This is a genomic window from Pseudarthrobacter sp. P1, from assembly GCF_050156935.1.
Lineage (GTDB): Bacteria > Actinomycetota > Actinomycetes > Actinomycetales > Micrococcaceae > Specibacter.
Map to the genome: position 1 here is coordinate 745,955 of NZ_CP189584.1, position 114,847 is coordinate 860,801.

The window sequence follows — 114,847 nt, forward strand, 5'->3', positions numbered from 1 at the left end:
CCACCAGAAGGCACCGACATTAACCCCTCCGAAAGGGGCCACTTGGGTGTGGTGGGGAAAGATTGTCGAAAATATTCTCCGCAGCACGGCCGGGGACGGCCTCGGCAAGCACCGAAGCCGGTGGTCTCGACCAGCGGGGCGGTGATTGAGCGGATCCAACAGAAGCAGCAGGGTTCCCTGGCCGACCGAAGCGAAGTTGGGGTGGCTGGCGAACGGGAGCCGAAATCCGGTGGGACGGGGGCGTCCCCGGGTTGCGCCGTCGGGTGCGGGAGGTCTCGGCTTCGCTCGACCACCGGGCCAGGGCTCCACGCGGCCGGGGACGGCCACCGAAACCGGTGGCGGGGCGAGGAACGATCGCTCGGAAACCCAGCCGGGACGCGGGACTGGGTCTCCACGCGGCCGCAAGCGGCCTCGGTCGACCAGCGGGCCTGGGCGCACGGCTGCGCGGGACCCGCGGCGAGCTTGCGGGCCGCGGGAGCGGCTGGGGAGCGGGGAACGAGCGCGGGGAGACGCAGGCGGACCGGGTCACCCGGGTCTCCACACGGCCGGGTCTCCACACGGCCGGGTCTCCACACGGCCGGGTCTCCACACGGCCGGGTCTCCACACGGCCGGGTCTCCACACGGCCGCAAGCGGCCTAGGTCGACCACCGGACGCCCCGCCCGCCCCGTGTTCACCCAACCTTCACCGGGCCACCGTTCGGGCGTCCCTGGAAGGACACTGGCAGGACACCCGGTAGCGGCACTGTGGAGGGGTGAAGGTTGCGATAGTTGCTGAATCATTCCTGCCCGTGGTCAACGGAGTCACACACTCGCTGCTGAAGGTGCTCCAGCACCTGGCGGCACGCGGTGACGAGGTCCTGGTGATCGCCCCTACCTCCGCCGACGCCGGCGCCCCCAGCGTGGTGGAGGGCGCCGCGGTTAAGCGGCTGCCCTCGCTCCCGCTGGCCGGCTACACCAACATCCGCGTTGCCGTGGGCCCGGTGGCAACCGTCAAATCGGTGCTGGCCGGCTTTGCCCCCGACGTGGTCCATGTGGCCTCGCCCTTCGTCCTGGGCTGGCGGGCGGTGCAGGCCGCGCAGCAGCTGGGCATCCCCACCGTTGCCATCTACCAGACCGACATCCCCGGCTACGCCGCACGGTACGGCGTGCGTTTCCTGGAAAACTGGGCCTGGCAGCGGGTGGAGAACATCCATGTGGCGGCGACCCGGACGCTGGCTCCGTCCAGCCATGCCCTATCGCAGCTGCGCGGCCACGGGATTCCCCGCGTGCAGTTGTGGCCCCGTGGCGTTGACACCGTGCGGTTCCACCCCGCCAAGCGCGACGGCGGCTTCCGGGCCAAGGTGGCCCCGCCGGGCACCAAGCTGATCGGCTATGTCGGCCGGCTGGCGTTGGAAAAGCAGGTGGCCGATCTGGCCGCCCTGGCCGGCATCCCCGGAACCAAGTTAGTGATCGTGGGCGATGGCCCGCAGCGTGAGGCTCTGGAGGCGGCCCTGCCGGACGCCCACTTCACCGGGTTCCTCGGCGGCGAGGCCTTGGCCGCCGCCGTCGCCAGTTTTGACCTCTTTGTCCACCCGGGCGAGCTGGAGACCTTCTGCCAGACCATCCAGGAGGCCATGGCCTCCGGTGTGCCTGTGGTGGCCACCGGCCAGGGCGGGCCGCTGGACCTGGTGGATTCCTCGCGCACCGGCTGGCTGTATGCGCCCGGCAACCTGGCCCAGCTGCGCGGCTATGTACAGGACCTCGTGGGCGACGACGCCAAGCGGGCCGCCTTTGCCGCCGCCGCCCACGCCAGTGTCCAAGGCCGGACCTGGACCGCCGTCTGCGAGGCCTTGATCGACCACTACCGCGGCGCCATTGCCGAACATTCCCTGCTGACCACCAGCCTCTGAAGGACGCTATGAAAATCACTGTCATTGGCTGCGGCTACCTGGGTGCAGTGCACGCGGCCACCCTCGCGTCGCTGGGCCACCACGTCACCGGCATCGATGTGGATGCCCGCAAGATCGACCACCTCTCCCGCGGCTTCTCGCCCTTCTTTGAACCCGGGCTGGAGGAGCTGCTGCACGCCGGGCGTCGCGAGGGGACGCTGAAGTTCACCGCGCTGTATGAGGGAATCGATGACGCCGATGTCCACTTCCTGTGTGTGGGGACGCCGCAGTCCAAGACGGACGACCGGGCGGACCTGGCGCATCTGATGGCGGCGGCCGGTGCGCTGGCCCCGCACCTGCGCCCGGGCGCCGTCGTCGCCGGCAAGTCCACTGTGCCGGTGGGCACCACCGCGAAACTGGCTGACCTTTTCGCCGGCACCGGGGTGGAACTGGCCTTGAACCCGGAGTTCCTGCGCCAGGGCACGGCCGTGAAGGATTCGCTGGCGCCGGACCGGCTGGTGTACGGCGTGGCCGAGGGCGCCGGTGGGCAGCGGGCGGTGGACGTGCTCGACGGCGTGTATGCGCCATTGCTGGCGGCCGGCACGCCGCGGCTGGTCACCAGCCCGGCGACGGCCGAGCTGATCAAATCCTCGGCCAACGCCTTCCTGGCCCTGAAACTCTCCTACATCAATGCCCTGGCCGAGCTCTGCGACGCCACCGGTGCGGATGTGGAAGAGCTGGCGCAGGCCATGGGGCTCGACGAGCGGATCGGCGCCACGTACCTCGGTGCCGGCGTGGGTTTTGGCGGCGGCTGCCTGCCCAAGGACCTTCGCTCCTTCCGCGCCCAGGCGCAGGAGCTCGGGGTGGACTCTGTGGCGGGGCTGATGGCGCTGGCGGACGGCATCAACACCGATGCCCGGCACCGGACCGTGGAGGCCGCACGCCGGCTCTGCGGCGGGGTGCTGGGCGGACGCCGGATCACCGTGCTGGGTGCGGCGTTCAAGCCGGGCACCGATGATATCCGCGATTCCCCGGCCTTGGACATTGCCTCCCGGCTTGCCGCGCGCGGCGCAGATGTCGTCGTGACGGACCCGCGGGCGATCAACAACGCCTGGCTGCAGTATCCACAGTTGTGCTTCGAGCCAAACACCATGGCGGCGCTGAACGGTGCCGAGCTGGTGCTGCTGCTCACGGAGTGGAACGAGTACCTGCGACTGGATCCGGCCTCAGTTGCGGCCGTGGTGTCGCGGACGGTGCTGCTGGACGGGCGGAACGCGCTCGACGGCGGGACATGGCGCGCCGCCGGCTGGGACTACCGGGGCATCGGACGGGGTGCCTGGGCGCCGGATGCCGGTGCCGCCCCGGCATCCGCGCGCGCCATGGCACCGGCAGCAGCGAACGGGCCGTTGGCCGCCACCCCTGCGCACGCCGCCGCGCCGCAGGCAGCCCCGAAACCGGCGGGGCCCCGCACCGCCGGGGCGGGCAGTCCCCTCTAGCGGTGGCGATGCGCTACGTGGCGCTGGGGGATTCCTTCACCGAGGGCGTGGGGGACCCCAACCGGCATCTGCCCAACGGCGTGCGCGGCTGGGCTGACCGCGTGGCCGAGGGGCTGGCCAGGGCACAGCCCGGCTGGGAATACGCCAATCTGGCCATCCGCAGCAAGCGGCTGCGCCACATCGTGGCCGAGCAACTCGGGCCGGCCCTTGCCCTGGAACCGACGCTGGTCACCGTATACGCCGGCGGCAACGACCTCATGGACCTGGGCACCAGGGTGGGCGCCCTGTTGGCCGAGTACGAAGAGCTGGTCTCCCGGCTGGCCGGCACCGGGGCGCGGCTGCTGCTGTTCACGGGCTACGAGGTCCAGGTCTCCGCCGTGCTCAAGCCGCTGCGGCGGCGCAACCGCCTGTACAACGACGGCGTCCGGGCCATCGCGCGCCGCTACGGTGCCGAGGTGGTGGACTATGCCGGCTTCGGCGCCTATGCGGAGCGGCGGATGTGGGCCGCGGACCGGCTGCACATGTCCAAGGCCGGGCACAAATACCTGGCCGCCCAGGTGCTGGCCCTGCTGGGGGTTGACCATGCCATTGCGCCCAGACGGTGGGATCCGCTGGCCCGGCGCTCCGCGGTGGGCCGGGCCTCGGGGTGGACGGTGGGGCAATACCGCTGGATCCGGGATTGGGTGGTTCCGATGTTCGGGCGCAAGATCCGCGGGGTGACGATGGGGGATGCCCTCACACCGCGCTGGCCCGAACCGGTCCGGGTGCCGCCGAAGGGCGGTCTGCGGAAGCTGGCCAAGAAGCGGGCCAGGGTGGCCAACGCCGGTGGCACCCCGGAGTGATCTGCGGTGTTCACCCCGCCACCTGGGGCGGCGTCACAGTCGACCGAATTCGACATTAATCGACCACCAATTGGTACCCGGAGGCATCCCACCCTAGCCTTGAGCCATTGAACGGGCCCGTGGCATGCCGGGCCGTCAAGAGTGATCGGGGGACACACTGGGAAGCGTCAATCTGCGTGGAGCGCTGCGCTCCATGGCATTCCGGCCGCAGGATTCGATCCCCGTCTGGCGCGACCCGCGCACGCCCGTGCGCCGGCTGATCGCCGCCGCCGGCTGATCGCCGCTGCCGTCGCGATCGCCGGCGCCGGCCTGTTTGGTGGCGCCGTTGCGGCATCATGGACGGCCATCCTGGCCTGGTGGGCCACCGTGCTGATCGTCGGGGCATCGCTGCTGGTGGTTTACCCCTTTCTGCTCAGGATCACGGCCGGCCGTGATCCGATCTGCCTGGGTGTCGCGGCGTCGGTGCTGGCCTTCACCGAGGTCAGGGACGAACCCGCGCTGAGCTTGGCCATCTGGGTCCTCGGATCGGCGGTGTACCAGGCGGTGCTGCGCCGCCCGCTCAAAGCCGCTCTGTTTTGGACGGGCGTGAGCACCATTGCCGCCGCGCTCTTCCTGTCGACCGTGGCGCTCTTGCGGGACCTGGGATCGCCAGATGCCCTGAACTATGCCCTGGGCGTCGGCCTGCTCTTGGCGGTGCACATTGGGTTGAGCGTCCTGCACCAGGGCCTGCACCACATTCGGGCCACGGATTCTCCACAGAACCAGATCCGCTGGAACCGGATGGGGGTGCTGTGGGCGATCAACATCGCGATCACGTGGGTGGGTGCCGCCGCCGATGCCTTCAGCGACCATGGGTACCACTTGGTGGGCACCTCCATGTCGGCCGTGAGCGTGGCATCCTTGGAGGTCGTCTGCCTGATGGTCCACAGCCTGACGCTGCGGATGAAGCTGCAAGAAATCGGCGTCAAGCTGCAGGTGGTCCTCGATGCGGCGCATGAATTGCCCTGGTCGGACGTGCCCCATCCGCTTTCACGGGTGGGCACCTTTGCCTCCGTCGCAGTGCCGGGCGATGCCATGGCCATCCAGCGCGAGCCCGCAGGTGCCAACCAGATCGGCGCCCAATTCGATTTCCCCGACGGCCGCACCGAACACATTGTGGTGACCCGGGCGGCATCCCTGGGCAGCTTTTCCCGGCTGGAGGAACGCGTCCTCTCCGGCCTGGCCCATATGGCCAGCACCACCATGCATGTGGACCACGGAATGCAGCGGCTTCAGGCGAAGGCCGCCACGGATGAATTGACGGGCTTGGCCAATTACCGGGCCTTTCTTGACGCCCTTTCCCTGGCCGAGGCGGTGCAGGATCCGGTGAGTGGTGTGGCCATTCTGTACATCGACGTCGATGGCCTCAAGTCCGTCAATGATGCCTACGGCCATGATGTGGGCAATGAATTGTTGGTGGAGATTGCCGCACGCATGCGCGGCGCACTGCGGGACGGCGACACCGTTGCCCGTGTGGGTGGCGATGAATTTGCCGCCATCCTGGCCAACGGCATAACCGCCAAGGACGCCGATGGCATCCGCCGCCGGGTTGAAAGCGAAATTGGAAGGCCGCTGCGGCTTGCCGGGCAATGGTTTACCCCCAGTGTGAGCATTGGAATTGCCTATTCGTCCTTCGTTGATGCAAAGATTGATGATTTGGTCATTGCATCGGATCGGGACATGTACAAACGAAAAATGGCAAAGGAAGACATCACCTCAGTGGACGGCGAACGCTTCACCGACCCCCTGCCCGACCCCCTGCCCGACCCCTTGGCCACGGCCCAGTCCGACAACGCGGCCGCTTACGGGGCAGCCGAGGCCAGCCGTGCCGGCTGATCCCGCCAACGTCCCGGTGGCCGACCTTGCCGCGGCGCTGGGCCGCATCTCCCTTCTGGAAACCGAGCTGGCCCAGGCACAGTCCCTGCTCCAGCACCAGGCCTGCACGGACGCGGTGACTGGGGCCACCAACCGGGCGGGCATGGTGGCCCTGCTGGAGAAAACAATCACCAACGGTGGCGATGGCCGGGCCCTGCCGACCATGCTGGCCGTGGGGCTGGGTGCCTTTTCCAACGCCAAACTGGGACGCGCCGGCGGCAAGGCGGTGCTGCAGGAAGCCGCCCGCCGGCTCCAGGCACTGGCCGGCTCCTGCGGCACAGTGGCCCGGATGGGCAACGAAGAATTCGCCGTGTTGCTGCCCGGCGGTGACTACGAGGGGTCCCTGCGCCTGGCGGTGCAGCTCGTCACAGCACTCAGCGGCCGGATGGTGCTGGGGGAGCACACGCTGTGGCTCGAACCCTGTGTCGGCATCAGGTTTGGGGCCACCGGGCTGAGTGCAGAGGAGCAGATCCGCGATGCCGTGCTGGCCGCCAACCATGCCGAGGCGCACGAGCAGGACCACATCCAGGTTTTTGTCCCGGCCATGCTCGAACGTGCCACGCAGCGCGTGCAGATGATCGCGGATCTGCACGAGGCGATCTCCGCCGACGAGCTGGAGCTCCACTACCAGCCGGTGGTGGACCTCTCCAGCGGGCGGATGGTGGGTGCCGAGGCGCTGGTGCGCTGGCAGCATCCCCAGTGGGGCCAGATGCAGTCTGCCGTATTCCTGCCTGCCGCGGAGGAAGGTGGGCTGATGGTGGCGCTGGGACATTGGGTGCTGGCCACAGCGGTGCGGCAGCTGGGCGAGTGGTCGCCGCTGCTGGCTGCGCTGCCGGCCTTCAGGGTCCATGTGAACCTTTCCCCCGGTGAACTCGAGCGTCCGCAGATTGTGGGTGAAATCCGCAAGCTGCTGGCCAAACACCAGGTTCCGGCCGGCCGGCTGGCCCTGGAGCTCACCGAGAGCGCCATCGTGTCCGACTTTGAGCGGACCGCCAAGGTCCTGCTTGGCCTGCGCAAGCTCGGCGTCGGCCTGGAGATCGATGACTTTGGCACCGGATACTCCTCCATCAGCTATCTGCGCAGCCTTCCCGTGGACACCGCCAAGATTGACAGGTCGCTGGTGACCGGCGTGGACACCGACCCACGCCAGCAGGAGTTTGTGGCCGCGATCCTGATGCTGATCAAGGCCGCCCGCCTGGACGTGGTGGCCGAGGGCATCGAAACGGCAGGGCAGGCCCTCGCCCTGGCAAACATGGGGGCCGGTCTGGGCCAGGGCTACCACTTCAGCAAGCCGGTTCCCGTGGACAGGCTGACGGCCATGCTCGAGGCTGGCACCACCTTCGCCATCGGCGAACCGGTGGCGTCGGCCTATGAGGTCTAGACCCAGCCCAATGCCTGACGACGCCGGCAACAGGCCAGGCCCGAGCATTCCCCTGCCATGTTGGGAATGTGGACTTTTCCTAACTCGCTGTACCGTCGGGATTCTGGCGGTGTCTATGGTGTGCCTCATAGCTTTGAAACACCGCTAAAGACGTCAGACCTGCGTGGCCGAATTTCCCCCGAAGGACTTCGGCCAGGTCATCCAGTGCGGCATGCAGCATCCGGCCGGCAAATCGGAGATCGGCATTTGTGCTGTTTTGGGCATCGGAGGCCAGTTGCTGTGCATAGGCGATAGTGGCCGGCAGTGATCCCCTCTGCTCTGCTTCATGAAAGTAATACGTTTCATTGAATGCCAGCAGATCTATGCTTACCGTCGCTACATTCCTTGCGAGCGATTCAAGCAGGTCAGCGGCATGGCGGGGTTCCAGCGCCGCAGCGCCCCGAGGGCCAGCGGCCTCCCTAAACAGGTTCAGGTCGTGTGCAAGAGCGCGACGACGGCTGAGGGCGGGGTACGTCTGCAGAATCCAGGAAACTGTGGCCGTGAGCAACCCGAAGCCCGTCACGGCCTGGGAGGCAGCGACGAACCGAAGCAAAGGCGTCGCCGGAACAATTTCACCGTAGCCGACCGTGGACAGGCTGACCATCGAAATGTAAATGGCTTCGGCGAGGTCCCCGTATTGTGGCACGCCGTCTTCGTAGGCGAATCCGGCCGGCAAATGTGGCAGGTACACCAGGGCCCACCCCATGATTGACAGGGATGCCCATGCGCCGATTACGGCAGCCATTGCGGCAGGCGCAGCGACGGTGGAGGCGTGGCCTCTGAATCTTCGGGAAAGCAGCCAGAGTCCGCGCATGATCGTCCTGCAGACGGGACCTGTGCCGTGCGGATAGAAGAGTGTATGAAAGACATCGGCGACCATCAGCAGAATCAGTCCTGCACCGGTGACCGTCTCCACTATGCCTGCGAAGTCCATGCCTCAGCTTACGGTCGGGACAGTGCCGGTACCCGTCCACCGCGCACGTGCCGCCGGCAACCGAGGGACGCTAGAGTGTTCCGCCTGCCACCTCCGGTGTGCCGGATTCATGGACGGGTGCACCATGGACGGGTGCACCATGGCCGCCTCCATGGCCGCCTCCGTGGCCGTGATGCCCCCCCCCCCCGTGGCCATGGCCGTGCTGTCCGGCGTCGCCCACCCTTTCGCGGGCCAGGAACATTTCGACGTCGAACAGGTTGTCCGCCCGGCGCGCGACGTTCAGGAGCGTGGACATGGACGCGACCTCTTCCACCTGCTCCTTGAGGAACCACAGCATGAACTGTTCACCCAGGGGGTCGTTTTCCTCCCGGGCCGCGGTGAACAGTTCCTTGATGCGGTCCGTGACTTCGATCTCCTGGGCCAGGGCCAGGGGCTCCTCGGCCTCGGAGACGTCATTGCGGACCGGCTCGATCCCGGGGATGGAGATCCTGATGCCGCGGTCCAGGATGTACCGGACCATCATCATCGCGTGGTTCCTCTCCTCCAGCGACTGCCGGTAGAAGTGCTTGGCAAGCCTGGGAAGGTCCTGCCCGTCGAACCAAGCCGCAATGGCAATGTACTGCTGGGACGCTGCGAACTCATTGCCCCCCCCTGTTTGCCAAGCAGATCATTGAATTTTGCGGTGCTCATGGGGCACTCCTCGATGTGGGTTCAAGGCTGAGGACCCGCGACACAAGGGCTCGGCTGGGCCCGGCATTGCCGGGGGGCCTCCTACGAGCTTGCTCCGCCACGGATACGGTGGTCAAGACCCGTTTCCCCGTCTGGGCAGGGGGATCCCCGCGTTGTCCGGCCCGGCGAGGGCAGCGGGCGCTGCCACCGCCGTCTGCTATTTCACGGCCACGAAGTAGGCGTTGATCGGGTCCTCATCCAGCACCGTGCGCGCCACCGGGCCGAACCCGGCGTCGTGGAGCATGGACTCGGCCAGCTGCACGCCCCACACTGTGCCCAGACCGTCCCCGCCCTGGCCCAGGGAGACGGACATGCAGTGGACGGCGGAGACGGTGTAGAGGAACGAGCCCCAGGGCAGGTCGATGTTGTCCTCCAGGTTCGAGGAGGCATTGATGTCCACCATCAGGAAGGTTCCGCCGGGGCGCAGCGAGGTGTGGATGTTGCGCAGCACGGCGGCGGGATGGGCCTGGTCGTGGACCATGTCGAAGGCGGTGACCAGGTCCAGTGTGCCCGCCAGGTCCAGGGTGGAGGCGTCCCGCTCCTGGAAGTGTGCGTTGTCCAGACCCCAGGCGGCCGCCTCGGCGCGGCCCGCGGCGATGCTCTCGGCCGAGAAGTCGTAGCCGGTGAACCGGCTGGCCGGGAAGGCCCGTGCCATCAGGTTGACGGCGTGGCCGGCCCCGCAGCCCATGTCCGCCACGTCGATGCCTGCCTTGAGCCGGTCCACGCAGCCGGAAAGCGGCAGGATCACGTCGATCAGCGAGGCGTCGTGGACGGCGCCGCTGTCCCCGGCCTGGATCTGGACGAAGTCCGGGTAGTCGGCGTAGGCCAGGCCTCCGCCGGTGCGGAACTTCTCCACCACCTTGCGGGTGACCTCGCCCATCAGCGTGATGTACAGCAGCTGCCGGGCCAGGTTGTCCACCCCGGGGCCGCTGAGCAGCGGCACATGGTCCGCGCGCAGCTGGTAGGTGCCCGCAGGGGCGTCGTAGTCGACAAAATGCGCCGCGGCCACCCCGCCGAGCCACTCGCGCACGTAGCGCTCGTTCAGCCCCGCGGCGTCGGCCACCTGTTCGCTGGTGGCCGGTGGCAGCGTGGCCATGGCCTCAAACAGGCCGGTCTGGTAGCCGATGCTGGCCAGCACGGCGATGGCGCCGTCGTTCAGAATGGCCAGCAGCCGTTCCGCCGGTTCGACCCCGGTGGGTTCCCCGGTCTGCGCGGGGGTGGTGTCGGTGGTGCCCATGGTCTTCTCGCCTTTCCTGCACCCGGGCGGTGTTGCCCTCTTGTTCGAACGCTACGCCGGCACCGGGATGGGCACATCGGGCAAACCATGCATCCGCACCCATTCCCCGGTGGGGCGGACCATGCAGTGCGTGGCCGCGGATCAGGCGGGCAGGTTGCCCCGGGCCCAGGCAGCGGCCGCCGTGCGGGAGGAAACGCCGATCTTGGCGAAGATGTTGGCCAAATGCCTGCCCACCGTCTTGTCGCTGATCACCAGGGACTGCGCCACCGCCCGGTTGCTCAGTCCCCGGGCCACCAGGGCGAGCACCTCGGCCTCGCGGGCGGACAGGTTGCCGGCGCCGGTGCCGCCGGCCAGCCGCACCAGATCCGGCCCGGCGCCCAGTTGGCGGTAGATGGCCAGGGCGGTGGCGCGGTCCGCCTCCGCTGTGCCACCGTGCCCGAGTGCGTCCTGGCAGCGGGCCAGCAGTTCGCGCACCCGTGCCGTGTTGTGCCGGGCCCGCTGGCCCCGGTAGATCCGGGCGGCCCGTTCGGCATGTGCCAGGGCTGCCACCGGGTCACCGGCGGCGAGCGCGACGGCGGTGCGGGCGTGCTCGGCCCAGGCGGTGAGCCCGTCGGCCGCATCAAAATGCCGCGCCGTGCCCTCCAGCTCCGCACAGTAGGTTTCGGCCAGGGCACCATCACCGCGGGCCAGGGCCAGCTCGGTGGCGGGCAGCAGCAGCCGGGCCCGGCCCAGCCTGTCGCGCTCGCCGAGGGAGGCGCACAGCTGTGTCCGGGCCAGTTCGGCGTCGCCATGCCCCTGGTGCAGCAGGGCCTCCCCGGGCTACGGGTCAACGCCGAGCTCGCGAGCGCGGCCAAAAGCGGCCAGTGCCTGCCGGTGGCGTCCGCGCAGCCGGTGCACCTCGCCGAGTTCGTAGAACCCGGCACCGGCCATCCAGCTGTGGGCATCGGCCAGGGATTCGCTCGAGGCCCCGATGTCCGCCTCCACGGCATCCCAGCCGCCCTCGGCGCCGGTGAGCTGCAATTGATGGACCCGGGTGACGGAGGCGTACATGAACTGAGGCGGGTGGATGGCGCTCCAGCCGGCCAGGGCCTGCGTCCATGCGCGCATCCGTGCCAGGTCGTTGATCAGGTGGCAGGTGTGGATGACTGTGCAGTAGATGTCCCCGGCAAAGAGGGGCGGCACCGATCCGGCCAGCACGGGCAGCATGGCCTCGTCCAGCTCGTTGAAGCCCGCGCCCGCCTGTCCGGCGCGCAGCTCGGCCAGTCCGGTGACCACGTGGGCAATGCAGCCCAGGGCCGGGTCGCCAAATCGCGAGGCCCAGTCGTGGAGCCGGGCGGCGGCGGTGCGGGCCGCGGCCGGGTCTGCCTCCATGTCGCCGTCGGCCACGGCCTCCAGATAGAGAAGATAGCCGTGCTCGGGCCCCTCGGGCAGAGCCGCGAGCAGCCTCCGTGCCCGGTTCAGCCAGCCGGACGCCACCAACAGGTCCCCACGGGTGGACCACTGCAGGGCCAGTTCCGTCGCGCGCAGGGCGGCCGTGCGCTCCTGCCCGCCGGCGAGCAGGCGGCCAAAGAGCTCCTCCGTGACCGCCAGGGACTCAGGGACACCACCGCGCCACCAATCCGATGCGGCGAGCGCGGCCAGATCCGCTTCCGGCAACGGCCCCGTCCGGATCCGCTGTCCACCGGCAGCACGGCCCGCCTCCACCTGCCGGGGAACCGCCGGAAATCTTCATATTCGAATATATGTTCGAAAACGAAAATCGGGCACTTTGCCGCATATCCCGCCCGCATATCCCGCCCGCATATCCCGCCCGCGCAGCCCGGACCGCCGGCCCCATTTCCCGCGTTAAGCGCCAGTTAAACGCCCAGGGGCCGCCTGCCGAAGCAGGCGGCCCCTGGGGACAGGTTCCTAGCGGCCCTTGATGGGCAGGCCGCAGCGGGTCATGGACTCCGCGTAGGCCTTGGCAATCTCCAGCAGCCACTGCTGCTGGCGCTCGGGGGAGCCGGCAAAGCTGCGGCCGCCGGGGGACTTGACCTTGTAGATGCCAAAGCCGCGCTTGTACAGCGTGTGGCTCTGGGCCTTGGCCAGCTGGTCCGCCAGGCGGTGGGCCTCGGTGCCATGGGCAATCAGGGCCGATGCGCGGGGGACCAGGGCCAGCAGCTTCACCAGCGGACGCAGGCCGGCTTCGATCTGCGGGGCGCTCAGGCGGCCGTTGGGCTCGCCCGGGGTGAACCAGGGATGGACATTCCACGGCATCACGTAGCTGGGGCGCAGGCCCAGCTGCCAGTGCACACCCAACAGGCGCGTGGAGGCCTGGTCATCGCCGGCTGTGATGAAGCCGGACTCGTCGGCGGAACCCACATTGGAGTACAGGCTGATGATGCGGCACTCGTCCACGTCGTGGATCGGATCGACGTAGGGTACGGTCTTCTCGGGGCGCATCTCGCCCAGGGTGTCGAGGAGGCGGTTGACCTCACCGACGTTCTCGTCGTACCGGCGGTTCCAGAGCTGTTCGCTGTGCGATTCGGTTGCCACGGACTGCATTGAGTGTTAAGTCTCCTCGGGGGTGGTGGGGCATTCCGTCCCTCCCCAAGGGCACGGTGCTTAGCGTTCCAGTCTACCAACCAGACCACGACGGCGGCGCGGCACCGCATGTGCTAGGGCGGGCCCAAAACGGGCCGTTTGTGACGAACGACTCAGCCGGTGTTTGCTAACGATTTGCCCATGATTTCCCCCAGCGCCCGCCGAACCTATGCGCATAGGTACAGGGTGTCTAGCATCAACTCATGCATCCGAGCGGCATAGGCCACGGCAAGGAACACAGCACAGGCGCCCCCGTGCGCACCCCCGCCATCGCCGTCCACGGCCTCCGCAAGTCCTATGGCGGCCACGAGGTGCTCCATGGCCTCGACTTTACCGTCGAACACGGCACCATCTTCGGCATGATCGGTCCCAACGGAGCGGGTAAAACCACCACCATGCGCGCACTCCTGGACATCATCCGCCCCACCGCCGGGGAACTGGCACTGCTGGGGGAGAACCCCCAACAAAGCGGACCGGCCCTGCGCCGGCGGATCGGCTACGTCCCCGGCGACCTCACCCTTCAGGGCCGGACCACCGGGACAAAGCTCCTGGAGCACTACGCCCAGATCAGCGGACCCGTAAAGCCAGGCCGCGTGGCCGAACTGGCCGAACGGCTCGACCTGGACCTCAACGCCCAGATACGCCGGCTCTCCAAGGGCAACAAACAAAAGCTGGGCCTGGTCCAAGCCTTCATGCACGACCCCGAACTCCTGGTCCTCGACGAACCCACCAGCGGACTGGACCCGCTCATGCAACAGGAATTCATCGCCCTCGCCCGCGAGGCCCGCGATAACGGCCAAACCGTCTTCCTCAGCTCCCACGTGCTCAGCGAAATCCAGGCCGCCGCCGACAAGGTCGCCATCCTCCGCGGCGGCCGGATCGCCACCATCGCCACCGTGGAGGAACTGCGCGCCACGGCCAAGCGCCGCCTGCGCCTGAGCGCCACCGGCACGACGGCCCCCACAGTGGAAGCCCTACTGGGCTCCGTGCCCGGAGTGCTCCAAGCCCACGCCACACCCGGCACCCGCCCCGGCACCGTCGACGCCACCGCCATCTTGGAAGACGGCGTCAACCACCTGGTGGGCGCGCTCGCCGGCCTCCACCTCCTCGACCTCGTCCTGGAGGAACCCGACCTCGAAGAGGCAGTCCTGGGGCTGTACGCCACAGACCACACCCATACAGACCGAACCCCTCCATACCCACGGCGCCGCCAGCTGCGAAAGGACCGCCGATGACCCCCACCGGCCACCGCCTGCCACTGATGCGCAAAGCGCTCGCAGAGTCTTGGCGCTCCACCCTCGCCTGGGCCGCCGGCCTGCTCGCCGCCATGTCCCTGTACCTGCCGCTCTACCCGGCCATCGGCGGGAACGCCCAAATGAAGAACCTGCTGGACTCCCTCCCACCCGAACTGATCCGCGCCCTGAACTACGACCAAATAGCCACCGGCGCCGGATACACCCAAGCAACCTTCTTCGGCCTCATGGGCTTCGCCCTCATGTCCATCGCCACCATCGGCTGGGGAGCCGCAGCCATCGGCAGCGACGAGGAAGCAGGCCTGCTCGAACTCACCCTCGCCCACGGGGTCACCCGCGTCCAAGTGGTGCTCGAACGGGCCACAGCGCTCGCGGTCCGCGTGCTGGCGCTCTCCGCCGTCGTGCTGGTGGCACTGTGGGTGCTCGCCGGGCCCTCGGACCTGGGCATCGACCCGCGCCATGCGGCCGGCGGCGTGCTGCTCTTCGCAGGGCTGGCGCTGCTCAGCGGCACCGCTGCCCTGCTGGGCGGAACCATCGGCGGACGCCGCGTGCACGGAATTGCCGCCGGGGCCGTGGTGGCCGTGCTGGGCTATGCGCTCAATGCGCTGGGCAACCAGAGCCAGGAACTGTCCTGGATGCACGGCTTCTCGCCCTACTACTGGGCCTACGCCAACGCACCCCTGGTGCACGGGCCGGACTGGTGGTCGGTGGCGGCCATCTATGCGCTCTGCCTCGTGTTCACGGCCGCCGGGGCCGCGGTGCTGGCGCGGCGCGACGTCGGCGTCTGAGCGCTCCGCCCGCGGACCGGCCTGCCTTGGCGTCCGGCCCGGGGCGTTCTCGCATTGCGGACCGATCCGGGCCAATGAGTGGGGCTGGCACACGGATATGGAAAGATTTGGCGTATGCGTCCCATGCAGCACTCATCCAAGCTCGCCAACGTCCGCTACGAGCTCCGCGGGCCCATCCTGCACGCCGCCAAGGCGATGGAGGCCGAGGGCCACCGGATCCTGCGGATGAACCTCGGCGACACCGCACCGTTCGGGCTGGAGGCGCCGGAGTCCATCGTGGTGGACATGATCCACCACCTGCGCGGGGCGCAGGGCTACAGCGATTCCAAGGGCATCTTCTCCGCCCGGACCGCCATTTCGCAGTACTACCAAACGCGCGGCCTGATGCAGATCGGCGTCGAGGACATCTTTGTCGGCAATGGCGTCAGCGAGCTCATCTCGATGACCCTGCAGGCCTTCCTGGAAAACGGCGACGAGGTCCTGATCCCGGCCCCGGACTACCCGCTCTGGACGGCGTCGGTCACCCTGACCGGCGGTGTGCCCGTGCACTACCTGTGCGACGAGGACAACCAGTGGTGGCCGGACATGGCCGACGTCGAGGCCAAGATCACCGCCAGGACCCGGGCCATCGTGATCATCAACCCCAACAACCCCACCGGCGCCGTGTACCCGCGCCACATCCTGGAGCAGTTTGCCGACCTGGCCCGCAAGCACGATCTGGTGCTGTTCTCCGATGAGATCTACGAGAAGATCCTCTACGAGGGCGCCACGCACATCCACACGGCCGCCATCACCGACGACGTCGCCACGCTCACCTTCAGCGGGCTGTCCAAGGCCTACCGGATGCCCGGCTACCGGGCCGGCTGGGTGGCGCTGTCGGGTCCGCGTGCCGCCATGGCCGATTTCAAGGAGTCCCTGGAACTGCTGGCCTCGCTGCGGCTGTGCTCCAATGTGCCGGCCCAGCACGCCATCCAGACCTCCCTGGGCGGCTACCAGAGCATCAACGACCTCACCAAGCCGGGCGGGCGGCTGCGCGAGCAGCGCGACCGGGCCCGCGAACTCCTCACCGCCATCCCGGGCGTCAGCTGCGTGCCCGCCGCCGGCGCCATGTATCTGTTCGTCAAGCTGGACCCGGCCCTGTATCCGATCGACGACGACGAGAAGTTTGTCATCGATCTGCTGCAGGACCAGAAGATCCTGGTTTCCCACGGCACGGCGTTCCACTGGCCCACGCCGGACCACTTCCGCTTCGTCATCCTGCCCTCGGTGGACGACATCGAGGAGGCCGTGCGCCGGATCTCCACCTTCCTGGCCGTCTACCGGCGCAAGGCCACCCCAACCGCCACCGCGTAGCATCCGGCCCTGCCCGGGAATAGTTCCACCGAGGGCCATGTTCCACTAGATGCAAACGCATGGAATTGACACGAGGGAGCGGGATGGACGCGCAGAAGTTTGAACTGGGGCTGGATACATTTGGGGACATGACCCTGGATGCATCGGGGGAGCCGAAGGCGGCGGCGGAGTCCATCCGCGACGTCGTCGCGCAGGCCGTCCTGGCGGATTCGCTGGGCCTGGACTTCTTTGGCGTGGGGGAGCACCACCGCGACGACTACGCCATCTCCGCACCCGACATGGTGCTGGCCGCCATCGCCGGCCAGACCAAGACGATCCGGCTGGGCTCGGCCGTGACGGTGCTCAGCTCCGATGATCCGATCCGGGTTTTCCAGCGCTTCTCCACCCTCGACGCCGTCTCCAACGGCCGGGCCGAGGTCATCCTGGGCCGCGGTTCCTTCACCGAATCGTTCCCGCTGTTCGGCTACGACCTCTCCTCCTACGAGCAATTGTTCGAGGAAAAGCTCGAACTGTTCACCGAGCTGCGCAAGCAGGGCCCCGTCACCTGGTCCGGGGAGACGCGTGCCCCGCTGGCCAACCAAATGGTCTACCCGCCCATCCAAAACGGCACGCTGAAGAGCTGGGCGGCCGTGGGCGGCAGCCCGCAGTCGGTGGTCCGCGCCGCCCACCACGGGCTTCCCCTGATGCTGGCCATCATCGGTGGCGAGCCCATGGCGTTTGCCCCGTTCGCGGAGCTATACCACCGGGCCCTGAAGGAATTCGGCCAGCCGGAGCAGCCCATCGGCGTGCACTCGCCCGGACACATCGCCGCCACCGACCAGCAGGCGCTGGACGAGCTGTGGCCGCACTACCAGAAGCACACCGCCCGGATCGGCCGTGAACGCGGCTGGGGCCCCATGGACCGCGCCCAGTTTGAGGCGACGGCCGGACCCGACGGTGCCCTGTTTGTCGGCTCGCCCGAAACGGTGGCCACGAAGATCGTCAAGGTGGCCAAGGGTCTGGGCCTGTCCCGCTTCGACCTCAAGTACAGCCACGGCACGCTGGGCCACGAGACGCTGCTGGAAAGCATCCGGCTCTACGGCACCGAGGTGGCGCCCCTGGTCCGCGAGCAGCTGGGCAGCGGGCGCTAGTCCCGGGGCTTCAACCGGACGGTGGGCAGGGCGGGCGCCGGCAGCGGTGCCACGTCCTGCCCCGGCGGCAGGCCAAACCGGACCGCCGGCCCCGCCGTGTCCGGAGCGGACCCAACGGCGCCGGGCTGGACCGCGTCCGGCTCGACGCCGGAGTCGCGCTGCCACTCGGCACGGAACCGGGCGATCTCCTCGTGGCTGCGGCCCACAAAGTTCCACCACATCACAATCGATTCGCCCAGCGGCGTGCCGCCGAGCAGCAGCAGCCGGGCACCCTGGCTGCCGGCACTGATCGAAAGCATGGGCATTCCGGCGGGGAAAGCCCCCAGTTCGTGTGCCGCCAGCGGATGGCCGTTGGCCGTGGCGGATCCGCTGTCTACCAGGATGCCATACTCAAAGCCCGCGTCCACCGGATAGCTGACCGTTGCCCCGGCCTCGAGTACCAGTTCGGCGCCCAGCAACGGGGTGAAAGTGGCCACCGGAGAGCTCTGGCCGCCCACTGTGCCCAAAAACACGCGCAGGGTGGCTCCACCGTCGAGCACGGCCGGCGGCCGGTAGCTCTGGAAGCCCGGATCGGTGAACCTGTCGCCGTCGGGCAGGGCAACCCACAGCTGGGCACCATGCAAAACGGTGGTCCCCGGCGTCGACATTTCAGAGTGGCTGATGCCGCGGCCGGCCGTCATCAGGTTCAGCTCACCGGGGCGGACCAGCGCATGGTTGCCGGCGCTGTCACGGTGTTCGATTTCGCCGGTGAACAGCCACGAAATGGTCTGCAATCCGGTGTGCGGATGCGGCGGAACCTCCATGCCACCCGTTTCGGCCACCGCGTCGGGGCCATAGTGGTCCAGGAAGCACCACGCGCCGATGAAGGACCTGCTGCGCTGAGGGAGTGTCCGGCGCACCGTCATGGCGCGCACCCCGCCGAGGGGCACCATCCGCGGCTCCAGAAGCTCCATCCGTGGCGCGTCTGCGCCGAGCGGGTGCGCGTGGCCATCGCAGCGCAGCTCCTGCGGGGTGCTCTCTTGGTTGCTCATGGGACCTCCGGGCTTGGGGGCAGACTCTGCTGCCGATCCTATGCCTCCAGCCGCACCGGTGGGGTGCCTGCCGGCCGGCGCCGTGTCGAACCGGAGGCGATTAACCACTAAACTTTTGTGAAGTCCGCATTTGCCCTCTTTAGATTGGATCGCGGGTGGATCTCACCTTCATGGTCGTGCTAGTCATAGCGCTGGCTCTCTTTTTCGACTTCACGAATGGCTTTCACGACACGGCGAATGCGATGGCGACCCCCATCGCGACCGGCGCCATCAAGCCCAAAACCGCAGTGGCCCTGGCCGCCGTGCTCAACCTCGTGGGCGCCTTCCTGTCCACCGAGGTGGCCAAGACCATCTCCGGCGGCATCATCCGCGAGGGCGACGGCGGGGTGTCCATCACCCCCGAAATGATCTTCGCCGGCCTCATGGGCGCCGTGCTCTGGAACCTGTTCACCTGGCTGTTGGGCCTGCCCTCCAGCTCCTCCCACGCCCTGTTCGGCGGCCTGATCGGTGCCGCCATCGTGGGCACCTGGAGCCTCGACGCCGTCAACTTCACAGTGGTGATGTCCAAGGTGATCCTGCCGGCACTGCTGGCGCCCGCGATTGCCGGTGGCGTGGCGTACCTGTGCACCAAACTGGCCTACGGCCTCACCCGCCGCACGGACCCGGATTCCGGCGACAAGCTGGTCCAAAAGCGCGGCGGCTTCCGCTACGGCCAGATCTTCTCCTCCTCGCTCGTGGCCCTGGCCCACGGCACCAACGATGCGCAGAAGACGATGGGTGTGATCACTCTCGTGCTCATCTCCAGTGGCCTGCAGACCACCGGAACGGGCCCGGAAATCTGGGTCATCGCCGCCTGCGCCATCGCCATCGCCGGTGGCACCTACGCCGGCGGTTGGCGCATCATCCGCACCCTCGGCAGCGGCCTGACGGACGTCAAGCCCGCCCAGGGTTTTGCCGCCGAGACCAGCACCGCCGCGGCCATCCTGGCCTCCTCGCACCTGGGTTTCGCCCTCTCCACCACCCACGTCGCCTCCGGCTCCGTGGTGGGCTCGGGCCTGGGCCGCACCGGCTCCACCGTCCGCTGGGGCGCCATCGGCAAGATCGGTCTGGGCTGGCTGTTCACCCTGCCGGCCGCCGCCGTCGTCGGTGGCCTCGCCGCCTGGATGGCCAGCAAGGAACACGGCCTCGGCGACACCGGCCTGTGGATCTCCGTGGTGCTGGGCCTGGCCGGCATTCTGTTCATTTTCTTCCTCTCCCAGCGCGAGACGGTTGACCACCACAACGCCGTCAGTGAGGTCGACGCCGTGGGCGAGGCCGTGCACATCCCCTCCAAGAAGGAGCGTGAGCGGCTGGCCGCCAAGGCCCGACTGGCCGAGAAGGCGGCGGCTAAGGCTGCCGCCAAGGCCGAGGCACTGGCCCTCATCCGCGCCCAGGCCCTGGCCGCGGTGGAGCGTGCCGACACCGAGGCCCTGATCGCCATCAACGCGGCCGCCGATGCCGCCCGGGCCGGGGGCAAGGCCAGCGCCGGGAAGTCCGGTCCCAGCAAGGCCCAGCGTGCCAAGGTGGCTGCCAAGGCCCCCACCAGGGTCCACGCGGCCAAGGAGCCTGCCACCAGGGTCCACGCGGCCAAGGTGGCGGAACCCGCATCCACGGCCCCCGCCACCGGCACGGCAGCCGCCGCCGGCACCACCACGGCAGCCGAGAAGCCGGCCGGTGCTGCCACGGGCACCACCACGGGCACCAAGGTCCAGACAGAGAACGAGGACATCGCATGATCAACTGGGCCGCCTTTGCCACCGTCGCCATCGCCACCCTGGTGGGCGCCGTCGTCGTGGTTGGCATGTACTCCCTCGGTGTGCGGCTGTGGGCCGTCAGCGCCGACGCCGGAACCTCCGCCCACCGCACCGCCAGGAGCGGTGCCGTGGCCTGCTTCGCCGTGTGCGCAGCGGCAGTGCTCTACGGCATCTACCTGATCGTCCCGTTCTTCCACTAAGGCCACAGGGCGCACGAAGGGTCCGGCACCTGATGGTGTCGGACCCTTCGTTTAAGCTGTGGCCATGGCGAGGACCCAGTACTTTGTAGCTTCATCGATCGACGGCTTCATTGCCGATGCCGACGGCGGCCTTGACTGGCTGATGGCGTTCAACGGCTTCGACGGCCAGGAGGAGGCCTACACCACCTTTCTGGCCCGTGTGGGGGCCATCATCATGGGGGCGCAGACCTACCGCTTCCTGCTCAACGAACATGCCCGCGGTGTTCTGGATGGCTGGCCGTACACCGGCACGCCCACCTGGGTGTTCACGCACGCACAGCTGCCGGTGTTCGACGGCGCGGACATCACCTTTGTGGCAGGCGACGTCGCCCCCGTCCACTCGGCGGCCCTGGCGGCCGCAGGCGGCGCCAATGTCTGGATGGTGGGCGGCGGCTCCCTCGCCGCGCAGTTCCTGGACGCCGGTTTGCTGGACGAGCTCCTGCTGAGCATCATGCCCATAGTGCTCGGTGCCGGGCGCCCGCTGCTGCCCATCACGGCGGCGGTGGGGCCGCTGGTGCTTAAGGAATCGCGCGTCCCCGGCGGCGGCGTCGTCGAGCTCAGGTACGTTCTGGCGCGCAGGACCTAGCCAGGCCGGAAAGCCAGGCCCGCGTGTGGCGCGGGCTGCGCAGCAGGACCACGTGGGCGGCGCCCGGTGCCGCAGCAAGGGCGCGCATGGCCGCGCGTTTGCGCGCAAAGGAGTGGGAATGCCAGGCGATGATGGATTCGCCGCTGAACAGGATCCTGATGGACTCGGTGTTGCCATTGCAGACGGGCTCCCGGGTCGCGGCCCGGCGGATGCTGCGCACCAGCAGCCGCCGCAACGAGGTCAGGCGCGGGTAGTCAAGGCAGACCACCACCTGGGCGCGCGGCACCACCAGATCCCACCAGGGGCTGTAGGCGCCGTCCAGGGCCCAGCCCGGCTGTGCCACCAGTGCCGCGGCCAGCTCCCGCTGCTGCGCCACCGGGCGGTTGGTCCAACCGGGCAGCCAGCCCACTTCCTCGTCGGCCAGGTGGCAGGGCAGGCCCAGGGTGCCGGCAAGCATCGCGGCCAGCGTGGATTTCCCCGACCCGGTCACGCCCTGGATCAGGATCCGCTGCACCCCACCCGGCAGGGGTGCAGGCGTGCCGGCAGCCATTTACGCTTCGCGGATGAGGTTGGTGATCCGCGCGGTGGAGAGGCGCCGTCCGGCGTCGTCGGTCATGACGATCTCATGGGTTGTGAGTGTCCGGCCCAAGTGGATGGCGGTGCAGGTGCCAGTGACGAGGCCGCTGGCGACGGCGCGGTGGTGGGTGGCCCCCACCTCGATGCCCAGCGCCTGGCGCTTGGGTCCGGCGTGGATGCCCGCGGCAAATGAGCCCAAGGTCTCAGCCAGCACCACGTGGGCGCCGCCGTGCAGGATACCTGCCACCTGGGTGTTGCCCTCCACCGGCATGGTCGCCACCATCCGTTCGGCGCTCATTTCCAGGAATTTGATGCCCATTTTCACCACCAGGGCACCGATGCCCCACTCGGCAAGCCAGGCATGCATCTCCTCGGGCACGCCGGCCTCGGTGAGTTCGGCCAGATGGTCTGTGGGTGTGTAAATCTCGCTCATGCCAACTAGGCTGGCACCTGTGAGTGAATCTACCAAAACGGCCCCCAAAACCACCCCCGCCTCCGCCGCCGGGGACGGCAAGCGGCTGCTGGTCATTGATGGCCATTCGATGGCGTTCCGTGCCTTCTACGCCCTGCCGCCGGAGAACTTTGCCACCGACTCCGGCCAGCACACCAACGCCGTGCACGGATTCACCTCCATGCTGCTGACCATGATCCGCCAGCAGAAGCCTACGCACGTCGCCGTCGCCTTCGACCTGGACACCCCCACCTTCCGATCGCTGGAATACACCGAGTACAAGGGCGGGCGGAACAAGACGCCCGAGGAGTTCTACGGGCAGATCGACCTGATCACCAAGGTCATGGATGCCATGCGCATCCCCACCATCTCGATGGACGGCTACGAGGCCGATGACATCATCGCCACCCTCTCCGTGCAGGGCGAGGCCGCCGGCTGGGATGTTTTGGTGGTCTCCGGCGACCGCGATGCCTTCCAGCTGATCACCGACAAGGTGCTGGTGCTCTACCCCAAGAAGGGCATCTCCGACATTCCGCCGATGGATGCGGCGGCCGTGGAGGCCAAGTACCTGGTCCCGCCGAACCGCTACTCGGACCTGGCCGCCCTGGTGGGGGAGAGCGCCGACAACCTGCCGGGCGTCCCCGGCGTCGGGCCCAAGACGGCCGCCAAGTGGATCACCCTCTACGGCGGACTGGATGGCATCCTGGAAAACATCGACGCCATCGGCGGCAAGGTGGGCGATTCCCTGCGCGAGCACGTGGATTCGGTCAAGCGCAACCGCCACCTGAACCACCTGCTGCGCGACCTTGAGCTGCCGGTGCCGCTGGCGGAGATGGAGCTCCAGCACCCGGACCGGGAAAAGATCGAGGAGCTCTTCGACGCCCTGCAGTTCAACACGCTGCGCAAGCGCCTCTACGACCTCTTTGGCGAGGAGGAGGTGGCCGACGACGGCGAGGGCCACCAGGTGCCCGAGCACCGCAGTGTGGACACCGCCGCCGGGCTGCAAAAATGGCTCGCCGCGGGCAAGGCCGGCGCCAAGACCGCCGTGCAGGTCATGAGCGTGCCGGCCGGCCTGCTGACCGCCGCCGTCGGCGTGGCCCTCGTCCGCCCCGACAGCGCCGTCGTCGTTGATCTTGAAACCGCCGATGCCGCCCTGGATGCGGCCCTTGGTGCGTGGCTGGCCGACGCCTCGGCCCCGAAGGTGGTGCACGAGTACAAGGAGGCCATCAAGGCCCTGCACGCCCGTGGGCTGGTGCTCGACGGCGTGGTGGATGACACCTCGATCTCCGGCTACCTGATCCAGCCGGACCGCCGCAGCTACGAACTCGAGGACCTCAGCCAGGTGCACCTGAAGGTCACCTTCTCCGCCGCTGACTCGGCCACGGCCGGACAGCTGGAGCTGGGCCTGGAGAACGAGGCGGGTGCCCGCGACGCCGTGCAGAAGGGCTACGTTGCCCTGCTGCTAAGCGAGAATTTTGCCCCGCAACTGCTGGAACGCGGCGCCGCCGCCCTGCTCACCGGCATGGAGCTGCCGCTGGCGCGGGTCCTGGCCCAGATGGAACTGACGGGCATCGCCGTCTCGGCCGAGCGTCTGGCGACCCTGCTGGCGGACTTCACCGCCGCCATGGAAGCGGCGCAGGCCGCGGCCTTTGCCGCCATTGGCCATGAGGTCAACCTCGGTTCGCCCAAGCAATTGCAGACGGTGCTCTTCGAGGAACTGGCCCTGCCGAAGACCAAGAAGATCAAGACCGGCTTCTCCACCGATGCCGAGTCGCTCAAGACGCTGCTGGAGAAGACCGGGCACGAGTTCCTGGCCCAGCTGATGGCCCACCGCGAGGCCTCCAAGCTGAAGCAGATGGTGGAGACGCTGAAGAAGGCCGTGGCCGACGACGGCCGCATCCACACCACCTACGCGCAGAACGTGGCAGCAACGGGCCGCATCTCCTCCAACAACCCCAACTTGCAGAACATCCCGATCCGCTCCGAGGAGGGCCGCCGGGTCCGCAACGTCTTTGTGGTCAGCGAGGGCTACGAATGCCTGCTCTCCGCCGACTACTCGCAGATCGAAATGCGCATCATGGCGCACCTGTCCAACGACGCCGGGCTGATCAAGGCCTACGCCGAGGGCGAGGACCTGCACCGCTACGTGGGCTCGCACATCTTCAACGTGGCCCCCGCAGAGGTCACCAGTGCCATGCGCTCCAAGGTGAAGGCCATGTCCTACGGCCTGGCCTATGGCCTGACCAGCTTCGGCCTGTCCAAGCAGCTGGAAATCTCCGTGGACGAGGCCCGGACACTGATGAAGGACTACTTCGACAGGTTCGGCGGCGTCCGGGACTACCTGCGCAGCGTGGTGGACCAGGCCCGGGTGGATGGGTTCACGTCCACTATCGACGGCCGACGCCGCTACCTGCCGGACCTCTCCAGCACGGACCGCCAGCTGCGTGAGCTGGCCGAACGGGTGGCGCTGAACTCGCCCATCCAGGGCTCCGCCGCCGACATCATCAAGCACGCGATGCTGGGCGTGGCGCGCGAACTGGCTGCCCAGGGGCTGAAGTCGCGCATGCTGCTGCAGGTCCACGATGAATTGGTGATCGAGGTGGCACCGGGGGAGCGCGACGCCGTCGAGGCCCTGGTGGTGGCCCAGATGGGCGGCGCCGCGGACCTGTCCGTCCCGTTGGACGTCCAGGTGGGTGCCGGTTCCAGCTGGCACGACGCCGGCCACTGACGCCGGCGCAACGGGTCTCCACACGCCCGTTCCTCGTCCCCAGCCGCTCCCACGGCTCGCAGGCTCGCCGCGAGTCCCTCGCGGCTGTGGGCCCCGGTCGGCCACCGGGGACTTTCGGTGATCGAGTCTGTCGAGATCCGGCCGCGCGGAGATCCGTCCGCGCACCACCCGGGTCCCGGCACGCTCGATCCCCGACGGCCTAGGCTCGCTTGTCCCACCCGGCGTGGGCGGCCAGCTGGAAGGCCACCCACGCCGCCGTCGTGTTCACGGCCAGCAAGGAGATCAGCACCAGCAGCTGGATGATGCCGGCGTCGATCGGGGCCGCCCCACCGAGGATCATGCCGACGAAGGCTCCCGGCAGTGTCACCAGCCCGGCCGTGCGGGTCTGGTCCAGCCCCGGCAGCACCGCCTCGCCGGCCACGTGGCGGGCCACCAGCCGGCGCGCAGCCGGCCACTGGAAGCCTAGGGCGACGGCGGCCTCCACCTCGCCGCGGCGGCCGGAGAGCTCGTCGGCAATGCGCCGCCCGGCCAGCGTGGTGGTGGCCATCGCCCCGCCGATCTGCTGGCCAACCACGGCGATCAGCGCCAGTGATTGCAGCGGCAGGACGCCGGACAGGAACATGGTGCCCGCCACGGGCAGCGTGCCGGCGGCGATCGGCACCGCTGCCATCCACCACCGCCCCTTCGGCGCCACCCGGTGTCCGGCCGTCCACACGGCCACGGCAAACATGACGCCCACAAACCCCAGGGCCAGGCCCGGATAGGGGCTCACAGCGGCAATGACCACCGCCACCACGGCCAGCTGCACCAGGGCGCGGGCGCCGGCCAGCAGCATTTCGCCCATCCGGCGGTGCAGCGCCAGCCGCCACATGGCCGACGCAGCAGCCAACAGCCCGGCCAGCACCAGCCAGCTGGCGGGGCCCGTATTGAGCAGCGTTGAACCTTCCACCTGGCCATGCTCCCACGCCCGCGGGGCCGGGGCCGCGCTCCGGACTGTGTCGGTTAGGCTGGCACCGTGAGCGAGCACACCTTCTCTTCCGGTCCCCACTCCTACAACCTCCGATCCTTCCCTGTGACCAGCCCGGCCGGTCCCGCCCTGGCCAAATGGATGCAGGCCGTGGGTGCGGGCTTCCTTGACCGTGAAATGTCCCCGGAGGCCATCGACACGATCCTTGCCTGCGATGCCCGCGACGGCCGCGTGGCCACCGGCGTGTACGTGGACACCGTCCCGGCGGGCGCCCTGGACGCCGAGTACCCGGTGGCCACCTATGCCGCACACCGCAAGACGCTGAATACCGGCGCCGCGGCGCCGCTGCCCGTGCACATGATCACCGCCGTCACGGTGCGCACCAGCCACCGCCGCCGCGGCCTGCTGCGCGCCATGATCACCGCCGACCTGCAGCAGGCCAAGGACGATGGCCTGCCGATGGCCGCCCTGACGGCCTCGGAGGCCACCATCTACGGCCGGTTTGGCTTCGCCCCCGCCACCCACCATGCCAGCGTGGAGGTCGACGCCGGCCCCACCTTCGGCTTCCAGGTCCCGGCGGCCGCCGCGCACGGCACCGTGGAACTGGCCGATCCCGTGGTGGTGCAGGAGCTGGAGCCGGTGCTGTTCGAGCGGATCCACGCCGCGACCTTTGGCTCCATCGGACGCCAGGATGCCTACCGCCTGTCCTCCAGCGGCTATTGGAGCTACGCCAAGCCGGAACGGGACAAGTCGGTGCGGGCCGCGCTGCACTACGGGCCCGACGGCTCGGCGGACGGCTACGCCACCTACCGGTTCAAGGGCTGGGACACCACCCCGCACACGGTGGAAGTGGTGGATCTGCTGGCCACCACGGAGGAGGCCTACCTGGCTCTGTGGAACTATCTGGGCTCGCTGGACCTGGTCCAGCGCGTCGTCTGGCACGATGCCCCGCTGGAGGATGCGCTGGAATGGGCCCTGACCCACAACCGCGGCTACAGGCGCACCCGCATCTCGGACCACCTGTGGCTGCGCATCCTCGACACACCGGCGGCGCTGGCAGGACGGCGCTACTTCAGCGACGCCGCCGTCGTCCTGGCCGTGGTGGACCCGCTGGGGCACGCCGGGGGCACCTTCCGGATCGAGGCGTCCGGCGGCAGCGCGACAGTGGCCGAGCTGGGCCCCGAAGCCCCTGCCGACGCCGAAGTGGGCATCGCCGAGCTGTCGGCCATGTATCTGGGCGGGGTCAGCGCCCGGACGCTGGCTGCCGCCGGCCGCATCAGCGAATTGGTGCCCGGTGCCGCGGCCCGCTGCGACGCCTTGTTCGCCAGCCCCGTCCGCGCGCACAGCCTGGCCACTTTCTAGCCTGGCCCACGTCCAGGGGAGCCGCCGGGCCGCGGGACCTCAGGACTCCGCGGCGTGGGCGGCCCGGTACCGCGGGTCCACGGCTGCGGGGGTCGCGTTGGGCGGCACCGGTTCGTGCCGCAGATAGCTGCGGCGGAAGCGGCCTGCGCCGGCGGTCAGCGCATGCAGTTCGATGGCGTAGCGCAGCAGCTCCTCCTCCGGAACCTCGGCACTGATTTCGGTGCTGTCCCCGCCGGCCGCCAGCGTTCCGGTCAGGCGCCCGCGGCGGGCGGAGAGATCGCTCATCACCGCGCCCACGCAGTCGGCCGGGACGCTGATGGCTACCGCCGCGACGGGTTCAAGCAGCTGGATGCGGCCGGCTGCCGCCGCTTCGCGCAAGGCCAGCGCCCCGGCGGCCTGGAAGGCGGCATCCGACGAGTCGACGCTGTGGGTCTTGCCGCCGACGAGCGTCACCCGGATGTCCACGACCGGGAATCCCGCCGACACGCCCTTGTGCATTTGCGCCCGGACGCCCTTCTCCACCGAGGTAATGAATGCTCCGGGGATCACCCCGCCGACAATCCTGTCCACGAACTGGAACCCCGCACCGCGGCCGAGGGGTTCGACTTCGATGTCGCACACGGCAAATTGGCCATGGCCCCCGGACTGTTTGACGTAGCGTCCATGGCCGGTGGCCGGGGCGGCGAACGTCTCGCGCAACGGTGTCACGACCTCGACAGTGGACAGCTTCACGCCCTGGTTGCGCAGCCTGTCCAGGACCACCTCGGCGTGCGCTTCCCCCATGCACCACAGGATCAGTTGGTGGGTTTCGGCGTTGCGTTCCACCCGCAGCGCCGGGTCGCCGGCCGTCAGCTTCCCCAGGCTCTTGGCCAGGGCGTCTTCATCGTTGCGCGAGGCCGCTTCGATGGCAACGGGCAGCAGCGGCTCGGGCATTTCCCACGGGTCGATCAGCAGGGGAGCCTCCTTGGCGGAGACGGTGTCGCCGGTCTCCGCGCTTGCCACCTTGGTGAGCGCGCAGATGTCTCCGGCCACGCTGTAGGGCACCGGCCGCAGGGTTGAACCCAGCGGGGAGTGCAGGTGGGTGAGCCGTTCGTCGCTGTCGTGGTCCTGGTGGCCCCGGGCGGACAAACCGCGCCCGCTCACATGCACCGCCGAATCCTCGCGCAGCGTGCCCGAGAAGACGCGCACCAGGGCAATGCGGCCAAGGAACGCGTCGATGGTGGTGCGCACCACCTCCCCGACGAGCGGTCCGGCGGGATCACAGGCCAGCGGCCCGGCCGGCGTGCCGGCAAGATCCGTCACGGCCGGCAGGCCGCGCCCCACCGGGGACGGGAGGGAATGCTCCAGCACCGCGAGCACTTCGGCAAGCCCGGCACCGGTCTCGGACGAGGCGCCCAGCAAGGGAAAGAAGGATCCCCGCGCGACGGCGGTCGCGAGGGCGCCGGCCAGGATGTCCGGGGCGATCTCCTCGCCGCCGAGGTAGCGGTCCATCAACGCCTCGTCCTCGGTCTCGGCAATGATCCCCTCGATGAGCACACCGCGCCCGTTCTCGGATGCGGCACGTTCGGCGGCGTTGGCGTCCCGGATGGTGGGACGGGGATCGCCCGCGGCGTACTCCGACACTGTCCCCGACAGCAGCCCGAGCCATCCGGTGATGGCCCCGCCGGTCCGCACGGGTTGGTAGATCGGCACCACCTGGCCGCCAAAGGCCTGTTGGCAGGCGGCGACGACGCCGTCGTAGTCCGCCCGCGGATGGTCGAGCCGGCTCAGCACCACCGCCCGCGGCATGCCGAGCCGTTCGCATTCGCCCCACAGGGCGGCCGTCCCCACAGCAGGGCCCTCAACGGCCGACACCACGAACAACACCGCATCGGCCGCGCGCAGCCCGGCGCGCAACTCTCCGGTGAAATCGGGGTAGCCCGGTGTATCGAGCAGGTTCACCTTGACGCCGTCCAGAAGCAACGGCACCACGGAGAGCGAGACGGAGCGTTGCTGGTGGATGGCTGACGGATCCGAATCGCTGACCGTCGTCCCGTCCTCGATCGAGCCGCGGCGCGAGATGGCGCCGGTGGCGGCGAGCAATGCCTCCACCAGCGTTGTCTTTCCGGCGCCGGAATGGCCAACCAGGGCGACATTGCGGATCATCCCGGGCCTGTCGGCAGGCGTGTCGGTCCGCCTGGCGGCTGGCGTGTCGAACAGTTGGGGATCGGCGGCGCCCCGTCCCGGACCCTTCGCTGGACCACTCGTGCCTTTCACCGACATGTGTACCTCCTGGCGTCGTGTCCAGCTACCCGCGCTCGAGACTCGTTTACATCAGATTCGACACCCTGAGGCGGCCGGACGGCAAGGGCCTGCCGCCGGGACCCGCCCGGCGGCAGGCTTTTGCCTTCATTGCGGGAACCTACTAGACTAAACGGGCGTGTAGTGCGCAGATTCTTCGGCCACAAACCGGGCATCTGGCCGCATGCATCCATGTTCTACCCATAATTCAGGCCCGGCGGACCGGCAACTGCATGGTCCACGCGTGCCTGCGAATCCAACTATCCACATCGGAGCCCCTACTACATGACCATCACGACCCCCGAGAAGACCGGTACCCCCGTAGTCGCCATCAACGACATTGGTACTGCTGAAGACTTCCTCGCAGCCGTAGACGCAACCATCAAGTACTTCAACGACGGCGACCTCGTCGAAGGTGTTGTTGTCAAGGTTGACCGCGACGAAGTTCTGCTCGACATCGGTTACAAGACCGAAGGTGTCATCCCCTCCCGCGAGCTCTCCATCAAGCACGATGTTGATCCCGGAGACGTTGTCTCCGTTGGCGATCAGGTCGAAGCCCTGGTGCTCACCAAGGAAGACAAAGAAGGCCGCCTGATTCTCTCCAAGAAGCGCGCTCAGTACGAGCGTGCCTGGGGCGACATCGAGAAGGTCAAGGAAGAGGATGGTGTCGTTACCGGTACCGTCATCGAGGTTGTCAAGGGTGGTCTTATCCTCGACATCGGTCTGCGCGGCTTCCTGCCCGCCTCCCTCGTGGAGATGCGCCGCGTCCGCGATCTGGCTCCGTACATCGGCCAGAAGATCGAAGCCAAGATCATCGAGCTGGACAAGAACCGCAACAACGTGGTTCTGTCCCGCCGTGCCTGGCTGGAGCAGACCCAGTCCGAGGTTCGCTCCACGTTCCTCAACAAGCTGGAAAAGGGCCAGGTTCGTCCCGGCGTTGTGTCCTCCATCGTCAACTTCGGTGCCTTCGTGGACCTGGGCGGCGTGGACGGTCTGGTTCACGTTTCCGAGCTGTCCTGGAAGCACATCGACCACCCGTCCGAGGTTGTCGAAGTTGGCCAGGAAGTCACCGTCGAGGTTCTCGAAGTGGATCTGGACCGCGAGCGTGTATCGCTCTCGCTCAAGGCTACGCAGGAAGACCCGTGGCAGACCTTCGCCCGCACTCACGCGCTGGGCCAGGTTGTCCCCGGTAAGGTCACCAAGCTGGTTCCGTTCGGTGCGTTCGTTCGCGTCGAAGACGGCATCGAGGGCCTGGTTCACATCTCCGAGCTGGCCGTGCGCCACGTGGAGCTGGCCGAGCAGGTTGTCTCCGTTGGCGACGAGCTCTTCGTCAAGGTCATCGACATCGACCTCGAACGCCGCCGCATCTCGCTGTCCCTCAAGCAGGCCAACGAGGGCGTCGACGCCGAAGGCACCGAGTTCGACCCGGCTCTGTACGGCATGGCCGCAGAGTACGACGAAGAGGGCAACTACAAGTACCCGGAGGGCTTCGACCCGGAGTCCAACGAGTGGCTTGAGGGCTACGAGACCCAGCGCGCAACCTGGGAGCAGCAGTACGCTGACGCCCAGGCTCGCTGGGAGTCCCACAAGAAGCAGGTTGCCCAGCACGCTGCCGAGGACATCGCAGCTGCCACCGGTGGCGACAGCGAGTCTGCTTCGACGTCCTACTCCTCCGAGCCGGCCGTGTCCGACGCAGGTGCAGGCACGCTGGCTTCCGACGAGGCCCTCGCCGCTCTGCGCGAGAAGCTGACCGGAAACTAGTTTCCACAGCAACACCACGAGGCGGGTCCCTGCGCAAGCAGGGGCCCGCCTTTGCGTTAACCCCTCCCGGTGATTGAGCGCAGCCAAGACCCGTTGGTCGAGCGAAGCCGAGACCTCCCGCGCCCGGCCCTGTCAGCCCGGCAGGTCCACCCAATCGGTGCCGGCCGGTTCCAGTCCGGCCGCGCCGGCCGTGAGCGAGGCAAGCCGCTGGCGTGCGGCCTCGATGGTGGCGGGCTCGTCGGGCAGGGCGATCCCAATGTGAGTCTGTGCGGCGTCGTAGCCGTTGCCGGTCATGGCGTAGCCGGCGCTGCGGAGATCGTTTTCCAGCCGGGCGGCCGCCGCGTGGGGGAGCGAGACGGTGAACAGCCCCAGCCGCCGGCGCGCCACCAACGGAGCCGCATCCAGTGCGGCCGAGACGGACTCCGAGTAGGCCCGGACCAGTCCGCCGGCCCCGAGCAGGATGCCGCCAAAGTATCTGACGACGACGGCGGAGATGTCGCTCAGCGCGGTGCCGTCGGCGGTTCGGTGCTTGGTGAGAGCCTCCAGCATGGGGATTCCGGCTGTGCCGGAGGGCTCGCCGTCGTCGTTGGAGCGCTGGACGGACTGGTCCGGCCCCAGCACAAAGGCGGTGCAGTGGTGCCGGGCGTCATAGAACTCCCTGCGCAGCTCCGCAACCAGCGCACGGGCGGCCGCCTCGTCCTCCACCCGCCGGAGCACAGTGATGAACCGCGACCGCTTGATGCTCAGCTCGTGCCGGAAATCGCCCCCGGCGGCCAGTGTGGTGTAGCCGGTGGCCGTGCTGGGGGTTTCATTCTCGGTCGCATCCACCGGTCCAGTTTAGTCTGGAGGCATGCTTTCCCTTGGCCTCACCGGCGGCATCGCGTCCGGCAAATCCTTGGTCTCCGCCCGGTTCCGCAAACTCGGTGCCGTGGTGATCGACGCCGACGCCCTGGCCCGCGCCGTCGTCGAACCGGGGACGCCCGGGCTGGCGGCCGTGGTGCGGGAGTTTGGCCCAGGCATTCTGGCGTCCGACGGCGCCCTGGACCGTCCGGCGCTGGGCGCCCTGGTCTTCGGCGACCCGGACCGGCTGAAGGCCCTGAACGCCATCACCCACCCGCTGGTTCGCGCCGAGGCGGCCCGGCTGGCCGCCGCTGCGGCACCGGGGCAGGTGGTGGTGCAGGACATTCCGCTGCTGGTGGAGACCGGGCAGGGCGCCGCGTTCCATCTGGTGGTGGTGGTCGACGCGCCCGAGGAGCTGCAGCTGGCGCGGATGCAGGCCCACCGCGGCATGCCCGAGGCCGACGCGCGGTCCCGGATGGCGGCCCAGGCCACGCGCGCGCAGCGGCTGGCTGCGGCCGACGTCGTGATCGACAACAGCACCAGCCCCGCCGAGGCGCTGGCCCAGGTGGAGGCCCTGTGGCGGGACCGGTTGGTGCCCTTTGCGGCAAATCTGCGCGATGGCTCGTGCGCGGCCTGGTCCTGCACGCCTAGCTCCTGTCAGGCCGGGCCGGGCACCGATGGCCGGCCTGAGCCTGAACCCGTCCTGGACCGCCTGGCCGGGCGGCTGGCCGCCCGGATCCGGCATGCGGGCAAGGACCTGGTGCTGGGCATTGAACGCTCCGCCACGGTGCCCGGCGGGCTTGCCCTGGATGTCCTGGTGGGCGGCGCGGCCCAGGCCGCGGCACTGGGGGAGCTGCTGCCCGCCTCCGGATTCCCGCGGTGCCGGGATCCTGAAACCGGCGCAGGGGCAACCGGCGTCCGCAGGTTCTGCTCCGCGGACCCCGGCGCCCCGGCCGCCGTCGTACTTCGGACCGGGGCCCCACAGGCACACTGAAGGGCAACCAGAGTGGCAGCGGGGCACTGGCTGAGGCCGGCCCGCCGGCTTAACGCCGGTGGGCCGGCCCCCGGGGAGGACCGGCCCACCACTGCATGGATGTGCGCTGGCGCGAACGCCTACAGCGCGGGGCAGGTGATGGTTGTGCCCTTGTACTCCTGGACGCCCGGGCCAAGCTCCCGGCAGATCTCAAGCACCTGGTTGACGCCAATGCCGATGAAGATGCCAATGATGATCGTGGCAATGATGGCGAGGATGCTGACGATGACGCCGATCAATGCCGGGGTGTTCTTGAACCCGGCCTTCTTGGACTTGGACATCGCGACGAGTCCAAGGATCAGGCCGACGAGGCCGAAGCCAACAAACGGGAGCACCAGGGCAATGATGCCCATCGTCTTGCCCGGATCCTGGGCGGGGGCCATCGGGTAGCCGCCGGGGTAGGCCTGGCGCACCGGATAACCGGCAGCGAACGGCTGCTCGGAGGGGTAGCTGCCCGGGGCGGGTGGCTGGAAGGCGGGGGGCTGCTGGTAGGCCGGCGGCTGGTAAGGGCCCGGTGCGGACTGCTGTTCCGGATTGTTCTCGCTCATGGGGTCCTCATTCATGGTGGGCGTGATGGGTGCGCGGTGATCGCGACATCATTCTTGCACGGCGCCATTCCGTCGCGCGGAATTTGGCGCGGCGGCCTCCCACGGCCCGCAGCGAACACTCTTATCTGTGTCACCGGCACGCGGTAGCGTTGGACTATGAGTCTTGCCCAGGAAATCAACCGCGTCGTCGCCCCGTTCGAGGTCATCAGCGAATTCCAACCGGCCGGCGACCAGCCGGCAGCCATCGAGGAGCTCACCGAACGCATCGGCAACGGTGAGAAGGACATCGTCCTGCTGGGCGCCACCGGAACGGGCAAATCGGCGACGACGGCGTGGCTGATCGAGCGCGTCCAGCGCCCCACGCTGGTGCTGGTCCAGAACAAGACCCTTGCCGCCCAGCTGGCCAACGAGTTCCGCGAGCTGATGCCCAACAATGCGGTGGAGTACTTCGTGTCCTACTACGACTACTACCAGCCCGAGGCCTATGTGCCCCAGACGGACACCTTCATCGAGAAGGATTCCTCGGTCAATGAGGAGGTGGAGCGGCTGCGGCACTCGGCCACCAACGCCCTGCTGACCCGCCGCGATGTCATTGTGGTCGCCACCGTTTCCTGCATCTACGGCCTGGGCACGCCGGAGGAGTATGTGGCAGGCATGGTGACGCTGTCCCGGGGTGCCCAGATGAACCGGGACGACCTGCTGCGCAAGTTCGTCAGCATGCAGTACGCACGCAACGACATCGACTTCCACCGCGGCACCTTCCGCGTGCGCGGTGACACCGTGGAGATCATCCCGATGTACGAGGAGCAGGCGCTGCGGATTGAATTCTTCGGGGACGAGATCGAAAAGATCTACACCCTGCACCCGCTCACCGGGGAGGTCATCCGGGAGGAGACGGAAATGTACGTCTTCCCCGCCTCGCACTACGTGGCGGGGCCAGAACGGATGGGCCGTGCCATCACTCGGATCGAGGACGAGCTCGCCGCGCGGCTGAAGGACCTGGAGGGCCAGAACAAGCTGCTGGAGGCCCAGCGGCTGCGCATGCGCACCACCTATGATCTGGAAATGATGCAGCAGATGGGCTTCTGCAACGGCATCGAGAACTACTCCCGGCACATTGACGGACGCGGCCCGGGCACCGCCCCGCACTGCCTGATCGACTACTTCCCCGACGATTTCCTGCTGGTGATCGACGAGTCCCACGTGACGGTGCCGCAGATCGGCGCCATGTACGAGGGGGACATGTCCCGCAAGCGGACCCTGGTGGACCACGGCTTCCGGCTGCCGTCGGCGATGGACAACCGGCCGCTGAAATGGGATGAGTTTCTGGAGCGCGTGGGCCAAACAGTGTACCTGTCCGCCACCCCCGGCAAATACGAGCTCGGCAAGGCCGATGGCTACGTCCAGCAGATCATCCGCCCCACCGGCCTGATCGACCCGGAGATCATCGTCAAGCCCACCAAGGGCCAGATCGACGACCTGCTGGGGGAGATCCGCACCCGGGTGGAGAAGGATGAGCGCATCCTGGTCACCACGCTGACCAAACGGATGGCCGAGGACCTCACCGACTACCTGCTGGGCCACGGCATCAAGGTCCAGTACCTGCACTCCGATGTGGACACCCTGCGCCGCGTGGAGCTGCTGCGCGAGCTGCGAATGGGCGTCTTCGACGTCCTGGTGGGCATCAACCTGCTCCGCGAGGGCCTGGACCTGCCCGAGGTGTCGCTGGTGAGCATCCTCGACGCCGACAAGGAGGGCTTCCTGCGCTCGTCCACCTCGCTGATCCAGACCATCGGCCGCGCCGCCCGCAACGTCTCCGGCCAAGTCCACATGTATGCGGACCGGATCACCGATTCCATGGAGCGGGCCATCGACGAAACCAACCGCCGCCGCGAGATCCAGGTCCAGTACAACCTGGACAACGGTGTCGATCCGCAGCCGCTGCGCAAGAAGATCGCCGACATCACCGACACCCTGGCCCGCGAGGACGCGGACACCAAGGAGCTGCTCGAGTCCACCGGACGCATCCGCGGCAAGGTCAAGGGCCCCGCCGTCGTCCGCCATGACGGGCTCGCTGCCGCACCCGCGGAGGACCTGGTGGGGCTGATCGCCAGCCTGACGGAGCAGATGCACGGAGCCGCGGCCGAGCTGCACTTCGAGCTGGCGGCCCGGCTGCGCGACGAGGTGGGGGACCTGAAAAAGGAACTGCGGCAGATGCAGGCGGCCGGGCACGCCTGAGATGGGATAGACTTAAGGAACGTAGGGGAGTATCCCAAACGCTATTTCCGTCAACACGTAGGGCAAAGACGCCCTGCCGGGTATAGCGGCTGTCTGTTCCAGGCAGCGGAGAGACTTATGCCGATCCGCTGTACCCTGTGAAAGGTTCCTACGTGCCCACCCTACCCTTGTTGTTTGAAATCGGCTCCTTTGCCGTCCTCGGCCTGATTCTGCTGGCCGACCTCCTGATGGTGCTCAAGCGCCCGCACATCCCCTCCATGAAGGAATCCGGCCTCTGGGTCGGCTTCTACGTAGCCCTCGCCCTGGTGTTCGCCGGGATGATGTTCGTCTTCGCCGGTCCGGAACACGGCGGCCAGTTCGTCGCCGGCTGGGTGACCGAATACAGCCTGAGCATCGACAACCTCTTTGTCTTCATCATCATCATGGCCCGCTTTATGGTCCCCAGGAAGCTCCAGCAGGGCGTGCTGATGGTGGGCATCGTGATTGCGCTCATCCTGCGCGGCATCTTCATCCTGCTGGGCGCCATCGTGATCGAGCAGTTCAGCTGGGTCTTCTACATCTTCGGTGTGTTCCTGCTCTGGACCGCCTACAAGCAGGCCAAGGACGACGGCGGCGACGAGGAAGAGGGCGCCGAAAACCCGCTGATCGCCAAGCTCCGCAAGGTGCTGCCGATGAGCGAGAACTACGACGGCACCAAGCTGCGCACTGTGGTGGATGGCAAGCGACTGTTCACCCCGATGCTCATCGTGTTCGTCACCATCGGTGTCACCGACCTGCTCTTCGCCGTCGACTCCATCCCGGCCATCTTCGGTCTGACGCAGAGCGCGTTCATCGTCTTCACCGCCAATATCTTCGCCCTGATGGGCCTGCGCCAGCTGTACTTCCTGCTGGGCGGTCTGATGAACCAGCTGGTGTACCTCAAGCACGCGCTCTCGATCATCCTGGCCTTCATCGGTGTGAAGCTGATCTTCCACGCCATGCACGTCAACGAGATCCCGTTCATCAACGGTGGACACCACATCGAGTGGGCTCCGGAGATTCCGACGTTTGTCTCGCTGGCTGTCATCGTCGGCACCATCGTGGTGGCCGTGGGGGCCTCCCTCCTCAGCCCGGCAGGCAAGCAGGCCAAGATCGATGCACGCCTGGCCGCCGACGCCGAGGAGAACGCGGACAGCACCAGCCACTAGCTGCTGCACCTAGACTGACGACGGCGGGGCCCACCAATTCCGGTGGGGCCCGCCGTTCTGTGTCCGGCCACGGTCTAGGTGGTTTCGGCTACGCTCGACCAGCGGAACCGGCGGGGTCTCGCTCCCCACCCGCCCCCTAACCTCGCTGCGCTCGGCCAGGGACCTGCGGGCGTGGCCCCTCGCTCGACCAGCGACAGGCCGCGGTCGGTCCTAGGTGCCGCGCACCATGGAGAGCAGGCGCGCGAAGATGGCCTCGCCGTCGTCGGTGATCCCGTCGTGGTGGAACTCGTCGGTCTCCCAGACCTGCAGCCCGGCCACCGCCGCCGCCGTCTCCAGGGACAGGTCGCGGTCCACGTAGATGTCGTCGCTGTACACGGCGGCCGCCACCGGCACGGTGTTCCGGGCCAGCCTGCCGACGTCGTACAGGGCCGGCCACCCGGTCCGGGCGGCCAGCAGCTCCGCCACCTCCTTGAGCGGGCGCAGCGCCGGATCCTGGTCGAAGTACCAGGGGTAGACCATCTCGCCCGTGAGCAACGGCTCGGGGGCGTCCGGGGCAAAGTCCGGGTTCTCGGCCAGCATCCGCCAGGCGGACCACGCGGTGGCCCCGTCCTGGGCGTAGATGGACTCGTGCAGGACCGCGTAGAGCGGGTTGGCGGCCCGGCTGACCTGGCCGGCCACCTGCTCCAGGAAGGCGTCCGAGAGCCGCTCACCGGCCGGGGTGGGCTCGAAGGCGTCCTCCAGCAAATAGTGCAGCCCATCCACCCGGGTGTTGCCGCCCAGGAAGTTGCCCACCATCTGGAAGCGCTCGGGGGTCAGTCGTTCCCCGGTGGGCAGCCGCTCGTCTACGCCGCGCAGGTGCTCGATGATGCGCGTGACGATCGCACGGTCCTGCGGATACCAGCCAAAGTACTCGGCGTTGCGCGCCCGGACCCGGCCAAAGGTGCCGCGGTAGACGCGGTCCGCGCTGCCCGACAGCGGAGCGAGACCGCCGGTGACCAGCACCTCGCGCAGGCCCTCCGGTGCCTGCGACAGATAGGTCAGGGCACAGAAACCGCCAAAGCTCTGCCCGTAGATGCTCCACGGGCCGCCGGCCAGTTCGCGGCGCAGTGCCTCGGCGTCGGCCACGATGGCATCGGCGCGGAAGCGGGAGAGGTATTCGGCCTGCGCGGCGGCGTCCCCGCGGAGCGCCAGCGACTGCCGGGACGCCGGGGTGGACAATCCGGTGCCGCGCTGGTCCAGCATCAGCACCCGGAAGCTGGCCGTGGCTTCCTTGAGCCAGCCGCCGAGGGCCAACGGCCGGATGCCGCGCCCGCCCGGTCCGCCCTGCAGGTACAGCAGCCAGGGCAGTTCCGCGGAGGCGGGGATGGCGGCGTCGGCAATCTCGCGGGCAAAGACGGTGATCTGTTCGCCGCCGGGGGCGGCAGGGTCCAGAGGCACCTGGATCCGGTGGTCGCGCAGGCGCATGCCGCGCAGTTCATAGGACGCGGAGGACGAGAGCGCCATCAGAGGGCCGGGGTCTCGTCGCCGGTGGCACCGAAGCGGCCCAGCGCCTCGCCGTCCAGACGGAACGTGGACCAGCCGTCCATCGGGCCCGCGCCCAGGCTCCGGTAGAAGTTGATGGAAGGCTCGTTCCAGTCAAGCACGCTCCACTCCACCCGGGCATAGCCGCGCTCCACCGCAATCTCGGCCAGGGACCGCAGCAGGGCCTTGCCGTAGCCGCCGCCGCGTGCCTCCGGGCGGACGTAGAGGTCCTCCAGGTAGATCCCGTGGGTGCCCTCCCAGGTGGAGTAGTTCAGGAACCAGAGCGCGTAGCCCACGATGTCCGGCCCATCGCCGTCGCCCTCCACCACATGGGCAAAGACCTGCGGGCTGTCCCCGAAAAGGCTGCGGGTGAGCATGTCCTCGGTGTTTTTGACCGCGTCCGGTTCTTTTTCGTAGATGGCAAGATCATGGATCATCGCCAGGATGTGGGGGACGTCGGAGGGCACGGCGGTGCGGACAAGACTCATGGGTCGAGCCTATCGAAAACCGGCGCCCGGGCTGAATCCCGGGCACCGGTGCCGTGCCGGTGCCGCTCCGTGGCCCGCTGCGGCTAGAGCCTGCTGAAACCGGCCAGCCGGACGACGGCGGCGCCGGCCTCGTCGGAGGCCTCCAGGTCCACCGTGGCGGTGATGGCCCAGTCGTGGTTCCCGGCGGGATCGTCGATAATCTGGCGGACGGTCCACTCGGTGGGGCCGGTGGTGATCTGCAGCAGCGCAGGCCCGCGGGCGGACGGGCCGTCGTTGATGAACTCGTGCTCGTCCCAGTAGTCGTCCAGGGCGTCGCCCCAACGCTTGGCATCCCAGCCGGCGTCGGCGTCGAGCTCGCCCAGGCCATCGATGTCGTCGTCGGCGGCCAGCTCCACGCGGCGGAAGAGCTCGTTGCGGACCATCACGCGGAAGGCGCGCTCGTTGCCCGTCAGGCGCGGCGGGGCGGGCGGGGTGATCTCGGCCTCCGGGGCATGGAGGGTGCCGCCGTTGGCGAGCTCCTCCCACTCGTCCAGCAGGGAGGAATCCACCTGGCGGACCAGCTCGCCCAGCCAGGCGATGATGTCCGCCAGGTCCTCGACCAGGGCATCCTGGGGGACCGTCTGGCTCAGCGCCTTGTAGGCGTCGGCCAGGTAGCGCAGCACGATGCCCTCGGAGCGGGCCAGCGAGTAGAACTGGACAAACTCGCCGAAGTTCATCGCGCGCTCGTACATGTCCCGCACGATCGACTTGGGGCTGAGCTCGAAGTCGCCCACCCACGGGGCTGCCTTGCGGTAGACCTCAAAGGCCTCAAAGAGCATCCCGGCCAGCGGCTGGGCGTAGGTGACCTCGTCCAGGGCGGCCATCCGCGCGTCGTACTCCATCCCCTCGGCCTTCATCGCGGCCACTGCCTCGGTGCGGGCGCGCTTGAGCTGGGCGGAGAGGATCTGCCGCGGCTTCTCCAGCGTGGATTCGATGACCGAGACGGTGTCCAGGGCATAGCTGGGGGACTCGGGATCGAGCAGATCCTGGGCCGCCAGCGCAAAGGGGGAGAGCGGCTGGTTGAGCGCAAAGTTCATCTGCAGGTGCACCGTGAGCCGGACCGTGCGGCCGTCCTCGGTGCGCTCCTCCTCGGGAATGCGCTCCACGATGCCGGCACCCAACAGTTCGCGGTAGATGCCCAGCGATTTGCGCATCAGCCGAAGCTGGGCCGGGCGGGACTCGTGGTTGGCGGTGAGCAGCCGGCGGGCGGCATGGAAGGGATCGCCCGGACGCTCCAGCAGGTTCAGCAGCATGGCGTGCGTGATGGTGAAGCTGGACGTCAGCGGCTCGGGCACGGACTCGCCCAGCCGCTTGAAGGTGGGCTCGCCCCAGCTGACAAAGCCCTCCGGCGGCTTCTTCTTCACCACCTGGCGCAGCTTCTTGGCGTCGTCGCCGAACTTTGCCTGGGCCTTGGCCATCGCCTTGGCATTCTCCACCACGTGCTCGGGGGCCTGGACCACCACCGTGCCGGCGGTGTCGTACCCGGCCCGGCCCGCGCGGCCGGCAATCTGCTGGAACTCGCGCACCTGCAGCACGCGCGTGCGCACGCCGTCGTACTTGCTCAGGGCGGTCAGCAGCACGGTGCGGATGGGCACGTTGATGCCCACGCCCAGCGTGTCCGTGCCGCAGATGACCTTCAGCAGCCCGGCTTGGGCCAGCTGCTCCACCAGGCGGCGGTACTTGGGCAGCATGCCGGCGTGGTGCACGCCGATGCCGTGCCGCACGAGGCGGTTGAGCGTCTTGCCGAAGCCGGCGGAGAAGCGGAAGCCGGCAATGAGCTCGCCGATCTTGTCCTTCTCCTCGCGGGTGCAGACATTGATGCTCATCAGGTTCTGGGCCCGGTCGATGGCCTCGGCCTGGCTGAAGTGCACCACGTAGACGGGCACCTGCTTGGTGGCCAGGAGCTCCTCGAGCTGCTCGTGGACGCCGGTCTGGACGTAGTAGTAGTGCAGCGGGATGGGGCGCTCGGCGTTGGCGACGGTGGTGGTGACGCGGTTGGTCAGCGTCGTGAGGTCCTTCTCAAAGCTGCTCACGTCCCCCAGGGTGGCGCTCATCAGCAGGAACTGCGACTGCGGCAGCTCCAGCAGCGGCACCTGCCAGGCCCAGCCGCGCTGCGGGTCCGAGTAGTAGTGGAACTCGTCCATGATGACGACGCCGACGTCGGCCGCCTCACCCTCGCGCAGCGCGATGTTCGCCAGGATCTCCGCGGTGCAGCAGATGATCGGGGCGTCCTGGTTGACGGCGGAATCGCCGGTGATCATGCCCACGTTCGAGGCGCCGAAGATGTCGCACAGGGCGAAGAACTTCTCCGAGACCAGGGCCTTGATCGGCGCGGTGTAGTAGCTGGTGGCGCCGTGGGCCATGGCGTTGAAGTGCGCAACGATGGCCACCAGCGACTTTCCCGAGCCGGTGGGCGTGGAGAGGATCACGTTGTTGCCCTCCACCAGCTCCATCGCGGCCTCTTCCTGGGCCGGGTAGAGCTCGATGCCGCGGGAGTCCGTCCATTCCATGAACGCGTCAAAGACGGTGTCGGGATCCGGTGTTCCGGCGGTACGAGGGGGGAGCTGATCGGCAAGATTCATGATGAATCAAGCCTACTGGCCTTTTGGCTGTGGCAGGATAACGCCATGGACAGCCAACGTGTGATCTGGGATCCGGCCAAGTACGTTGAATTCGGCAGCTACCGCGACCGGCCCTTCTTTGATCTGACCGGCCGGATCAAAGCGCCGGCGCCACGCCGCGTGGTGGACCTGGGCTGCGGGCCCGGGACGCTGACGGCGGCCCTCGCGCGGCGCTGGCCCGATGCCCAGGTGGTGGGTGTGGACAGCTCGGCGGAGATGGTCGACGCGGCCAATTCCATCGCCGGCAAGCCCGCCAACCTGTCCTTTGAACATGCCGACATCGCCGCCTGGATGCCGGAGCCCGGCACGGATGTGGTGGTCTCCAATGCGGCCCTGCAATGGGTGCCGGGCCACCAGGACCTAATGAGGCACTGGCTGGCGGCACTGGAGCCGGGGGCCTGGCTGGCTGTCCAGGTGCCGGGGAACTTCGATTCGCCCTCGCACGTGCTGATGCGCCAGCTCGCCGAGTCGGCCCGCTGGTCCACGGCGCTGGCGGGCGTGCTGCGGCACGAGGACGCCGTGTGGGACGCCGGCCAGTACCAGCAGCTGCTGCTGCACGCGGGTTGCGAGACAGACGTCTGGGAGAGCACCTTCTACCAGCTGCTGGCGGGGGCGCGGCCCGTGCTGGAGTGGGTGCGCGGCACGGCGCTGCGGCCGGTGATGGCCGCCCTGGACACCGCGGAGGGCGAGGCCTTCGAGGAGGAGTACGCCCGGGCACTGGATGCGGCCTATCCGCCCGGCCCGGACGGCACCATCTTCCCGTTCCGGCGCATCTTTATGGTGGGGCGCAAGCACTAGCCCGGTGCCCGGCCGGTGGGGCGTGCCGGCCAGGCCGCTAACACTTGTTTAGTGATTGCAATAATATTTACATTAGTAAAGAAACTTCACTGGTCTACACTTTGGTTATGCCCAAGAAACTCACCCAAGACCAAGAAGCCTTGGCATCCTACGTCTGGATGCTGGCCCGCCACCGGAATGCGCTGGCGCGCCAGCTTGCCGACGTCGAGCAATTCGAACGGGACGCCGTTGCCGCCGCCGCCCAGTTCGGTGTCAAACAGGCGTTGCTGGCGACGTTGACCGGCAGAAGCGCCGGCCGCATCTCCCAGATCACCAGCGCCACGCCGGCGGATTTCGAGGCCGCACCCCAGAAGACCCGGGAGCAGTGGCGCCAGGCCCTGGACAACCCGGCGGCCCACCTCGAACGCTATTCAGGCATCGGCAAGACGGTCGAAGAGCTCGATGACTGGAATGCCAAGCACCGGTTGATCCACGGCGGAGACTGACGCGCAGTCCCGCGGCAACGGGCTACCAGCCGCGGGCGCGCCATTCGGCCAGGTGCGGCCGCTCGGCGCCCAGTGTGGTGCCGGCGCCGTGGCCGGGGTGGACGATGGTATTGTCCGGCAGCTCGCCAAACACCCGCTCGACGACGTCGTTGTACAGCTGGGTGAACCGTTTGGGATCCTTCTCGGTGTTGCCCACGCCGCCGGGGAACAGCGAGTCTCCGGTGAAGAGGTGGGCCGGGCCGCCCGGAGCCCGGTAGAGCAGCGCCACCGAGCCGGGCGTGTGGCCGCGCAGTTCGATCGCCTCCAGCTCAAAGTCGTCGAAAGTGCCAATGTCGCCGTCGTCCAGGGGCACATCCGTGGGCACGTCGATGGCGGCCGCATCCGCGGTTCCGGCCGCCGTCCGCGCGCCGGTGGCGGCGACGACGTCGGCCAGCGCCCGCACGTGGTCCCAATGCGAGTGGGTGGTCACCACCAGGGTCAGCCCGGGCACAACCCCTGCTGCCGTGGCTGCCGGGTACAGGTCCTTCGCGCCGTCGGCCAGCAGGGCCGCAATGGCCGGCGCATCGTCGGCGGCATCGATGAGCACCTGGATGCCTGTCCGCCGGGAGGTGAGGAGGTAGACGTTGTTGTCCATGGCGCTGACGCTGATGCGCCGGATGGCCACTGGGCCCGAGGTGAGAAGTTCGCTGTCCATGCGGGCAAGTCTATGACCCCCGTTCGCCCACAGGAAAAGGTCCTGACATTTTCAGGCTGCGGGGAGTAGGTTGGCACTGATTGTGCAAGTGGGCCCAGCCGGCCCAGTTCAAATAAGCATGCGGGCCGCGGCCGGGTCCGTTGGAGGACCTGTGCTGCTGAAACTCATCTCCCGGAACCTGGCGCCACACAAGGTGCCCCTGGTGCTTATCGTCGTCCTGCAGCTGCTGTCCACGGTGGCCACGCTGTACCTGCCCACGCTGAACGCCGACATCATCGACGACGGCGTGGTCAAGGGCGACACCGGCACCATCTTCTCCCTGGGCGGCTGGATGCTGGCCATCACCGCCGGCCAGGTGCTGTGCGCCGTCGCCGCGACCTTCCTCAGCGCCCGCTTGGCGATGCAGGTGGGCCGGCAGATCCGTGCCGAGCTCTTCGCCACGGTGGAGACCTTCTCCGCGCAGGAGGTGGGCACCTTCGGGGCGCCGTCGCTGATCACCCGCACCACCAACGACGTCCAGCAGGTGCAGATGCTGACGCTGACGAGCTTCACCATGATGGTGATGGCCCCCATCATGTGCGTCGGCGGCATTGCGCTGGCGCTGGCCCAGGACGTGCCGCTCTCGGCGCTGCTGCTGGTGGTGCTGCCGCTGCTGGTGGTGGCCATCGCGCTGATCGTGCGCAAGCTGGTCCCCACCTTCCGCAAGGGCCAGAAGCAGCTGGACAAGATCAACTCCGTGCTGCGCGAGCAGATCATGGGCATCAGCGTGATCCGGGCCTTCGTCCGCCGCGACTTTGAGGCGGAACGCTTCGATGCGGCCAACGCGGACCTGACCGCCACCCAGCTGCGGGCCGGCCGGCTGCTCTCGCTGATGTTCCCCACCATCTTCCTGCTGGTCAACGCCACCAGCGTGGGCGTGCTCTGGTTCGGCGGCCAGCGGATCGACGCCGGCGACATGCAGATCGGTTCACTCACCGCCTTCCTGAGCTACATCATGCAGATCCTGATGTCGGTGATGATGGCGATGTTCATGTTCATGATGATTCCGCGCGCGGCCGTCAGCGCCGAGCGCATCCAGGCCGTGCTGGACACCGTGCCCAGCGTGCAGGACGCCCCGGATGCCACCCACGTGGACGCGCTCGGCGGCACGCTCGAATTCTCCGGTGTCTCCTTCAGCTACCCGGGCGCCGAGGCGCCGGTGGTTTCCGGACTCAGTTTTGCCGCCCGGCCGGGGACGACAACGGCGATCATCGGCTCCACCGGCAGCGGCAAGACCACGCTGCTCAACCTCATTCCCCGGCTGCTGGACCGCTCCGAGGGCAGGATCGAGGTGGACGGCCACGACGCCGCCTCGCTCTCGCTGGCGTCGCTGCGTTCCGCCGTCGGGCTGGTGCCGCAGAAGGCCTACCTGTTCTCTGGCACCGTGGCCACCAACCTGCGGATGGGCAATCCCGACGCCACCGACGCCGAGTTGTGGCGGGCCCTGGAGATAGCCCAGGCCGCGGATTTCGTCCGGGACATGCCGGCGGGGCTGGATGCGCACATCGACCAGGGCGGCAGCAACGTTTCCGGCGGCCAGCGCCAGCGCCTGTGCATTGCCCGGGCGGTGGTGAGCGCCCCGTCCATCTACCTCTTTGACGACAGCTTCTCCGCACTGGACTTCGCCACCGATGCCCGGCTGCGCGCCGCGCTCAAACCCGTGACCCGGGATGCGACGGTGCTGGTGGTGGCCCAGCGGGTGAGCACCATCATGCACGCGGACAACATCCTGGTGCTGGACGAGGGCAAGCTGGTGGGCCAGGGCACGCACGGCACCCTGATGGAGGGCTGCGAAACCTACCGCGAGATCGTCACCTCGCAGATGACCGATGAAGACCAGGAGTACGCGGCATGAGCATGATGGGACGGGGCGGACCCCCGCAGCAAAAGGCCATGGCGTTCGGACCCAGCGTGAAGCGCATCCTGCGCATGATGGCGCCGGACCGGCTCCGGATGATCTGGGTGGTGGTGCTCGCGGCGGTGTCGGTGGGCCTGTCCGTGCTGGCCCCGAAGATCCTGGGGCACGCCACCGACATCATCTTCAACGGCGTCGTCGGCCAGATGCTGGCCGGCAAGTTCCCGCCCGGCACCACCAAGGAGGCGGCCGTGGCCGCGCTGCGCGCCGCCGGGCAGGGCCAGATCGCCGACATGCTCAGCGGCATGGACGCGGTGCCCGGCCAGGGGCTGGACCTCACGGCGCTGGGCCAGGTGCTGGCGGTGGTGCTGGGGCTGTACGTCGTGGCCTTCTTCTTCAACTGGGCCCAGGGCTACATCACCGCCGGCATCGTCCAGCGGGCCATGTACAAGCTGCGCCGGGCGATCGAGGAGAAACTGGACCGGCTGCCCATGGGGCACTTCCAGGAACAGTCCCGCGGCGATGTGCTCTCCAAGGTCACCAATGACATCGACAACTTTGCCCAGACCCTGAACCAGACGCTGACCCAGCTGCTGGTCTCCTCGCTGACGGTCATCGGCGTGCTGGCCATGATGTTCTCCATCTCCCCGATGCTGGGCGCCATCGCCCTGGCCACGGTGCCGCTGCTGGCGGTCATCACTGTGGTGATCGCGAAGCGGTCCCGGGTGCAGTTCATGCTGCAGTGGAAGACCACCGGCGAGCTCAACGGGCATGTCGAGGAGATGTTCACCGGGCACGAGATTGTCAAGGCCTTTGGCCAGCAGCGGGCGGCCATCGAGAAGTTCAACGTCTCCAATGACGCGCTCTACACCTCCAGCGCCAAGGCCCAGTTCATCTCCGGCATCATCATGCCCAGCATGAACTTCATCGCCAACCTCAACTACGTCATCGTGGCGGTGGTGGGCGGCCTGCAGGTGGCCTCGGGCCTGCTCACCATCGGGTCGGTGCAGGCGTTCATCCAGTACTCGCGCCAGTTCAGCCAGCCGCTGGCCCAGATCGGCGGCATGGTCAACCTGCTGCAGTCCGGCGTCGCCTCCGCCGAGCGCGTCTTTGAACTGCTCGACGGCGAGGAGCAGCCGCCGGACCGCCAGCCGGCCGCGGTGCTGGGCCGCACCGTGGGGCGGGTGGTCTTCGAGGACGTCTCGTTCAGCTACAAGGCCGACGAGCCGCTGATCCAGAACCTGTCGCTGGCGGCCGAACCGGGGGAGACGGTGGCCATCGTGGGCCCCACCGGCGCCGGCAAGACCACACTGGTGAACCTGCTGATGCGCTTCTACGACATCGATTCCGGCAAGATCACCATCGACGGCGTGGACACCGCCGTGATGACGCGCGACGACGTGCGCCGGCGCTTTGGCATGGTGCTCCAGGATGCCTGGCTGTTTGGCGGAACCATCCGCGAGAACCTGGCCTACGGCCGCCTGGACGCCACGGAGGCGGAGATCGTGGCCGCCGCCGAGGCGACGCACGTGGACCACTTTGTCCGCGCCCTGCCCGAGGGCTATGACACGGTGCTGGGGGACGACGGCGGCGGGCTGAGCCAGGGGCAGCGCCAGCTGATGACCATCGCCCGGGCCTGGGTGGCCGAACCCGGCATCCTGATCCTGGACGAGGCCACCAGTTCGGTGGACACCCGCACCGAGGTGCTGATCCGCCAGGCGATGAACAGGCTGCGCGAGTCGCGCACCAGTTTTGTGATTGCCCACCGACTCTCCACCATCCGCGACGCGGACCTGATCCTGGTCATGGACCACGGCCGCATCGTGGAACAGGGCACGCACGATGCACTGCTGGCGGCCGGCGGCTTCTACCATGATCTGTACATGTCCCAATTTGGCGACCCCATGGTGGAAGAGCAGGCAACTGTATGAATCCGACGACGGCGGAACAAGTGATCCTGAAGTCCTGGCGGCCCGATGCGGCCTCCATGGTGCCCGTGTTTGAACAGCTCAAGCTGCGGATCACCGATCTGGCGTCCTCGGGCAAGCTGGTGGTGGGCGCCAAGCTGCCCTCCGTGCGCGCGCTGGCGGCGCAGCTGGGCCTGGCCGTGAACACCGTGGCCAAGGCGTACAAGGAACTTGAGGCGGCCGGGATTGTCAGCACCCAGGGCCGCGCCGGCACGGTGGTGGCGGCCTCCGGGGATGCCATGGCCGCGGCCGTCGCCGCCGCGGCCAGCGAGTTCGCCGCCGTCGTGCTCCGGCACGGCGTTCCCCTCTCCAAGGCCCTGGACATGGTCCGCGCCGCCGTCGAACGGGCCGCCCAGCGCTAGCGTGCCGCGCACCACAAACCACTGACATTCGAACGAACTTTCGATTACCATAGAAGGCGTGTCCATCGTTGCCGACCCGTCTCCTGCAAGGGAAATAATGCCCCAGTCTTCCGTGTCCAAACCGGATCTTTCCCGCTTGATAGTCAAGGGTGCCCGCGAGCACAACCTGCGCAATGTGGACCTGGACCTGCCGCGGGACGCCATGATCGTCTTCACCGGCCTGTCCGGCTCCGGCAAGTCCTCGCTGGCCTTTGACACCATCTTTGCCGAGGGCCAGCGCCGCTATGTGGAATCGCTCTCCGCCTATGCCCGCCAGTTCCTGGGCCAGGTCGACAAGCCGGACGTGGACTTCATCGAGGGTCTGTCCCCGGCGGTGTCGATCGACCAGAAATCCACCTCCAAGAACCCGCGCTCCACGGTGGGCACCATCACGGAGATCTACGACTACATGCGCCTGCTCTGGGCACGCGTGGGCCGTCCGCACTGCCCCGTCTGCGGGGAGCCCGTCACCCGGCAGACGCCGCAGCAGATCGTGGACCAGCTGCTGGAAATGGCCGAGGGCACCCGCTTCCAGGTGCTGGCCCCGGTGGTGCGTGCGCGCAAGGGCGAGTTCGTGGACCTGTTCAAGGAGCTCAGCGCCAAGGGCTACTCCCGCGCCAAGGTCGACGGCGAGCAGATCCAGCTCTCCGATCCGCCCCTGCTGAAAAAGCAGGTCAAGCACACCATCGAGGTGGTGGTGGACCGCCTGGTGGTCAAGGAGGGCATCCAGCAGCGCCTCACCGATTCCGTGGAAACCGCGCTGGTGCTGGCCGAGGGCCGGGTCCTGGCCGAGCTGGTGGATCTGGACGCCGACGACGCCGGGCGCATCCGCTCCTTCTCGGAGAACCTCGCCTGCCCCAACGAGCACCCGCTGGCCATCGATGAGATCGAGCCGCGCTCCTTCTCCTTCAACAACCCCTTCGGCGCCTGCCAGGCCTGCTCGGGCATCGGCACCAAGCTGGAGGTGGACGAGGAACTGGTGGTCCCCAACCCCGGGCTCTCGCTGGCCGAGGGGGCCATCGCCCCGTGGTCGCTGGGCACCGCCACCACCGAATACTGGAACCGGCTGCTGGATGGCCTGGCCGATGAGCTCGGCTTCTCGCTGGCGGATCCCTGGGCCAAGCTCTCGGCCGAGTCGCGCCAGGCGATCCTGTACGGCAAGGACCACAAGGTGGTGGTCCAGTACAAGAACCGCTTTGGCCGCGAACGCAAGTACAGCACCGGCTTTGAGGGTGCCGTGCAGTACATCCAGCGCAAGCACGTGGAGACGGAGTCCGACACCGCCCGCGACAGGTACGAAGAGTACATGCGCCAGATCCCGTGCCCGGCCTGCGGCGGCGCCCGGCTGAACCCGGCCTCGCTGTCGGTGCTGATCAACGACAAATCCATTGCCCAGGTCTCCGCACTGCCCATGCGCGACTGCTTCGACTTCCTCTCCACCCTGGTGCTCACCGGGCGCGAGGCGCAGATCGCCAGCCAGGTGCTCAAGGAGATCCAGGCCCGGCTGAAGTTCCTGCTGGACGTGGGGCTGGAATACCTGAACCTGGAGCGGGCCTCCGCCACGCTCTCCGGCGGCGAGGCCCAGCGCATCCGCCTGGCCACCCAGATCGGCTCCGGCCTGGTGGGTGTACTGTACGTGCTGGACGAGCCCTCGATCGGGCTGCACCAGCGCGACAACCGCCGGCTGATCGGGACCCTGACCCGGCTGCGCGACCTCGGCAACACGCTCATTGTGGTGGAGCACGACGAGGACACCATCCAGGAGGCGGACTGGATCGTGGACATCGGACCGGGCGCGGGGGAGCACGGCGGCATGGTGGTGCACTCCGGCTCGTACAAGGACCTGCTCGCCAACCGGGCCTCGCTCACCGGCGACTACCTCTCCGGCCGCAAGCAGATTGCCATCCCGGCCAAGCGGCGCAAGTACGACAAGAAGCGCCAGCTCACGGTGGTGGGCGCGAAGGAAAACAACCTGCGCAACGTGGACGCCACGTTCCCGCTGGGCCTGTTCACCGCCGTCACGGGCGTGAGCGGCTCCGGCAAGTCCACGCTGGTCAACGAAATCCTGTACAAGGTGCTGGCCAACAAGCTCAACGGCGCCCGCCAGGTGGCCGGGCGGCATCTGCGGGTGGACGGCCTGGAGCACCTGGACAAGGTGGTCCACGTCGACCAGAGCCCCATCGGGCGCACGCCGCGCTCCAACCCGGCCACCTACACCGGCGTCTTTGACAACATCCGCAAGCTCTTTGCCGAGACCAACGAGGCCAAGGTCCGCGGCTACCAGCCCGGCCGGTTCTCCTTCAATGTCAAGGGCGGGCGCTGCGAGGCCTGCTCGGGCGACGGCACGCTGAAGATCGAGATGAACTTCCTGCCGGACGTCTATGTCCCCTGCGAGGTCTGCCATGGCGCCCGCTACAACCGGGAGACGCTGGAGGTGCACTACAAGGGCAAGTCCATCGCCGACGTGCTCAACATGCCCATCGAGGAGGGCGCGGAGTTCTTCGCCGCCTTCACCCCCATCGCCCGGCACCTGCGCACCCTGGTCGACGTCGGCCTGGGCTACGTCCGCCTGGGCCAGGCCTCTACGACGCTCTCCGGCGGCGAGGCCCAGCGCGTGAAGCTCGCCGCGGAGTTGCAGAAGCGCTCCAACGGCCGGAGCGTTTATGTGCTGGACGAGCCCACCACGGGCCTGCACTTCGAGGACATCCGCAAGCTGCTGCTGGTCCTGCAGGGGCTGGTGGACAAGGGCAACACGGTGATCGTCATCGAGCACAACCTGGATGTGATCAAGAGCGCCGACTGGCTGGTGGACCTGGGTCCCGACGGCGGCTCGGGCGGCGGCCAGATCATTGCCTTCGGCACGCCGGAGATGGTGGCCAAGTCCCCGGACAGCTACACCGCCGTGTTCCTCCGCGAGGTGCTCGAAGCAGCGGCCGCCGGCTGATCCCCACCCGCCCCCTAACCTCGCTTCGCTCGGTTAGGGAACCCTGCGGGCGTGGGCCCACCAGTCGCTCCCGCGGTTCCCAGTATGCCGCAAGGGGCATGCTTGTCCGGGGTGCGGTGCAGATTGTGGGAAACTGAGCGGGTGAATAATGCTGCCCCCGCCGTCCTCTTCGACCTGGACGGCACCCTTGTCGATCCGGCCGGGGGCATCACCGGCGGCGTCTCCCATGCCCTCTCCGTCCTCGGCCTGCCCGTCCCGCCCGCGGACGTGCTCGCCTCCATGGTCGGCCCCAAGCTCTCCGATTCCCTCGCCGCGCTCACCGAGGCGCAGGAGCACCAGATCCCGGAACTGATCGCCATCTACCGGCAGTGGTATGCAGAGCACGGCATTGCCATGTCCCGGGTCTACCCCGGGATGGCGGAACTGCTGGCCGGACTGCAGAGCGCGTCGGTGCCGCTGGCCGTGGCCACCCAGAAGCCGCAGACGCTGGCCCGCACGGTGCTGGCCCACCACGGTCTGGACGGGTTCTTTGGCACCATTGCCGGTTCGCCCGACGACGAGACGCTGCGGCCCGGCGATGCCGGCTACCGCAGCGGCAAGGCGGAAATCATCGCCGCGGCCCTGGCCGGCCTGGGGCTGGAGCGCCCCGGTGCCGCGCCGGCCGTCATGGTGGGCGACAGGTCCCATGACGTCCACGGAGCCGCGGCCAACCAGCTGGGCTGCATCGGTGTCGCCTGGGGCTTCGCCGCCCCCGGCGAGCTCGAGGCGGCCGGCGCCACCGCCGTCGTCCATTCCGCGCCCGAACTGCTGGCGCAGCTTTCCCTTCCTGTCCCGTTGAAGGAGACCGCGCATGGCACTCTATGACCTCACCCGCAGCCTGACCCGCGGCACCATCTTCGGACTCTGCAGGCCCACCCTCGAAGGCCTGGAGAATGTCCCCGCCGACGGGCCGTTCATCGTGGCGCCGAACCACCGCTCCTTCCTGGACAGCGTCATTGTCCAGGCCCTGATGCCGCGCCCGGTGTCCTTCTTTGCCAAGGCGGAGTACTTCACCACCAAGGGCCTCAAGGGCAAGCTCATGAAGACCTTCTTCGAGTCGGTGAAGTCCATTCCGGTCGAGCGCGGGGAGCAGGCCGCCAGCGTCCAGGCCCTCAAGACCCTGCTGGACATCCTGGCCAAGAACGAGGGCATCGGCATCTACCCGGAGGGCACCCGATCCCGCGACGGGCTGCTCTACCGCGGCCGCACCGGAGTGGGCTGGCTGGCCCTGACCACCGGGGCCCCGGTGCTGCCGGTGGGCCTGATCGGCACCGAGAAGCTGCAGCCGGCCGACAAGAACGGCATCCGCCCGCAGCACTTCACCATGAAGATCGGTGCCCCCCTGTACTTCGACAAAACCGGCCCGGACCATTCGCTGCCGGCCCGCCGCGCTGTCACCGACACCATCATGGACGCCATTGCCCAGCTCTCCGGCCAGGAGCGCGCCGGCAGCTACAACCAGAGCCCCTCGCTGGACTGACGGGCGGCCGGGCAGCACGGCCCCGCTGTGGCCGGCCTCCTTGCCCGCCGGCACCCCGTGCCAGTGGCAGAATGGGATCGTGGCAGACCCAGCAAGCTACCGGCCGCAGCCGGGCGAAATTCCAACCGATCCCGGCGTCTACAGGTTCCGGGACCCGCACGGCCGTGTCATCTACGTGGGCAAGGCCAAGAACCTCCGGCAGCGCCTGAACTCCTACTTTGCCAATCCGGCCACGCTGCTGCCCAAGACCTATGCCATGGTGCACGCCGCCGCCAGCGTCCAGTGGACCATCGTGGGCAGCGAGCTGGAGGCGCTGCAGCTGGAATACACCTGGATCAAGGAATTCACGCCGCGCTACAACCTGGCCTTCCGCGACGACAAGACGTACCCGTACCTGGCGGTGTCCATGTCGGAAAAGTTCCCCCGCGTCCAGGTGATGCGCGGCGAACGGCGCAAGGGCACCCGCTACTTCGGCCCCTACACCGCCGGCGCCATCCGCGAGACGGTGGACACCCTGCTACGCGTCTTCCCGGTGCGCACCTGCAGCCCCGGCGTGCTCAAGCGCGCCCAGGCGAGCGGGCGCCCCTGCCTGCTCGGCTACATCGACAAATGCGCCGCGCCCTGTGTGGGCCGGGTGACTGAGGAGGAGCACCGGGCCCTGGCGGAGGAGTTCTGCGATTTCATGGGCGGGGAGGCCAAGCGCTTCATCACCAAGCTGGAGAAGCAGATGGCCGGGGCCGTGGCGGAGCTGGACTACGAGAACGCCGCCAGGTACCGGGACGACATCAGCGCCTTGAAAAAGGTCTTTGAGCGCAATGCCGTGGTGCTGGCCGAGGACACCAATGCCGACATCTTTGCCGTGCACCAGGACGATCTCGAGGCCGCCGTGCAGGTGTTCCATGTCCGGGCCGGCCGGATCCGCGGCCAGCGCGGCTGGGTGGTGGAAAAGGTGGAGGACTCCACCCAGGAGGAGCTGGTGGAGCATCTGCTGCAGCAGGTGTACGGGGACAAGGAGCGCGAGCAGGACGACATTCCCCCGCAGATCCTGGTGCCCGACCGCCCGGCCAACGCCGAGCAGCTGGCCGAATGGCTGGGCGGGCTCCGCGGGGCCAAGGTGGCCATCAAGGTGCCCCAGCGCGGGGACAAGGCAGCCCTGATGGAGACGGTGCGCGCCAATGCCGAGCAGTCCATGAAGCTGCACAAGTCCCGCCGGGCCGGGGACATCACCGCCCGGTCGCTGGCCCTTCGCGAGCTCCAGGAGGCCCTGGACCTGCCGCTGCCGCTGCTGCGGATCGAATGCTATGACATCTCCCACGTCCAGGGGACCAATGTCGTCGCCTCGATGGTGGTGGTGGAGGATGGCATCGCGAAAAAGAGCGAATACCGCAAGTTCGCCATCACCGGCGACGCCGCCGTCGACGACACGGCCTCCATGTACGACGTCATCAGCCGGCGCTTTCGGCACTACCTCGCCGAGCAGGCGGCCAAGCCCGCGGCCGCCTCCGGCGCCATCGAAGCCGCCGTGGAAGGGGCCGAGGCGCCCCGGGCCAAGTTCGCCTACCCGCCCAACCTCGTCGTCGTCGACGGCGGCCCGCCGCAGGTGGCCGCCGCCTCGCGGGCGCTGGCGGACTTGGGCATCGTGGACATGCCGGTAGTGGGCCTGGCCAAGCGGCTCGAGGAGGTCTGGCTGCCCGAGGACGATTTCCCGGTGATCCTGCCGCGCACCTCCCAGGGCCTGTACCTGCTCCAGCGCATCCGCGACGAGGCCCACCGCTTCGCCATCACCTTCCACCGGCAAAAGCGCGGAAAATCCATGACGGAGTCAGCCTTGGATGCCGTCCCCGGACTCGGCACGGCCAAGAGCCGCGCCCTGCTGGAGAATTTCGGCTCGGTCAAGAAGCTCAGGGGCGCTACACCGGAAGAGCTCGCCTCGGTGAAGGGCATCGGCCCCGTGCTGGCGGCCGCCGTCCATGCCGCGCTGCACCCGCCGGACGGGGCCGGACCGGGGCCGGCCATCAACACCGCCACCGGCGAGATCCTCGATTCTTAGCTCTGTGCCCAATAACAGCTAGGCTGGAGGAGGTATTGGAAGGCAGCACGCAAGCTATGGATGGGATGCGTTGATGACGGAGCAGGACAAGGCGCCGGCCGGCGGCACCGGGGAGAACAGCGGGACGGAATTGACTGCGGTCAAGCCCGTGGAATCGGAGCTATTGGTGGTGACCGGCATGTCCGGCGCGGGCCGCAGCACGGCCGCCAACGCCCTGGAGGACCACGGCTGGTACGTGGTGGAGAACCTTCCCCCGCAAATGCTCGGCACGCTGGCCGATCTGGTCTCCCGCATGCCGGAGGCCCTGCCCAAGCTGGCAGTCGTCGTCGACGTCCGCGGCAAGGCGCTCTTTGCCGACATCCGCGACTCGCTCAACGCCCTCTCCGCCAGCGGCGTCACCTTCCGGGTGCTGTTCCTGGACGCCAACGACGAGACACTGGTGCGCCGTTTTGAGCAGGGCCGGCGCCCGCACCCGCTGCAGGGCAACGGCCGAATCCTGGACGGCATTGCCGCCGAGCGCGCGCTGCTGGCGGAAATGAAGGAACAGTCCGAGATGGTGCTGGACACGTCCATCCTGAACGTGCACGAGCTCGGCTCCGCCGTCACGGAGCTCTTCACCGAGTCCGGCCCGGTGGTGCTGCGCCTGAACGTGATGAGCTTCGGCTTCAAGTACGGGCTGCCCGTGGACGCCAACTACGTGGCCGACGTCAGGTTCATCCCCAACCCGCACTGGGTGCCGCAGCTGCGCCCGCACACCGGGCTCGACGCCGATGTCAGCGACTTCGTGCTCAAGCACAACAACGCCGCGGACTTTGTGGACCGCTACGTGCACGCCCTGGAGCCCGTGCTGGACGGCTACCGCCGCGAAAACAAGCACTACGCCACCATTGCCGTCGGCTGCACCGGCGGCAAGCACCGCTCCGTGGCCGTGGCCGTGGAACTGGCCAAGCGGCTCAGCGAGCTGCCGCGGGTCACCGTGAGCACCCGCCACCGCGATCTGGGCCGGGAGTAGCCGCGTTGTACACCGGCATTCTGCCCCAGGTCCCGCTGCACAGCCGGACCTCTGCGGGCTCCGACCTGCGTGTGACAGCACTGGGCGGCGGGCACGGGCTGGCGGCCTCGCTGTCGGCGCTGCGGCTGATCACCTCCGAGCTCACCGCCGTGGTGACGGTGGCCGACGACGGCGGCTCCTCCGGGCGCCTGCGCGAGGAACTGGGCGTCCTGCCGCCGGGGGACCTGCGGATGGCCCTGGCCGCTTTGTGCGACGACACCGACTGGGGCCGCACCTGGCGCGATGTCATGCAGCACCGCTTCACCTCCAAGGGTGGGGCGGGCGGCTCGCTGGACAACCACGCGATGGGCAACCTGCTCATTGTCACGCTCTGGGAGCTGCTCGGCGATACGGTGGCCGGGCTGCAGTGGGCTGGCGCCCTGCTGGGCGCCCGAGGCACGGTGCTGCCGATGGCCAGCGTCCCGCTCACGATCGAGGGCCAGGTGCGCCAGCACAACGCAGCGGGGGAGGACACCCGCCGCACCATCCGCGGCCAGGCCACACTGGCGCTGCAGGGAACGGTGGAGAACGTGCACCTGCTGCCGCCCGACGCCCCGGCCTGTCCCGAGGCCCTGGCCGCGGTGGCCGAGGCCGATTGGGTGGTCCTGGGTCCGGGCTCCTGGTACACCTCCGTGCTGCCGCACCTTTTGCTGCCGCAGCTGCGCACGGCACTGAGCACCACCAAGGCCAAACGCTGCCTCACGATGAACCTTGACCTCAACGACAAGGAAACCACCGGCATGAGCGCCGCGGACCACCTGCGGGTGATTTCGCGCTATGCGCCGGAGTTCGGCGTCGATGTGGTGCTGGCGGATCCGAGCAGCATCACCGACGTCGCGCAGTTCCGCGAGGCAGCTGCGATGATCGGCGCCGAGGTGGTTTTGGGTACAGTTGGTGGGTCCGGTGGGACCGCAGTGCATGATCCGCTGCGGCTGGCCGCGGCATATCGGGACATCTTTGGGGACAACTAGCGCACGGAGAGCGAGGATCGCATCATGGCACTGACTGCCGCGGTCAAAGAGGAACTATCCAGGCTGGACATCAAGAAGTCCTCCGTGCGCAAGGCCGAGGTTTCCTCCATGCTGCGTTTTGCCGGGGGACTGCACATCATTTCCGGCCGCATCGTCATTGAGGCCGAGGTGGACCTGGCCTCAACCGCCCGCCGGCTGCGTGCCGCCATCGCCGAGATCTACGGGCACCAGAGCGAGATCATTGTGGTCTCCGGCGGCGGCCTGCGGCGCGGCAACCGCTATGTGGTCCGCGTGGTCCGCGAGGGCGAGGCGCTGGCCCGCCAGACCGGGCTGCTCGACGCGCGCGGCCGCCCCGTGCGCGGGCTGCCCTCCGTGGTGGTCAACGGCTCGGCATCCGACGCCGAGGCCGTCTGGCGCGGTGCCTTCCTGGCCCACGGATCGCTCACCGAACCCGGCCGCTCCTCCGCGCTGGAGGTCACCTGCCCCGGACCGGAGGCCGCGCTGGCGCTGGTGGGGGCCGCGCGCCGGCTGGACATTTCCGCCAAGGCGCGCGAGGTGCGCGGCGTGGACCGCGTGGTCATCCGCGATGGGGACACCATTGCCGCACTGCTGACCCGGATGGGCGCCCACGAGGCCCTGCTGGTCTGGGAGGAGCGCCGGATGCGCAAGGAGGTCCGCGCCACCGCCAACCGGTTGGCAAACTTCGACGACGCCAACCTGCGCCGCTCGGCCCAGGCCGCCGTCGCCGCCGGCGCCCGGGTGGACCGGGCCCTGGAGATCCTCGGCGACGACGTCCCCGACCACCTCAAGTACGCCGGCCAGCTGCGCGTGGCGCACAAGCAGGCCAGCCTGGACGAGCTGGGCCGGCTGGCCGATCCGCCCATGACCAAGGACGCCATTGCCGGGCGCATCCGCCGGCTGCTGGCGATGGCGGACAAGCGGGCCATGGATTTGGGAATTCCGTCCACCGAATCCAGCGTGACGCTGGAGATGCTCGAAGAATAAAGCCGCACCACAAAGGCCTAGTATGAAAGAGTTGAAATAACCCCGGGCCATCCCGGGTTGGGTGAATTGTTGAACAAATGATTTGCCATGGAAAAAGAACAGCTACGGAGGAACCGTGACCGAGTACACACTTCCCGAATTGCCCTACGACTATGCGGCGCTGGAGCCCAACATCTCCGCCCGCATCATGGAGCTGCACCACAGCAAGCACCATGCGGCGTACGTGGCCGGTGCCAACAACGCCCTGGCCCAGCTGGCCGAGGCGCGCGACAAGGGCGATTTCGCCAACATCAACCGCCTCTCGAAGGACCTTGCCTTCCACACCGGCGGCCACATCAACCACTCGGTCTTCTGGAACAACCTCTCCCCGGACGGCGGCGACAAGCCCGTGGGCGAGCTGGCCGCGGCCATCGATGACGCCTTTGGCTCCTTCGACGCCTTCCGCGCGCAGTTCACCGCGGCGGCCCTGGGCCTGCAGGGCTCCGGCTGGGCCTTCCTGGCCTACGAGCCCATCGGCGGAAACCTGCTCATCGAGCAGCTCTACGACCAGCAGGGCAACGTGGCCGTGGGCACCACCCCGCTGCTGATGCTGGACATGTGGGAGCACGCCTTCTACCTGGACTACGTCAACGTCAAGGCCGACTACGTCAAGGCCTTCTGGAACATCGTCAACTGGGCCGATGTTGCCCAGCGCTTCGACGGCGCACGCACCAACGCTACGGGCCTCATCATCCTCTAGCAGTTCCGGGCAAGTGCCCAATATGTGGACGTCCGCCCCGACATTTGCCGGGGCGGACTACGCTAAACGTAAGATAGATCACGGGATCCGGCCCTAGCAGCCTCGACTGCGGAGCACCGCATCCCCTTTTGTAAGAAATCTCTGCCCAATGTCGTGCGGGAAACCCTGAGCCGGAGTATCGCGCTCCGACTGGACTATGTGTGTTTGCAATAACACCGAGGAGATATAACAAGTGACAACTCGTATTGGTATCAACGGCTTCGGCCGCATCGGCCGCAACTACTTCCGCGCCGCACTGGAGCAGCAGGCCGATCTGGAAATCGTTGCCGTGAACGACCTCACCAGCCCCGAGACGCTGGCCCACCTGCTGAAGTACGACTCCGTCACCGGCCGCCTGAAGGCAACCGTTGAGGTTGTCGACGGCAACCTGGTTGTCAACGGCAAGACCATCAAGGTCCTCGCCGAGCGCGATCCCGCCAACCTCCCCTGGGGCGAGCTGGGTGTTGACATCGTGGTCGAGTCCACCGGCTTCTTCACCAAGGCTGCCGATGCCCAGAAGCACATCGACGCCGGTGCCAAGAAGGTCCTGATCTCCGCACCCGCCTCCAACGAGGACATCACCATCGTGATGGGTGTCAACGACGAGCTCTACGACCCGGCCGCACACAACATCATCTCCAACGCCTCCTGCACCACCAACTGCCTGGGCCCGCTGGCCAAGGTCCTGAACGACAGCTTCGGCCTGGAGCGTGGCCTGATGACCACCATCCACGCCTACACCGCCGACCAGAACCTGCAGGACGGCCCGCACAGCGACCTCCGCCGTGCCCGTGCCGCCGCGATCAACATGGTTCCGACCTCCACCGGTGCCGCCAAGGCCATCGGCCTGGTCCTGCCGGAGCTCAAGGGCAAGCTGGACGGCTTCGCCATCCGCGTTCCCGTCCCCACCGGCTCCGCCACCGACCTGACCGCCACGCTCAGCCGCGAGGTCACCGTTGCCGAAGTCAACGCCGCCTACAAGGCTGCCGCCGCCGAAGGCAAGCTGGCCGGCTACCTGACCTACACCGAGGACCCGATCGTGTCCTCGGACATCGTCACGGACCCGTCCTCCTCGATCTTCGACGCCGGGCTGACCAAGGTCATCGGCAACCAGGTCAAGGTTGTGTCCTGGTATGACAACGAATGGGGCTACTCCAACCGCCTCGTGGACCTCACCGAGCTCGTTGCCTCCAAGCTGGGCTAGGCTGAACATATGACCTTACACACCCTCAACGAACTCATCGCTGATGGAGTCCGCGGGCGGCACGTTCTTATCCGTAGTGATCTGAACGTGCCGCTCGACGGCTCTACAGTGACTGACGACGGCCGCATCAAGGCCTCCCTCCCCGTCATCTCCGCCCTGGCCAACGCCGGTGCGAAGGTGCTGGTGTCAGCACACCTGGGCCGTCCCAAGGGCACCCCCGACGCAAAGTACTCGCTGGCTCCGGCCGTGGCGCGCATGGCCGAGCTGGCTCCGGAGCTGGAAATCACCTTGGCCGCGGACACCACGGGCGAATCGGCCCAGGCCCTGGCCGCCAGCCTGGCCGACGGCGCCGTCGTCGTGCTGGAGAACGTGCGCTTCGACGCCCGTGAAACCAGCAAGGACGACGCCCAGCGCGCGGCCATGGCGGCCGAGCTGGCCGCCCTGACCGGCGGCACGGGCGCGTATGTGGATGACGCCTTCGGCGCCGTGCACCGCAAGCACGCCTCGGTCTACGACATCGCCCAGGCGCTGCCGTCGTACCAGGGCGACCTGGTGCGCACCGAGCTGGAGGTCCTGAACAAACTCACCACGGACACCACCCGTCCCTATGTGGTGGTGCTGGGCGGGTCCAAGGTTTCGGACAAGCTGGCTGTGATCGACAACCTGCTCGGCAAGGCCGACACCATCCTGGTCGGCGGCGGCATGCTGTTCACCTTCCTGGCGGCCCAGGGCCACGCCGTGGGCGCCTCGCTGCTCGAGGTAGACCAGATTCCCGTGGTCAAGGACTACCTGGCCCGCGCCGAGGCAGCCGGAACCACCTTTGTGCTCCCCACCGATGTGGTCGTGGCCAGCGGTTTCGCCGCCGACGCCGACCACGAAGTGGTGCCGGCCGCCGACATCGAGGGCAGCAGCTTTGGTGCCAGCGGCCTGGGCCTGGACATCGGACCCGAGAGCGGCGCGGCGTTTTCCGAGGCCATCCGCGGCGCCAAGACAGTGTTCTGGAACGGCCCGATGGGCGTGTTCGAGTTCCCGGCGTTCGCCGAGGGAACCCGGGCCGTGGCCCGTGCCCTGGCCGAGGCCACCGCGTCCGGCGCGTTCACGGTGGTGGGCGGCGGCGACTCCGCCGCGGCCGTGCGCACCCTGGGCTTTGCCGACGGCGAGTTTAGCCACATCTCCACCGGTGGCGGTGCAAGCCTGGAATTCCTTGAAGGCAAGGACCTTCCCGGGCTGACCGCCCTCGCACGCTAAGCCGCACATACCCTCCGGCGGCCGGCCACTGGCCGGCTGCCGGACCCTTTTCTTTTGTCTACCCCTTGTGATTCTGGAGAGAGCAATGACTACCTCAACCAACGGAACCTTTGACCGGGCGCCGCTGATCGCCGGCAACTGGAAGATGAACATGGACCATGTCCAGGGCATCACCCTGCTGCAGAAGCTGGCCTGGACCCTGTCCGACGCCCGCCACGACTTTGGCCGGGTTGAGGTGGCGGTGTTCCCGCCGTTCACCGACCTGCGGGGTGTCCAGACGCTGGTGGCCGGCGACAAGCTCAAGCTCGTCTACGGTGGCCAGGACCTGTCCCCGGAGGACTCCGGCGCGTACACCGGCGACATCTCCGGTGCCTTCCTGTCCAAGCTGGGCTGCGCCTACGTACTGGTGGGCCACAGTGAGCGCCGCAGCATCCACGGCGAAAGCGATGAGCTGCTCAACCGCAAGGTCAAGGCCGCCTTCCGCCACGGGGTCACCCCGATCCTGTGCGCCGGGGAGGGCCTGGACATCCGCCAGGCCGGCACCCACGTTGAGCACACGCTGGCCCAGGTCCGCGGCGGCGTCGAGGGCCTCAGCGCAGAAGAGGCAGCCGCCTTGGTCATCGCCTACGAGCCCGTCTGGGCCATCGGCACCGGCGAGGTGGCCGGACCTGAGGACGCACAGGAAATGTGTGCCGCCATCCGAGCCGAACTGGCAGTGCTGTTCGACGCCGAGACCGCCGCCAAGACCCGCCTGCTCTACGGTGGCTCCGTGAAGGCCTCCAACGCCGCAGCCATCCTGGGCCAGCGCGACGTCGACGGCGTCCTGGTGGGCGGCGCGAGCCTTGACGCGGCCGAGTTCGCAAACATCGCCCGGTTCGAAAACCACCTGGTAACCGGCTAGGCTGGCCCTGGCTGGTTTGCACCATCCCTCCTACCATTTGTTCCTGCTGAAAGGCCGTTGTGGAAGCTCTCCAAATCGCTCTGCAGATCCTGCTGGGCGTCACCAGCTTGCTGCTGACCCTGCTCATCCTCCTGCACAAGGGACGCGGTGGCGGCCTGTCCGACATGTTCGGCGGCGGCATGAGCTCGAGCTTGGGATCCTCCGGCGTGGCCGAACGCAACCTTAACCGCTTCACGGTGGTGCTGGGCATCACCTGGGGTGCGGTGATCGTGGGCCTCGGCCTGATCATGGCCTACAGCTGACATAGCGACAAACAGAAGGACCCGGCCCCGCGGATTTCTCCGCAGGGCCGGGTCCTTCTGTTTGTGCTGTGGGGCCCACGGTCGCGAGGGACCCACAGCGAGCTTGCGAGCCGCGGGAGCGACCGGGGACTAGTTGTCCTGGCGTGCCATCAGCTTGCCGGGCACCTTGGCGGCGGCGTCGCCGTCCACCAGCCAAAGCGTCTTGTTCCTGCCCCGGGCGCCCGCAGCGGGGACCTGCACCTCGCTGGCCCCGGCCAAGGCCAGCGCCACGGCACCGGCCTTGTCGCTGCCGGCAGCCACCAGCCAAATCTCCTGGGCGGAGTTGATGGTGGGCAGGCTCAGCGAGACGCGCTCGGGCGGCGGCTTGGGCGAGCTGGTCACCGCCACCACCGCCGCGTCCTTGGTGCGGATCCCCGCCATCTCCGGGAAGAGCGAGGCAATGTGCGCGTCGGGCCCCAGGCCCAGCAGCAGCACATCAAAGCGGGGGAGCGTCGGCACCCCGGCGTCGCCGTCGTGGTCATCGCTGGCCAGGTGCTCTGCCAAGGCCGCAGCGGCAAGCTCGGCCGCATAGTCGGCGGTGGCCTGCTCCAGATCCATGCCGGCATCGGAGGGCTTCATCGCGTGGACCCTGGCGGGGTCGACGTCGATGTGGTCCAGCAGTGCCTCGGCAGCCTGGCGGGCATTGCGGTCCGGGGAATCGTGGGCCACAAAACGGTCGTCACCCCACCAGAAGTTGACCTTGGCCCAGTCCACGGCCAACCGCGCCGGGGACTCGGCCACGGCCCTGAGCGTGGCAATGCCGACACTGCCGCCGGTGAGCACCACCGTGGCCTCGCCGCGTTCGCTCTGGACATCCAGCAGCCTGGTGATCAGCCGGGCGGCCGTGGTGGCCGCCAGGACCTCAAAGGACGGGTGGAGGGTGATGCGCACATTGCCACTCATGCGGGGACTACCTCTTCCTCGGCCAGCAGACGGGCCAGGCCGGTGGTGATGACTTCGCCGAAGACCTCGTCCGGGTCCAACCGGCGCAGCTCCTCGGCCAAACAATCCTGCAGCGAACGGCGCGGCAGCGCAATGCGCTGCTGCGGCTGGCCGGGCTGGGTCAGCACGGCCTCGCTGGCTCCGGGACGGTGCAGCTCGACATTGCCCCCAACCCGCTCCAAGACGACGCGGCGGATGCCCGTGCCGGAGGGATCCTCCACCACGGTGATCGGCGCACCCAGGGCCTGGTGCAGCCAGGACGCCAGCAGCAAGGTGCTGGGAGAGTCCGTGGCACCCTCGACAGTGATCCGGGTGACCGGTTCCTCGTCCAGCTGGTCGAAGACGGCCGCCAGCTGGATCCGCCAATTGGTCAGGCGGGTCCAGGCCAGGTCGCTGTCGCCGCCGGTGTAGGTGGCACCAATGTGCTGGAGCGCCTCGCGCGGGCTGGGCTCGTTGGCCGAGTCCGTGATCCGGCGGTGCGCAATGCGACCGATCGAGGAGGTGCTCGCGGACTCCGGCACCCCGTGCGGCCACCAGGCCACGATCGGCGCATCGGGCAGCAGCAGGGCCGAGACGAGGGACTCGCTCTCGGTGGCCAGCTCGCCGTAGCCGCGCAGCACGATGACCTCGGAGGCACCGGCGTCCCCGCCCACGCGGATTTGCCCATCGAGCCGGGTGGGCTCCTGGGCGCTGCCCTCCGCCAGCACAATGATGCGGCAGGGGTGTTCGCGGCTGGCCAGGTTGGCGGCCGCAATGGCCTCCTCCTCAAAGCCGGCCTTGGTAATGACCACCAGGGTCAGCACACGGCCCAGCGTGACCACCCCGCCCTGCTCACGCAAGGTGACGATCTTCTTGGTGACCTTGGAGGTTGTAGTGCTTGGGAGATCAATAATCACGGCCTTCGCCAGGTCCTTCCATCGCGGGTGAGCAGTTCATCGGCCGAGGCCGGGCCCCAGCTGCCGGGTGCGTAGGACTCGGGCTGCACGCCCTCCGCCGCCCAGAATTCCTCGAACGGGTCAAGGATCTTCCAGGACAGCTCCACCTCCTGGTGGCGCGGGAACAGCGGCGGCTCGCCCAGGAGCACATCCAGGATCAGCCGCTCGTAGGCCTCGGGGCTGGACTCGGTGAAGGCATGGCCGTAGCCGAAGTCCATCGTGACGTCGCGGACCTCCATCTGCGTGCCCGGGACCTTGGAGCCGAAGCGGATGGTGACACCCTCGTCCGGCTGGACGCGGATGACGACGGCGTTCTGGCCGAAGTCATCTTCGTTGTGGTCCGTGAAGAGCAGGTTGGGGGCACGCTTGAAGACGACGGCGATCTCCGTCACGCGCCGGCCCAGGCGTTTGCCCGCGCGCAGGTAGAACGGCACGCCGGACCAGCGCCGGGTGTTGATGTCCAGGCGGACGGCCGCATAGGTCTCGGTGGTGGAATCGGCCGGAATGCCCTCTTCCTGAAGGTACCCCAGCACCTGCTCGCCACCTTGCCAGCCGCCGCCGAACTGGCCGCGGGCCGAATGCGTGGACAAATCCGCCGGCAGCTTGACGGCTGCCAGCACCTTTTCCTTCTCCGCCCGCAGGTCCTCGGCGTTGAAGGAGATGGGCTCCTCCATCGCGGTCAGGGCCAGCAGTTGGAGCAGGTGGTTCTGGATGACGTCGCGGGCCGCACCCACGCCGTCGTAGTAGCCGGCGCGGCCGCCGGTGCCGATGTCCTCGGCCATGGTGATCTGCACGTGGTCCACGTAGTTGGCGTTCCACAGCGGCTCGAAGAACTGGTTGGCAAAGCGCAGTGCCAGAATGTTCTGCACCGTTTCCTTGCCCAGGTAGTGGTCGATGCGGAACACCGAATCCGGCGGGAAGACGGATTCGACAATGTCGTTCAGCGCCCGGGCCGATTCGAGGTTGTGCCCGAACGGCTTCTCGATGACCACACGGCGCCAGCTGGTGCCATCGGCCTGTGCCAGCCCGTGCTCGGAGAGCTGCTTGCAGACCAGTTCAAAGGCCTTCGGCGGGATGGAGAGGTAGAAGGCGTGGTTGCCGCGCGTGCCGCGCTGCTCGTCGAGCGCCTCGATGGTCGCCTTGAGCCGCTCGAACGCCGCATCGTCGTCGAACTCGCCCTGGACAAAACGGATGCCCTCGGCCAGCTGCGCCCAGACCTTTTCGTCAAAGGGGGTGCGGCAATGGGCCATGACGGCCTCCTTGACCTCGGCCGCGAAGTCCTGGTCCGCCCACTGCCGGCGGGCGAAGCCCACCAGCGCAAAGCTGGGCGGCAGCAGGCCGCGGTTGGCCAGGTCGTAGACGGCCGGCATCAGCTTCTTGCGCGAGAGGTCTCCCGTGACGCCGAAAAGGACCAGCGACGACGGGCCCGCCACCCGGGACAGCCGGCGGTCCCGGCCGTCCCGGAGCGGGTTTGTACGCTTGTTTGCGTCGGAATCTGGCATGGTTCCTAGTTGCCTTGGGTGTTGGTGTGCTGGCCGGCGAGGGCGGCCACCACAGTCTTCAATTGGAGGACGCCCGCCTCACGGTCGGTGAAGTGCAGGCGCAGCACTGGGCGGCCGTGGCTGGCCAGCACCTGTGCGTCACCGGCGGCCTGGGCCTGGATCAGCCCACCGAACGTAAACGGACGTTCCGGAATGGCCAGATCCTCCACCACCTCGGCGGTGATCTGCAGGAAGGCACCAATGGCCGGTCCACCCTTGTGGAACTGTCCGGTGGAGTGCAGGAAGCGCGGTCCCCAGCCGAAGGTGGTGGGGCGGCCGGTGGTGGCAGCCAGCTCGTCGCGGACCTCCGCGAGGGAGGCGTGGCTGATCCGGTCCAGGTAGGCCTGGACGCTGAGGTAGCCGTCCGGGCCCAGCTCGGCGAACAGCGCCTGCAGGGCGCCGGCCACGGTGGTGGCACCGTCGAGCCATTCCGGTCCGCGGACCTCGATGGCTCCGTCGGTGAAGTTGGCTGCCGTCGGCGCGGGGGTGGCGTCCAGCAGGCCGCGGGCGGCCACCTTGGCGGCCTCCACATCCGGCTGGTCGAACGGGTTGATGCCCAGCAGGCGGCCGGCGACGGCGGTGGCAAACTCCCACACCATCATCTGGCTGCCCAGGCCGCCGGCGATGGCCACCTCGTTCTCGGCAAGTGCAACGTCGGCGTCGGGGGAGACCAGGCGGACCACCAGCACGTCCTGCGCACCCGAGGTGACCTCGGGGGAGCCGGGCTCGGCCACGACGGGCAGCACGCCCGTACCCAGCTTGCCCGTGGACTCGGCAATGAGCTGCTCGGCCCAGTCGGCAAAGCCGACAATGCCCGAACCCTCGTCAACAATCACGATCTTGTTGCGCAGCGGGCTGGTGCCACCGAGGGCGGCACCGAGGTGCAGACCGATGTTTTCCGGTGCATCCTCGCGCAGGATCTCGCCGGCTTCCTCCGCCTCGGCCAGCAGTGCGGCGATGTCCGCACCGGCCAGGCCTGAGGGAACCAGCCCAAACGCGGTCAGCGCCGAGTAGCGCCCGCCCACGTTGGGATCGGCGTTGAAGATCTTCCGGTAGCCGGCCTCGCGCGAGGCGGCGTCCAGCGGGGAGCCGGGATCGGTGACGATGATGATCCGCGAGGCGGCATCGATGCCCGCGGCGGTGAACTCCGCCTCGAAGATGCGCCGCTGCGAGTCCGTCTCCAGCGTGGAACCGGACTTGGAGGAGACCACAACGGCCGTGCGCTCCAGCCGGTCCGCCACGGCGGCGAGGACCTGCTCGGGATCGGTGCTGTCCAGCACCGTCAATTCCATGCCGGCCGTGGCCGTGATGACCTCCGGCGCCAGCGAGGAGCCACCCATGCCGCACAGCACAATGTGGTCGATGCCCTCGGCGGCCAGTTCGGCCCTGAGGGCGGCGATCTCCGGGAGCAGGGCGGCGGAGATTTCCGCAGCCGCCAGCCAGCCGAGCCGGACGGCCGACTCGGCTTCGGCGTCCGGACCCCACAGCGTGGCGTCCTTGGCAAACATGCGCGAGGCGACGGCGTCGGCCACGAGCGTGTCAACATGCGCTTCCACGGCTGCCAGGGCGGCGCCGGTTGCCTCGAAGGAAAGGGTGCTCATGGGGCCTACGCCTTCGCAGCCACGGCGTCCAGGGCATCCTGGACGTGGTCCAGGAGCTCGTTCCAGCTGGCGACGAACTTCTCCAAGCCCTCGGACTCAAGCTTGGCGACGACGTCGTTGTAGGAGACGCCCAGGCCCTCGAGCTGGTCCAGGACGGCGTTGGACTCATCGTAGGTGCCCGTGATGGTGTCGCCGGTGACCACGCCGTGGTCGAAGGTGGCGTCCAGCGTCTTCTCCGGCATCGTGTTGACGACGTCGGCTGCCACCAGGCCGGTGACGTACAGGGTGTCCGGCAGGGCCGGGTCCTTGACGCCGGTGGAGGCCCAGAGGGCGCGCTGCGGCAGGGCGCCGGCGCCGGCCAGCACGGCCCAGCGCTCGGAGGAGAACTGCTCCTGGAAGACCTGGTAGGCCAGGCGGGCGTTGGCCAGGCCGGCCTTGCCCTTCAGGGCAAGGGCCTCGTCGGTGCCCAGGGCGTTCAGGCGGGCGTCGATCTCGGCATCCACGCGGGAGACGAAGAAGGAGGCCACGGAGTGGATGGTGGACAGGTCGTGGCCGTTGGCCTTGGCCTGCTCCAGGCCGCTCTGGAAGGCGTTGATGACGGCGCGGTAGCGGTCCAGCGAGAAGATCAGCGTGACGTTGACGCTGATGCCCTCGGCCAGGGTTGCCGTGATGGCCGCCAGGCCCTCCAGGGTTGCCGGGATCTTGATGTAGACGTTCTTGCGGTCCACCTTGGCGTACAGGCGCTTGGCCTCGGCGATGGTGCCCTCGGTGTCCCATGCCTTGCGCGGGTCAACCTCGATGGAGACGCGGCCGTCGACACCCTTGGTGGACTCGGAGATGGCGGCGAACAGGTCGCAGCCATCGGCCACATCGGCGGTGGTGATCTCGAAAACGGCCTCTTCGGAGTGGACGCCGGCAGCGGCCAGTGCGGTCAGCTGCTCCTTGTAGGAGTCACCCTTGGTGATGGCGGCCTCGAAGATCGACGGGTTGGTGGTCACACCAACAACGTTCTTGGTGTCGATCAGGGTCTGCAGGCTGCCGCTGGTGAGGCGTTCGCGGGAGAGATCGTCCAGCCAGATGGAAACGCCGGCGGCCGACAGTGCTGCGGTGGGGGTGGAACTAGTCATGATGCTCAATGTCCTTAGAGTTGAACTGGCAAAAGAGGAATGGGTGCGCAGTTAAGCCTGCGGCAGTTAAGCCGATGCTGCGGCCAGGGAGTCCTTGGCGGCGGCCGTGACGGCCTCTGCCGTGATACCGAACTCGGCGAAGAGGCGCTTGTAGTCCGCGGAGGCGCCGAAGTGCTCCAGCGAGATGGACCGGCCGGCGTCGCCGACGAACTCGCGCCAGCCCAGGGCCAGGCCGGCCTCGACGGAGACGCGGGCCTTCACGGCGGCCGGAAGCACGGATTCCCGGTAGGCGGCGTCCTGGGCGTTGAACCACTCGACACACGGCATGGAAACCACACGGGCCGGGATGCCCTGCCCCTGCAGTGCCTCGCGGGCCTCAACGGCCAGCTGCACCTCCGAACCGGTCGCGATCAAGATCACGGTCGGGGCCGTGACGGCGCCGTCGGCGGTGGCCTCGGCGAGCACGTAGCCGCCCTTGGCCACACCGGTGGCCGAGCCGAACAGCGCCGCGGTCGCCGCGCCCTCGGCCCTCTCATAGGTGGGGATGTTCTGGCGGGTCAGCACGATGCCGGCCGGGTTGGCCGTGTTCTCCAGGATCGACTTCCACGCCTGGGCGACCTCGTTCGCATCGCCCGGGCGGACCACGTCCAGGCCCGGGATGGCGCGCAGGGAGGCCAGCTGCTCCACCGGCTGGTGGGTGGGCCCGTCCTCGCCCAGGCCGATGGAGTCGTGCGTCCACACGTAGATCGAGGGCACGCCCATCAGGGCGCCGAGGCGGATGGCCGGGCGCTGGTAGTCGGAGAAGATCAGGAACGTGCCCGAGAACGCGCGGGTCGGGCCGGCGAGGTGGATGCCGTTCACGATTGAGGCCGCGGCGTGCTCGCGGATGCCGAAGTGCAGCACCCGCCCGTAGGGGCCGCCGGACCAGGACTCGGTCTGCTTGGAGGCCGGGACGAACGAAGGCGAGCCCTCGATGGTGGTGTTGTTCGACTCGGCCAGGTCGCAGGAACCGCCCCACAGCTCCGGCAGGACCGGGCCGATCGCGTTCAGGACCTTGCCGGAGGCGGCGCGGGTGGAGACGTCCTTGCCGGGCGCGAAGGCGGGCAGGGCGGCGTCCCAGCCGGCGGGCAGCTTGCGGTCCTGGATGCGCTCCAGCAGGGCCGCGGACTCGGCGTTGGCCACCTTCCAGGCCTCGAAGCGGGCGTCCCACTCGCTGTGTGCGGCGGCACCGCGCTGCACGACCTCGCGGGCATGGGCCAGGACGTCGGCGTCGACCTCGAAGCTCTGCTCCGGGTCGAAGCCCAGGACGGTCTTCAGCGCCGCGACCTCGGCGCCGCCCAAGGCGGAACCGTGGATCTTGCCGGTGTTCTGCTTCGTCGGCGACGGGTAGCCGATCACCGTGCGCAGCGCAATGATGGACGGCTTGGACGTCTCGGCCTTCGCCTTGAGAAGGGCCGTGTAAAGCTCGGCGACGTCCTCGACGTATTCGCCGGTCTTGGTCCAGTCCACGCGCTGGACATCCCAGCCGTACGCCTCGTAGCGCTTAAGGACATCCTCGGAGTAGGAGATGTTGGTGTCGTCCTCGATGGAGATGTGGTTCTGGTCGTAGATGACGACCATGTTGCCCAGCTCCTGGTGCCCGGCCAGGGAGGAGGCCTCGGAGGTGACGCCCTCCTGCAGGTCGCCGTCGGAGGCGATGACCCAGATGGTGTGATCGAACGGGGACTCCCCGGCGGCGGCGGCGGCGTCGAGCAGGCCGCGCAGGCGGCGCTGGGAGTAGGCGAAGCCCACCGAGGAGGCCAGGCCCTGGCCCAGCGGGCCCGTGGTGATCTCCACACCCTTGGTGTGCTTGTACTCCGGGTGGCCCGGGGTCAGCGAACCCCAGGTGCGCAGCGCCTTCAGGTCCTCGACCTCCAGGCCGTAGCCGGAGAGGAACAGCTGCACGTAGAGCGTCAGCGAGGTGTGGCCGGGGGAGAGGATGAAGCGGTCGCGGCCGATCCAGTGCGGATCCTTCGGGTCGTGGCGCATCAGCTTCTGGAAGAGCAGGTAGGCGGCCGGGGCCAGGGACATCGCGGTGCCGGGGTGGCCGTTGCCGACCTTTTCGACTGCATCTGCGGCCAGGACTCGTGCGGTGTCCACCGCACGCTGGTCGGCAGTGGTCCAGGACAATTCTTGTGATTCCAGATGTGACACTTACCGGGCCCTCTCAATTGGGTACATTAGCTCACGGCAAAAGGCGAACATATAGAGCTTCCAGAGGGCACATTTTGCCCCCGGATTCTGCCGTTCACCGTTGAAACAAAACTTGCGTCCCAGCTTATCCCCATAGCCGTGCGCCTGCACGAAATCGACCACCTGTCAATTGGTCATATACCGGTATTTACTGTTCATTTGCATGCAACATTCGGTAATGCGCTCCACCCCCCGTCGGCATGCTAGCCCTGTGCAGGCAGGTATGATAAAAGCGCGGCTTTGTTCCGCGTGCACGTGCCACACCCCGCTCCGGCGACCGGCCCCTGGGGGACGGCTCCTGCGGAGGCCACGTGCCGGCAGGCAAACTTCAAGACAGAACATGGTGACACTACGTGAGCGCAACCCATCTGCCAGCAGCCCCGGCCACGCCCGGGAACGGCCTGGGCTTTACCGGAAAACTGAAGGCCTATGTTGCCCTGACCAAGCCCCGCGTCATTGAGCTGCTGCTGGTCACCACCTTGCCCACGATGTTCTTCGCCGCCCGCGGGATACCGAACATCTGGCTGATGGTCGCCACCATGGTGGGCGGCGCCCTGGCCGCCGGCAGTGCCGGTGCCTTCAACTGCTACATCGACCGCGACATCGACAAGGTCATGCACCGCACGGAGAACCGGCCGCTGGTCACCGGCGCCGTCACCCCGCGCGAGGCCCTGGTGTTCGCCTGGATCCTGGCCGTCGTCTCCGTGGCGCTGCTCTGGTTTGGCGCCAACCCGCTGGCCGGCATCCTGGGCATCGTGGCCATCTTCCTCTACGTGGTGGTCTACACACTGATCCTCAAACGCCGCACCTCGCAGAACATCGTCTGGGGCGGCGCCGCCGGCTGCATGCCCGTGCTGATCGCCTGGGCCGCTGTCACCAACACTGTCGAATGGCCGGCCATCATCTTGTTCATGATCATCTTCCTGTGGACGCCGCCGCACTACTGGCCGCTGTCCATGCGGTACAGCGACGACTACAACGCCGCCAATGTCCCCATGCTGGGCGCCGTCGCCGGCTCGCGCATCGTGGCCGTCCAGGTGGTCCTCTACACCTGGGCGATGGTGGCGTGCTCGCTGCTGATGATCCCGCTCGGCCGCGCCGGCATCGTCTACACCGTGGTGGCCGTCGCCGCCGGCATTTGGTTCCTCTTCGAGGCGCACAAACTGTACAACAGCGCCCAGGAGAACGAGATCACCAAGAAGGGCGCCATGAAGGTCTTCCATGGCTCCATCAGCTACCTGACGCTGGTGTTCCTCGCCCTGGCCGTGGATCCCTTCGTCGGATCCCCGCTGATGGGCTAGAGCTCCACCACAGTCCCGAAATGGGGCTCGTGTTCCTGCCGGACACGGGCCCCTTTTTTGTGCCTTGTCTTTTGTGCTGGGAGCACCCTGTTCCGGACCGCGGACACCGCCGTAGGCTGGTCGCTGTGGACCTCTTCCTCACCGGCCTCAGCGGCCTTGCCTGGACCATCGTGTATGCCGAGTCGATCCGCATCGGTTTCCGGTACCGGACCTATGCTGTGCCCGCCGCGGCGCTGGGCCTCAACTTCGCCTGGGAGTGGATCTACGCTATCCACGATCTGGCCTCCGGCCACTCCGGTCTGCAGGGGTACATCAACCTTGTCTGGGCCCTGGCCGACGTCGCCGTGTTGTACACGTTCCTGCGCTTTGGCCGCCGGGAACTGCCCCCGTTCCTCAACCGCACGCTGTTCGCCCTGTGGGCCGTGGCCCTCGTGGGAGCCGGCTTTGCCGTCCAGTTCCTGTTTATCGGCGCCTTTGGCCTGGGCCCGGGCACAGGCGCCGCGCAATACTCGGCCTTCCTGCAGAACCTGCTCATGTCGGGGTTGTTCATCGCGATGTTTGCCGCCCGCCGGGGACCGCGCGGGCAGTCGCTGCTGATCGCCGTCGCCAAGTGGCTGGGGACGCTGGCCCCCACCCTCCTGTTTGGCGCCCTGGGCCACTCGCCCTTCGTCCTGGGCATCGGTCTGCTCTGCAGCGTGTTCGACCTCGCCTACATCGGGCTGCTGCTCTGGGCCCGGCTGCGGCCGGGCACCTTTGGGCCGGACGCACGGTCCACGCTTCCGGCCCGCTGAGGCGCGCCGGGGCCGGTGGTTGGCGTCCGCGGCCCGCGGCGGTCCATGGCGCGCCGCACGGCGGCCTCCGGACCGCATACGCACGAAGGGGCGCCCACCGCAATGGTGGACGCCCCGTCGAAGGGATATGGTCTTAGGTCAGGATTTGCGCCGGTAGACCAGGTCCGCGAGGTTGGTGGCGGCGGCCAGCAGCAATGCGGAGCCGAGCATGTGCAGGCCCACCAGCAGCGGCGGCAGCCCGGTGAAGTGCTGGGCGTAGCCAATCCCGCCCTGGAACACGACGGCGGCGACCAGGAGCAGGGCGCCGGTGCGCAGGGCATCGCCGGAGCCGCGGCGCCACAGCAGCACCAGCAGGATGGCACAGCTGATGACCAGCAGGTACACCGGCACCACATGGATGCGGGTGATCAGGTCCGGGTTGAGCTCATTCCGCGGGGCGTTGGCGTCGCCCGCGTGCGGACCGGAGCCGGTGACCATGGTGCCCAGCACGACGGCGATGCCGGTGCAGACGGCGGCCACGGCCGTGAGCTGGCGGACCGTCTTGGACGGCGCCGTGGCCACGGCGGCGGAGGCCATGCCGGTGCGCGCGTAGGTCCGGTTGACCAGCAGCATCGAGAACACCACCAGCGCGGCGGAGACCAGAAAATGCAGGCTGACCACCCAGGGGTTCAGCTTCGTCAGCACCGACAGGCCGCCGATCACGGCCTGGACCGGGATGCTGGCCAGCAGGGAGAAGGCCAGCCAGAACAGGTCCTTGCGCTCCTTGCGCAGGTTCCACAGGAACACCAGCATCAGTGTGGCCACCAGGGCCAGGGCGAACGTCAGGGTGCGGTTGCCGAACTCGATGATGCCGTGGATGCCCATTTCGGGAGTGTTCACCAGCGAACCGGTGGTGCACTTGGGCCAGGTGGGGCAGCCCAGGCCGGAGGCCGTCAGGCGCACCGCTGCGCCCGTGACAATAAGCACGGACTGGCCCACCAGAGAGGCCACGGAGAGCCGGCGGATGGTGGGGGTGACGATGGTGGGAAGCCTGTCCGTCCAGCGCGCCGGGCGGGTGGGGGACTGCTGGGGATTGCTCACGTATTTCAACTCCACTTGAACCAACGGACGGCTGCCAGGGAGGCCAGCAGGGCCCACCCCAACAAGACTACAACTGCAAAAACATTGACCTGGCCCAGCAGCAGGGCATCGCGCATGGCCTGTCCCAGGGCACCGGAGGGCAGCCAGGACACGATCCCGTCCAGCGTGCTGGAGAACCGGGCGGCCGGCAGCACAATGCCGCCCAGGGCGCCAAAGAGGATCCAGCACAGGTTGGTGATGGCCAGCGTGGCCTCCGGCCGGACGGTGCCGGCAATCAGCAGGCCCAGCGCGGTGAAGGCAATGGTGCCGAGCACCAGCAGCGGGATGCCGAGCAGGATGCCGGCCACCGTCGGATGCCAGCCCAGGAACCCGGCGACGGCGGAGACGATGGCCACCTGGATCACCAGGGCGGCCAGCACGGCCAGCACCTTGCCGGCAATCAGCCCGCCCCGGCCCAACGGCGTGGTCGAGAGGAAGCGGAGCACGCCGTAACGGCGGTCAAAACCTGTGGCGATGCCCTGCCCGGTGAACGCCGTGGACATGGCGCACAGGGCCAGCACCCCCGGCGTGGCAATGTCCACGCGGCTGGCCCCCATGCCGTCAAGCAGCGGCGTGACGGACAACGCCACCAGCGCCAGCAGCGGCATGACCACCATGAGGGTCAGTTGTTCGCCGTTGCGCAGCATTGTGGTGGTTTCGTAGCGGCCCTGCTGGATGATCCGGCGGGCCAGCGTGGCCGGGGCCGAGGCGGCCTGTGGGGTGGTGGCGCTCATCGCAGCTCCGTTCCAGAAATGGTCAAGAAGACATCCTCGAGCGAGCGGGAGGCCATGTGCAAGGAGGTGGGCATGACGCCGCGCTGGGCCCACAGGGCTGTCAGCCGGGCCAGGTCCGCCGGTTCCAGGGCACCGACGACGGCGTAGCTGCCGGGGCGGGTTTCCTCGATGGAGAGGCCGGGCCGGAGGGCGGCGGTGTAGTCCGCGTCGGGCATGGACTCGAACGTCACGGTGCGGTGGGCATCGGCGGTGGTGGCCTCGCGCAGCAGCTCGGGCACCGTGCCCTCGGCCACCGACTCGCCGGCGTCGATGATGTAGACGTAGTCGGCCAGCTTTTGGGCGTCGTCGAGCAGATGCGTGGTCAGGATGATCGCCTTGCCCGCATCGCGCAGCTCGCGGATCAGCTCGAAGACCATCAGGCGCGATTGCGGATCCAGCCCGGCGCTGGGCTCGTCGAGGAACAGGACCTCCGGATTGCCCAGCAGGGCCGCCGCCAGCGACACACGCTGCTTCTGGCCGCCGGAGAGCCGGCGGATGGTGGTGTTCGCGAACGCGCCAATGCCCAGCCGGTCCACCAGCTCGTCGACATTGAGCGGGGTCGCATACATCCCTGCCACGTGGCGCAGCAGGGCAACCGGCTTGGCCGACGGCGGGAGTCCACCATCCTGGAGCATGACGCCCACCCTGGCGCGCAGGGCGGCGTCGGCGTTGTCCGGATCCTGGCCCAGCAGGCGGATGGTGCCGCCCGTGCGGCGTTGGAGGCCCTGGGCGCATTCGAGGGTGGTGGTCTTACCGGCACCGTTGGCACCCAGCAGGGCCGTGACGGCTCCGTGGCGGGCCTGCAGGCTGACGCCGGCGACGACGCGCTTCATGCGGCCATCGAGCGCGGCGACTGGGCCAACGTCTTTAATGAGGCCGTCAATGATGAGGGCGGGGGATTCTGGCACAGCCATATTCTACGCGACGTAGTACTTGGCGCTTTTCGGCGTTGCCGCCCCGGCAAACATAATGGGGTCATGGGGAAACTAAAAACACTGGCCATATCCATGTCCATCCTGGTGGCCTGCACCGCCCTGACCGGCTGCGACGACGCGGCGGCGGGGGCCAAGGCCACCGCCGCCACGCTGGCCGAGGGCCTGTCCCGGCTGGATGTGGCTGCCGTGACCTTCGCCGACGGCGACGCCGGCGCCAAGACCGCCGCCCTGGCCGACGCCACCAAGGGTGTTGCCGGGCTCAAGCCGCGGGTCAACGTTGAATCGGTGGACGTGAAGGACAACGCGGCCACCGCCCACCTGTCCGTGGTCTGGCCCGCCGGTGCCGAAACCTGGACCTATCCGACGACGGCGGAGCTGGCCCGCAAGGACGGTACGTGGGCCGTGGCCTGGCGCCCGGACCTGCTGGTTCCGCACTCGGCCGCCGGCGACGTCCTGACGGTGGCGCACACGTCCGGCGCCCGCGGAAACATCCTGGGCGACGGCGGCGAGGTGCTGGTCACCGAGCGTCCCGTGGTGCGCCTGGGCCTGGACAAGTCGCACGTGGATGCGGCCACCGCACCGGCCTCAGCGAAGGCGCTGGCCGTTCTGGCCGGCGTCGATCCGGAGGGGTTTGCCCAGCAGGTGGCCGCCGCCGGCGAGTCGGCCTTTGTGGAGGCGCTGGTGGCGCGCGACGACGCCAGCCGGACCGCCACCGATGCCGCCGTCGCGGCCATCCCGGGCGCCGCCGCCCTCAAGGGCACGTTGCCGCTGGCCCCGAACCGGACCTTTGCGCGCGCCCTGCTGGGCACCGTGGGGGAGGCCACCGCCGAGCTCATAGCGGCCTCTGGCGGCACGCTGGCCGCCGGCGATGAAACAGGCCTGTCCGGGCTGCAACAGCAATATGACGGCCAGCTCCGCGGCACCCCCGGAGTCCGGCTGCTGCTCCTCTCGCCCGGAGGCGCCGCGCCGAAGGAGCTCTTCAGCACCAAGCCGGTGGATGGAACGCCGCTGTCCACCACCATCAATGCCAAACTGCAGGCGCTGGCCGAGGACGTGCTCAAGGACCAGACGTCAGCCACCGCCATCGTGGCCCTGCGGCCGTCCACGGGTGCCGTGGTGGCCGCGGCCAATGGCCCGGGCAGCAACGGCTACAACACGGCCCTGCTGGGCCAGTACGCGCCCGGGTCCACCTTCAAGGTCGCCACCTCGCTGGCCATGCTCCGCAAGGGGCAGACGCCGGACAGCATGGTCTCCTGCACCCCCGAGCTCTCCGTGGACGGCCTGGCCTTCAAGAACGCCGGCACCTACCCGGCGGAACATCTGGGCAGCATCACCCTGCGTGACGCCTTCGCCCACTCCTGCAACACGGCCTTCATCTCCAACCGGGACAAGGTGGCCCAGGAGGACCTCGCCTCGGCCGCGGCGTCGCTGGGGATTGGCACGGCCCCCACCATTGGTGTACCGGCGTTCATGGGCAGCCTGCCGGCAACCGCAGGCGGCACCGCCCACGCAGCCGCGATGATCGGCCAGGGCGAGGTCCTGGTCTCGCCACTGGCCATCGCCACGGTGGCGGCCTCCGTGGCCAGGGGCGCCCTGGTCTCACCCACATTGGTCTCACCCACGCCGGTGTTCCCGGCACCCACCCAGGAAGCGGCGTCGCCGTCGGCCGGCCCGGGGGCGGCGGGCACAAAGACCCCTGCAGCAGGCCCGGCCCTGTCGGGGGCCGAGGCCGCGCAGTTGCAGGACATGATGCGTGCCGTGGTCACCAGCGGGCACGCGGGCTTCCTCTCAGCCATCCCGGGTGCGCCGGTGCTGGCCAAGACCGGCACCGCCGAATACGGCAACGACAAACCGTTGAAAACGCATGCCTGGGTGATTGCCGCGCAGGGTGATTTGGCCGTGGCCGTCTTCGTTGAGGACGGCGACTATGGCTCGGTCAGCGGCGGCCCGCTGATGAAGGCCTTCCTGACCCGCGCGGAATCCTAGGGTGGCAAGGCTCACCTTACTGGTTAGGCGGAGTAAATTACGTCATAATTATGTTGTTTATTGTAATTGCGCACAGGCTACGCACTTCAGGAGGTGTTCATGAGCGAGGCACACGCCCCGGCCACCGGGCCCATCCCGCTGGCCGACGCCGACGAACGCACCCGTGACCGCGTCCGCAGCGCCGTTCTGGAGCATGGTCCCATCAGCGCCGCCCAGCTCGGCACGCTGCTCGGCTTGACCCCGGCCGCCGTCCGCCGTCACCTTGACACGCTCTCCAAGAACGGCGTGATCGAGGTCAAGCTGGTCAGCAACGCCCGTTCGGGCGCCGGCCGCCCGGCCCGCCGCTACGTGCTCTCACGCCGCGGCCAGTCCGCCATGGGCAACGACTACCTGGACATCGCCCGCACCGCCCTCACCCAGCTGGCCGAAGCCGGCGGCGAGGAAGCCATCACAGCCTTTGCCGAGCACCGGTTCGCCAAGATGGAGCAGGACTACCGGCCCATCGTCAACGCGGCAGGGGACGACATCTCCGCCAGGTCCAAGGCCCTGGCCACCGCGTTGAGCGGCGATGGCTTCGTGGCCTCCTCTGCCAGCTTCAGCTTCACCGCCACGCTGGCCGCCGAGCAGCTGTGCCAGGCCCACTGCCCAGTGCAGGAACTGGCCGCCAGCTTCCCGCAATTCTGCGACGCCGAGACAGCGGTGTTCTCCCGGCTGCTGGGCACCGATGTGCGCCGCCTCTCCACCCTGGCCAGCGGCGGGCACGTGTGCACCACGCACATCCCCACCGGCCGGTCCTCCAGCAAGACAACAAATCCCAGTACTTCGACAACTTCCAACCCTTCACAAGAAAGGCCGTGATGACGGATCAACTAGCGCACGATGTAGGCGCGGGGACGGCTGTCCAGGACAGCATCAACCACGACATCCTCGAAAGAAACCCGGAGCTGGAGGGCCTAGGCAACTACGCTTTCGGCTGGTCGGACAAGAACGAGGCCAGCGACAACGCGCGGCGCGGCCTGAGCGAAGAGGTCGTCCGCGACATCTCGGCCAAGAAGAACGAGCCCCAGTGGATGCTTGACCTGCGTCTGAAGGGCCTGAAGTACTTCGACCGCAAGCCCATGCCCACCTGGGGTGCGGACCTGTCGGGCATCGACTTCGACAACATCAAGTACTTTGTGCGCTCCACGGAGAAGCAGGCCAAGAGCTGGGAAGACTTGCCGGAAGATATCCGGAACACGTACGAAAAGCTCGGCATCCCCGAAGCCGAGCGCGGCCGCCTGGTGTCCGGCGTTGCCGCCCAGTACGAGTCCGAGGTTGTCTACCACCAGCTGCGTGAGGACCTGGAGCGCCAGGGCGTCATCTTCCTTGACACCGACACGGCGCTGAAGGAACACCCGGAGATCTTCCAGGAGTACTTCGGCACCATCATCCCGGTGGGCGACAACAAGTTTGCCTCGCTGAATACGGCCGTCTGGTCCGGCGGTTCCTTCGTCTACGTCCCCAAGGGCGTCCACGTGGAAATCCCGCTGCAGGCCTACTTCCGCATCAACACGGAAAACATGGGCCAGTTCGAGCGCACGCTGATCATTGCCGATGAGGACAGCTACGTCCACTACATCGAAGGCTGCACGGCCCCGATCTACACCTCGGACTCCCTGCACTCCGCCGTCGTGGAGATCGTGGTGAAGAAGAACGCCCGCGTTCGCTACACCACCATCCAGAACTGGTCCAACAACGTGTACAACCTGGTCACCAAGCGTGCCATTGCGCACGAAGGCGCCACCATGGAGTGGGTCGATGGCAACATCGGCTCCAAGGTCACCATGAAGTACCCGGCCGTCTACCTGGTAGGCGAGCACGCCAAGGGTGAGACGCTCTCGGTCGCATTTGCCGGCGAGGGCCAGCACCAGGACACCGGTTCGAAGATGGTCCACATCGCGCCGAACACGAAGTCCTCGATCATCTCCAAGTCCGTTGCCCGTGGTGGCGGACGTGCGGCCTACCGCGGCCTGGTGCAGATCCGCGAGGGTGCAACCCACTCAGCCAACACCGTCCGCTGTGACGCGCTGCTGGTGGACAACATCTCCCGCTCCGACACCTACCCGTACGTTGACGTCCGCGAGGACGACGTGTCGATGGGCCACGAGGCCACGGTGTCCCGTGTCTCCGAGGAGCAGCTGTTCTACCTGATGTCCCGCGGCATGCCCGAGGACGAGGCCATGGCCATGATCGTGCGCGGCTTCATTGAGCCGATCGCCCGCGAGCTGCCGATGGAATACGCCCTTGAGCTCAACCGCCTGATCGAACTCCAGATGGAAGGGGCCGTCGGTTAATGACTGAGCTCACCGAAGAAAAAGCACGCATTGGAGCGCCCAGCGCAGCCAGCGAGGTCCGCCGCATTGCCGGGATGAACGAAGAGGGCGAGCAGCTCTCCGAGATCAACCCCGCCAGTTCCCCGCTGGCCGGCGAGGCCACCAAGTCACACAGCCACGGCGGCGGCGTCGGCATCCCGGACAGCTCGCGCGCCGGACGCCTGACCTCCTACCTGGTTTCCGACTTCCCGGCCATCACCGGCCGTGAAGAGGACTGGCGTTTCACACCGCTCAAGCGCCTGCGCGGCCTGGACAAGGTGGCCCTCGACGGCGCCACCCCCGTGGTCAGCGTTGACGCCGCGGCCGGCATCCTGGTGGAAACTGTGGAGCGCACCGATGCGCGCATCGGCGGCGCCGGCATCCCGGAGGACCGCGTGTCCGCCGCCGCCTGGGGCGCCTTCGCCGAGGCCACGGTTGTCACCGTCCCCGCCGAGCACGTTCCGGCCGATGCCGACGAGGTCACCACGCTGACCATCACCGGTGCGGGGTTGTCTCCGGCCGCCAGCCACATCCTGGTGCACGCCAAGCAGTTCTCCACCGCCGTCGTCGTGCTCGACCACCGCGGTTCCGCCGTCGTGTCCGAGAACGTCGAAATGGTGGTCGACGATGGCGCCGCACTGACGGTCGTCAGCATCCAGGACTGGGACGACGACGCCGTGCACGCCTCCTCGCAGCAGGTCAAGGTGGGCCGCGACGCCAAGTTCAAGCACATCGTGGTCAACCTCGGTGGCGACCTGGTCCGCATCACCCCCTCGGCCCGCTATGCCGGCACCGGTGGCGACGTGGAAATGTACGGCCTCTACTTCGCAGACGCCGGCCAGCACTTCGAGCAGCGCCTGTTCGTTGACCACTCGGCAGCCAAGTGCAAGTCCCGTGTCACCTACAAGGGTGCACTGCAGGGCGACGGCGCACACACCGTCTGGGTTGGCGACGTGCTCATCCGCAAGGAAGCCGAAGGCACCGACACGTACGAAATGAACCGGAACCTGATCCTGACCCAGGGTGCACGCGCGGATTCCGTGCCGAACCTTGAGATCGAGACGGGCCTGATCGAGGGTGCCGGCCACGCCAGCGCCACCGGCCGGTTCGACGACGAGCAGCTCTTCTACCTGCAGTCCCGCGGCATGCAGGAAGATGTGGCCCGCCGTCTGGTGGTCCGCGGCTTCCTGAACGAGGTCATCCAGCAGATCAAGGTCCCCGCACTGGAGGAGCGCCTGCGCGAGGCCGTCGAACGGGAATTGTCGGCAGGCGCAATCTGATGAGCGTGGACCCCCAAACAACGCCGGCAGGCGAATTGGTCTGCCAGGACAGCGATGTGAGCGTCAAGAGCGCGCTTCGCGTGGAAATCGGCGACCTGCCGGTGGCAATTGTGCGCGATTCCGAGGGAACGCTCCATGCCATTGGCGACACCTGTTCCCATGCGGAGATCTCACTGAGCGAGGGCGATGTTGAAGGGTGCACCATCGAGTGCTGGGCACACGGCAGTTCTTTCGACCTGCGCAGCGGGGAACCGCTGACGTTGCCGGCCTACGAGCCGGTGCCCGTGTTTGCCCTCAATGTCCACGGCGAGGACGTCTACGTGGACGTCACCAACATTCTTAACGGAGTCGGTGCACCCTAAGGGTCGCCGTCCGGAACGCTTAATAAAAGAGAAGGAAGAGTATGTCTACTCTGGAAATCAAGGACCTGTACGTCAGCATCGACACCGAGCAGGGCAACAAGCCCATCCTCAAGGGTGTCAGCCTGACCATCAAGACCGGTGAGACGCACGCCATCATGGGCCCCAACGGCTCCGGCAAGTCCACCCTCGCCTCCACCATTGCCGGCCACCCCCGCTACAAGGTGGACAGCGGAACCATCACCCTCGACGGCGAGGATGTGCTGGCCATGAGCGTGGACGAGCGCGCCCGCGCCGGCCTGTTCCTGGCCATGCAGTACCCGGTGGAAATCCCCGGCGTCACCATGACCAACTTCCTGCGCACCGCCAAGACCGCCATCGACGGCGTCGCCCCGGCCCTGCGCACCTGGACCAAGGACGTCAAGGCCGCCATGGCGCAGCTGCGCATCGAGCCCGAGTTCGCCCAGCGCAACGTCAACGAAGGCTTCTCCGGCGGCGAGAAGAAGCGCCACGAAATCCTTCAGCTGGAGCTCTTCAAGCCGAAGTTCGCCATCCTCGACGAGACCGACTCCGGCTTGGACGTTGACGCGCTGAAGGTTGTCTCCGAGGGCGTCAACCGCGCCGCCGAGGAAAGCGATCTGGGCACCCTGCTCATCACGCACTACACCCGCATCCTGCGCTACATCAAGCCGGACTTCGTCCACGTCTTCGTCGACGGCCGCATCGCCGAAGAGGGTGGCCCCGAGCTGGCCGACCGCCTTGAGGATGAGGGCTACGACCGCTTCCTTGTTGCAGACGCAGCACAGGCCTAAGAGACCTTAAGAAGGAATCATGACCGAAACCAGCCAAACCGAGTCGGTGCAGCCCGGCGCTGCGCAGACCAACCTTGAAGACATCGAGGAGGCGCTCAAAGACGTCATTGACCCCGAGCTGGGCGTCAATGTGGTCGATTTGGGACTGCTCTACGGTCTTCGCTATGCCGAGGACAAAGCACTGCTGCTGGACATGACGCTCACCACGGCGGCCTGCCCGCTGCAGGACGTCATCGAAGAGCAGGTTGAGCAGGCGATTGGTCCACTGGTGGACGAATGGCGCATCAACTGGGTCTGGATGCCGCCGTGGGGGCCGGAGAAGATCACGGACGATGGCCGTGACCAGATGCGGGCCCTGGGCTTCAACATCTAGCCCTCTGCCTTCCCTGCAAAGCGCCGCCGTGTGCCCGGACTCCATGGTCCGGGGGCACGGCGGTTCTTTGTTTGGCCCGTCATTGTTTGGTGCTGTCGGTGGGCAGATCCTGGACCTACGGCCGTCGGCGGATCGCCGGGACCAGTCGGAACGCGAAGTACGCGCTGGCAAGAAGGCTGGCCATTCCCAGGACCCGCGCTCCCGCCACTCCAATGACCGGACCGCTGGTGCACATGCTTTCCGCACCGGATCCTGGGGCATAGTCGATGCACGAACCGGCCTGCGATCCCCAGACCACGACATTCACCAGCACGACCAGCACTATGCCGGCCGCCCATGGCCACTTCGCCCGAGTCTGCCGCGCCGCCCGTGCCGCCATGCCCCGAGCATACGTCCACCCCCTCGAGTCCTTCAGCGGCAACGGACAATCATGGGCGAACTGTCAGCGGCTGCGTACGCATTCCTTTGGGGGTGGGGAACTTGCACCTGCCAGCCCGGATGTTCGCCGACTATGCTCGTGCTGGCGGCGGCGTTGGGCCGCACCAGGCACAGCTAAAGGAGTTGGCATCCATGAAGGCACCCACCGCATGTTTGTGGTTCGACAACCAGGCAGAGGAGGCGGCAAATTTCTACGTGTCGCTGTTTGATGATTCACGCATCACCAACGTTTCCCGCTACGGCGATACCGGTCCAGATGCGCCCGGCCAGGCGCTCATGGTGGACTTTGAGCTCGGTGGCCGCCCGTTCAATGCCCTCAATGGCGGACCCGTCTACACGTTCACCGAGGCCGTCTCCTTCATCATCGATTGCGAAGACCAGGCCCAGCTTGACAGGTACTGGGAGCAACTCAGCGACGGGGGAGAGGAAGGGCAGTGCGGCTGGCTGAAGGACAAGTACGGCCTGTCTTGGCAATTGGTCCCCACGGTCCTGGGCTCCCTGATGGGCGGGCCCGACGCAGAAGGTTCCGGACGGGCGATGGCGGCATTGATGACCATGAAGAAGCTGGACATTGCGGCGCTCCAGGCGGCCTACGACGGCGTTTAGGTCCGCCTCGGGGGATGGCTATGGAGAGTGTCGGGGCCCGCTGTTAGCATGACCGATGGTGACATGATCACCTATCCAACAACGCAGGAGAATCCATCATGACGACACGCCTCAACCCGTACCTCAGCTTCCGCACCAACGCGCGCGAAGCCATGGAATTCTACAAGAGCGTCTTCGGCGGCGAGCTGGCCATCAGCACCTTTGCCGACTACCACGCCAGCGAGGATCCCGCCGAGCAGGACCTGGTGATGCATTCCCAGCTGGAATCCCCGTCCGGCCTGACGCTGATGGGCTCCGACACGCCGTCGAGCATGTCGTACAACCCCGGTGACAACTACAGCGTCTCCCTTAGTGGCGAGGACGAGGGTGAGCTCCGTGGCTACTGGGACAAGCTGGCCGACGGCGGCGATGTCTCCATGCCGTTGGAGAAGGCCCCGTGGGGCGACACCTTCGGCATGTGCAAGGACAAGTTCGGCGTAGCGTGGCTGGTCAACATCGCCGGCGCGCAGGCCTAACTCGACAGTGGTGAGGGCCTCGGCCGGTGGACCTTCCGTCCGCCGGCCGGGGCTTTCCCCGCCGGGCAGCTTCCCGGCTCCTCCGGGCCACCGCCGTCCGGATAGGCGCAGCAGCCCACCACACCAGTCGGCGTCGTCGGCACCTGTTCCCACGGATGCGTCTGGTCCGCGCGTCGTCCCCGGCCGGCGAGGGACAACCGGGTGCGTCGGGTGCAGAATGGAGTCGTCATCCATTTCCGGCATTCTGGAAGGACCCCGATGAAGCGCAAGATGCAGTGGCAGGACCTGAGCCCGGGCAAACAACGGGCCGTCGCGGTGACGGCCGTGCTGGAGCTCATCGTCTTGGGTGTATCCCTTTCCGATCTGATCCGCAGGCCCGCCACCGAGGTCAAGGGCAGCAAGGTTCTGTGGGGCGCGGCCCTCTTCGTCAATCCGGTGGGCCCGATCTCCTATTGGCTGTTCGGACGGCGCCCCACCCACAAGCCCGCGCTCAGATTCATCCGGTAGCGTGGCATCGTCTCCGGCCGGCGCGAACCGGCACACCCTATGAGCCAGCCACTTCTTGGCAGGATTGCCTTGGTGGCGGGCGCAACGCGCGGGGCAGGCCGCGGCGCGGCGGTGGCGCTCGGCGAAGCCGGTGCCACCGTGTACTGCACCGGGCGGACGACGCGCGGGAGCCGTTCCGAATACGACCGGCCCGAAACCATTGAGGACACCGCCGATCTGGTCACGGCGGCCGGGGGAGTAGGCATCGCGGTCGCCGTCGACCACCTTGAACCGGAGGCCGTCGACGCTCTGGTCCAGCGGATCGAGAGCGAACAGGGGCGCCTGGACATCCTGGTGAACGATATTTGGGGCGGGGAAAACCTGCTCGAATGGGATGCACCGCTGTGGGAGCACGATCTTTCCGGTGGGCTGCGGATGCTGCGCCTGGGCGTCGAAACCCACCTGATCACCAGCCATTTCGCGCTGCGGCTCTTGGTCCGCACCCCGGGCGGGCTGGTGGTGGAGATGACGGACGGAACCCGCAGCTACAACTCCGGCCATTACCGCCTCTCGGCCTTCTACGACCTGGCCAAGACGGCTGCCCTCCGGCTGGCCTTCACCCAAGGCCATGAGCTGGCCCCCTTCGGCGGCACAGCTGTGGCGTTGACGCCCGGGTGGATGCGGTCCGAGATAATGCTGGAGCACTTCGGTGTCACGGAAGCGAACTGGCGGGACGCTGCGGACGCCCAGCCGCACTTCGCCGCAATCTCCGAATCACCGCTGTTTGTCGGCCGGGCCGTGGCGGCCCTCGCCGCGGACCCCGAGGTGCACCGCCGCAACGGCGGCTCGTTTTCCAGCGGCGGATTGGCCAAGGAGTACGGTTTCACCGATGTCGATGGATCCACGCCCGACTGCTGGCGGTACCTCGTGGAGGTCCAGGATCCGGGCCATCCACCGGACCCCTCCGGATACCGCTGATTCCGCTGCGGTCCGGAGCAGCCGGCGGCAGCGGCGTGGGCGACGCGAATCATCCACGTCCGGCTTGCCATGCGCGCCGTGCGTGGCCGCGTGCTGTGGATAGGATCCGATCATGCGCCTGGCAATAATTGGTGCCGCCCTGCTTGCGGCCGGCATCGCCGCAGTCTTGGCCGGGATCCTTCCTGTCTCCGACGTCGCCGCCCTGGTGGCGAGGGTCGGCCCGATTCTGGTGTTTGTTGCCGCGATGACGGTCGTGACGGAACTGCTGAGCGAGGCCGGCCTGTTCCTCTGGTTTGCCCGCCGCTTCCGGCGCTGGGGGCGTGGACGGATGGTGGTGCTGTGGCTGCTAGTTGCAGCCTTTGCGGTGGCAACCACTGTGTTCCTGTCGCTGGACACCACAGCTGTCCTGCTCACGCCGATCGTCGTCAGTGTCGCACGGCAGGCCGGGCTGCCGGTGCTGCCGTTTGCGTTGACGACGGTGTGGCTGGCCAACACGGGCAGCCTGCTGTTGCCGATTTCCAACCTCACCAATTTGCTGGCCCAACACACACTGGGCGGCATTGCCCCTGTGGAATTCGCGGCCCTGATGCTCGCCCCGGCTGCGGCCGCCGTCGTTGTCCCGCTGTTGTTTATCGGCATTGTTTTCCGAAAGGACCTCGCCAAACGGTATTCACGGGTGCCCGTGGCCCGGATCCGGGCTGTGGAGGCGGGGGAGCCTCCACCGGGCAGCCGCGGCGTGGACAGGGTCCTGCTGGCCTCCGGAGCCGTGGTTCTGGCGGTGCTGTTGCCGCTGCTGGTTTCCGGGATGCCCGTGTGGATCCCGTCCTCAGGCGCCGCAGTGGTCCTCGCCGGGGTGTTTCTGGTCCGCCGGCGGCAGGCGCTGACACCGATGCTGGTTCCGTGGTCGCTGCTGCTTTTTGCCGCCGGGTTGTTTCTAGTCATGGAAACCACCCGACACTTGGGCGCCCCCGCATTGCTGACCGCCCTGGCCGGGCAAGGCGAGGGCATGGGTGATCTGCTCCGGCTCGCCGCAACCGGGGCCGTGGGCTCCAACCTGCTGAACAACCTTCCGGCATATTTGGCGGCCGAGCCCGTCACGGGATCGCCCACCCGAATGGCGGCCCTGCTGGTAGGCGTCAACGCCGGTCCCCTCATCACGCCCTGGGCCTCGTTGGCGACGCTGCTGTGGCACGACCGCCTGGTGAAGATGAACGTGCTCATCACATGGCGGGGCTTTGCAATCTTTGGAGCCATTGTCGCTCCTGTAACAGTGCTGGCGGCGGTGGTGGCTTTGGCCGCCAGCGCCGGCTGATCCGGTGTTGCCGGTGCCGAAGGAGCGCGCGTTCTTCCCCGGGTGCCGGCAGTGCGCAAGAATTCAACTGTCCCTCCCTGTGGAGGGGTTTCCGCCCAGAAAGGTGTCCGGCGATGGTCAGCCTGGCCGAGATTGATGAGATTGCGCTCAACGGCGGCATCGTACTGTCGCCGGACGGCGAAACCATAGGGTCGGTGGAACAGATATTCACCAGCGAGGACTCCGGGGAACCGGTGTTCGTCACAGTGCGCACCGGGCTGTTCGGCATGTCCGAGTCCTTTGTGCCGTTGGCGGGGTCAAGCATTGACGGAACCCGCATCACCGTCTCCTATGCAAAAGCCCTGGTGAAGAACGGCCCGCGCATTGAGAGCGACCGTGGCACCATCACCACCGCCGAGGAGCGCGTGCTCTTTGAATATTTTGGGCTGGCGACGGCGGAACCCGCCGCTGCGGAAAGCACCCCGGCTTCCGGCCAGGCTGAGTCGGAGGAGGCCGGCCGGGCACAGGAGCACCCGGACCACCACGGTCCCGGGCACCACTGCGGCGGCCCGCCGCTGCCGCCACACCTGGGCGGGCCGCCACCACCGCACCTGCTCAAGCATGTCCCGGCGCCCCGGCCCGGAAGCGCACCGCCCCCGCCTCCGCCGCCGCATCGGCCCCGGCCGAAACCACCCCAATGAAGCAGGGCACGGCAGCCCAGCGGCTCGTCCTGTGGATCGCCATCCTCGCCTCGTTCGTCTCCTTCCTCGACGGCAGCGTCATCAACGTGGCACTGCCGGCGATATCCCGCGACCTGGGCGGCGGGCTGACGACGCAACAGTGGGTTGTCGACGCCTACCTCATCACTCTTGGTTCCCTGATCCTGCTGGCCGGATCTCTTTCCGATGTACTCGGACGGATCCTCATTCTCCGCATCGGCCTTGTCGGCTTTGGCCTGACGTCATTGGTATGCGCCTTCGCCCCCACCGCCGAGGTGCTCATCCTGGGGCGTGGCTTGCAGGGCATCGCTGCCGCGCTCCTGGTGCCCAGCTCGCTGGCCCTCATTACGTCCAACTTTGACGGGGCCGCGCGGGCCAAAGCCATCGGCCAATGGACTGCTGGCACCACCGTGGCTTTCATCGCCGGCCCCATTGTGGGCGGGGTGCTCGTGGACACGGTCGGCTGGCGCACCGTGTTTGGCATCAATGTCGTGCCCATCGCTGTGACCATGTATCTTTTGTCCGTGCTGGGCATGTCGGACACCAAGGCCCAAGGCGTGCGGATCGACTATGCCGGTGCCGTGCTCTGCGTCCTGGGCCTGGGCGGGCCGGTGTATGCCCTGATCGAGCAAGGCAACTACGGGTGGGGGAGTCCGGCCATCCTGGCCCCGTTCGTCGTCGGCGTTCTCTGCCTAGCTGGATTCATTTGGCGGCAGGCCACCGCGAAGCAGCCACTCATGCCCCTGAGCCTCTTCGCGGTGCGCAACTTTGGCATCGGCAATATTGCCACTACGTTCATTTATGCCGCGCTGTCGATCGGCGGGCTCATCGTCGTGCTGTTCCTCCAGCAGGTCGCCGGGTTCCCGGCCACCTGGGCCGCCTTGGCCACGCTGCCCATCAGCGTCCTGAACATTGTCCTGTCGACCTGGTTCGGATCATTGGCAGGCCGCTTCGGTCCACGGTGGTTCATGGCCTTTGGCCCGGCCCTGTGCGCCGTCGGATATCTCCTCATGGTCACCTCCCAGGTGCCGGTGAACTACTGGACCCAGCTCCTGCCGGGCATCGTGCTCTTCGGCGTCGGGCTCTCGGCAACCGTTGCCCCCTTGACCTCCGCCATTCTTGGCTCTATCTCGAAGCAGCAATCGGGCATCGGGTCGGCCGTGAACAATGCCGTCGCCCGCGTTGCCGGACTGGTGGCCATCGCCACGCTCGGACTGATTGTTGGCACCACGCTGGACCTTGGCGGATTCCACCGCGTGTTGGTGGTAACGGCGGTGCTGCTGGCCATCGGCGGCCTGGTCTCTGCCATCGGCATCCAGAATCCGGCCAAGGTCCGCACCGATGGGCCCGGTGGCGAAGCAGTCCAGTAGGGGCGCGCCGGTGGTTCTACGGACGGCGGGCCAGCCAGGCCGTCCGGCTGCCATGCACCGACAGGTCTGCGCGGCGCAGCAGGGCCCCGGGGTGTCCGTCGGACAGGAGCAGATCGAGGGTAGCCAGGTCCTCGGCATCCAGACGTCCCGCCAGGGCCGTGCGCATGCGGCTCAGATAGGCATATGCGAAGCGTCCGGTGTTCGGCGCCGCCGGGCCGGCCGCCACGGGAAAGATGCGCTGTCCGACGACGTCGAATCCGGCCCGCTCCAGCTGGGGCCGCCAATCCGGGTGCGAGTTCCAGCCCAATTGTCCCACGGCCTCGTGGCAGCGCACCTCCAGGCCGGGCCTGCCGAGTCCGACGTCGTCGGGCAGGAAGCGCGGCAGGGCATCCATCTCAATGACCGCCAGCAGCCCGCCGGGATTCAGCGCCGCAAAGAGGTCTTCGAACACCCGCTCCGGGTCCGCGAGCTCATGCAGCGACGACGATGCCCAGGCGAGGTCCACCGCACCGGCATCGGGCCAGGTGCTGTCCAGATCGGCCTGCAGCAAGTGGACCCGGTCCGCCATACCCTCCCGCCCGGCCTCCGTCCCCACGCGGTCAAGCATGGCCGGGGACCTGTCGATTGCCATCACCTGTGCCGACGCGAAGCGCCGTGCAAGGGCCAGCGTGCCGGTCCCCGTGCCCGCGCCGACGTCGACGACGGTGCGCGGGGCGGACGGGAGGAGCTGTTCAATCCACCCAGTGGCCTCGTCCAGATAGGATCCGAGCACCTCCGCGTCCCAGTCCAGCAGCTCCGCCAGCCCTGCCTCGTCGTGGTGGTCATGGTCTCCGCCGTGGTGGCGGTGGGAATGCTGTGTCATGCCTCAACGCTATCCGCCGCATGCGCCTGGGGCATACAATCTTGCGTATGACGCAAGAAATGGCCTTGGACACAGTAATCCGCCAGCGCATCCGCGGCCTTCGACTGGCCCGGGGCTGGTCGCTGGACAACCTGGCGGCCCGCTGCCGTCTCAGTCCGTCCACGCTGAGCCGCATCGAGACCGGGCGGCGCCGGATCGCCCTGGACCAGCTGGTCCCCATCGCCAAAGCCCTGGATACCACCCTTGATGCGCTCGTTGAATCCGCCGACGACGGGGACGTGGTCATCCGGCCCCAGCCCGAGAACTCACCGGGCCTGACAACCTGGCTGCTGTCCGGCGAGCGTGCGCTCAACGGCAAGACCGTGGCGAAGATGCGCATCACCCCCCAACGGCTGGCTGGCTTAGGGGAGCTGGGGGTCCATCCTGGCCGCGACTGGTTTACAGTCCTCTCGGGCACGGCCCGCCTGCAACTGGGCGATCGGACCATCTTGGTCCAAACCGGTGATGCGGCCGAGTTCTCCACCATGGTTCCACACTCCATCGGCGCCCATGGTGGACCGGTGGAGATCCTCACCATCTTCGACCACGATGGTGAGCATGCCCACCGGCACACACCGGGTGTCCTTTAGACCGGAACCACTTGGAGCGTGGCAACCCGGGGGGCGAGGGCGCCCGGTTCACCACTTCGTGGCGACGGATCGCGATGCGACCTGTCCTATTCCTCCGCCGTTCGGTGGACAAACTGCCCGGCCCGCAACTGTGCCAGCCATTCGTCCTTGGGCTCCTTCAGAATCCGGTGGGCATCCGCAGCGTGTACGGCTCTTCGAGGGTGCGGACCTCGTCCTCGCTGAGCTCCAGTTCCAGGGCGGCTGCGGCGTCGGGAAGGTGGTGCGGTTTGGTGGCGCCGACGATCGGAGCGGTGACGACGGGATTGCGGAGCACCCAGGCGAGGGCGGTCTGTGCCATCGGCACGCCCCGGGCCTCGGCCACCTTCTGCACGGCGTCGGCGATCGGGCCGTCGTCGTCGCTGAAGAACCTGCGCTGGACCGGGTCGGTCGCCGAGCGTTTGGTCTGCCCACCCCAGGGCCGGGTGAGACGGCCCTTGGCCAGCGGGCTCCACGGGATGCTGGCCACTGCCTGGTCGGCCAGCAGGGGAAACATCTCCCGTTCCTCTTCGCGTTGCATGAGGCTGTACTGGTCCTGCATGGAGACGAACCGGGTCCAGCCATGCTGGTCCGCCGTATGCTGCATCTTCGCGAACTGCCACGCCCACATCGAGGACGCGCCGATGTACCGGACCTTGCCCGCCTTGACGACGTCGTGCAGCGCCTCCATCGTCTCCTCGATGGGAGTCTCGGGGTCGAAGCGGTGGATCTGGTACAGGTCCACGTAATCCGTGCCAAGGCGGGTGAGGGAGGCGTCGATCTGCTCCAGAATCGCTTTGCGGGATAGGCCCGCACCGCCCGGGCCGTCGTGCATCTTGAAGTGGACCTTGGTGGCGAGGACGATATCCTCGCGGCGGCTGTATTTCCTGATGGCCCGGCCGACGATCTCTTCCGACGTGCCGAATCCGTAGACGTTGGCGGTGTCCCAAACGTGATGCCGAGCTCGACGGCCTGCCGGAAGATCGGCTCGCCGCCCTCGTCGTCGAGCGCCCAGTCATTGAACCCGCGGGAAGTGTCGCCGAAGCTCATGCAGCCCAGAGCGATCCGGCTCACGCGCAGTCCCGAGCCGCCGAGGCGTGTGTAGTGCATGGTGTGTCCTTCGTTCCAGAATTCGGGGGCGGATCTGCCGGCCTCCACCAACGCTACCGGCGGCGGACGGCGCGAGGGAGGTACTGCCATTACATGTATCAAGGGACACTCCCAGGTCCTGCCCGAATGCCGTTTGGTAGATGCATAGGCGTTTCCAACGCCCTTTCCGGACAGGGCGGCAGCGGCACCTGCCCACCGAAAACCACCCGACCATGAACGAGACCAGGAACGAGAGGACAGCAATGTCTACCAGCGAGGCAGCACCCAAGAACCGGCACGAGCTCTTCCCGGGGCACATCTCAACCCTGGCGGCCACCGGCCCGGCACCGGAGGACATCTATGCGCTGTTGGCTCCGCTTAAACCGGACTCGTCCGGCGGGCTCGACGGCGTGCGCGACACGGCCAACATGCCGCTGGCCGACGAGCCGCCACGGGTGCAGGACGCCCTGGCCGCCCTTGGAGTGCGCACAGCCTAAAGGGAGATATCATCTCCGGAAAAGGCAACGGGACAACCATGGCCGAGAAGGTATTGGTGACCGGCGGAACTGGATTCGTCGCCGGCTGGTGCATCGTCAAGCTCCTTGAGCAGGGCTGCGAGGTGCGCACCAGTGTCCGCAGCCTGGACCGGATCCAGTCAGTCAGGGGAGCGGTGGCGTCAGCCGCCGCTCCGGTGGACAGGCTCAGTTTCGCCGTCGCGGACCTGAACTCCGACGAGGGCTGGCCTGAGGCAGTCGGGGGGTGTGACTACGTGCTGCATGTTGTCTCCCCGCTGGGCGAGGAGAACCCCCCGCGACCCCGACGTCCTCATCATTCCCGCACGCGAGGGAGCCCTCCGCGTACTGCGCGCCGACACCGCTGCCGGCGTCAAGCGCGTTGTGATGGCCTCGGCCGCCAATGCGGCCAGCCCGGACTCGTACACCGAGGAAGGGGTCACCGACGAGACTCTCTGGACGATCGACACCCCATCCCTGCCTGCCTATCGTCGATCGAAGACGCTTGCCGAGAAGGCGGCGTGGAACTTCATGGCCAACTACGCGGGACCCACGACCCTGGCGACCGTCCTGCCCGGCGCGGTGTTTGGCCCGATCCTCACACCGAACAACCTCGGCTCGGTGCGGATCATCGCCCGGATGCTGGGCGGGAAGATGCCGGGCACGCCAAAGATCGGCCTCGAAGTGGTGGAGGTCCGCGACCTCGCGGACCTCCACATCCTTGCCATGAGGTCCCCCGGTGCCGGTGGTGAACGGTTCCTTGGCACCGGCGAGTTCGTGTGGATGCGCGAGATCGCACAGGCACTGCGTGCCGCGCTTGGCGACGCGGCAGCCAAGGTCCCGACCCGGGAGTTGCCCAACTTTGCCGTTCGCATCGCCGCACTCTTCGACCCTGGACTGCGCGCGATCTCCATCTCGCTGGGCCGGCGCAACCGGCACACCACCGCCAAGGCGCAGCGCGTCCTCGGCTGGATGCCGCGCCCCGCGGCAGAGACAGTGGTCGGTTGTGCGACCAGCCTGATTGAGCAGGGAGCCGTGCCATGACCGGCCTGTCATGACCGACGGCGAGGGCACGCGGCGGGATTTGGTCCGCAACCGCGCAGAGCTGGTGTTGGAACCGCCTCCCGGCACGTCCCCAACAAGCAGACAACCGCTGCAAAAGTGGTCGCCGGTGCAACCGGGGCAATCCTTGACGGCACGAAGGCAGCTGTCGCGCTTGGCGATCCGCGAGGGAGCACCGTGGTGTTCATCGAGCGCACCCATGCTGCCGGCGTGATGCGTCCCGATGCCGCACCTGAAGACATTGCGGCCGTCCTTTGGACGCTCGGACCCGCGTCCGACATGACCTGCACGACGACGTCGCCCGAACGTGCCGCCAGGTGTCTTGTCCCATTCGGGCTGACCCGAGAAGACGCCGGGAGCGTAGAGGTTTGCCCCACTTGGATGGTCCCGGGGAAACCAAAGATTCCTGGCCGCTGGCCCAGCGGCGTCGAGCACTGTGTGCCCGTGCGTGCCCGCCTCAAGAGCTGCACAGTAAAGCAGGCAGGGTCAAAAGTCCCTGTCGAGCCCTGTCATTGCTGGGGTACCGTGGGCTCTGTCAACCGTCACACCGAGTTCCTGCCCCTGAAGCCTGGAAAAAATCTCGGTCCCGTTATTGACGTCGATGAAGGAGTGGCGCATGTTCAGGGCAGCCAGGACGTTCTCATGACGGCATCGGGGGAGAGGTCCTCTCGAAGCCTGCTCATTATCCTTGGTGTGATTGCGGCCCTTGTGATTGTCGCCCTGGCGGTCGTGCTCACCCGCGGAGAACCCGCGCAGCTTGACGAATCCACTCCCGCCGGGGTGGTGCAGCGATACTCCGCCGCGGTCATCGCCGGCGACGAGTCGGCGGCGGCCGCCTACCTCACGGACGACGTGCGGGCCGGCTGCGACCGGCTGGAACAGCTCGCTGCCCAAGACCTGACGGTCACGCTCGTGTCCACGAAGGAGCGGGCCGGCTCGGCTGACGTCACCGTGTCCATCGCTTCCTCCACCGGGGACGGCCCGTTCGGCGTGCCGCAATCGGAGTACGAGGATGTCTTCAGCCTCGTCAAGACAGAGGCAAGCTGGCGCATCGACACGGCACCGTGGCAGCTCACCATATGCCTTCGAACCGGGCCGAAGCTATGAGCGTCCTGGCCATCATCCTCGTTGTGGCAGTGATCGCCGCTGGCATCGTGGCCGTGGTCATGGCTACCCGCACTCCGTCGCAGTCAAGCGGCGCCGCGGCCGAGCCGACGGTGCGCCGCCTGATCGAATACGTGCTGCTGTTCGCCCTTGTGGTGGTCGGCGCGATCGGACTGGCCGGGCTGCTCGGCCGCCTGCTCAACGTGGGGGCCGAGCTGGTCGACGGCGATACACCGGGCCTGGCCAGGTCGCTCGCATTCACTCTGATCGGCGGCCCGCTCGCCGGGGTGCTCTGGTGGGTCGTGTGGCGACGGGCGAGCGTCCCAGGAGAGCGCAGCTCGCTCGCGTGGGGGCTCTACGTGGCGGGCATGTCGATTGTGTCCCTCATCACCTCGTCAAGTGCTTGGCTCGCCGCAGCCGCGGACCTGGTCGGGGGCACCTGGCATCATCAATCGGCGGCTACCGGACTGGTGTGGGCCGGCGTGTGGATCTGGCACCAGTGGATGGCGAAGCATCGCGAACGCGGACCACTCCGGCTGCCTATGGTGGCGCCGATCCTCAGTTCCGCCTATGGATTGATCATTGGAACCTCAGGGGCCGTCGCCGCACTGGGCGTGCTGTTCGACACCGCCATTCGCAGGTTCGCCATAGAGTTCACCATCGGCCATCCGTGGTGGCGGAGCATGCTTCAGGCGCTGGTGTGGGCCCTCGGCGGGGCGCTGGTCTGGTGGTGGCACTGGAGGCACGCTGGGGTGCGGCGCGTCCATGGCCCGTTGGCGCATGTCGTGCTTGCGGTGGTGGGGATCCTGGGCGGCAGCATACTGGCGCTCTCGGGTGCGGGAATTGCGCTCTACGTGCTTCTCCGGCTTGGCTTCGACCCGGGCGAGCCCGCTGCGCAGATTCTCGGCCCGTTGGGAAATGCCATCGCCTCGGCGGCAGTCGGGGCGCTGGTGTGGTCCTATCATGACCGCGTCGCCCTCGAACACTCCACCGGAATCGCGCGGACGGCACGGCTGGTCGCCGCCGGGGTCGCGCTGGTGGCGGCAGCCTCGGGTGTCGGTGTCATCGTGAACTCCCTGCTGGCGGGCTTCGGGAGTCCCTTGGCCGGATCCGGTGTGCGCACGCTGCTCCTGGGCGGGATCAGCTCGCTCGCGGTTGGCGGACCGGTGTGGTGGCTGGCTTGGAAACCCACCCGCCCTGCCGAACCGGCTGAAGCTTCGGCAGGACGCCGGATCTACTTGATCACGGTGTTCGGCCTGAGCGCAGTATCGGCGCTCGTGACACTCTTGGTGCTCGGATATCGTCTGTTCGAGTTCACCCTTGCCGACCAAACGGGCGGAACTCTGATTGATCGAGTGCGCGCACCACTGGGGCTGTTCATCGCCACCGGATTGGTCGCCGCCTACCATTTCAGTGTCTGGCGGGGCGATAGATCAGCCTTGGCTGGGCTGTCCGGGCGAAAGCGAACCATCGGCCGGGTGATCTTGGTGGCAGCTGCGGATGCCGAAGCGCAGAAGCGGATCATAGGGGAGTGCACTGGCGCCCCCGTGACACTCTGGCTGAGGGCAAACACGGAAGAACCATTGACGGACGGCGGCGCTGATAGAGCCATGAGGGGTCCGCCGGAAGACCTGCTTATCGCAGCGCTGGACGGCGTGACCGGCAAGCGCGTACTTGTCGTGGCCGGGCCAGGAGCGGCCATCGAGGTAATCCCGCTGCTGGACTAGGCGGACACGCGCTCAGTTGCACGAGCAGCAGTACACCCCGGCCGGATGCGCCGTGTGGGTGGGACGGGTGTCCTGTCTCATCGAAGTTGACCCACGAAATCCGCGGAATCCAGCGGGTTGCCAGGCGATCCAGCTGCCTATGAGCGGGCTTCGGGGCCGTCCCGTAATGGGAACCTTGTACGGGACAGCCCTGCAGTGTCCGGTAGGGGATCGCTAGCTGGGCGTCCCGTCACGATCGCTTCTTCGGGCGAGGAGCTCGAGTTGCCGTTCGTGCACGCCGCCCACCCAGTCCCAGCCGGGCAGGGCCGACGGGCCGATTCGCGGGTCGCCGGAAGCACCGGCGTCACGCAAGGCGTGCACGTACGCCCGATCCTGGTCGATCCGTGCGCGTACCTGATCGGCTCCGCCGATGGACCCGTGGCCGGGGACGAGGACATCGACGTCGCCCGCCACGCCCTCGAGCAGCCGCAGCGCGGCGAGGTAGTCCTCGATCGGGTCAGCGGTGTCGTTCAAGTCGAGCATCGGAATCAAGACATCAGAAAGCATGTCGCCGGCGACGAGAACCCCGCGTTCCTCAATCAACAGCGCCGCATGGCCCGGGGCATGCGCTTGATGCTCGACAATCCGGACTTGAGGGCCATCCCAAGGAATCTGCGCCATCCCGGCGGGCAGGCCGGTAATGAGGCCGAGCAGGTCCAGCGGTACCTGCTCGGGGATGCCGAGCCGACGTGCATCGAGCCCGTCCGACAGCCGATCTCGGGCAGTAGCCGCGCAGCGCGCGGTGCCGTAACGGGGCGCCGCGCCGAGCCCGGCGTGCCAGAGCAGGTGATCCCAATGAGGATGCGTCGAGAAGCCTGCCACAACGGTCTGGCCCGAATCGGACAGGTCGTTCGCGAGGCAGGCCAGTTCGTAGCCGTGCACCCCGGGGTCGATGAGCAACACCCCAGCCCGGCCTTGCACGACAACGGCGTTGCTCTGGCAGAACTCGCTCTCGTGGATCAGCACACCCTCCGCGACCTGCCTCAGCATGGGGCTCCTTCCGCTTCTGGTTTGCGACCGCTTGTCGAGGCGCTGGCGAATTCGCGCGACGCCAGACGGCACGCGATGTGGCCGGGTGCTGTGACTTGCACCACTGCTGACGTCGACCGCGTCATGCCTCAAATTTAGCGAATCGGCTTTCGGTGGTCCATGCGTAGTGAGATTGGTCCACCTTGGATGAGACAGGGCGGGACAGCAAATGTCCGGTCTCAATTTAGTTGGCAACGCTGACGTGGGGAATTGCCAACTAAAATGAGACGGAACCGCTCAAAGCGTCTCAGTTTAGTTGGCATTTCCGTATTGAGGGGATCACCTTCGGCGAGAGCCGTCACCGGAATAGTTAAATCTCCTGCGCGCCGTCAGTCGGTGGGATGCAGGGCTGGGAGGGGAGAGTGTTGCCCCACCTGCCCTGCTTGGAAGACTTCGGCCCTGGGGTTTCTCCGTGTGCGGTCTGTGGTGGCGGCCGCGGGGCGCGGTCGGATATCTGCCCCAGATGGTCCAGGCTTGGTCCAGTGGCGTGCCGGGACGGGCTTCGGCGGGCACGGGCGAGGGATTCCTCTCGGTCTCCCGTGCGATGGTGTCGAACAGGGCGGTGATGCGGTGCGCTGCGCGTCGGAATTCGTCATCGTGCGCCTCGGGGAAGAACCCGGTGCTCGCCTTGGTGGAAAGGGCGTAGCGGTCACGGTGCCACAGTCCGGGTTGGAGCATCCGGGTGTTGAATCCGGGGGCGGTGACCAGGCGCGCGACTTTCACGGTCTCCGGGTAGGTGAGCAGGTCGAGGTTTGAGGTGGATCCGCGGCGGGACCGTTCCCGGATGATCCTTTGTCTGACGCCTGTGACCGCGCATTCGCGGGCCCAAAGCATGATCGGGGAGGGCACGAGGACGCCGCGCGGGGCGAGGACGCGGTGGTAGTGGCGTTCGGCGGCGACGAGCTCGGGCAAGGCGCGGATGTCGTGCTGTGCGGCGCCGATCCAGCGGCGGTGCCTGACGCAGACCCACCCCATACCGGGGAGTCTGCCGGTTCCTCCTGCGCCGTTGGTGCAGCGCAGGCAGAGCTCGCGGTCGATGACCTCGGCGCCGTCGATCTTGGCGGGCGTGGCGAAGGCGCTCTCGTGCAGGACCCCGAGGTCGCGCCAGGCCTGCAGCCGCTCGGGGGTGCGTCGGTGGCTGGGCTTGGGGATGGCTCCGGCCTCGTGGAGGGCCTTTTCGATCTCCTCGACGGTGGTGCGGTTGCGGGCTGCGTGGCGGGAGGCGTAGCTGATGAGGCCTTCGCCGTCGAAGATCCTGGTGGGGACCGGGAGCGGGCGGATGGTCACTGCGCCCTCTTCAGGCCGCGTCTGCGCGGCGGCTGTTCCTGCCGGGAGTGTTCGAGGTGGTGTTCTTCGGAGGCGTAGTCGGTGGCGGTGGCCTCGAGCCGCCGTCGGTCGATCTTCTCGGTGCCGTCGATGATCGCGCCGATCGCGGCGTCTGCCAGTATGGCCCGGAGCGCGCCGATGCTCCCTCCGGTGCGGTCCCAGAGGTAGGGGGCGTGCTCGGCGAGGGACTCGGGTGCGTGGGCGGCAAGGGGCAGGAGGTCCTCAACGCCGAGGACGAGGTCGGCCCAGGCTTCGCGCTCGGCCTTGGTGCCGATGACGTACGGGCGCATCTGGTGCACGATCATCCGGGCCTTGATCTGCCGGCCCATCTCCCCGGCGAACAGGTCTGTGGCGGGCAGGTCGATCCCGGCGTAGAGGAAGGTGGCGTCGAGCCGATCGGCGAACTGCTTGAGGGTGCTTGCCGCCTCGGCCCCGGCGAGTCTGTTCGTCGTCAGGTTGTGTGCCTCATCGAGGATCACTAGCGATGACCCCAGTGTGCGGAGCACGCCCACAACATGCTCGGTGACCGCCTGCGCGGTCGCTCTCTGGGGCACCGGGAGGCCGAGCCAGTTCGCGAAGGCCTGAATGAGGATCTTCGGCGTCGTCGCCGGCGGGACCACGGCGTAGACCACGGGTGCGAAGGAGCGGTCATCGGCGCGGCCAAGGCGTCTGCGCTCGGCCTTCTCGTGGCGCTTGCCGATCAGCAGCGCGGCCGTGGACTTGCCCATGCCAGCGGCTCCGGAGACGGCGAGCCCGCGCCGCGCGGTGGCCGTGGTGGCTGCGTTGCGGGCAAGGGTGATCCTGGTCTGCCGGGCGAGAGCCTCGGTGTCGGCGGTTTCCAAGACGGTGTCGGCGGCGAGCCAGGCGAACCGTGCACGGTCGTACGCGTCCTTCTCCTCGGGGGAGAGGGCTTTGAGCTTGCGGTTGGTCAGGCGTTCGGGTTCTTCGGGGGTGTGCTGGACGAACTGCCGCCAGGCTTCGAGCGAGTCCGGGGACGCGATGGCTCAGTCCTCCAGGAGGTCGATGCGGCGGGCACGGCGGTGTGGCCGGGCAGCTGGAACGTCGGGCTCCGTTTCGGAGCCTGCTGCCGGGGCGGGTCCGGAGGCCGCTGGCGGTGCCTTGGGCACAACAGGCTCGGTGGCGTGCGCGCGTCTCGCGGCCTGGCTCTCGGCCCGCCCCGCGGGGGCGGTAAGGACGCGGTTGATCTCGGCGAGAAGGTCCACGCCGGGGATGCTGCCGGATCGCCTGTCGATGGCCTTCTTCGCCGCAGCAAGGACGTCGAGGGAGAACGGTCCGGCGAGCTGGCCTGCCATGGTCCATTCGGCCTCGATCCAGGCCCCCTTGCGGTGGTCGCGGACGTGGATGGACTGCAGCCGGTAGGGGTCGTAGCGGATCTCCCAGCGCCCATTCGCGGGGGCGGGCAGTCCCGAGTGAACGCCCCGGTACTCGTGCAGTGCTGGATGGTCGTAGTGGAGGTTGTGGAAGTTGATCCCATAGGGCTGGATTGAGCGCCATTCCAGCGGGAGCAGGGCGATGTAGTCCTCGCGGGTCAGCGTGACCGGGATCTGCGGGGCGACGCCGGAGAGCGCGGCAAAGGCCTCGTTCGGGGTCAGGTCCTTCTTCGGCATGGCAGGGTGCCGCAGGCCCGGGTGCGGGCGGTTCTGCCAGATGGCGACGAGCCACCAGTCAAGCAGGCTCTGGACGTCGGCGAGGCTGAACCGGGCCTCGGCCGCGGGGTCCTTGCCGCGGCGGACGACGTTCGGGCCGGTGTATCCGGCGAGGTACTGGGTGAAGCCCGAGTTCACGCCGGCGAAGAAGCGTTCGATGTGGGGTTTGTCGGTCCCGGTCCGCGGGGCGGCCTTGGTCAGGCTGATCTGGAGGCGTTCGCAGGCGGCGGTGAACGTCGCGCCGATATAGACCTTGCCGCGGTCGACGGTGATCGACTCTGGCACGATGACGGGCTTGGCTGCGATCACGGCGCGGACGTCTTCTCCGCCGGGGATCATGCCCTGGGGCAGGACCGATCGGGAGTAGCCCAGGGCTGCGTCCCAGCCTGGCTGCATCGGAAGCGGGGTCATGGCCCTGCCCAGCAGGACCGCGGCGTCCACTGCTTTGGTCGCCACCGGGCGCAGGATCGCGCCCAGCGGCGTCCTGGTCGCGATGTCCAACGCGACGGTGAGGTCGGCCTTGCCCGTGGACCCGTCCGGGTAGATGACCATCAGGTCCAAGGGGCTGGAGTCGATCTCGACGAGCTCCCCGGGCCGCAGGGCCGCCTGCCGGCCCCATGTCCGGTCGGGCCGGCTGGCCTGGGTCCTGCGGGTCGTGGCGTTGCCGAAAGGGTGCCGGAACTTCTCCAGCCTGGCCAGGATCCGGTAGAGGGTCGCGCGGGACGGGACCGTCAGGCCCTGCTGCCCGGCGAGGGCACGGACCCGGGTGACGGCGCGGGACCGGGTCCCGGTCGAGGCGTTGGTCTGCCCCGCGACCTCGGCCTCAAGCAGCGCCACCAACTCCGGGTCGACCCAGCCGGCCAGAGTGCTCGCGCGGGTGTTGCGCCCGTCGGCGAGCCCGGCGATGCCGTGCCTGCGGTAGGCGGCGAGGTGCCGGTGGAGCGTGCGGACGCCGATCGGCGTCCCCACGGCGGCGAGCTCGGCCGCCTTGGCCTCGACCCTGGGCTTGAGCGGGTTGGCGAGGTCGTATTCGGGCTTGGGCGACGTTCCGGGGGCGGCGTCAAGCGGGATCCCGTTGAGGAGCTCGTAGACGTGGCGGTGCAGGAACTCGGCATGTGCCCGGGCAGCGGGCTCGAGCGTCTCGAGTACCGCGACACCGTCCAGGGACGGCAGGGGAGCCGGGGAGTCGGGCAGGTACGAGTCGTCGGAGAGCAACTCGGCGACCGGCACCCGGCGGATGCGGCCGGTGGAGAGGTTCTTCAAGGCCAGCTCGGTCCCGTCCTGGGCCAGGACCTGCCACGAGGCGCCGTCGAACTGGATGAAGTCGAACAGGCGCACCGACTTCACGACGCCGCCTCCCACGCAGCAGCGGCCACGGGCGCCGCCGCCGAGGAGACCGCAGCATTCTGCGCCAGAGGGGTGTCGAGGTCGATGGCCAGCGCCCCGGTGAACAGCAGGTGCAGCACATGAGCGCGGACGATGCCCTCGTCTGCCCCCAGCGCACGAGAAGCACGGCGGACGCCTGCGGCCAGCGAAGCCTTCGGGGCGAACGAGTCGGCCAGCGCGGCCGCGGCGGCGTCCTCGGGGGCGAAGCGGTCCTGGCGGTAGCCGCCGAGCCACCGCAGATTGGACGCCCGGGGCTCCGCCAGCCCGGTGAAGACCTCGTAGTCCCATCCGGCCGCCTCGCAGGCTTCGCGGGTCATGCCGAACTGGCGCTCCGCAGACCGGACGCGGCCTGCAGGCTTGACGTCGACGACCCGGCCCGTGCCGTCCCGCAGCCGGACGAAGAAGTCGGGCACATGCCAGCGTGAGCCCCGGGTCCCGCGCGGCCAGAGGAGCGCGAACGGCTGGGACGCGATCCCGACGACGTCCCGGTCGTGGTCCGCCGAGAGCAGGAAGTCGCGCTCCAGGAGGCTCTCGAACCCCACATGGGCCCGGACCGTGCTGGACCACCACAGGCCCTCGTAGTTCCGCTTGCCCGGCCAGGCGAAGAAGGCCCGGACCGGAAGCGCCGACTCCAGCACCAACGACGACACAGCCCCAGACAGCGGCGCGTTCGCCATCCGGCCGTCCAAACGCGCCAGCACACGCGTCCCGTCCGTCATGTTCGAAGGCATCGTCCTCAGTCCGCCGGCAGCAACCATGATTGCCACCTTAACTGAGACAAACCCCGGAAACCCGTAGGCTGCCAACTAACTTGCGAAAGTTGCCAACTAAATTGAGACAGGACAACAAATCCCGCAGCGAGAGGGTCCCTTCCGAGGTTCTACTTGACATAATGTAGATTATCGGCGTTATTTGGAGCCGCCCGGAAGGGGTTTCGCCCATTGATCCACATATTCCATTTGGTCCAGGATTCCGGGCCAAATCCGGTGTCGGAGAACATTTTTCGCGCGTCGGACGAAATCCTGCCGCCGAAACGGGCCGGGCCGCCGCCGTCGCCGCCCGCGGGATTTTGGCCCCTGCTCTGACAGGGCACCGCCTGGGAAGCGGCCCACGCATGCCTACATATATGCCGAGCGGGACATATATGCCTGTCTCCCGGGTTTGTGCATCCGTCCAGTTGACCCGCAGGAATGCTTGGGCTCACGCGGCCAGAGGAAAAGGCCGTTCCGCTCCAACCTCCTGAGGCCTTCCCTCGCCATGGCCGCACTGAACTGGGACTCGCCCTCATCCGTGGTGATGCCTCCACGGCAGCTGCGACAATCTCGGCCGTTCCACTGCGCTGCTCCCCCGTGTCCTCAAACAACGTCCAGCCTCGCCGTGCCAAACCACCGCGGGAATGGCCATGGTTCCACCGCCAGGCGCCCATTGTTCGCAGTCGGCAGCAGGAGCGACGGGCTGGTGCTCCTCCAACGCAGGGCCGACACGGGCGATTGGGAGTTCCCCTCCGGCGGCTGCGAACCGGGCCAAAGCTTCAGGGACTGCGCCGTGGCGGAGCTGCGGGAGGAGACCGGGATCGACGTATCGCCGCAGGAGATTGTGCCGTTTGGCAGCCTGTCCGAGGCGGGAAAACACTCGGTCGTCTAGCCCAATGGCGACCAGGTCCAGGCCTTTGCGTTGTGCTTTGTCCTGACGGACTTCAGCGGCCCCGTCTACCCCGAACCGGGCGAGGTGGCTGAAGTGGGCTTCTTCCCCCTGGACAACGTTCCGACGCCGACCCATGGCCCCACGCTCGAGGTGCTCAAGCTGTACCGTGGGTTCGGAAACCGGAGAATTTCAGGCCTGCTGAGGCGCCGGGGCGGCCGCGGCCTCCGCCGCGTAGCCATTCCCCCAGTGGTCCGGGTGGAAATGCCAGCCGATTTCGGTGTCATCGGATGCGGCCAACGGTGGCTCGCCGGAGGCCGGAATCGGCTTCAGCAACAGGCATCCCACCAGCTGGCCGCTGTCCCTGCGCCACACTGCCCAGATTCCATGGATGGGATGGTCCAGCGCCTGCCAGTTCCGGATCCGTTCAACCGCCTCCTCATGGTCGGCCATCACCCGGGGCACCAGCCCGATGAACCGCTGGACCTCCCAGCGCGAGTACATGTCGTAGGCAAAGTCCGCGTCGTCAAGGGTCCATGGGCGTAGTGCCAGCCGATCGGTCGCGAGTGTCTTCATCAGACCATCATTGCAGCACCGGATGGCCCGCACGGAGCGGTCCGCCCTGCCGTCGTCAAGATCCCGTCAAGGTCGCCCATCCTGGCGTCAGGATCCCGTCAAGAAGCGGTTCGACGCCGGATTTTGGCGGTCTAATCAAAGGTGTAGCCACTGGTTGGACGGGCAGAACGCCCGGTCCAGCCGGGGCGGGTCTGAAAGGACGAGACATGCTCACAAGGACTGCGTGGACCAGGCCGGCACAACGTGCCGCGGCTGGCGCCCGCGCCATGGTGGACCTGGCGTCGATGGATTTCCTGACCGTCGACGACGGCGGGTTCTTCGGCTATGCACCCTCGGCCCGCGCCGTCGAAGCGGACAACGAATATCCGGCCGAGGTGGAATGCGTCATCGACCGTGCCGGGCACAACTACAGACTGGTCCGGAGTGGATCCGGACAGCTCGTGCTGGGGCCCGCGCCCGGCACCGTGGACATGGGTTGGCTGCGCGCATCGTGGGCACAACTCCAGGCCCAACATCCCGCCCGCTACCCGCTCCACCGGATCGTTGACGAGGCCTCCGACGTACAGTTCCTGGCGATGCTCTTTGACGTGCTTCAGCTGGCCGGCGACCACCCGGTGCCCGGCGGGTTGTGGCACGTTCTGCTTGCCGGCGACGACCTGCGCGTGGAATCCCTGCGCGATGCCAGCACCCTGCTGTTCCAGCAGGCCCGGCCCCAGGATGCCGTGGTCCGTGATCCGCTGGGCCATGACTACCGGCCGGAGCCGAAGGGGCACCGCATCCTGGGCTTCACCACGGGCCGATACATTCTCTACACGGAACAGCGCCGCGGCCGGCCTGCGGACCACGCGACGAAGCGGAGGGGCGACGGCGGTTGAATCTTCCCCGACGGCCGTGGCCGCCCAGCATGTGGCCCGCGCAGCGACAGGCACTAGAGTCGTCGCGGAGGAATGATCAATGAAACCCAGCACCACAGCAGGTTCCCGCCAGGGCACCGTCGTCGCCGCTTACCTGGCCTGGCGCTCGTCTGGGGTGCCGGTTTCCTGTTCATGAAGGTGTCCCTGGAGGCGCTGTCCCCCTTTGAAGCGGTGCTGGGCCGCCTCGTTCTCGGCGCTGTGACGCTGTTGGCCACGTCCCTGATGATTCCCGCAGCGCGGCTGACCCGGACCAAGTCTGCCAGCATAGTGCTCGGCGCCGTCGGTGTGGTGGTCATTATTGGTCCATGGCGGTTCGGCGGCGAGGAGTTCACAGGCCTTTCGTTCCCGGCATAGCTGGCCTGCCTTGACGCCACCTGTTGCTACGGCGTAGCCTCCGCCTACATCCGCAGATTCGCCACGGGCCACCGCTGGGATGCACCCACCATGGCCGCGATGCAGGTGCCCACGGCGGCGGCCCTCATGCTGGCCGCCACCCCATTCGTGGACCTGTCCCCCGTGGTCCCCACGATCCCACTGGTAGCCTCGATGCTGGCGCTGGGTGTGCTGGGGACGGGGATCGCGTACATCTGGAACACAATGGTGGTGCGCGGCTGGGGTGCCCCCGCGGCGTCGACGGTGACGTATTTGACCCCGTTGGTTGGGGTTGGACTCGGCATTTTGGTGTTGGGCAAGTCGCTGCATTGGCACGATCCGGTGGGCGGGACGATCCTGGTCCTGGTCTTGGGCATCCTCGCCAGCTACGGAAAGCTCTCCCTGGCCAAGGTGCGGCTCCCCCGGCCCTTGGCCTAGGACTGCATTCCTCTTTGCGGGCGTAGATTGGAAGCAACCCGGTTCGAATGCCAGGAGGTGGTCCTCATGCCGAAGATCCTGCGCGCGAGGCCGTCCGCGGGTGCGGCCGAGGAAAAGAGAATCCGCAGGCTGGCCGGAGCCCGCCATGCCCCGGCCGACTGGAACCAGCGCGGCCGGATCATCACCCTGAGCTGGTCCGGGCTGCGGGTGCCCGCGATCGCCGAACAGCTAGGCTGCCACGAGCAGACGGTGCGCCGGTGGCTGGTGAGGTTCAACGCCTCCGGCCTGGACGGGCTGGCCGACCTGGGCGGGCAGGGCCGCCGGCGGCGGATCACCGAGGCCGAACGCTCCCGCATCATCGCCCTGGTCAAACAGGCCCCGCCCGGCCGCCCCGTCCGTGACGGCAGCGGGGACCTGGCGGCGGCCGAGGAGACCGGGACGCCGGAATGGACCCTGGACACCCTCACCGAGGCGGCCCGCGCCGCCGGCACCGGCATCCACCGCAGCCAGGTGCGCCGGATCCTGCGGGCCGAGGGGGTGCGCTGGCGCCGCACCCGCGCCTGGATCCGGAGCAAGAACCCGGACTTCGCCCCCGTCTTTTTCATAGCCCCTTGATCGAGTAATGATTGGGGTTGTTGGCCTGTCGGTCCCGGCATGATTAAGTCCCCCAGTCATCAATGATCCGGGGGTGTTGCCACCGGGATTCGATAGGCGCCAGGGGATCGCTGATGGGGACCGGGCCAGCGCCATGAACCACCGCGCAGGTCAGCCGTAACCCAAGATGCCGGGCCTTGCCGCCGCAGGACATGCCAACGCAGTTTCATTGACACACAAATTCTGGGAGGTTTGCGTTGATCAAGGACGCAGAACAAAGTCGACATCTTCATCGGTGTTGACGTTGGCAAAAGCAACCACCACGCGGTCGCCATCGACCGCGCCGGCAAGAAACTCCTCGACCGGGCACTGCCCCAGGAAGAGGCCAAATTCCGCGCCATCATCAAGGCCGTCGCAGGCAAGGGCACCGTGCTGCTGGTGGTGGACCAGCCCTCGACCATCGGTGCCCTGCCGGTCGCGGTGGCCCAGGCGGAGGGCATCATGGTCGGCTACCTGCCCGGTCTGGCCATGCGCCGGATCGCGGACCTGCACCCCGGGGAAGCGAAGACCGGTGCCCGGGACGCGGCGACCATTGCCAAGGCCGCCAGGTCGCTGCCGCATACCCTTCGCTCCATCGTGGTTGCCGACGAGCAGGCCGCGGAGCTGTCGATGTTGTGTGGTTTTGATGATGATCTGGCCAAGCAGGCCACGGCCACCTCAAACCGGATCAGCGGGCTCCTGACACAGGTCCATCCGGCCCTGGAACGGGTCATTGGCAAGCATTTGGACCACCCCGCCATGGTTGAGCTGCTGGTCAAATACCCGACCCCGGAGAAGCTGCGCAAGGCAGGCCAGGCCCGGGTTGCGGCCCTTCTCTCGCGGTATGCGCCGCGGGCCGGGAAGGGCTGGGCTGCCGACGTGTTCACGGCCTTGGGCGAGCAGACCGTGGTGGTCGCCGGCACCAGCGCTGCAGGCATTGTCCTGCCGCAGCTGGCCGCGATGCTCAAGCAGCTGCGAACCTCCCGGGAGGAGATCCTCACCCAGGTCGAGGCCCTCGTGGAGGCCCACCCTCTTCACCCCGTCCTGACCTCCATTCCGGCGGTCGGGGTCAGGACGGAAGCGCGCATCATCACCGAAGTTGCGGGCAAGGAATTCAAGACCGCCGGCCACCTCGCCTCCTACGCCGGGCTCGCCCCGGTGACGTGGCGTTCCGGGACCTCGATCCGCGGCGACCACCCGGCCAGGAAGGGCACCAAGAGCCTCAAACGGGCCTTCTTCCTCTCCGCCTTCGCGGCGCTGAAGGACCCGCTGTCACGGGCGTACTACGACCGGAAACGGGCCGAGGGCAAACGGCACAACCAGGCCCTCATCGCCCTCGCACGCAGGCGCTGCGACGTCCTGTTCGCCATGCTCCGCGACGGCACGCTCTACGACGCACCGAGCCCCACGACAGTCTGAGAAGCCCCAGGCATCAGCCGGCGGCCAAACCCCGCCGGCCACCCACCCGTGCCCGACACCGGCCACACCATCTCCGCAAGAAAACCCGCCCCAACCCCTTGACGAAAAACATAGGGACACCCCCAGGACGCGGACCGTCGCGCCCTGCACGGACCCGCCCGAGGGCGTGACGGTCCTCTGCCTCGATGATCCCGCCCCCGGTGATCCCGCACCTTCGCCCCCGCACCGGGCTGGTCTGCGGACGGGCACCGGATCAACAGCCAACTTGACTACGGCCGCGGCCCGGAGAAGACCTGGGCCTGCGGCGCCCTGCGGCCGGTGGACGGCCGGGAGGTGACCATGACCACCTCCTCCCGCGACAGCACCGGCTCCCAGCGGTACCTGGCCGCCGTGGAGCAGGCCAACCCGGACGGCGACCTTGTGGCCATCGCCGGCACCCTCTCTACCCGCACCAGCCTCGCCACCCGCACCTGGCCGGCCATCCCGGATCTCCCACGCCTTCATCCCGGTTGGCGAGTGCCGGCTGAACACCCGCGCCAAACCCTGGATCCGGGGGGCGTCCCGCCCCGCCGGCCCGGACCCTGCACCGCCGGTTTGTCTACTTCCTTTGAGGAACTCAGCGCTAGTGTGGTGTCTCAGTTTTGTTTGGTGGCTTGAAGTGCGACGCGGCCGCGGTTGACTTTTTCAAGGATGGATTCGGCGGTCGCGGTCCAGATCAGCGGCTTGGGGTTTTCGTTGTTGGCGCGGATGTAGTCCTCGATTTTTTCGATGAGGTCCGGCACGGAGTGGAAGACTCCGCGGCGCAGGGCCTTCTCCGTCAGGTCCCGGAACCAGCGTTCGACCAGGTTCAGCCAGGACGAGGACGTCGGTGTGAAGTGCAGGTGGAACCGCGGATGCTTCTGGAGCCAGGCCTTGACGTTGGCATGCTTGTGGGTCGCGTAGTTGTCGATGATCAGATGGATCTCCAAGCCCTTCGGGACTTCCTTCTCAAGGGTCTTCAGGAAATCAAGGAATTCATTGTGGCGGTGCTTGGGCACGCACGTTCCCAGCACCTTGCCCGTGGCGACCTCCAGGGCGGCGAAGAGCGTGGTGGTCCCGTTGCGCTTGTAGTCGTGTGTCATGGTTTCCCCGCGGCCCTTGACCATGGGCAGGGACGGCTGGGTGCGGTCCAGGGCCTGGATGGAAGTCTTCTCGTCCATGCACAGCACGATCGCGTTCTCCGGCGGGTTCAGGTACAGCCCGCACACGTCAATGAGCTTCTCGTCGAAGTTCGGATCGTTGGAGGGCTTGAACGTCTTGACCAGGTGGGGCTTGAGCCCCCGGGCGGCCCAGATCCGCTGCACCTGGGCCGGGGAGACACCGACGCGGGCGGCCATGGAACGCACCGACCAGTGTGTTTCCGCCGCCGGCCTGGTGTTCTGCGTCAGCCACACGATCTCGGCGATCTTCGCTTCCGGGATCACCGGCTTCCGGCCGCGCCCGGCACGCACCGCACCGAACTTCACCAGCCCGTCCTGGGCAAAGCGGGCACGCCAGGCACGCACCGTGCCCGGGTTCACGCCCACCACCCGGGCAATCCACTCATTGGCCAGACCCTCGGACGCCATCAGCAGCACCTGCGCCCGCTGCACCTCCCGGTGCGAGGCAACCTGCGACCTGGACAGGGCCGCCAGGACCTCGCGCTGGACGTCACCAAGGGCCAATGCGGGGGCGTGATTCGACATGACCCAAGCTTAACACCCAAGCCATGAACTATTTTGGAGACACTACACTAGCTCAGCTTTACCATGTCGCCACGGCCGCTACTCGCCGCCTCTACAGCGTCTTCGTGTTGTACTTTGATGCGGTTGCGGCCCACGAAGGTGGCGATAGCGGCTATGCCGGCGATCACTGCGAGGTAGAGGCTGAACGCCAGCCCGGTGCCGGCTTTCTCGCTGAGCCATACGCCGAGAAGGGGCCCGCTGGCCCCAAAAATCACCACGCAGATGTTGTAGGCGAGTGACCCGGCGGTGATGCGTACCCGGGCCGGGAACATTTGTGAAATCGACAGAGCCACCGGAACGGCCAGCATCCCTTTGCCCACGGCCAGCAGCGCACCGCCAAGCACTGCGCCCCAATAGCCGGTGGCAGCCAAGGCAAAAGCAGGAACTGCAGTTATCGCCACAAACAGGGAGCCGCCCAACAGCAGCCGATACATACCAAACCGGCTCATCAGTGGCCCGGCTGCCAAGGCGGCGACTATCAGCAGGACATCGACAAGCAGCGTGATGCCATAGGCATCACCGGCCGAGAGTCCCCCGGGCCCCTTCAGGAAGGTGATAAAGAAGGAGGACAGCGTCGGGGTGATAAGCGCATAGGCTGAAACGACCAGGACGAAAAGCACCATGGTGGACCATTGGGTTCGCAAGGCGGTTCGAATCGGCGTTGCCGCCTCGTGCGACCTAGCCCTGTTGCTGGCCATTTCCACGAATTCCGGAGTTTCCGCGACCTGCCTGCGAATGTAGACACCTGCCAACCCGAGGGGGACTGCCAGGAGAAAAAGGATTCGCCAGCCCCACGCATTGAAGAGGGCGTCCCCCATCAATGCGGTGCACAGGCTGGCCGCACCGACCGCCACGAGAACGCCCAGGAACGTGCTGGCCACCAAATAGCCAACATTGGTTGCACGCTGCTTGGGCGAGCTGTGCTCGGCCAGGAACGTCACGGCAGAACCGTATTCGCCGCCTGCCCCCAGGCCCTGAACGAGCCGGCACAGCAAAAGGAGTGCTGGCGCGAAGATGCCGATGGAGGCGTATGTTGGCAGCAGTCCTATTGCTCCCGTGGCCACCGACATCAAGGTGACGGTGACAAAGAGGGCGGTGCGCCGACCCAAGGTGTCACCCAACCATCCGGCAACCAGGCCGCCAAGGGGGCGTGTCAAATAGGTCAGGGCGAAAATTGCGTATGTGCTCAGGAGGGCGACCGTGGGGTCCCCTTTAGGGAAAAAGTGGCTGGCCAGGACGGTGGCCAGGACCCCGTAGAGACCGAAGTCGAACCACTCGGCAAAGTTTCCGGCGGCGGAGGCCACGATAATCTGCACCCGATTGACGCCTTGGGCACTTTTTGGTTGTGCGCCTTTAGTTTCCATGGGGGACCAGCCCTTCCTTGATAGTTTTCACGGGATGTTATTGTGCCGGAACGGGAAGGGGTGCTGGCTGGAAGAGTTCCACGCGGAGGCCATCCGGTCCAATGGCATAGGCGATGTAACCGCCGGCGTTCCGCCCCGAGTCAATCAGGTTGGGGGGTGAAGAATAGGCGACGCCGGCAGCTGCGGTCCTTTGGTGGAGCTGGTGGATGTCCTCGACTGCCAAGGCAAGGTGCGTTGCCCCGGGCTGCTGAACGGGAGAGAAGGTGCCTGCAGTCTTGGGTGCCCGGTACTCAAGGAGCTGCAGCTCTGAACCGCCCGAACCGGGAGAGGTCAGGATTGCGTTGTCAATGACGGCATCAGGCACACCCACGGTGGCCCTCGTGTAGGGGTTGTCCTGGATCTGGCGGCTGCGCAGCTCGAAGCCGAAGTGGCCTTCGAAGAAGGCGATGGCCGCATCAAGATCCGAGACCGTGAAGCCGATGTGTGCGATGTTCATCTAAAGGTCCTCTAGTGTCGTAAGGTCCGGCAGTTCCGTTGAGCACCGGGGTCGCTCTCAATTGTGATCCCCGGCACTAAGAATTAGAAGTTCGAAATACTTGCACATATATAAGTCCTCCTTATATAAATTGAAGGATGGAAACCAGGCGTCTACAGTACTTCCTGGCCGTGGCGGAAGAACTTCACTTTGGGCGCGCCGCAGAGCGGCTGCACGTCTCACAACCGGCGCTGAGCCAGCAGATCAACCTCTTGGAACGGGAAATCGGTGCCCGCCTGCTGCATCGCACCACGCGGGAGGTCGGTCTGACGCGGCTGGGTGCCGCCGTCGCACGACAGGCAAAAGCCTTCGCCGAATCCGAGGTGCAAGTGAAAGCGCGGATTGCCGACCTGATTTCCGGGCGGGCGGGACACCTGCGCATCGGCTTTGTTCCGTCGGCAGCCTACGACCTGTTGCCGCGGATCGTGGCCCCCTTCAGCCATGAACATCCCGACGTCAGTCTCAGCCTGCAGGAAATGCCTTCCCAGCAGCAAATAGACATGGTGGTCAACGGCCAACTGGATCTGGGGCTGGTCCGGGATGTTTCCCACGCGCGCGGAGTTTCAATGGTCCCCCTCGCCCTGGAAAAATTGGTCCTGGCCTGCCCCGACCGCCACCTGATGGCCACGACCGGGCGCGTCGAACTGCGCAGCATGCAGGGCGAGCGCTTTATCGTGCTGCCCAAGCATGTTGCCCCCGCAATGTCGCGGACAATCTCCACACTCTGCGACCAGGCAGGCATCGATCTCAGCGACGCGATGGAGGTGCTGGCCTTCCCCACGACCCTGGGCCTGGTCGCCAGCGGCATGGGTGTTGCCATTGTTCCAGCCTCGGTTCGGGCCACCGTACTACCGGGACTTGTCTACCTCGACCTGGCAGAGGATCACGCAACCTCACAACTGTCTGCCGTTTTGCCGGAAGGCAGAGTTGACGGCTTGACCCAGCAATTTCTGGACACGGCAAACAGAGTGCTTACCGGCTGACGCCCCCGACCAACCAAGGGGGTTGCTGATACTGGTACGGAAATGCACGGTAAGTGATCCTCCTCAGACCCCAGAACCGCGTTTGCTGCAACGTCAGTCTCCGGGCCAGATGATTTTTCGCCCATCGCCTCAAGGAACGCTGCGAACTCCTCCACACTCAGTAGGCCGCGGACAGCACCACGAGCAACGGCGTCCCTCCTTGACCGCATGAACGGAGTGCCGTTCTCGCGTTCGACTGAGTAGATCATCATGTCCAGGCTCGCGAGTTCGGCTGCCAGACCGGAGCCGCCTGATGATCTCGCCTGTGCAGCTACCTCTACGACGCTGTCTCCAGGACTCTCGACGGCTGGTCGGTGGTTGGGGGTGTTCGTTGATTTTCCGGTGTTTTTGGTGGGCGTCGGGGTCTTAACAGGATCTGCGGCCGAAGTCCGATTAAAACGCCGATGAGACCATCATCAAACGCGACTGTAGTGTGAGGCCAGCTGGCGCCGCGGCAGTTTCCGGGCGGCGTGCAGCCACGGGCGCAGCAGGCGGATGCTGGCCGGGAGGAAGATATAGGTCATCAGCGGCGTGAGCAGACAGACAGTCAGCAGGACGGACAATGGCAGGGGCCATTCCTTGATGAGCGGATGCAGCAGGAAGTTGGCCAGCAGGCTCAGCGGGAAGAACGGCAGGAAGATGCTGACTGCCTGCTTCCAGCGCGGCGGAACCACCGTCTCCGGCATGCTCACGCTGACGCCGCCGGGTTTCTCGAACCAGCCCTCGATGCCGGTGCGGTGCTCCACCCGGGTGATTTCCATCAGTTCGGCGGCGCTTTCGGTCCACCAGCGGCGCTCCGGCGACCCGTCCCAGGCCTTGAGCGATTCGGCATCGGCGAACCGGTACAGCATGTGCCACTCATCGGACTCCGGGGCCGTGCGCACCCAGCCCGAGCCCAGGTACCCTGGCCATTCGCGGGCGAGTTCCTGCCCCGCATGGGCCCAGGCGGCAAATTGCCGGTGGTAGCCGGGCAGAACGGTGCGGGCGATGGAAACTGTTACTGACTGCGAAGATGCCACCTTTCCAAATTATCGTTTCGGGCGGGCCGGAACCGCCCGAATGGCACCAAGTGCCAGGCTGGAATCGTGAATCCGGACACGCACGCCGGGACAATGGCATACAGACCAAGGAGAAGACCATGAAGTTCATTTTGGAAGTTGATCTTGGGGCTGGCGCCGTCGCCGGCGACGCGGCGGCGGAACTGGGTCGCATCCTGCGGTACTGGGCAGGCAATGTGAAGCACTACCCGCTTGCCCCGGGCCATACGGAAACCATCTACGACAGCACCTACTCCCCCGTGGGCACCTGGCGGATTGAGGGGTCATGATCCCCGCGCCAGCACTGGCACAGGCCAGTTGACAACCTGGCGGCCACGTGCCACACCAAATGACACTTCTGTCAAGCCTTGGCCACAAACTGGTGAAACGCGGTACAGTTCCATGAGTGACCCGGAACACATCGACCGCCTAAGGGAGGTGCGCGGCCGGTAATAATAGTGGGGGCTGGACAAAAATGGGGAAGACCGTCAGGAGCACGGCGCGTGTGGATCGGGCTGCCACGGCACCCGCCGCTCCGGGCCTGTTCCGGCAGGCAGGCTACGTGCGGCTCTGGCTCGCCAACGTGGCCGGGGGGCTGGGCGAGCAGTTTGCCATCCTGGCACTGAGTGTCACGGCAGTGCTGGTATTGCATGCGACGCCGTTCGAGGTGGGTGTCATCACCGCACTGGGACACGCTGGAAACCTGGTCCTCGGAATCCCGATCGGCGTCTGGGTGGACCGCTGGCAGAAGAAGTCCGTGCTGGTCACCGCCGAACTGATCCAGTTTGCCGCGGTAGCCAGCATCCCGGTCGCCTGGTTCCTGGGTGGGCTGAGCATCCTGCAGATCATGGTGGTGGCAGCCCTCACCGGTACGGCAGGTGTCTTCTTTGACACGGCCCACACCTCGATCCTTCCGCTGCTGGTGGGCCGCGACAGGGTCTCCGAGGCCAACGCCCGCCTGCAGACCTCCACCACCACTCTCTCCATCGTGGGTCCCGGTGTGGGCGGCCAGATCCTGCGCCTGGTGGCCGCGCCGGTCCTTTACATCTTCACTGCCGCCACCCATCTGCTCTCCGTCCTTTTGCTGGTGCAGATGCCCGTGCGCGAGGAACCGCTGCCCAAGGCGGACAGGGTGCCCTTCCGCGAATCGCTGGCCACGGGGTGGCGGTTCGTGCTGGCGCACCCGGTGCTGCGGACTTTCATGATGACAGCAGCGGCCAACAACCTCGGGGCCGGGGCGCTGACGGCCATCGTGCCGATCTTCGTGCTGCGCCAACTGGGCATCACCCCGGAGACCTACGGGCTCCTGCTCTCGATCGGTGCCGTGGGCGGCATCGTGGGCTCGCTGATCGGGCTCAAGGTCAAGGACTGGCTGGGTGAGGTCCGCACGGTGGTCGTCGCCAACGTGACCCTGCCTGTGGCGTTCGCGCTGCTGCCACTGGTCACGGTTGTCCCGCTGCCGCCGGTGGTGGCCGTCGCCGGCAGCGAGTTCCTCTTCGGCGTGATCATCGTGGTGGGCACGGTCAGCTCCTCGGGCATTCGCGCCAAGATCACTCCGGCCAGAATGATGGGCCGGGTGGCCTCGGCCAGCAGGTTTGTCTCCCTGGGCGCCATTCCGGTGGGCTCCGTGGTGGGCGGCCTGGTGGGCACCTGGCTGGGCAGCGTCCCGGGACTGTGGCTCTCGGTGGGACTCGCGGCCCTGGCCGCCGTCATCTCGATCACCTCCCCGCTGCGTCC

At 67.6% G+C, this 114,847-nt stretch carries 100 protein-coding genes and 4 pseudogenes (1 of these 104 only partly in view); 65 read left to right on the forward strand and 39 right to left on the reverse strand.

From position 1 onward, the window contains the following. Window positions 1–753: 753 nt before the first annotated feature. The 5 genes from ACQCSX_RS03405 to ACQCSX_RS03425 all read left to right on the forward strand — a co-directional run bounded on the left by ACQCSX_RS03405 (window position 754) and on the right by ACQCSX_RS03425 (window position 7,502). Window positions 754–1,890, forward strand: a complete 1,137-nt coding sequence (locus tag ACQCSX_RS03405; RefSeq protein ID WP_427017677.1) for a glycosyltransferase family 4 protein — start codon at window positions 754–756, stop codon at window positions 1,888–1,890. 8 nt (window positions 1,891–1,898) lie between these two features. Continuing rightward, entirely contained in the window at window positions 1,899–3,365 is a 1,467-nt protein-coding gene (locus ACQCSX_RS03410; RefSeq protein ID WP_427017678.1) for a UDP-glucose dehydrogenase family protein, read from the forward strand. 8 nt (window positions 3,366–3,373) lie between these two features. Beyond that, window positions 3,374–4,207: an SGNH/GDSL hydrolase family protein gene (locus tag ACQCSX_RS03415; protein ID WP_427018958.1), complete on the forward strand. Its 834-nt coding sequence runs from the start codon at window positions 3,374–3,376 to the stop codon at window positions 4,205–4,207. Window positions 4,208–4,348: 141 nt separating this feature from the next. Beyond that, window positions 4,349–6,082: a diguanylate cyclase domain-containing protein gene (locus ACQCSX_RS03420; RefSeq protein WP_427017679.1), complete on the forward strand. Its 1,734-nt coding sequence runs from the start codon at window positions 4,349–4,351 to the stop codon at window positions 6,080–6,082. Then, entirely contained in the window at window positions 6,072–7,502 is a 1,431-nt protein-coding gene (locus ACQCSX_RS03425) for a putative bifunctional diguanylate cyclase/phosphodiesterase (protein ID WP_427017680.1), read from the forward strand. The genes ACQCSX_RS03420 and ACQCSX_RS03425 overlap by 11 nt, the downstream gene beginning before the upstream one ends. Before the next feature lie 79 nt (window positions 7,503–7,581). On the opposite strand, the gene ACQCSX_RS03430 is transcribed toward ACQCSX_RS03425, so the two are convergent. From ACQCSX_RS03430 to ACQCSX_RS03455, 6 genes and pseudogenes are all read right to left on the reverse strand, one after another. Beyond that, entirely contained in the window at window positions 7,582–8,475 is an 894-nt protein-coding gene (locus tag ACQCSX_RS03430) for a potassium channel family protein (protein ID WP_427017681.1), read from the reverse strand. 175 nt (window positions 8,476–8,650) lie between these two features. Continuing rightward, window positions 8,651–9,165, reverse strand: a pseudogene (locus tag ACQCSX_RS03435) (ferritin); the annotation flags it as partial. A gap of 196 nt (window positions 9,166–9,361) precedes the next feature. Beyond that, window positions 9,362–10,441 (reverse strand): methyltransferase domain-containing protein, encoded by a 1,080-nt coding sequence (locus ACQCSX_RS03440; RefSeq protein ID WP_427017682.1) that lies wholly within the window; start codon window positions 10,439–10,441, stop codon window positions 9,362–9,364. Window positions 10,442–10,582: 141 nt separating this feature from the next. Then, the gene (locus tag ACQCSX_RS03445) at window positions 10,583–10,990 is read right to left on the reverse strand and encodes a response regulator transcription factor (RefSeq protein ID WP_427017683.1); all 408 of its coding nucleotides are present in this window, start codon (window positions 10,988–10,990) and stop codon (window positions 10,583–10,585) included. 270 nt (window positions 10,991–11,260) lie between these two features. After that, window positions 11,261–12,097, reverse strand: a complete 837-nt coding sequence (locus ACQCSX_RS03450) for a hypothetical protein (protein WP_427017684.1) — start codon at window positions 12,095–12,097, stop codon at window positions 11,261–11,263. Between the two features lie 252 nt (window positions 12,098–12,349). Continuing rightward, window positions 12,350–12,985: a uracil-DNA glycosylase gene (locus tag ACQCSX_RS03455; protein WP_427017685.1), complete on the reverse strand. Its 636-nt coding sequence runs from the start codon at window positions 12,983–12,985 to the stop codon at window positions 12,350–12,352. Between the two features lie 242 nt (window positions 12,986–13,227). Between ACQCSX_RS03455 and ACQCSX_RS03460 the strand changes: the two genes are divergently transcribed. From ACQCSX_RS03460 to ACQCSX_RS03475, 4 genes are all read left to right on the forward strand, one after another. Further along, window positions 13,228–14,259, forward strand: a complete 1,032-nt coding sequence (locus ACQCSX_RS03460) for an ABC transporter ATP-binding protein (RefSeq protein ID WP_427017686.1) — start codon at window positions 13,228–13,230, stop codon at window positions 14,257–14,259. After that, window positions 14,256–15,065: an ABC transporter permease subunit gene (locus ACQCSX_RS03465; RefSeq protein WP_427017687.1), complete on the forward strand. Its 810-nt coding sequence runs from the start codon at window positions 14,256–14,258 to the stop codon at window positions 15,063–15,065. The genes ACQCSX_RS03460 and ACQCSX_RS03465 overlap by 4 nt, the downstream gene beginning before the upstream one ends. A 114-nt stretch (window positions 15,066–15,179) precedes the next feature. Then, window positions 15,180–16,418 (forward strand): pyridoxal phosphate-dependent aminotransferase, encoded by a 1,239-nt coding sequence (locus ACQCSX_RS03470; protein WP_427017688.1) that lies wholly within the window; start codon window positions 15,180–15,182, stop codon window positions 16,416–16,418. An 83-nt stretch (window positions 16,419–16,501) separates the two neighbouring features. Further along, window positions 16,502–17,548, forward strand: a complete 1,047-nt coding sequence (locus ACQCSX_RS03475; RefSeq protein ID WP_427017689.1) for an LLM class flavin-dependent oxidoreductase — start codon at window positions 16,502–16,504, stop codon at window positions 17,546–17,548. On the opposite strand, the gene ACQCSX_RS03480 is transcribed toward ACQCSX_RS03475, so the two are convergent. Further along, the gene (locus ACQCSX_RS03480; protein ID WP_427017690.1) at window positions 17,545–18,579 is read right to left on the reverse strand and encodes a pirin family protein; all 1,035 of its coding nucleotides are present in this window, start codon (window positions 18,577–18,579) and stop codon (window positions 17,545–17,547) included. The two genes, ACQCSX_RS03475 and ACQCSX_RS03480, sit on opposite strands and share 4 nt — an antisense overlap. A 155-nt stretch (window positions 18,580–18,734) precedes the next feature. Here ACQCSX_RS03480 and ACQCSX_RS03485 point away from each other — a divergent pair. The 3 genes and pseudogenes from ACQCSX_RS03485 to ACQCSX_RS03495 form a co-directional block, all read left to right on the forward strand. Then, window positions 18,735–19,928: pseudogene (locus ACQCSX_RS03485) on the forward strand (inorganic phosphate transporter); the annotation flags it as partial. A 422-nt stretch (window positions 19,929–20,350) separates the two neighbouring features. Continuing rightward, window positions 20,351–20,572, forward strand: a complete 222-nt coding sequence (locus tag ACQCSX_RS03490) for a hypothetical protein (RefSeq protein ID WP_427017691.1) — start codon at window positions 20,351–20,353, stop codon at window positions 20,570–20,572. Between the two features lie 64 nt (window positions 20,573–20,636). Continuing rightward, on the forward strand, window positions 20,637–21,197 hold the full coding sequence (locus ACQCSX_RS03495; RefSeq protein ID WP_427017692.1) for a dihydrofolate reductase family protein: 561 nt from the start codon (window positions 20,637–20,639) through the stop codon (window positions 21,195–21,197). Here the strand turns inward: ACQCSX_RS03495 and ACQCSX_RS03500 are convergent. Further along, on the reverse strand, window positions 21,169–21,747 hold the full coding sequence (locus tag ACQCSX_RS03500) for an adenylate kinase (RefSeq protein WP_427017693.1): 579 nt from the start codon (window positions 21,745–21,747) through the stop codon (window positions 21,169–21,171). The genes ACQCSX_RS03495 and ACQCSX_RS03500 overlap by 29 nt on opposite strands. Beyond that, window positions 21,748–22,206 carry a hotdog fold thioesterase gene (locus tag ACQCSX_RS03505; RefSeq protein WP_427017694.1) on the reverse strand — a complete coding sequence of 153 codons (459 nt, stop codon included), beginning with the start codon at window positions 22,204–22,206 and terminating at the stop codon, window positions 21,748–21,750. 109 nt (window positions 22,207–22,315) lie between these two features. Between ACQCSX_RS03505 and polA the strand changes: the two genes are divergently transcribed. Beyond that, window positions 22,316–24,952 carry a DNA polymerase I gene (polA, locus tag ACQCSX_RS03510; RefSeq protein ID WP_427018959.1) on the forward strand — a complete coding sequence of 879 codons (2,637 nt, stop codon included), beginning with the start codon at window positions 22,316–22,318 and terminating at the stop codon, window positions 24,950–24,952. A 199-nt stretch (window positions 24,953–25,151) separates the two neighbouring features. On the opposite strand, the gene ACQCSX_RS03515 is transcribed toward polA, so the two are convergent. Continuing rightward, complete coding sequence (locus ACQCSX_RS03515; protein ID WP_427017695.1) at window positions 25,152–25,901, reverse strand: ABC transporter permease; 750 nt, start codon at window positions 25,899–25,901, stop codon at window positions 25,152–25,154. 66 nt (window positions 25,902–25,967) lie between these two features. Here ACQCSX_RS03515 and ACQCSX_RS03520 point away from each other — a divergent pair, with 66 nt between their 5' ends. Continuing rightward, window positions 25,968–27,281 carry a GNAT family N-acetyltransferase gene (locus ACQCSX_RS03520; protein WP_427017696.1) on the forward strand — a complete coding sequence of 438 codons (1,314 nt, stop codon included), beginning with the start codon at window positions 25,968–25,970 and terminating at the stop codon, window positions 27,279–27,281. A 39-nt stretch (window positions 27,282–27,320) separates the two neighbouring features. Here the strand turns inward: ACQCSX_RS03520 and ACQCSX_RS03525 are convergent, their stop codons facing one another. Further along, window positions 27,321–29,543, reverse strand: a complete 2,223-nt coding sequence (locus tag ACQCSX_RS03525) for an elongation factor G-like protein EF-G2 (RefSeq protein WP_427017697.1) — start codon at window positions 29,541–29,543, stop codon at window positions 27,321–27,323. A gap of 303 nt (window positions 29,544–29,846) precedes the next feature. Here ACQCSX_RS03525 and rpsA point away from each other — a divergent pair, with 303 nt between their 5' ends. Further along, window positions 29,847–31,322, forward strand: coding sequence for a 30S ribosomal protein S1 (rpsA, locus tag ACQCSX_RS03530; RefSeq protein WP_427017698.1), 1,476 nt, complete (start codon window positions 29,847–29,849; stop codon window positions 31,320–31,322). Between the two features lie 132 nt (window positions 31,323–31,454). Here rpsA and ACQCSX_RS03535 read toward each other — a convergent pair whose 3' ends face one another. Continuing rightward, on the reverse strand, window positions 31,455–32,150 hold the full coding sequence (locus ACQCSX_RS03535; protein WP_427017699.1) for an IMPACT family protein: 696 nt from the start codon (window positions 32,148–32,150) through the stop codon (window positions 31,455–31,457). A gap of 22 nt (window positions 32,151–32,172) precedes the next feature. On the opposite strand from ACQCSX_RS03535, the gene coaE reads away from it, so the two are divergent. After that, on the forward strand, window positions 32,173–33,156 hold the full coding sequence (coaE, locus tag ACQCSX_RS03540) for a dephospho-CoA kinase (RefSeq protein WP_427017700.1): 984 nt from the start codon (window positions 32,173–32,175) through the stop codon (window positions 33,154–33,156). Between the two features lie 119 nt (window positions 33,157–33,275). Here the strand turns inward: coaE and ACQCSX_RS03545 are convergent, their stop codons facing one another. Then, window positions 33,276–33,743, reverse strand: coding sequence for a DUF4190 domain-containing protein (locus ACQCSX_RS03545; RefSeq protein ID WP_427017701.1), 468 nt, complete (start codon window positions 33,741–33,743; stop codon window positions 33,276–33,278). 156 nt (window positions 33,744–33,899) lie between these two features. On the opposite strand from ACQCSX_RS03545, the gene uvrB reads away from it, so the two are divergent. Then, complete coding sequence (gene uvrB, locus ACQCSX_RS03550) at window positions 33,900–35,981, forward strand: excinuclease ABC subunit UvrB (protein WP_427017702.1); 2,082 nt, start codon at window positions 33,900–33,902, stop codon at window positions 35,979–35,981. Window positions 35,982–36,133: 152 nt separating this feature from the next. After that, the gene (locus tag ACQCSX_RS03555; RefSeq protein WP_427017703.1) at window positions 36,134–37,168 is read left to right on the forward strand and encodes a TerC family protein; all 1,035 of its coding nucleotides are present in this window, start codon (window positions 36,134–36,136) and stop codon (window positions 37,166–37,168) included. A gap of 210 nt (window positions 37,169–37,378) precedes the next feature. Here ACQCSX_RS03555 and ACQCSX_RS03560 read toward each other — a convergent pair whose 3' ends face one another. The 3 genes from ACQCSX_RS03560 to ACQCSX_RS03570 form a co-directional block, all read right to left on the reverse strand. Further along, window positions 37,379–38,671: an alpha/beta fold hydrolase gene (locus tag ACQCSX_RS03560; RefSeq protein WP_427017704.1), complete on the reverse strand. Its 1,293-nt coding sequence runs from the start codon at window positions 38,669–38,671 to the stop codon at window positions 37,379–37,381. Next, window positions 38,671–39,177, reverse strand: coding sequence for an N-acetyltransferase family protein (locus tag ACQCSX_RS03565; protein ID WP_427017705.1), 507 nt, complete (start codon window positions 39,175–39,177; stop codon window positions 38,671–38,673). The genes ACQCSX_RS03560 and ACQCSX_RS03565 overlap by 1 nt, the downstream gene beginning before the upstream one ends. An 83-nt stretch (window positions 39,178–39,260) precedes the next feature. Beyond that, entirely contained in the window at window positions 39,261–41,798 is a 2,538-nt protein-coding gene (locus ACQCSX_RS03570) for a DEAD/DEAH box helicase (RefSeq protein WP_427017706.1), read from the reverse strand. Window positions 41,799–41,843: 45 nt separating this feature from the next. Here ACQCSX_RS03570 and ACQCSX_RS03575 point away from each other — a divergent pair, with 45 nt between their 5' ends. After that, window positions 41,844–42,635 (forward strand): trans-aconitate 2-methyltransferase, encoded by a 792-nt coding sequence (locus ACQCSX_RS03575; protein ID WP_427017707.1) that lies wholly within the window; start codon window positions 41,844–41,846, stop codon window positions 42,633–42,635. Window positions 42,636–42,742: 107 nt separating this feature from the next. Next, window positions 42,743–43,120, forward strand: a complete 378-nt coding sequence (locus ACQCSX_RS03580) for a hypothetical protein (protein ID WP_427017708.1) — start codon at window positions 42,743–42,745, stop codon at window positions 43,118–43,120. A gap of 22 nt (window positions 43,121–43,142) precedes the next feature. Here ACQCSX_RS03580 and ACQCSX_RS03585 read toward each other — a convergent pair whose 3' ends face one another. Then, the gene (locus ACQCSX_RS03585; protein ID WP_427017709.1) at window positions 43,143–43,814 is read right to left on the reverse strand and encodes an MBL fold metallo-hydrolase; all 672 of its coding nucleotides are present in this window, start codon (window positions 43,812–43,814) and stop codon (window positions 43,143–43,145) included. A 151-nt stretch (window positions 43,815–43,965) separates the two neighbouring features. Between ACQCSX_RS03585 and ACQCSX_RS03590 the strand changes: the two genes are divergently transcribed. The 15 genes from ACQCSX_RS03590 to secG all read left to right on the forward strand — a co-directional run bounded on the left by ACQCSX_RS03590 (window position 43,966) and on the right by secG (window position 62,049). Then, window positions 43,966–45,708, forward strand: a complete 1,743-nt coding sequence (locus ACQCSX_RS03590; RefSeq protein WP_427017710.1) for an ABC transporter ATP-binding protein — start codon at window positions 43,966–43,968, stop codon at window positions 45,706–45,708. Next, window positions 45,705–47,639, forward strand: a complete 1,935-nt coding sequence (locus ACQCSX_RS03595) for an ABC transporter ATP-binding protein (RefSeq protein ID WP_427017711.1) — start codon at window positions 45,705–45,707, stop codon at window positions 47,637–47,639. Before ACQCSX_RS03590 ends, ACQCSX_RS03595 begins: the two co-directional genes overlap by 4 nt. Then, window positions 47,636–48,037 (forward strand): GntR family transcriptional regulator, encoded by a 402-nt coding sequence (locus tag ACQCSX_RS03600; protein ID WP_427017712.1) that lies wholly within the window; start codon window positions 47,636–47,638, stop codon window positions 48,035–48,037. Before ACQCSX_RS03595 ends, ACQCSX_RS03600 begins: the two co-directional genes overlap by 4 nt. Window positions 48,038–48,134: 97 nt before the next feature. Then, window positions 48,135–51,020: an excinuclease ABC subunit UvrA gene (gene uvrA, locus ACQCSX_RS03605; RefSeq protein WP_427017713.1), complete on the forward strand. Its 2,886-nt coding sequence runs from the start codon at window positions 48,135–48,137 to the stop codon at window positions 51,018–51,020. A 141-nt stretch (window positions 51,021–51,161) separates the two neighbouring features. Next, the gene (locus tag ACQCSX_RS03610; protein ID WP_427017714.1) at window positions 51,162–51,884 is read left to right on the forward strand and encodes an HAD hydrolase-like protein; all 723 of its coding nucleotides are present in this window, start codon (window positions 51,162–51,164) and stop codon (window positions 51,882–51,884) included. Continuing rightward, the gene (locus ACQCSX_RS03615; protein ID WP_427017715.1) at window positions 51,871–52,539 is read left to right on the forward strand and encodes a lysophospholipid acyltransferase family protein; all 669 of its coding nucleotides are present in this window, start codon (window positions 51,871–51,873) and stop codon (window positions 52,537–52,539) included. The genes ACQCSX_RS03610 and ACQCSX_RS03615 overlap by 14 nt, the downstream gene beginning before the upstream one ends. A gap of 79 nt (window positions 52,540–52,618) precedes the next feature. Then, window positions 52,619–54,589, forward strand: coding sequence for an excinuclease ABC subunit UvrC (gene uvrC / locus ACQCSX_RS03620; protein WP_427017716.1), 1,971 nt, complete (start codon window positions 52,619–52,621; stop codon window positions 54,587–54,589). A 73-nt stretch (window positions 54,590–54,662) separates the two neighbouring features. Next, window positions 54,663–55,601, forward strand: coding sequence for an RNase adapter RapZ (gene rapZ, locus ACQCSX_RS03625; protein ID WP_427017717.1), 939 nt, complete (start codon window positions 54,663–54,665; stop codon window positions 55,599–55,601). Between the two features lie 5 nt (window positions 55,602–55,606). Then, window positions 55,607–56,611 (forward strand): gluconeogenesis factor YvcK family protein, encoded by a 1,005-nt coding sequence (locus ACQCSX_RS03630; RefSeq protein WP_427017718.1) that lies wholly within the window; start codon window positions 55,607–55,609, stop codon window positions 56,609–56,611. A 24-nt stretch (window positions 56,612–56,635) separates the two neighbouring features. Next, window positions 56,636–57,616 carry a DNA-binding protein WhiA gene (whiA, locus tag ACQCSX_RS03635; protein WP_427017719.1) on the forward strand — a complete coding sequence of 327 codons (981 nt, stop codon included), beginning with the start codon at window positions 56,636–56,638 and terminating at the stop codon, window positions 57,614–57,616. Between the two features lie 115 nt (window positions 57,617–57,731). Beyond that, a complete protein-coding gene (locus tag ACQCSX_RS03640) occupies window positions 57,732–58,355 on the forward strand; it encodes a superoxide dismutase (RefSeq protein WP_427017720.1) in 624 nt (207 codons plus the stop codon). 232 nt (window positions 58,356–58,587) lie between these two features. Beyond that, the gene (gene gap / locus ACQCSX_RS03645) at window positions 58,588–59,598 is read left to right on the forward strand and encodes a type I glyceraldehyde-3-phosphate dehydrogenase (RefSeq protein WP_427017721.1); all 1,011 of its coding nucleotides are present in this window, start codon (window positions 58,588–58,590) and stop codon (window positions 59,596–59,598) included. A gap of 9 nt (window positions 59,599–59,607) precedes the next feature. Next, complete coding sequence (locus ACQCSX_RS03650; RefSeq protein WP_427017722.1) at window positions 59,608–60,846, forward strand: phosphoglycerate kinase; 1,239 nt, start codon at window positions 59,608–59,610, stop codon at window positions 60,844–60,846. An 85-nt stretch (window positions 60,847–60,931) separates the two neighbouring features. Next, entirely contained in the window at window positions 60,932–61,747 is an 816-nt protein-coding gene (gene tpiA, locus ACQCSX_RS03655) for a triose-phosphate isomerase (protein WP_427017723.1), read from the forward strand. A 59-nt stretch (window positions 61,748–61,806) separates the two neighbouring features. Beyond that, a complete protein-coding gene (gene secG / locus ACQCSX_RS03660; RefSeq protein WP_427017724.1) occupies window positions 61,807–62,049 on the forward strand; it encodes a preprotein translocase subunit SecG in 243 nt (80 codons plus the stop codon). 129 nt (window positions 62,050–62,178) lie between these two features. Here secG and pgl read toward each other — a convergent pair whose 3' ends face one another. From pgl to tkt, 6 genes are all read right to left on the reverse strand, one after another. Then, window positions 62,179–62,991, reverse strand: coding sequence for a 6-phosphogluconolactonase (pgl, locus tag ACQCSX_RS03665; protein WP_427017725.1), 813 nt, complete (start codon window positions 62,989–62,991; stop codon window positions 62,179–62,181). Then, window positions 62,988–63,926 (reverse strand): glucose-6-phosphate dehydrogenase assembly protein OpcA, encoded by a 939-nt coding sequence (locus ACQCSX_RS03670; protein ID WP_427017726.1) that lies wholly within the window; start codon window positions 63,924–63,926, stop codon window positions 62,988–62,990. The genes pgl and ACQCSX_RS03670 overlap by 4 nt, the downstream gene beginning before the upstream one ends. Next, window positions 63,923–65,467, reverse strand: coding sequence for a glucose-6-phosphate dehydrogenase (zwf, locus tag ACQCSX_RS03675; protein WP_427017727.1), 1,545 nt, complete (start codon window positions 65,465–65,467; stop codon window positions 63,923–63,925). Before zwf ends, ACQCSX_RS03670 begins: the two co-directional genes overlap by 4 nt. Window positions 65,468–65,472: 5 nt before the next feature. Beyond that, window positions 65,473–67,107 (reverse strand): glucose-6-phosphate isomerase, encoded by a 1,635-nt coding sequence (locus tag ACQCSX_RS03680; protein ID WP_427017728.1) that lies wholly within the window; start codon window positions 67,105–67,107, stop codon window positions 65,473–65,475. Between the two features lie 5 nt (window positions 67,108–67,112). After that, window positions 67,113–68,234, reverse strand: coding sequence for a transaldolase (tal, locus tag ACQCSX_RS03685; RefSeq protein ID WP_427017729.1), 1,122 nt, complete (start codon window positions 68,232–68,234; stop codon window positions 67,113–67,115). Between the two features lie 66 nt (window positions 68,235–68,300). Next, the gene (gene tkt / locus ACQCSX_RS03690) at window positions 68,301–70,418 is read right to left on the reverse strand and encodes a transketolase (RefSeq protein ID WP_427018960.1); all 2,118 of its coding nucleotides are present in this window, start codon (window positions 70,416–70,418) and stop codon (window positions 68,301–68,303) included. A 401-nt stretch (window positions 70,419–70,819) separates the two neighbouring features. Between tkt and ACQCSX_RS03695 the strand changes: the two genes are divergently transcribed. Beyond that, window positions 70,820–71,767 (forward strand): heme o synthase, encoded by a 948-nt coding sequence (locus ACQCSX_RS03695; protein WP_427017730.1) that lies wholly within the window; start codon window positions 70,820–70,822, stop codon window positions 71,765–71,767. A 125-nt stretch (window positions 71,768–71,892) separates the two neighbouring features. Then, complete coding sequence (locus ACQCSX_RS03700) at window positions 71,893–72,558, forward strand: hypothetical protein (RefSeq protein ID WP_427017731.1); 666 nt, start codon at window positions 71,893–71,895, stop codon at window positions 72,556–72,558. Window positions 72,559–72,696: 138 nt separating this feature from the next. Here ACQCSX_RS03700 and ACQCSX_RS03705 read toward each other — a convergent pair whose 3' ends face one another. From ACQCSX_RS03705 to ACQCSX_RS03715, 3 genes are read right to left on the reverse strand one after another with little or no spacing between them, the layout of a single operon-like run. Beyond that, complete coding sequence (locus ACQCSX_RS03705; RefSeq protein WP_427017732.1) at window positions 72,697–73,638, reverse strand: COX15/CtaA family protein; 942 nt, start codon at window positions 73,636–73,638, stop codon at window positions 72,697–72,699. A gap of 5 nt (window positions 73,639–73,643) precedes the next feature. After that, complete coding sequence (locus ACQCSX_RS03710) at window positions 73,644–74,411, reverse strand: ABC transporter permease (protein WP_427017733.1); 768 nt, start codon at window positions 74,409–74,411, stop codon at window positions 73,644–73,646. Further along, the gene (locus tag ACQCSX_RS03715) at window positions 74,408–75,364 is read right to left on the reverse strand and encodes an ABC transporter ATP-binding protein (RefSeq protein WP_427017734.1); all 957 of its coding nucleotides are present in this window, start codon (window positions 75,362–75,364) and stop codon (window positions 74,408–74,410) included. Before ACQCSX_RS03715 ends, ACQCSX_RS03710 begins: the two co-directional genes overlap by 4 nt. A 63-nt stretch (window positions 75,365–75,427) precedes the next feature. Here ACQCSX_RS03715 and ACQCSX_RS03720 point away from each other — a divergent pair, with 63 nt between their 5' ends. The 14 genes from ACQCSX_RS03720 (at window position 75,428) to ACQCSX_RS03785 (ending at window position 88,949) form a co-directional block, all read left to right on the forward strand. Then, window positions 75,428–77,371, forward strand: coding sequence for a penicillin-binding transpeptidase domain-containing protein (locus ACQCSX_RS03720; RefSeq protein ID WP_427017735.1), 1,944 nt, complete (start codon window positions 75,428–75,430; stop codon window positions 77,369–77,371). Window positions 77,372–77,470: 99 nt separating this feature from the next. Next, window positions 77,471–78,229, forward strand: coding sequence for a helix-turn-helix transcriptional regulator (locus tag ACQCSX_RS03725; RefSeq protein WP_427017736.1), 759 nt, complete (start codon window positions 77,471–77,473; stop codon window positions 78,227–78,229). Beyond that, window positions 78,229–79,704, forward strand: a complete 1,476-nt coding sequence (sufB, locus tag ACQCSX_RS03730; protein ID WP_427017737.1) for a Fe-S cluster assembly protein SufB — start codon at window positions 78,229–78,231, stop codon at window positions 79,702–79,704. Before ACQCSX_RS03725 ends, sufB begins: the two co-directional genes overlap by 1 nt. Next, complete coding sequence (gene sufD / locus ACQCSX_RS03735; protein WP_427017738.1) at window positions 79,704–81,002, forward strand: Fe-S cluster assembly protein SufD; 1,299 nt, start codon at window positions 79,704–79,706, stop codon at window positions 81,000–81,002. Before sufB ends, sufD begins: the two co-directional genes overlap by 1 nt. 5 nt (window positions 81,003–81,007) lie before the next feature. Then, entirely contained in the window at window positions 81,008–81,364 is a 357-nt protein-coding gene (locus ACQCSX_RS03740) for a non-heme iron oxygenase ferredoxin subunit (protein WP_427017739.1), read from the forward strand. A 41-nt stretch (window positions 81,365–81,405) separates the two neighbouring features. Continuing rightward, a complete protein-coding gene (sufC, locus tag ACQCSX_RS03745) occupies window positions 81,406–82,173 on the forward strand; it encodes a Fe-S cluster assembly ATPase SufC (protein WP_427017740.1) in 768 nt (255 codons plus the stop codon). A 19-nt stretch (window positions 82,174–82,192) separates the two neighbouring features. Then, window positions 82,193–82,546: a metal-sulfur cluster assembly factor gene (locus ACQCSX_RS03750; RefSeq protein WP_427017741.1), complete on the forward strand. Its 354-nt coding sequence runs from the start codon at window positions 82,193–82,195 to the stop codon at window positions 82,544–82,546. 570 nt (window positions 82,547–83,116) lie between these two features. Beyond that, a complete protein-coding gene (locus ACQCSX_RS03755; protein ID WP_427017742.1) occupies window positions 83,117–83,590 on the forward strand; it encodes a VOC family protein in 474 nt (157 codons plus the stop codon). Window positions 83,591–83,688: 98 nt separating this feature from the next. After that, on the forward strand, window positions 83,689–84,105 hold the full coding sequence (locus tag ACQCSX_RS03760) for a VOC family protein (protein WP_427017743.1): 417 nt from the start codon (window positions 83,689–83,691) through the stop codon (window positions 84,103–84,105). 258 nt (window positions 84,106–84,363) lie between these two features. Next, window positions 84,364–84,612, forward strand: a complete 249-nt coding sequence (locus ACQCSX_RS03765) for a PLDc N-terminal domain-containing protein (RefSeq protein WP_427017744.1) — start codon at window positions 84,364–84,366, stop codon at window positions 84,610–84,612. Window positions 84,613–84,651: 39 nt separating this feature from the next. Beyond that, entirely contained in the window at window positions 84,652–85,569 is a 918-nt protein-coding gene (locus ACQCSX_RS03770) for an SDR family oxidoreductase (RefSeq protein WP_427017745.1), read from the forward strand. Between the two features lie 112 nt (window positions 85,570–85,681). Further along, window positions 85,682–86,881, forward strand: coding sequence for an SLC13 family permease (locus ACQCSX_RS03775; protein WP_427017746.1), 1,200 nt, complete (start codon window positions 85,682–85,684; stop codon window positions 86,879–86,881). Between the two features lie 113 nt (window positions 86,882–86,994). After that, window positions 86,995–87,561, forward strand: a complete 567-nt coding sequence (locus ACQCSX_RS03780; protein ID WP_427017747.1) for a hypothetical protein — start codon at window positions 86,995–86,997, stop codon at window positions 87,559–87,561. After that, window positions 87,558–88,949: an MFS transporter gene (locus ACQCSX_RS03785; protein ID WP_427017748.1), complete on the forward strand. Its 1,392-nt coding sequence runs from the start codon at window positions 87,558–87,560 to the stop codon at window positions 88,947–88,949. Before ACQCSX_RS03780 ends, ACQCSX_RS03785 begins: the two co-directional genes overlap by 4 nt. A gap of 16 nt (window positions 88,950–88,965) precedes the next feature. Here ACQCSX_RS03785 and ACQCSX_RS03790 read toward each other — a convergent pair whose 3' ends face one another. Beyond that, window positions 88,966–89,811, reverse strand: a complete 846-nt coding sequence (locus tag ACQCSX_RS03790) for a class I SAM-dependent methyltransferase (protein WP_427017749.1) — start codon at window positions 89,809–89,811, stop codon at window positions 88,966–88,968. A gap of 47 nt (window positions 89,812–89,858) precedes the next feature. On the opposite strand from ACQCSX_RS03790, the gene ACQCSX_RS03795 reads away from it, so the two are divergent. After that, window positions 89,859–90,440 carry a helix-turn-helix domain-containing protein gene (locus tag ACQCSX_RS03795; protein WP_427017750.1) on the forward strand — a complete coding sequence of 194 codons (582 nt, stop codon included), beginning with the start codon at window positions 89,859–89,861 and terminating at the stop codon, window positions 90,438–90,440. A 157-nt stretch (window positions 90,441–90,597) separates the two neighbouring features. Here ACQCSX_RS03795 and ACQCSX_RS03800 read toward each other — a convergent pair. Continuing rightward, window positions 90,598–91,565, reverse strand: a pseudogene (locus ACQCSX_RS03800) (aldo/keto reductase). Between the two features lie 242 nt (window positions 91,566–91,807). On the opposite strand from ACQCSX_RS03800, the gene ACQCSX_RS03805 reads away from it, so the two are divergent. The 4 genes from ACQCSX_RS03805 to ACQCSX_RS03820 all read left to right on the forward strand — a co-directional run bounded on the left by ACQCSX_RS03805 (window position 91,808) and on the right by ACQCSX_RS03820 (window position 95,949). Beyond that, entirely contained in the window at window positions 91,808–92,041 is a 234-nt protein-coding gene (locus tag ACQCSX_RS03805; RefSeq protein ID WP_427017751.1) for a hypothetical protein, read from the forward strand. 279 nt (window positions 92,042–92,320) lie between these two features. Next, window positions 92,321–93,100, forward strand: coding sequence for an NAD-dependent epimerase/dehydratase family protein (locus ACQCSX_RS03810; protein WP_427017752.1), 780 nt, complete (start codon window positions 92,321–92,323; stop codon window positions 93,098–93,100). A gap of 711 nt (window positions 93,101–93,811) precedes the next feature. Beyond that, on the forward strand, window positions 93,812–94,225 hold the full coding sequence (locus ACQCSX_RS03815; RefSeq protein ID WP_427017753.1) for a hypothetical protein: 414 nt from the start codon (window positions 93,812–93,814) through the stop codon (window positions 94,223–94,225). Next, window positions 94,222–95,949: a DUF5671 domain-containing protein gene (locus ACQCSX_RS03820; protein ID WP_427017754.1), complete on the forward strand. Its 1,728-nt coding sequence runs from the start codon at window positions 94,222–94,224 to the stop codon at window positions 95,947–95,949. Before ACQCSX_RS03815 ends, ACQCSX_RS03820 begins: the two co-directional genes overlap by 4 nt. A gap of 213 nt (window positions 95,950–96,162) precedes the next feature. Here the strand turns inward: ACQCSX_RS03820 and ACQCSX_RS03825 are convergent, their stop codons facing one another. The 5 genes from ACQCSX_RS03825 to ACQCSX_RS03845 form a co-directional block, all read right to left on the reverse strand. After that, window positions 96,163–96,978, reverse strand: coding sequence for an MBL fold metallo-hydrolase (locus tag ACQCSX_RS03825; protein WP_427017755.1), 816 nt, complete (start codon window positions 96,976–96,978; stop codon window positions 96,163–96,165). 318 nt (window positions 96,979–97,296) lie between these two features. Then, window positions 97,297–98,304: a hypothetical protein gene (locus tag ACQCSX_RS03830; protein WP_427017756.1), complete on the reverse strand. Its 1,008-nt coding sequence runs from the start codon at window positions 98,302–98,304 to the stop codon at window positions 97,297–97,299. Then, window positions 98,301–99,185: a TniB family NTP-binding protein gene (locus ACQCSX_RS03835; protein ID WP_427017757.1), complete on the reverse strand. Its 885-nt coding sequence runs from the start codon at window positions 99,183–99,185 to the stop codon at window positions 98,301–98,303. Before ACQCSX_RS03835 ends, ACQCSX_RS03830 begins: the two co-directional genes overlap by 4 nt. A gap of 162 nt (window positions 99,186–99,347) precedes the next feature. Beyond that, complete coding sequence (locus ACQCSX_RS03840) at window positions 99,348–101,357, reverse strand: Mu transposase C-terminal domain-containing protein (RefSeq protein ID WP_427017758.1); 2,010 nt, start codon at window positions 101,355–101,357, stop codon at window positions 99,348–99,350. Beyond that, window positions 101,354–102,115, reverse strand: a complete 762-nt coding sequence (locus ACQCSX_RS03845) for a TnsA-like heteromeric transposase endonuclease subunit (protein WP_427017759.1) — start codon at window positions 102,113–102,115, stop codon at window positions 101,354–101,356. Before ACQCSX_RS03845 ends, ACQCSX_RS03840 begins: the two co-directional genes overlap by 4 nt. A 577-nt stretch (window positions 102,116–102,692) precedes the next feature. Between ACQCSX_RS03845 and ACQCSX_RS03850 the strand changes: the two genes are divergently transcribed. Further along, a complete protein-coding gene (locus ACQCSX_RS03850; protein ID WP_427018961.1) occupies window positions 102,693–103,040 on the forward strand; it encodes an NUDIX hydrolase in 348 nt (115 codons plus the stop codon). Window positions 103,041–103,229: 189 nt separating this feature from the next. Here ACQCSX_RS03850 and ACQCSX_RS03855 read toward each other — a convergent pair whose 3' ends face one another. After that, window positions 103,230–103,613, reverse strand: a complete 384-nt coding sequence (locus ACQCSX_RS03855; RefSeq protein WP_427017760.1) for a GNAT family N-acetyltransferase — start codon at window positions 103,611–103,613, stop codon at window positions 103,230–103,232. A 206-nt stretch (window positions 103,614–103,819) separates the two neighbouring features. Here ACQCSX_RS03855 and ACQCSX_RS03860 point away from each other — a divergent pair, with 206 nt between their 5' ends. From ACQCSX_RS03860 to ACQCSX_RS03880, 5 genes and pseudogenes are all read left to right on the forward strand, one after another. After that, entirely contained in the window at window positions 103,820–104,488 is a 669-nt protein-coding gene (locus ACQCSX_RS03860) for a hypothetical protein (protein WP_427017761.1), read from the forward strand. A gap of 72 nt (window positions 104,489–104,560) precedes the next feature. Beyond that, window positions 104,561–104,881 (forward strand): EamA family transporter, encoded by a 321-nt coding sequence (locus ACQCSX_RS03865; protein WP_427017762.1) that lies wholly within the window; start codon window positions 104,561–104,563, stop codon window positions 104,879–104,881. Between the two features lie 48 nt (window positions 104,882–104,929). After that, the gene (locus ACQCSX_RS03870; RefSeq protein ID WP_427018962.1) at window positions 104,930–105,337 is read left to right on the forward strand and encodes an EamA family transporter; all 408 of its coding nucleotides are present in this window, start codon (window positions 104,930–104,932) and stop codon (window positions 105,335–105,337) included. Window positions 105,338–105,403: 66 nt separating this feature from the next. Then, window positions 105,404–105,952, forward strand: coding sequence for a helix-turn-helix domain-containing protein (locus ACQCSX_RS03875; protein ID WP_427017763.1), 549 nt, complete (start codon window positions 105,404–105,406; stop codon window positions 105,950–105,952). A gap of 166 nt (window positions 105,953–106,118) precedes the next feature. Next, window positions 106,119–107,389, forward strand: a pseudogene (locus ACQCSX_RS03880) (IS110 family transposase). Between the two features lie 269 nt (window positions 107,390–107,658). On the opposite strand, the gene ACQCSX_RS03885 reads toward ACQCSX_RS03880, so the two are convergent. From ACQCSX_RS03885 to ACQCSX_RS03900, 4 genes are all read right to left on the reverse strand, one after another. Next, entirely contained in the window at window positions 107,659–107,817 is a 159-nt protein-coding gene (locus ACQCSX_RS03885) for a hypothetical protein (protein ID WP_427017764.1), read from the reverse strand. Window positions 107,818–108,024: 207 nt separating this feature from the next. Continuing rightward, window positions 108,025–109,113, reverse strand: coding sequence for an IS630 family transposase (locus ACQCSX_RS03890; protein WP_427017765.1), 1,089 nt, complete (start codon window positions 109,111–109,113; stop codon window positions 108,025–108,027). A gap of 47 nt (window positions 109,114–109,160) precedes the next feature. Then, window positions 109,161–110,516 (reverse strand): MFS transporter, encoded by a 1,356-nt coding sequence (locus tag ACQCSX_RS03895; protein ID WP_427017766.1) that lies wholly within the window; start codon window positions 110,514–110,516, stop codon window positions 109,161–109,163. A 37-nt stretch (window positions 110,517–110,553) separates the two neighbouring features. After that, complete coding sequence (locus tag ACQCSX_RS03900) at window positions 110,554–111,012, reverse strand: VOC family protein (protein ID WP_427017767.1); 459 nt, start codon at window positions 111,010–111,012, stop codon at window positions 110,554–110,556. Window positions 111,013–111,149: 137 nt separating this feature from the next. Here ACQCSX_RS03900 and ACQCSX_RS03905 point away from each other — a divergent pair, with 137 nt between their 5' ends. Then, window positions 111,150–112,034, forward strand: coding sequence for a LysR family transcriptional regulator (locus tag ACQCSX_RS03905; RefSeq protein ID WP_427017768.1), 885 nt, complete (start codon window positions 111,150–111,152; stop codon window positions 112,032–112,034). Between the two features lie 455 nt (window positions 112,035–112,489). Here the strand turns inward: ACQCSX_RS03905 and ACQCSX_RS03910 are convergent, their stop codons facing one another. Then, entirely contained in the window at window positions 112,490–113,092 is a 603-nt protein-coding gene (locus tag ACQCSX_RS03910) for an antibiotic biosynthesis monooxygenase (RefSeq protein ID WP_427017769.1), read from the reverse strand. Between the two features lie 119 nt (window positions 113,093–113,211). Between ACQCSX_RS03910 and ACQCSX_RS03915 the strand changes: the two genes are divergently transcribed. Together ACQCSX_RS03915 and ACQCSX_RS03920 are read left to right on the forward strand one after the other, a co-directional pair. Further along, entirely contained in the window at window positions 113,212–113,400 is a 189-nt protein-coding gene (locus tag ACQCSX_RS03915) for a hypothetical protein (RefSeq protein ID WP_427017770.1), read from the forward strand. Between the two features lie 215 nt (window positions 113,401–113,615). Then, window positions 113,616–114,847 carry the 5' portion of an MFS transporter gene (locus ACQCSX_RS03920; protein ID WP_427017771.1) on the forward strand. 46 nt of this gene lie beyond the right edge of the window, so the window shows 1,232 of its 1,278 coding nt (coding positions 1–1,232); it begins with the start codon at window positions 113,616–113,618; the stop codon falls past the right edge of the window.

Excerpts from the sequence above, each read along its gene's own strand:
- ACQCSX_RS03410 (WP_427017678.1), top strand. The coding sequence starts at position 1,899 with ATGAAAATCACTGTCATTGGCTGCGGCTACCTGGGTGCAGTGCACGCG.
- ACQCSX_RS03415 (WP_427018958.1), top strand. The coding sequence starts at position 3,374 with ATGCGCTACGTGGCGCTGGGGGATTCCTTCACCGAGGGCGTGGGGGAC.
- ACQCSX_RS03430 (WP_427017681.1), bottom strand. The coding sequence starts at position 8,475 with ATGGACTTCGCAGGCATAGTGGAGACGGTCACCGGTGCAGGACTGATT.
- ACQCSX_RS03440 (WP_427017682.1), bottom strand. The coding sequence starts at position 10,441 with ATGGGCACCACCGACACCACCCCCGCGCAGACCGGGGAACCCACCGGG.
- ACQCSX_RS03455 (WP_427017685.1), bottom strand. The coding sequence starts at position 12,985 with ATGCAGTCCGTGGCAACCGAATCGCACAGCGAACAGCTCTGGAACCGC.
- ACQCSX_RS03460 (WP_427017686.1), top strand. The coding sequence starts at position 13,228 with ATGCATCCGAGCGGCATAGGCCACGGCAAGGAACACAGCACAGGCGCC.
- ACQCSX_RS03465 (WP_427017687.1), top strand. The coding sequence starts at position 14,256 with ATGACCCCCACCGGCCACCGCCTGCCACTGATGCGCAAAGCGCTCGCA.
- ACQCSX_RS03470 (WP_427017688.1), top strand. The coding sequence starts at position 15,180 with ATGCGTCCCATGCAGCACTCATCCAAGCTCGCCAACGTCCGCTACGAG.
- ACQCSX_RS03475 (WP_427017689.1), top strand. The coding sequence starts at position 16,502 with ATGGACGCGCAGAAGTTTGAACTGGGGCTGGATACATTTGGGGACATG.
- ACQCSX_RS03480 (WP_427017690.1), bottom strand. The coding sequence starts at position 18,579 with ATGAGCAACCAAGAGAGCACCCCGCAGGAGCTGCGCTGCGATGGCCAC.
- ACQCSX_RS03490 (WP_427017691.1), top strand. The coding sequence starts at position 20,351 with ATGATCAACTGGGCCGCCTTTGCCACCGTCGCCATCGCCACCCTGGTG.
- ACQCSX_RS03495 (WP_427017692.1), top strand. The coding sequence starts at position 20,637 with ATGGCGAGGACCCAGTACTTTGTAGCTTCATCGATCGACGGCTTCATT.
- ACQCSX_RS03500 (WP_427017693.1), bottom strand. The coding sequence starts at position 21,747 with ATGGCTGCCGGCACGCCTGCACCCCTGCCGGGTGGGGTGCAGCGGATC.
- ACQCSX_RS03505 (WP_427017694.1), bottom strand. The coding sequence starts at position 22,206 with ATGAGCGAGATTTACACACCCACAGACCATCTGGCCGAACTCACCGAG.
- polA (WP_427018959.1), top strand. The coding sequence starts at position 22,316 with ATGGCGTTCCGTGCCTTCTACGCCCTGCCGCCGGAGAACTTTGCCACC.
- ACQCSX_RS03525 (WP_427017697.1), bottom strand. The coding sequence starts at position 29,543 with ATGTCGGTGAAAGGCACGAGTGGTCCAGCGAAGGGTCCGGGACGGGGC.
- rpsA (WP_427017698.1), top strand. The coding sequence starts at position 29,847 with ATGACCATCACGACCCCCGAGAAGACCGGTACCCCCGTAGTCGCCATC.
- coaE (WP_427017700.1), top strand. The coding sequence starts at position 32,173 with ATGCTTTCCCTTGGCCTCACCGGCGGCATCGCGTCCGGCAAATCCTTG.
- ACQCSX_RS03545 (WP_427017701.1), bottom strand. The coding sequence starts at position 33,743 with ATGAGCGAGAACAATCCGGAACAGCAGTCCGCACCGGGCCCTTACCAG.
- uvrB (WP_427017702.1), top strand. The coding sequence starts at position 33,900 with ATGAGTCTTGCCCAGGAAATCAACCGCGTCGTCGCCCCGTTCGAGGTC.
- ACQCSX_RS03560 (WP_427017704.1), bottom strand. The coding sequence starts at position 38,671 with ATGGCGCTCTCGTCCTCCGCGTCCTATGAACTGCGCGGCATGCGCCTG.
- ACQCSX_RS03565 (WP_427017705.1), bottom strand. The coding sequence starts at position 39,177 with ATGAGTCTTGTCCGCACCGCCGTGCCCTCCGACGTCCCCCACATCCTG.
- ACQCSX_RS03570 (WP_427017706.1), bottom strand. The coding sequence starts at position 41,798 with ATGAATCTTGCCGATCAGCTCCCCCCTCGTACCGCCGGAACACCGGAT.
- ACQCSX_RS03575 (WP_427017707.1), top strand. The coding sequence starts at position 41,844 with ATGGACAGCCAACGTGTGATCTGGGATCCGGCCAAGTACGTTGAATTC.
- ACQCSX_RS03580 (WP_427017708.1), top strand. The coding sequence starts at position 42,743 with ATGCCCAAGAAACTCACCCAAGACCAAGAAGCCTTGGCATCCTACGTC.
- ACQCSX_RS03585 (WP_427017709.1), bottom strand. The coding sequence starts at position 43,814 with ATGGACAGCGAACTTCTCACCTCGGGCCCAGTGGCCATCCGGCGCATC.
- ACQCSX_RS03595 (WP_427017711.1), top strand. The coding sequence starts at position 45,705 with ATGAGCATGATGGGACGGGGCGGACCCCCGCAGCAAAAGGCCATGGCG.
- ACQCSX_RS03600 (WP_427017712.1), top strand. The coding sequence starts at position 47,636 with ATGAATCCGACGACGGCGGAACAAGTGATCCTGAAGTCCTGGCGGCCC.
- uvrA (WP_427017713.1), top strand. The coding sequence starts at position 48,135 with ATGCCCCAGTCTTCCGTGTCCAAACCGGATCTTTCCCGCTTGATAGTC.
- ACQCSX_RS03615 (WP_427017715.1), top strand. The coding sequence starts at position 51,871 with ATGGCACTCTATGACCTCACCCGCAGCCTGACCCGCGGCACCATCTTC.
- rapZ (WP_427017717.1), top strand. The coding sequence starts at position 54,663 with ATGACGGAGCAGGACAAGGCGCCGGCCGGCGGCACCGGGGAGAACAGC.
- whiA (WP_427017719.1), top strand. The coding sequence starts at position 56,636 with ATGGCACTGACTGCCGCGGTCAAAGAGGAACTATCCAGGCTGGACATC.
- ACQCSX_RS03650 (WP_427017722.1), top strand. The coding sequence starts at position 59,608 with ATGACCTTACACACCCTCAACGAACTCATCGCTGATGGAGTCCGCGGG.
- tpiA (WP_427017723.1), top strand. The coding sequence starts at position 60,932 with ATGACTACCTCAACCAACGGAACCTTTGACCGGGCGCCGCTGATCGCC.
- pgl (WP_427017725.1), bottom strand. The coding sequence starts at position 62,991 with ATGAGTGGCAATGTGCGCATCACCCTCCACCCGTCCTTTGAGGTCCTG.
- zwf (WP_427017727.1), bottom strand. The coding sequence starts at position 65,467 with ATGCCAGATTCCGACGCAAACAAGCGTACAAACCCGCTCCGGGACGGC.
- ACQCSX_RS03680 (WP_427017728.1), bottom strand. The coding sequence starts at position 67,107 with ATGAGCACCCTTTCCTTCGAGGCAACCGGCGCCGCCCTGGCAGCCGTG.
- tal (WP_427017729.1), bottom strand. The coding sequence starts at position 68,234 with ATGACTAGTTCCACCCCCACCGCAGCACTGTCGGCCGCCGGCGTTTCC.
- ACQCSX_RS03710 (WP_427017733.1), bottom strand. The coding sequence starts at position 74,411 with ATGAGCGCCACCACCCCACAGGCCGCCTCGGCCCCGGCCACGCTGGCC.
- ACQCSX_RS03715 (WP_427017734.1), bottom strand. The coding sequence starts at position 75,364 with ATGGCTGTGCCAGAATCCCCCGCCCTCATCATTGACGGCCTCATTAAA.
- ACQCSX_RS03720 (WP_427017735.1), top strand. The coding sequence starts at position 75,428 with ATGGGGAAACTAAAAACACTGGCCATATCCATGTCCATCCTGGTGGCC.
- ACQCSX_RS03725 (WP_427017736.1), top strand. The coding sequence starts at position 77,471 with ATGAGCGAGGCACACGCCCCGGCCACCGGGCCCATCCCGCTGGCCGAC.
- sufB (WP_427017737.1), top strand. The coding sequence starts at position 78,229 with ATGACGGATCAACTAGCGCACGATGTAGGCGCGGGGACGGCTGTCCAG.
- sufD (WP_427017738.1), top strand. The coding sequence starts at position 79,704 with ATGACTGAGCTCACCGAAGAAAAAGCACGCATTGGAGCGCCCAGCGCA.
- sufC (WP_427017740.1), top strand. The coding sequence starts at position 81,406 with ATGTCTACTCTGGAAATCAAGGACCTGTACGTCAGCATCGACACCGAG.
- ACQCSX_RS03750 (WP_427017741.1), top strand. The coding sequence starts at position 82,193 with ATGACCGAAACCAGCCAAACCGAGTCGGTGCAGCCCGGCGCTGCGCAG.
- ACQCSX_RS03755 (WP_427017742.1), top strand. The coding sequence starts at position 83,117 with ATGAAGGCACCCACCGCATGTTTGTGGTTCGACAACCAGGCAGAGGAG.
- ACQCSX_RS03760 (WP_427017743.1), top strand. The coding sequence starts at position 83,689 with ATGACGACACGCCTCAACCCGTACCTCAGCTTCCGCACCAACGCGCGC.
- ACQCSX_RS03765 (WP_427017744.1), top strand. The coding sequence starts at position 84,364 with ATGAAGCGCAAGATGCAGTGGCAGGACCTGAGCCCGGGCAAACAACGG.
- ACQCSX_RS03770 (WP_427017745.1), top strand. The coding sequence starts at position 84,652 with ATGAGCCAGCCACTTCTTGGCAGGATTGCCTTGGTGGCGGGCGCAACG.
- ACQCSX_RS03775 (WP_427017746.1), top strand. The coding sequence starts at position 85,682 with ATGCGCCTGGCAATAATTGGTGCCGCCCTGCTTGCGGCCGGCATCGCC.
- ACQCSX_RS03780 (WP_427017747.1), top strand. The coding sequence starts at position 86,995 with ATGGTCAGCCTGGCCGAGATTGATGAGATTGCGCTCAACGGCGGCATC.
- ACQCSX_RS03785 (WP_427017748.1), top strand. The coding sequence starts at position 87,558 with ATGAAGCAGGGCACGGCAGCCCAGCGGCTCGTCCTGTGGATCGCCATC.
- ACQCSX_RS03790 (WP_427017749.1), bottom strand. The coding sequence starts at position 89,811 with ATGACACAGCATTCCCACCGCCACCACGGCGGAGACCATGACCACCAC.
- ACQCSX_RS03795 (WP_427017750.1), top strand. The coding sequence starts at position 89,859 with ATGACGCAAGAAATGGCCTTGGACACAGTAATCCGCCAGCGCATCCGC.
- ACQCSX_RS03805 (WP_427017751.1), top strand. The coding sequence starts at position 91,808 with ATGTCTACCAGCGAGGCAGCACCCAAGAACCGGCACGAGCTCTTCCCG.
- ACQCSX_RS03810 (WP_427017752.1), top strand. The coding sequence starts at position 92,321 with ATGTTGTCTCCCCGCTGGGCGAGGAGAACCCCCCGCGACCCCGACGTC.
- ACQCSX_RS03820 (WP_427017754.1), top strand. The coding sequence starts at position 94,222 with ATGAGCGTCCTGGCCATCATCCTCGTTGTGGCAGTGATCGCCGCTGGC.
- ACQCSX_RS03825 (WP_427017755.1), bottom strand. The coding sequence starts at position 96,978 with ATGCTGAGGCAGGTCGCGGAGGGTGTGCTGATCCACGAGAGCGAGTTC.
- ACQCSX_RS03845 (WP_427017759.1), bottom strand. The coding sequence starts at position 102,115 with ATGACGGACGGGACGCGTGTGCTGGCGCGTTTGGACGGCCGGATGGCG.
- ACQCSX_RS03850 (WP_427018961.1), top strand. The coding sequence starts at position 102,693 with ATGCCTCCACGGCAGCTGCGACAATCTCGGCCGTTCCACTGCGCTGCT.
- ACQCSX_RS03855 (WP_427017760.1), bottom strand. The coding sequence starts at position 103,613 with ATGAAGACACTCGCGACCGATCGGCTGGCACTACGCCCATGGACCCTT.
- ACQCSX_RS03860 (WP_427017761.1), top strand. The coding sequence starts at position 103,820 with ATGCTCACAAGGACTGCGTGGACCAGGCCGGCACAACGTGCCGCGGCT.
- ACQCSX_RS03865 (WP_427017762.1), top strand. The coding sequence starts at position 104,561 with ATGATCAATGAAACCCAGCACCACAGCAGGTTCCCGCCAGGGCACCGT.
- ACQCSX_RS03875 (WP_427017763.1), top strand. The coding sequence starts at position 105,404 with ATGCCGAAGATCCTGCGCGCGAGGCCGTCCGCGGGTGCGGCCGAGGAA.
- ACQCSX_RS03885 (WP_427017764.1), bottom strand. The coding sequence starts at position 107,817 with ATGGCCACAAGGTCGCCGTCCGGGTTGGCCTGCTCCACGGCGGCCAGG.
- ACQCSX_RS03890 (WP_427017765.1), bottom strand. The coding sequence starts at position 109,113 with ATGTCGAATCACGCCCCCGCATTGGCCCTTGGTGACGTCCAGCGCGAG.
- ACQCSX_RS03895 (WP_427017766.1), bottom strand. The coding sequence starts at position 110,516 with ATGGAAACTAAAGGCGCACAACCAAAAAGTGCCCAAGGCGTCAATCGG.
- ACQCSX_RS03900 (WP_427017767.1), bottom strand. The coding sequence starts at position 111,012 with ATGAACATCGCACACATCGGCTTCACGGTCTCGGATCTTGATGCGGCC.
- ACQCSX_RS03905 (WP_427017768.1), top strand. The coding sequence starts at position 111,150 with ATGGAAACCAGGCGTCTACAGTACTTCCTGGCCGTGGCGGAAGAACTT.
- ACQCSX_RS03915 (WP_427017770.1), top strand. The coding sequence starts at position 113,212 with ATGAAGTTCATTTTGGAAGTTGATCTTGGGGCTGGCGCCGTCGCCGGC.